This is a genomic window from Holtiella tumoricola, assembly GCF_027857615.1.
Taxonomy (GTDB): Bacteria; Bacillota; Clostridia; order Lachnospirales; family Cellulosilyticaceae; genus Holtiella; species Holtiella tumoricola.
In genome coordinates this window covers 57,672-173,014 of record NZ_JAQIFT010000069.1, presented here as the reverse complement: position 1 = coordinate 173,014, position 115,343 = coordinate 57,672, and the positions used below count along the sequence as shown (strand labels likewise).

Annotated in this window: 98 protein-coding genes (2 of these 98 cut by a window edge); 87 read left to right on the top strand and 11 right to left on the bottom strand. The window is 34.4% G+C overall.

Annotation, left to right across the window (positions count from 1 at the left end):
• Both PBV87_RS21560 and PBV87_RS21555 read left to right on the top strand, forming a co-directional pair.
• Positions 1 to 250 carry the end of a response regulator transcription factor gene (locus tag PBV87_RS21560; RefSeq protein ID WP_271013708.1) on the top strand. The gene continues 1,265 nt to the left of window position 1, outside the view, so 250 of the gene's 1,515 nt are visible here — the last part of the coding sequence; its start codon lies beyond the left edge, outside the window; the stop codon is at positions 248 to 250.
• Complete coding sequence (locus PBV87_RS21555) at positions 250 to 1,989, top strand: sensor histidine kinase (RefSeq protein ID WP_271013707.1); 1,740 nt, start codon at positions 250 to 252, stop codon at positions 1,987 to 1,989. The genes PBV87_RS21560 and PBV87_RS21555 overlap by 1 nt, the downstream gene beginning before the upstream one ends.
• Before the next feature lie 66 nt (positions 1,990 to 2,055).
• Here the strand turns inward: PBV87_RS21555 and PBV87_RS21550 are convergent, their stop codons facing one another.
• Positions 2,056 to 3,951 (bottom strand): DUF4838 domain-containing protein, encoded by a 1,896-nt coding sequence (locus PBV87_RS21550; protein WP_271013706.1) that lies wholly within the window; start codon positions 3,949 to 3,951, stop codon positions 2,056 to 2,058.
• 408 nt (positions 3,952 to 4,359) lie between these two features.
• Between PBV87_RS21550 and PBV87_RS21545 the strand changes: the two genes are divergently transcribed.
• Positions 4,360 to 5,547 carry an ROK family protein gene (locus tag PBV87_RS21545; protein WP_271013705.1) on the top strand — a complete coding sequence of 396 codons (1,188 nt, stop codon included), beginning with the start codon at positions 4,360 to 4,362 and terminating at the stop codon, positions 5,545 to 5,547.
• 78 nt (positions 5,548 to 5,625) lie between these two features.
• Here PBV87_RS21545 and PBV87_RS21540 read toward each other — a convergent pair whose 3' ends face one another.
• Positions 5,626 to 7,074, bottom strand: a complete 1,449-nt coding sequence (locus tag PBV87_RS21540) for a sulfatase-like hydrolase/transferase (protein WP_271013704.1) — start codon at positions 7,072 to 7,074, stop codon at positions 5,626 to 5,628.
• A gap of 301 nt (positions 7,075 to 7,375) precedes the next feature.
• Here PBV87_RS21540 and PBV87_RS21535 point away from each other — a divergent pair, with 301 nt between their 5' ends.
• From PBV87_RS21535 to PBV87_RS21455, 17 genes are all read left to right on the top strand, one after another.
• Entirely contained in the window at positions 7,376 to 8,812 is a 1,437-nt protein-coding gene (locus tag PBV87_RS21535) for an MFS transporter (RefSeq protein ID WP_271013703.1), read from the top strand.
• Positions 8,813 to 8,951: 139 nt separating this feature from the next.
• Positions 8,952 to 9,974: a PocR ligand-binding domain-containing protein gene (locus tag PBV87_RS21530; RefSeq protein WP_271013702.1), complete on the top strand. Its 1,023-nt coding sequence runs from the start codon at positions 8,952 to 8,954 to the stop codon at positions 9,972 to 9,974.
• A 262-nt stretch (positions 9,975 to 10,236) separates the two neighbouring features.
• Positions 10,237 to 11,397 carry an iron-containing alcohol dehydrogenase gene (locus PBV87_RS21525; RefSeq protein ID WP_053985690.1) on the top strand — a complete coding sequence of 387 codons (1,161 nt, stop codon included), beginning with the start codon at positions 10,237 to 10,239 and terminating at the stop codon, positions 11,395 to 11,397.
• 166 nt (positions 11,398 to 11,563) lie between these two features.
• Positions 11,564 to 11,950: an iron-sulfur cluster assembly scaffold protein gene (locus PBV87_RS21520; RefSeq protein ID WP_053985689.1), complete on the top strand. Its 387-nt coding sequence runs from the start codon at positions 11,564 to 11,566 to the stop codon at positions 11,948 to 11,950.
• A 54-nt stretch (positions 11,951 to 12,004) separates the two neighbouring features.
• The gene (locus PBV87_RS21515; protein WP_053985688.1) at positions 12,005 to 12,469 is read left to right on the top strand and encodes a DUF134 domain-containing protein; all 465 of its coding nucleotides are present in this window, start codon (positions 12,005 to 12,007) and stop codon (positions 12,467 to 12,469) included.
• 166 nt (positions 12,470 to 12,635) lie between these two features.
• On the top strand, positions 12,636 to 13,001 hold the full coding sequence (locus tag PBV87_RS21510) for a NifB/NifX family molybdenum-iron cluster-binding protein (protein WP_053985687.1): 366 nt from the start codon (positions 12,636 to 12,638) through the stop codon (positions 12,999 to 13,001).
• 30 nt (positions 13,002 to 13,031) lie between these two features.
• Complete coding sequence (locus tag PBV87_RS21505) at positions 13,032 to 13,868, top strand: nucleotide-binding protein (protein WP_053985686.1); 837 nt, start codon at positions 13,032 to 13,034, stop codon at positions 13,866 to 13,868.
• Positions 13,865 to 14,728, top strand: a complete 864-nt coding sequence (locus PBV87_RS21500) for an ATP-binding protein (protein WP_271013701.1) — start codon at positions 13,865 to 13,867, stop codon at positions 14,726 to 14,728. Before PBV87_RS21505 ends, PBV87_RS21500 begins: the two co-directional genes overlap by 4 nt.
• Before the next feature lie 9 nt (positions 14,729 to 14,737).
• Entirely contained in the window at positions 14,738 to 15,100 is a 363-nt protein-coding gene (locus PBV87_RS21495; RefSeq protein ID WP_053985685.1) for a NifB/NifX family molybdenum-iron cluster-binding protein, read from the top strand.
• 306 nt (positions 15,101 to 15,406) lie between these two features.
• Positions 15,407 to 16,426 (top strand): helix-turn-helix domain-containing protein, encoded by a 1,020-nt coding sequence (locus tag PBV87_RS21490; RefSeq protein WP_053985684.1) that lies wholly within the window; start codon positions 15,407 to 15,409, stop codon positions 16,424 to 16,426.
• A 136-nt stretch (positions 16,427 to 16,562) separates the two neighbouring features.
• Entirely contained in the window at positions 16,563 to 17,516 is a 954-nt protein-coding gene (locus PBV87_RS21485) for an ABC transporter permease (protein WP_271013700.1), read from the top strand.
• A complete protein-coding gene (locus PBV87_RS21480; RefSeq protein WP_053985682.1) occupies positions 17,513 to 18,313 on the top strand; it encodes an ABC transporter permease in 801 nt (266 codons plus the stop codon). Before PBV87_RS21485 ends, PBV87_RS21480 begins: the two co-directional genes overlap by 4 nt.
• Complete coding sequence (locus PBV87_RS21475; RefSeq protein ID WP_053985681.1) at positions 18,313 to 19,101, top strand: ATP-binding cassette domain-containing protein; 789 nt, start codon at positions 18,313 to 18,315, stop codon at positions 19,099 to 19,101. Before PBV87_RS21480 ends, PBV87_RS21475 begins: the two co-directional genes overlap by 1 nt.
• Positions 19,089 to 19,805, top strand: coding sequence for an ATP-binding cassette domain-containing protein (locus tag PBV87_RS21470; protein WP_242847695.1), 717 nt, complete (start codon positions 19,089 to 19,091; stop codon positions 19,803 to 19,805). The genes PBV87_RS21475 and PBV87_RS21470 overlap by 13 nt, the downstream gene beginning before the upstream one ends.
• A 3-nt stretch (positions 19,806 to 19,808) precedes the next feature.
• The gene (locus tag PBV87_RS21465; protein ID WP_271013699.1) at positions 19,809 to 21,440 is read left to right on the top strand and encodes a nickel ABC transporter substrate-binding protein; all 1,632 of its coding nucleotides are present in this window, start codon (positions 19,809 to 19,811) and stop codon (positions 21,438 to 21,440) included.
• 39 nt (positions 21,441 to 21,479) lie between these two features.
• A complete protein-coding gene (locus tag PBV87_RS21460; RefSeq protein WP_330680504.1) occupies positions 21,480 to 23,249 on the top strand; it encodes an ABC transporter ATP-binding protein in 1,770 nt (589 codons plus the stop codon).
• A gap of 14 nt (positions 23,250 to 23,263) precedes the next feature.
• Complete coding sequence (locus tag PBV87_RS21455) at positions 23,264 to 24,991, top strand: ABC transporter ATP-binding protein (protein ID WP_271013697.1); 1,728 nt, start codon at positions 23,264 to 23,266, stop codon at positions 24,989 to 24,991.
• A 100-nt stretch (positions 24,992 to 25,091) separates the two neighbouring features.
• Here the strand turns inward: PBV87_RS21455 and PBV87_RS21450 are convergent, their stop codons facing one another.
• A complete protein-coding gene (locus PBV87_RS21450) occupies positions 25,092 to 25,409 on the bottom strand; it encodes a helix-turn-helix domain-containing protein (RefSeq protein ID WP_271013696.1) in 318 nt (105 codons plus the stop codon).
• Entirely contained in the window at positions 25,385 to 25,783 is a 399-nt protein-coding gene (locus PBV87_RS21445) for a cyclic nucleotide-binding domain-containing protein (protein WP_271013695.1), read from the bottom strand. Before PBV87_RS21445 ends, PBV87_RS21450 begins: the two co-directional genes overlap by 25 nt.
• Positions 25,784 to 26,290: 507 nt before the next feature.
• On the opposite strand from PBV87_RS21445, the gene PBV87_RS21440 reads away from it, so the two are divergent.
• Positions 26,291 to 28,051: a methyl-accepting chemotaxis protein gene (locus tag PBV87_RS21440; RefSeq protein ID WP_271013694.1), complete on the top strand. Its 1,761-nt coding sequence runs from the start codon at positions 26,291 to 26,293 to the stop codon at positions 28,049 to 28,051.
• 148 nt (positions 28,052 to 28,199) lie between these two features.
• Here the strand turns inward: PBV87_RS21440 and PBV87_RS21435 are convergent, their stop codons facing one another.
• On the bottom strand, positions 28,200 to 29,612 hold the full coding sequence (locus tag PBV87_RS21435) for an MATE family efflux transporter (RefSeq protein WP_271013693.1): 1,413 nt from the start codon (positions 29,610 to 29,612) through the stop codon (positions 28,200 to 28,202).
• A 177-nt stretch (positions 29,613 to 29,789) separates the two neighbouring features.
• On the opposite strand from PBV87_RS21435, the gene PBV87_RS21430 reads away from it, so the two are divergent.
• The 26 genes from PBV87_RS21430 (at position 29,790) to PBV87_RS21305 (ending at position 62,805) form a co-directional block, all read left to right on the top strand.
• Complete coding sequence (locus PBV87_RS21430) at positions 29,790 to 30,497, top strand: hypothetical protein (RefSeq protein WP_271013692.1); 708 nt, start codon at positions 29,790 to 29,792, stop codon at positions 30,495 to 30,497.
• Between the two features lie 1,511 nt (positions 30,498 to 32,008).
• Entirely contained in the window at positions 32,009 to 34,429 is a 2,421-nt protein-coding gene (locus PBV87_RS22980) for a S24 family peptidase (RefSeq protein ID WP_271013691.1), read from the top strand.
• 18 nt (positions 34,430 to 34,447) lie between these two features.
• Positions 34,448 to 35,221 (top strand): hypothetical protein, encoded by a 774-nt coding sequence (locus PBV87_RS21420; RefSeq protein WP_271013690.1) that lies wholly within the window; start codon positions 34,448 to 34,450, stop codon positions 35,219 to 35,221.
• An 18-nt stretch (positions 35,222 to 35,239) separates the two neighbouring features.
• The gene (locus PBV87_RS21415; RefSeq protein WP_271013689.1) at positions 35,240 to 35,647 is read left to right on the top strand and encodes a hypothetical protein; all 408 of its coding nucleotides are present in this window, start codon (positions 35,240 to 35,242) and stop codon (positions 35,645 to 35,647) included.
• Positions 35,648 to 35,894: 247 nt separating this feature from the next.
• Positions 35,895 to 37,805: a hypothetical protein gene (locus PBV87_RS21410; protein WP_271013688.1), complete on the top strand. Its 1,911-nt coding sequence runs from the start codon at positions 35,895 to 35,897 to the stop codon at positions 37,803 to 37,805.
• Positions 37,806 to 37,808: 3 nt separating this feature from the next.
• Positions 37,809 to 38,660, top strand: coding sequence for a hypothetical protein (locus tag PBV87_RS21405; RefSeq protein WP_271013687.1), 852 nt, complete (start codon positions 37,809 to 37,811; stop codon positions 38,658 to 38,660).
• Entirely contained in the window at positions 38,650 to 39,408 is a 759-nt protein-coding gene (locus PBV87_RS21400; protein WP_271013686.1) for a hypothetical protein, read from the top strand. Before PBV87_RS21405 ends, PBV87_RS21400 begins: the two co-directional genes overlap by 11 nt.
• A 264-nt stretch (positions 39,409 to 39,672) precedes the next feature.
• Positions 39,673 to 40,512 carry a hypothetical protein gene (locus tag PBV87_RS21395; protein WP_271013685.1) on the top strand — a complete coding sequence of 280 codons (840 nt, stop codon included), beginning with the start codon at positions 39,673 to 39,675 and terminating at the stop codon, positions 40,510 to 40,512.
• 12 nt (positions 40,513 to 40,524) lie between these two features.
• On the top strand, positions 40,525 to 42,108 hold the full coding sequence (locus PBV87_RS21390) for a caspase family protein (protein WP_271013684.1): 1,584 nt from the start codon (positions 40,525 to 40,527) through the stop codon (positions 42,106 to 42,108).
• Between the two features lie 265 nt (positions 42,109 to 42,373).
• Entirely contained in the window at positions 42,374 to 42,742 is a 369-nt protein-coding gene (locus PBV87_RS21385) for a hypothetical protein (protein WP_271013683.1), read from the top strand.
• Positions 42,732 to 43,073 (top strand): hypothetical protein, encoded by a 342-nt coding sequence (locus PBV87_RS21380; RefSeq protein WP_271013682.1) that lies wholly within the window; start codon positions 42,732 to 42,734, stop codon positions 43,071 to 43,073. The genes PBV87_RS21385 and PBV87_RS21380 overlap by 11 nt, the downstream gene beginning before the upstream one ends.
• A 10-nt stretch (positions 43,074 to 43,083) precedes the next feature.
• Complete coding sequence (locus PBV87_RS21375) at positions 43,084 to 43,524, top strand: type III secretion system chaperone family protein (protein ID WP_271013681.1); 441 nt, start codon at positions 43,084 to 43,086, stop codon at positions 43,522 to 43,524.
• Complete coding sequence (locus tag PBV87_RS21370) at positions 43,517 to 43,930, top strand: hypothetical protein (RefSeq protein ID WP_271013680.1); 414 nt, start codon at positions 43,517 to 43,519, stop codon at positions 43,928 to 43,930. The genes PBV87_RS21375 and PBV87_RS21370 overlap by 8 nt, the downstream gene beginning before the upstream one ends.
• 474 nt (positions 43,931 to 44,404) lie before the next feature.
• Positions 44,405 to 46,660 carry a DEAD/DEAH box helicase family protein gene (locus PBV87_RS21365; RefSeq protein WP_271013679.1) on the top strand — a complete coding sequence of 752 codons (2,256 nt, stop codon included), beginning with the start codon at positions 44,405 to 44,407 and terminating at the stop codon, positions 46,658 to 46,660.
• 76 nt (positions 46,661 to 46,736) lie between these two features.
• Positions 46,737 to 47,330 carry a class I SAM-dependent methyltransferase gene (locus tag PBV87_RS21360; RefSeq protein WP_271013678.1) on the top strand — a complete coding sequence of 198 codons (594 nt, stop codon included), beginning with the start codon at positions 46,737 to 46,739 and terminating at the stop codon, positions 47,328 to 47,330.
• A 166-nt stretch (positions 47,331 to 47,496) separates the two neighbouring features.
• Entirely contained in the window at positions 47,497 to 48,159 is a 663-nt protein-coding gene (locus tag PBV87_RS21355) for a YfgM family protein (protein WP_271013677.1), read from the top strand.
• Positions 48,160 to 49,042: 883 nt separating this feature from the next.
• Complete coding sequence (locus PBV87_RS21350) at positions 49,043 to 49,669, top strand: bifunctional 4-hydroxy-2-oxoglutarate aldolase/2-dehydro-3-deoxy-phosphogluconate aldolase (RefSeq protein ID WP_271013676.1); 627 nt, start codon at positions 49,043 to 49,045, stop codon at positions 49,667 to 49,669.
• A gap of 67 nt (positions 49,670 to 49,736) precedes the next feature.
• Positions 49,737 to 50,759, top strand: a complete 1,023-nt coding sequence (locus PBV87_RS21345; protein ID WP_271013675.1) for a sugar kinase — start codon at positions 49,737 to 49,739, stop codon at positions 50,757 to 50,759.
• A gap of 188 nt (positions 50,760 to 50,947) precedes the next feature.
• Positions 50,948 to 52,288, top strand: coding sequence for an ABC transporter substrate-binding protein (locus PBV87_RS21340; RefSeq protein WP_271013674.1), 1,341 nt, complete (start codon positions 50,948 to 50,950; stop codon positions 52,286 to 52,288).
• An 87-nt stretch (positions 52,289 to 52,375) separates the two neighbouring features.
• Positions 52,376 to 53,281 carry a carbohydrate ABC transporter permease gene (locus PBV87_RS21335; protein ID WP_053985661.1) on the top strand — a complete coding sequence of 302 codons (906 nt, stop codon included), beginning with the start codon at positions 52,376 to 52,378 and terminating at the stop codon, positions 53,279 to 53,281.
• Positions 53,282 to 53,292: 11 nt separating this feature from the next.
• Complete coding sequence (locus PBV87_RS21330) at positions 53,293 to 54,123, top strand: carbohydrate ABC transporter permease (RefSeq protein WP_053985660.1); 831 nt, start codon at positions 53,293 to 53,295, stop codon at positions 54,121 to 54,123.
• Positions 54,124 to 54,136: 13 nt separating this feature from the next.
• Complete coding sequence (locus tag PBV87_RS21325) at positions 54,137 to 55,288, top strand: glycoside hydrolase family 88 protein (protein ID WP_271013673.1); 1,152 nt, start codon at positions 54,137 to 54,139, stop codon at positions 55,286 to 55,288.
• A gap of 39 nt (positions 55,289 to 55,327) precedes the next feature.
• Positions 55,328 to 57,127, top strand: a complete 1,800-nt coding sequence (locus PBV87_RS21320) for a sensor histidine kinase (protein WP_271013672.1) — start codon at positions 55,328 to 55,330, stop codon at positions 57,125 to 57,127.
• Positions 57,109 to 58,725 (top strand): response regulator, encoded by a 1,617-nt coding sequence (locus PBV87_RS21315; RefSeq protein ID WP_271013671.1) that lies wholly within the window; start codon positions 57,109 to 57,111, stop codon positions 58,723 to 58,725. Before PBV87_RS21320 ends, PBV87_RS21315 begins: the two co-directional genes overlap by 19 nt.
• 8 nt (positions 58,726 to 58,733) lie before the next feature.
• A complete protein-coding gene (locus tag PBV87_RS21310; RefSeq protein WP_271013670.1) occupies positions 58,734 to 60,506 on the top strand; it encodes a heparinase II/III domain-containing protein in 1,773 nt (590 codons plus the stop codon).
• 283 nt (positions 60,507 to 60,789) lie between these two features.
• Positions 60,790 to 62,805, top strand: coding sequence for a DUF2264 domain-containing protein (locus PBV87_RS21305; protein ID WP_271013669.1), 2,016 nt, complete (start codon positions 60,790 to 60,792; stop codon positions 62,803 to 62,805).
• Positions 62,806 to 62,820: 15 nt separating this feature from the next.
• Here the strand turns inward: PBV87_RS21305 and PBV87_RS21300 are convergent, their stop codons facing one another.
• The gene (locus PBV87_RS21300) at positions 62,821 to 63,684 is read right to left on the bottom strand and encodes a helix-turn-helix domain-containing protein (protein ID WP_271013668.1); all 864 of its coding nucleotides are present in this window, start codon (positions 63,682 to 63,684) and stop codon (positions 62,821 to 62,823) included.
• A 149-nt stretch (positions 63,685 to 63,833) separates the two neighbouring features.
• Here PBV87_RS21300 and kduI point away from each other — a divergent pair, with 149 nt between their 5' ends.
• The 24 genes from kduI (at position 63,834) to PBV87_RS21180 (ending at position 94,386) form a co-directional block, all read left to right on the top strand.
• The gene (gene kduI, locus PBV87_RS21295; RefSeq protein ID WP_271013667.1) at positions 63,834 to 64,697 is read left to right on the top strand and encodes a 5-dehydro-4-deoxy-D-glucuronate isomerase; all 864 of its coding nucleotides are present in this window, start codon (positions 63,834 to 63,836) and stop codon (positions 64,695 to 64,697) included.
• A gap of 119 nt (positions 64,698 to 64,816) precedes the next feature.
• Positions 64,817 to 65,617, top strand: a complete 801-nt coding sequence (locus PBV87_RS21290; RefSeq protein ID WP_271013666.1) for a gluconate 5-dehydrogenase — start codon at positions 64,817 to 64,819, stop codon at positions 65,615 to 65,617.
• A gap of 188 nt (positions 65,618 to 65,805) precedes the next feature.
• The gene (locus tag PBV87_RS21285) at positions 65,806 to 66,594 is read left to right on the top strand and encodes a DUF7402 domain-containing protein (protein ID WP_271013665.1); all 789 of its coding nucleotides are present in this window, start codon (positions 65,806 to 65,808) and stop codon (positions 66,592 to 66,594) included.
• Between the two features lie 43 nt (positions 66,595 to 66,637).
• A complete protein-coding gene (locus PBV87_RS21280) occupies positions 66,638 to 66,838 on the top strand; it encodes a hypothetical protein (RefSeq protein ID WP_330680503.1) in 201 nt (66 codons plus the stop codon).
• Positions 66,839 to 66,967: 129 nt separating this feature from the next.
• Positions 66,968 to 68,587 carry a sigma-70 family RNA polymerase sigma factor gene (locus PBV87_RS21275; RefSeq protein WP_271013664.1) on the top strand — a complete coding sequence of 540 codons (1,620 nt, stop codon included), beginning with the start codon at positions 66,968 to 66,970 and terminating at the stop codon, positions 68,585 to 68,587.
• Between the two features lie 115 nt (positions 68,588 to 68,702).
• On the top strand, positions 68,703 to 70,523 hold the full coding sequence (locus tag PBV87_RS21270) for an ABC transporter ATP-binding protein (protein WP_271013663.1): 1,821 nt from the start codon (positions 68,703 to 68,705) through the stop codon (positions 70,521 to 70,523).
• Complete coding sequence (locus PBV87_RS21265) at positions 70,516 to 72,285, top strand: ABC transporter ATP-binding protein (RefSeq protein WP_271013662.1); 1,770 nt, start codon at positions 70,516 to 70,518, stop codon at positions 72,283 to 72,285. Before PBV87_RS21270 ends, PBV87_RS21265 begins: the two co-directional genes overlap by 8 nt.
• 187 nt (positions 72,286 to 72,472) lie before the next feature.
• Complete coding sequence (locus tag PBV87_RS21260; RefSeq protein WP_053985639.1) at positions 72,473 to 73,216, top strand: alpha/beta hydrolase; 744 nt, start codon at positions 72,473 to 72,475, stop codon at positions 73,214 to 73,216.
• Positions 73,217 to 73,583: 367 nt separating this feature from the next.
• Positions 73,584 to 74,669 (top strand): autoinducer 2 ABC transporter substrate-binding protein, encoded by a 1,086-nt coding sequence (locus PBV87_RS21255; protein ID WP_242847692.1) that lies wholly within the window; start codon positions 73,584 to 73,586, stop codon positions 74,667 to 74,669.
• A 124-nt stretch (positions 74,670 to 74,793) separates the two neighbouring features.
• Positions 74,794 to 76,299 carry a sugar ABC transporter ATP-binding protein gene (locus PBV87_RS21250; protein ID WP_271013661.1) on the top strand — a complete coding sequence of 502 codons (1,506 nt, stop codon included), beginning with the start codon at positions 74,794 to 74,796 and terminating at the stop codon, positions 76,297 to 76,299.
• Between the two features lies 1 nt (position 76,300).
• Positions 76,301 to 77,299 carry an ABC transporter permease gene (locus tag PBV87_RS21245; RefSeq protein WP_053985637.1) on the top strand — a complete coding sequence of 333 codons (999 nt, stop codon included), beginning with the start codon at positions 76,301 to 76,303 and terminating at the stop codon, positions 77,297 to 77,299.
• A gap of 38 nt (positions 77,300 to 77,337) precedes the next feature.
• Positions 77,338 to 78,312: an ABC transporter permease gene (locus PBV87_RS21240; RefSeq protein WP_271013660.1), complete on the top strand. Its 975-nt coding sequence runs from the start codon at positions 77,338 to 77,340 to the stop codon at positions 78,310 to 78,312.
• A gap of 11 nt (positions 78,313 to 78,323) precedes the next feature.
• The gene (locus tag PBV87_RS21235; protein WP_053985635.1) at positions 78,324 to 78,809 is read left to right on the top strand and encodes an ureidoglycolate lyase; all 486 of its coding nucleotides are present in this window, start codon (positions 78,324 to 78,326) and stop codon (positions 78,807 to 78,809) included.
• Positions 78,810 to 78,840: 31 nt separating this feature from the next.
• A complete protein-coding gene (locus PBV87_RS21230) occupies positions 78,841 to 79,851 on the top strand; it encodes a dihydroxyacetone kinase subunit DhaK (protein ID WP_271013659.1) in 1,011 nt (336 codons plus the stop codon).
• Between the two features lie 26 nt (positions 79,852 to 79,877).
• The gene (gene dhaL / locus PBV87_RS21225) at positions 79,878 to 80,498 is read left to right on the top strand and encodes a dihydroxyacetone kinase subunit DhaL (RefSeq protein WP_053985633.1); all 621 of its coding nucleotides are present in this window, start codon (positions 79,878 to 79,880) and stop codon (positions 80,496 to 80,498) included.
• Positions 80,499 to 80,575: 77 nt separating this feature from the next.
• Positions 80,576 to 81,808, top strand: a complete 1,233-nt coding sequence (locus PBV87_RS21220) for a 6-phosphofructokinase (RefSeq protein ID WP_271013658.1) — start codon at positions 80,576 to 80,578, stop codon at positions 81,806 to 81,808.
• Between the two features lie 34 nt (positions 81,809 to 81,842).
• Positions 81,843 to 82,850 (top strand): LacI family DNA-binding transcriptional regulator, encoded by a 1,008-nt coding sequence (locus tag PBV87_RS21215; protein WP_271013657.1) that lies wholly within the window; start codon positions 81,843 to 81,845, stop codon positions 82,848 to 82,850.
• 41 nt (positions 82,851 to 82,891) lie between these two features.
• Entirely contained in the window at positions 82,892 to 83,572 is a 681-nt protein-coding gene (locus PBV87_RS21210; protein ID WP_271013656.1) for a D-lyxose/D-mannose family sugar isomerase, read from the top strand.
• 341 nt (positions 83,573 to 83,913) lie between these two features.
• Positions 83,914 to 89,916 carry a CehA/McbA family metallohydrolase gene (locus PBV87_RS21205; protein WP_271013655.1) on the top strand — a complete coding sequence of 2,001 codons (6,003 nt, stop codon included), beginning with the start codon at positions 83,914 to 83,916 and terminating at the stop codon, positions 89,914 to 89,916.
• Between the two features lie 96 nt (positions 89,917 to 90,012).
• Entirely contained in the window at positions 90,013 to 91,194 is a 1,182-nt protein-coding gene (locus PBV87_RS21200) for a YibE/F family protein (RefSeq protein WP_271013654.1), read from the top strand.
• Positions 91,195 to 91,343: 149 nt separating this feature from the next.
• Positions 91,344 to 91,955, top strand: a complete 612-nt coding sequence (locus tag PBV87_RS21195; RefSeq protein ID WP_271013653.1) for a GH25 family lysozyme — start codon at positions 91,344 to 91,346, stop codon at positions 91,953 to 91,955.
• A gap of 180 nt (positions 91,956 to 92,135) precedes the next feature.
• On the top strand, positions 92,136 to 92,753 hold the full coding sequence (locus tag PBV87_RS21190; protein ID WP_271013652.1) for a PH domain-containing protein: 618 nt from the start codon (positions 92,136 to 92,138) through the stop codon (positions 92,751 to 92,753).
• A gap of 241 nt (positions 92,754 to 92,994) precedes the next feature.
• Complete coding sequence (locus PBV87_RS21185) at positions 92,995 to 93,489, top strand: CarD family transcriptional regulator (protein WP_271013651.1); 495 nt, start codon at positions 92,995 to 92,997, stop codon at positions 93,487 to 93,489.
• Positions 93,490 to 93,549: 60 nt separating this feature from the next.
• Positions 93,550 to 94,386, top strand: coding sequence for a MerR family transcriptional regulator (locus tag PBV87_RS21180; RefSeq protein WP_271013650.1), 837 nt, complete (start codon positions 93,550 to 93,552; stop codon positions 94,384 to 94,386).
• 134 nt (positions 94,387 to 94,520) lie between these two features.
• On the opposite strand, the gene PBV87_RS21175 is transcribed toward PBV87_RS21180, so the two are convergent.
• Entirely contained in the window at positions 94,521 to 96,011 is a 1,491-nt protein-coding gene (locus tag PBV87_RS21175) for a hypothetical protein (protein WP_271013649.1), read from the bottom strand.
• Positions 96,012 to 96,227: 216 nt separating this feature from the next.
• Between PBV87_RS21175 and PBV87_RS21170 the strand changes: the two genes are divergently transcribed.
• The 4 genes from PBV87_RS21170 to PBV87_RS21155 all read left to right on the top strand — a co-directional run bounded on the left by PBV87_RS21170 (position 96,228) and on the right by PBV87_RS21155 (position 100,689).
• Positions 96,228 to 97,379 carry a CdaR family transcriptional regulator gene (locus PBV87_RS21170; RefSeq protein ID WP_053985622.1) on the top strand — a complete coding sequence of 384 codons (1,152 nt, stop codon included), beginning with the start codon at positions 96,228 to 96,230 and terminating at the stop codon, positions 97,377 to 97,379.
• 132 nt (positions 97,380 to 97,511) lie between these two features.
• Positions 97,512 to 98,891 carry a GntP family permease gene (locus tag PBV87_RS21165; RefSeq protein ID WP_271013648.1) on the top strand — a complete coding sequence of 460 codons (1,380 nt, stop codon included), beginning with the start codon at positions 97,512 to 97,514 and terminating at the stop codon, positions 98,889 to 98,891.
• Positions 98,892 to 99,061: 170 nt separating this feature from the next.
• Complete coding sequence (locus PBV87_RS21160) at positions 99,062 to 100,186, top strand: glycerate kinase family protein (RefSeq protein WP_271013647.1); 1,125 nt, start codon at positions 99,062 to 99,064, stop codon at positions 100,184 to 100,186.
• A 149-nt stretch (positions 100,187 to 100,335) separates the two neighbouring features.
• On the top strand, positions 100,336 to 100,689 hold the full coding sequence (locus PBV87_RS21155; RefSeq protein WP_271013646.1) for a zinc ribbon domain-containing protein: 354 nt from the start codon (positions 100,336 to 100,338) through the stop codon (positions 100,687 to 100,689).
• 43 nt (positions 100,690 to 100,732) lie between these two features.
• On the opposite strand, the gene PBV87_RS21150 is transcribed toward PBV87_RS21155, so the two are convergent.
• Positions 100,733 to 101,158 carry a hypothetical protein gene (locus PBV87_RS21150; RefSeq protein WP_053985618.1) on the bottom strand — a complete coding sequence of 142 codons (426 nt, stop codon included), beginning with the start codon at positions 101,156 to 101,158 and terminating at the stop codon, positions 100,733 to 100,735.
• A 188-nt stretch (positions 101,159 to 101,346) separates the two neighbouring features.
• Between PBV87_RS21150 and trxB the strand changes: the two genes are divergently transcribed.
• Positions 101,347 to 102,519, top strand: a complete 1,173-nt coding sequence (gene trxB / locus PBV87_RS21145) for a thioredoxin-disulfide reductase (RefSeq protein ID WP_330680502.1) — start codon at positions 101,347 to 101,349, stop codon at positions 102,517 to 102,519.
• A gap of 75 nt (positions 102,520 to 102,594) precedes the next feature.
• Complete coding sequence (locus tag PBV87_RS21135) at positions 102,595 to 103,836, top strand: NAD(P)-dependent oxidoreductase (RefSeq protein WP_271013645.1); 1,242 nt, start codon at positions 102,595 to 102,597, stop codon at positions 103,834 to 103,836.
• Here PBV87_RS21135 and PBV87_RS21130 read toward each other — a convergent pair.
• The gene (locus PBV87_RS21130) at positions 103,833 to 105,014 is read right to left on the bottom strand and encodes a hypothetical protein (RefSeq protein ID WP_271013644.1); all 1,182 of its coding nucleotides are present in this window, start codon (positions 105,012 to 105,014) and stop codon (positions 103,833 to 103,835) included. The two genes, PBV87_RS21135 and PBV87_RS21130, sit on opposite strands and share 4 nt — an antisense overlap.
• 252 nt (positions 105,015 to 105,266) lie before the next feature.
• Between PBV87_RS21130 and PBV87_RS21125 the strand changes: the two genes are divergently transcribed.
• The 6 genes from PBV87_RS21125 (at position 105,267) to PBV87_RS21100 (ending at position 110,660) form a co-directional block, all read left to right on the top strand.
• Positions 105,267 to 105,944, top strand: a complete 678-nt coding sequence (locus tag PBV87_RS21125; RefSeq protein ID WP_053985615.1) for a DUF969 domain-containing protein — start codon at positions 105,267 to 105,269, stop codon at positions 105,942 to 105,944.
• Entirely contained in the window at positions 105,944 to 106,858 is a 915-nt protein-coding gene (locus PBV87_RS21120; RefSeq protein ID WP_271013643.1) for a DUF979 domain-containing protein, read from the top strand. Before PBV87_RS21125 ends, PBV87_RS21120 begins: the two co-directional genes overlap by 1 nt.
• A 109-nt stretch (positions 106,859 to 106,967) precedes the next feature.
• Positions 106,968 to 107,609, top strand: a complete 642-nt coding sequence (pcp, locus tag PBV87_RS21115) for a pyroglutamyl-peptidase I (RefSeq protein WP_271013642.1) — start codon at positions 106,968 to 106,970, stop codon at positions 107,607 to 107,609.
• 165 nt (positions 107,610 to 107,774) lie between these two features.
• On the top strand, positions 107,775 to 108,167 hold the full coding sequence (locus PBV87_RS21110; RefSeq protein ID WP_271013641.1) for a gamma-glutamylcyclotransferase family protein: 393 nt from the start codon (positions 107,775 to 107,777) through the stop codon (positions 108,165 to 108,167).
• An 87-nt stretch (positions 108,168 to 108,254) separates the two neighbouring features.
• Complete coding sequence (locus PBV87_RS21105; protein ID WP_271013640.1) at positions 108,255 to 108,962, top strand: LytR/AlgR family response regulator transcription factor; 708 nt, start codon at positions 108,255 to 108,257, stop codon at positions 108,960 to 108,962.
• Between the two features lie 12 nt (positions 108,963 to 108,974).
• Complete coding sequence (locus PBV87_RS21100) at positions 108,975 to 110,660, top strand: cache domain-containing protein (protein WP_271013639.1); 1,686 nt, start codon at positions 108,975 to 108,977, stop codon at positions 110,658 to 110,660.
• 320 nt (positions 110,661 to 110,980) lie between these two features.
• On the opposite strand, the gene PBV87_RS21095 is transcribed toward PBV87_RS21100, so the two are convergent.
• Positions 110,981 to 112,954, bottom strand: coding sequence for a methyl-accepting chemotaxis protein (locus PBV87_RS21095; protein WP_271013638.1), 1,974 nt, complete (start codon positions 112,952 to 112,954; stop codon positions 110,981 to 110,983).
• A gap of 231 nt (positions 112,955 to 113,185) precedes the next feature.
• Here PBV87_RS21095 and PBV87_RS21090 point away from each other — a divergent pair, with 231 nt between their 5' ends.
• The 4 genes from PBV87_RS21090 to PBV87_RS21075 all read left to right on the top strand — a co-directional run bounded on the left by PBV87_RS21090 (position 113,186) and on the right by PBV87_RS21075 (position 115,100).
• A complete protein-coding gene (locus tag PBV87_RS21090; RefSeq protein ID WP_271013637.1) occupies positions 113,186 to 113,680 on the top strand; it encodes a hypothetical protein in 495 nt (164 codons plus the stop codon).
• A 63-nt stretch (positions 113,681 to 113,743) separates the two neighbouring features.
• The gene (locus tag PBV87_RS21085) at positions 113,744 to 114,070 is read left to right on the top strand and encodes a DUF1540 domain-containing protein (protein WP_053985607.1); all 327 of its coding nucleotides are present in this window, start codon (positions 113,744 to 113,746) and stop codon (positions 114,068 to 114,070) included.
• A gap of 114 nt (positions 114,071 to 114,184) precedes the next feature.
• On the top strand, positions 114,185 to 114,451 hold the full coding sequence (locus tag PBV87_RS21080) for a hypothetical protein (protein ID WP_271013636.1): 267 nt from the start codon (positions 114,185 to 114,187) through the stop codon (positions 114,449 to 114,451).
• 229 nt (positions 114,452 to 114,680) lie between these two features.
• On the top strand, positions 114,681 to 115,100 hold the full coding sequence (locus PBV87_RS21075; protein ID WP_271013635.1) for a hypothetical protein: 420 nt from the start codon (positions 114,681 to 114,683) through the stop codon (positions 115,098 to 115,100).
• 86 nt (positions 115,101 to 115,186) lie between these two features.
• Here the strand turns inward: PBV87_RS21075 and PBV87_RS21070 are convergent, their stop codons facing one another.
• A protein-coding gene (locus PBV87_RS21070) for a phage holin family protein (RefSeq protein WP_271013634.1) crosses the window boundary here: on the bottom strand, positions 115,187 to 115,343 show its 3' end. The gene runs 188 nt beyond the window's last position; the window shows 157 of its 345 coding nt (coding positions 189-345); its start codon lies beyond the right edge, outside the window; the stop codon is at positions 115,187 to 115,189.

Below are 115,343 nucleotides of genomic sequence, written 5' to 3'. Positions count from 1 at the left end.
TTTGCATATTAATTACTATTATTTATCTGCTTATTTCAAAAATCAAACCAGTGAAAATTTAACGGCCTATATCAATAAAGTACGGGTAGAAAAAGCTAAACTTCTTCTAAAAGATGAAAAACTCTCAATAGCTGAAGTAAGTGGATTAGTAGGCTTTTCAGAGCATAATTATTTTTCTAAAGTCTTTAAAAAGTATGCAACCATGACACCCACTAGTTACAGAAGAAAACAGGTAGGATGGGGTAAATAATGAAGAAATACAACACGATTTTTACTCGAATAATGGGACTCACGTTGCCTACAATATTAATCGTTTCGTTGATTATTTGCCTAACTTGTATAGGGATGGCAAAGTCGCTTTTGCTCAAAGAAGTAACCCATAACGCCTATGTCAATTTGGCCAAGGGGCAAAAGGAACTTTTAGCTTATAATGAAGAAGTAGCCACTTTGATTAGTAAAATTAGCGGAAGTAAAGCCTTCAAAAACTATATTACCGCACCAGAAGGGACGCCTCAGGAACAGCTGAATTTAGTACTGGACATAGGAAAGTATATGGATACTTATAGACAATACTTAACACCTGTCAATACTTACTTTATGGTAGTAGGTACCAACGGTGAGACAGGACGCTACTATACCAGTAATCCATGGGCATGGGATGAAGTGCCTGAAGATTTTGTGAAAAACTATATCGCAAAAGATGGTGAAGTGGTCAATCAGATGATTTATCATGGTAAGCAAGGTGTATTTAGTAAAGCACCTTATAAGAATGGGATCTTTGTAACTAAGCCGCTATTAGATGGAACACACAAGATGTATGGCTATGTAGTTGTTATAATCGATGAAAGCTATATCTATTCTAAATATAGTGATTACAAGACTGAAGGGATGAAACTTGCCATTATAGAAAGTGATGGAACAGTTCTATCTAGTGATGATAAAAGACGTATAGGAACCAAGGAACTTGAAATTTTAGAACAAGCCAAGCAGGCTGTAGATAGTGAAACAGGTTATATTAATATAGATCATGAAAAGACTATGATTGGTTTATATTTACCTTTTTATGATGGTTATTTGGTAGGAGAGATTGATCAAAAAGTGATTTTTGCACCCCTCTATAGGCTTGAAAAAAATATGCAACTGATTATGCTAGCGGTTATAGGTATTACCTTTAGCTTTGTTTTTGCTATCTCTAGACATATTACTAAGCCGCTTTATAAGTTGGCACAAACCATGTCCTTTGCAGCAACCCACGACTTTAAAGAGCCTATGACACAACATAAAGGTAGTCAAGAAATGCAGATGATGACAGAGGCTTATAATATGATGCTAAAAGATATTAACTATCATGTAAAGAGCTTGATGAATGAGCAAGAAGAAAGGCGTAAGGCTGAGTTAAATGCTTTACAGATGCAGATTAACCCACATTTTCTTTATAATACTTTAAGTTCTATTAAATATTTGGCTCAACATCAAAAGATTGATCAAGTAGATGAAACAATAGATTGTCTCATTTCGATTTTACAAAACACGATAGGAACAACAGATGAAATGACCACCATAGCTGATGAAATTAAAAACTTAGGTTTCTATGTGTATATCAATCAAATGCGTTATGGAGACTACATTAAGGTAGACTATCAAGTGGATCCTTCATGCTTAGATTTGCAGATTCCTAAGCTCATCATTCAACCTTTTATAGAAAATGCCTTTTTCCATGCGTTCACAGGTAGAAAGAGTGGGAATATCACTGTATTTATTAATCAAAATAGTGGCCTACTTTTAATAGAAATATTGGATAATGGAACTGGAATTAGAAGCTTGGATGAAGGGGAACACAAAAAGAAATATCATTTTAGTGGCATAGGTATTCACAATGTGGATGAACGAATTAAACTGATCTATGGCATGGGTTATGGTGTAGAAGTTCAAAGTGAACCAGGGCTAGGAACCAGCATTAGTATTAAGTTACCAATAGAGGTAATTTAATTGTATAAGTATAGAAGCTCACCTAAATGTTCTTTTATAGGAGCATTTAAGTGAGCTTTTTGTATATTAAATAGAATAATTATTTGGTAATGTGAATCCGGTATATTTACTAGAAACTTCGATCACTCGGTAGACATCTAGAGCATCTTGGAAAAAGGGTTCATTGGTCTGGATATAGGTGATAAAGTGAGTGTATGCAGTCTGTGCTTTTTCAGCCTCTCCAAGAGATAGATGGTAAAGTGCAGTTGCTAGTAAATGGACATAGTTAATATGGAAACGTAATTTGTTGGTGCAATAAGGGTGAGTTTTTTCTGCTGTATGTATTGTAAAGACCTTGGTATATTCTATAGCTTTAAGGCAATTAGCAGCGATAGTGGTAGAGATTCTTTGACCTTTTCCGTTGAAATAATCACAACTAAATAAATTAGAGATCGTTGTGAAATAGTCTTGGTAGTAGGCACCGTCTTTGCCATAAAGGTGGTAGAAGTAATCGACTGCAATAGTATTGAAATCGGTATGTGTATCAAAAAGTGTCAAGCCCATAATGTAGTTAGGAAGGCTATGAGGCATTGCTACTCTTAGTTCTTGGCAACTGATATAACCATTTAAGTGAAGCGTTTTTAATGCCTTGATATCTTGACTAATGATTTTTGAAATGTTTATATACCCTAAATCACCATAGTGTGCACGTCCGAGAGGATAATCATAGACAAAGCTGTCACTATCCCATTTAGTTTGCCATTTTTGAAGGAAGGCTAAGTTTTCTTCTAACGACTGTGGAAGTGTAATCTGGTTGCGCTTGTAAGCTGGTATAGTATCAGGAATGCTGCAGTCTTCGTAACTCTTTTCAAAGGTTCTGCTAATAGGGGCAAACATAAGTGTGAAACGATCGTGATTATGGAATACTTCATGAAGAGGTGGCCAAAGAAGTTCTTGGTAAAGCAGGAAAACTATTTTTGTAGATAAGCCGGCTTCTGTAAGGGCCTCATCTAAAGTATTTAGCATAGCTATATATTGGTCACTTAAGAGTGTGTCTTGGCATTTAGCACATTCACAGACATTATTGTATTCATCAGCTAACCATACATGGAGATAGTCAATGGAAGGATTCTTGGCTGCATAGTCGACAATATTATTGATGAAGGCTTGTTGTACATCACTATTTGAATAACATAAGTTGGTATTAGTAGGAATACCACGCCAGAATGCTCGTTTACCTTTGATAAGGGCCAGCCAATCTTTTTTATTATCTTCTAAGGTGACATCAACTTTTTGCCATCCAAAATCTTTTAAACCAAGAGGTTCACATGTCCACCCGTGCCCAACTTTGTGATAAAGTAAGTCTCTTTTTTTAAGTTCACTTTCGATAGTTTCTAAAAAGGATTCTAATTGTTTTTCGGTAAGGTCTTGGGGAGATAGTAAAGGGTTAAAAGTGTGTTTATACCATCTTTCGAAGAAGGCATAGGGAAGCTTAAATTGCATGAAAAAGCTATTGTAACCCAGCTTAGGAAGCCAATCAATAAAGTCTAGTACGTTTTCAAAGGCGTTTGCCCCTTCGATACATACGCCTCGGTGTCTAAGGGAAGCGGTATAGGTTTGGTTATGTATATAGCATGGTAAAAAGGAGCTCAAATCTTTTTGAGGGATATACTCGTATTGCTTACCTGGTTGTAAAAATCTACATCCTAGAAGATAAAGTAATTTGTATGTTGCAAGTAAAACAGAGCGTTTGTTGCTGCCAAGTAAGTGGATGGATTTGGTAGTGCAATGAATTTGATAAGAATCATCTAAAGTATGTACGCAAGCATCTTGTATACTTAAATAAATAGGAAATGCATTTTGTGTGTTAGCATTAAAAGAAATAGAGGTGGTGAAGTCTATTTTTTTTAGATAATAATTAAGTTCTGTGGCACAAAAGCGTAAAGTAGAATCGTCAGAAGTAAAAATAAGATTGATTTCCAAAGGGCTCATCCTTTCTTAATGGCATATTAATTAATAAATATAATTAATAAATATAATTAATATGACTAGATTTAAAAGTATAAAATAGCTACTATAATTGAGTTTAAAGTAAAATAATAAAATAGTAAATTATGAAATATAAATAAATTAAATGGAAATATATATGCAAGTTTGACAAGTGTGATGGAGGGGATACGTAAAAGAGTTGTTGATAAAAGAAAGATTCTAAGGAAAATGAATTAATTATAAAATGAAAGAATTTAGATTTGATATAGATAAAATTAAAAAAAATATTTATTTAAAATAATATAGAGGCATGTGTAGCAGAAAAAAATTGAGGAATGACGTAGATATGATATAATTAATTATAAAAATTAAGTAATAGAATGAGATAAAAGGTGAGAGACGATGAATAATGTAAAAAAGTCCAATCGAACAAAAATTTTAGAATATATTTTCAGAAATGCACCTGTATCTAGAGCTACCATTGCAGAAAGTACTGAGATTACACCTGCTACAGTGACAACTACCACAGCAGCATTAATTAATGAAGGGATTATTGTTAATTTAGGTGAAGCAGAGCAGATGGGTGACAATACTCTTGGGAGGAAGAGGGTGTTGATTGATCTAAATAGAGATTATGTATATGGTATAGGGATAGAGTTTAATGAAAAGTATATTGCTTTTTGTATTACTAATTTAAGTGGTAAAGTGATAGATGAAATTATGTTTTCAACCACTTATAAAGCAGTTACAAATATTACGGAATTTATTGTTCAAAATGTAGATACACTTATAGAGAGAAATAAGGAAATTGTGCCTAAGTTAGTGGGCATAGGTATTGCCTTACCAGGGAAATTAAGTAGTAATCAGACAGAGCTTGTAACAGATTCAAAAGTGTGGAAATCCTTCCAACCCCAAAAGATAAAAGAAAGATTTTGCTTGCCTATTATTATGGATAATAATGTAAGATGCATGGCTTTTGGGAGATACTTGTTTGAACCACAGACAACACCTGAGAACTTTGCATTTTTCCATGTGGGAATAGGTATGTATTGTGCGAATATGATTGATGGAGAGTTATTTAAAGCAGATAATTATATTGCAGGTGAAATTGGGCATACCATTGTAAAGGTAGATGGTAAGTGTTGTGAATGTGGTAAAAGTGGTTGCTTGCAGACTTATGCAAGTGAAAGATGGCTGATTAAAGCGGCTAAATTATTAGTAGAGAATAAAGGTTCTATCATCTTAAATAGTTTAGTAGAGTCGCCGGAAGAAATAAGCATTGAGCATATTATCACAGCTTATAATTTGGGGGATGAGATCATTAGAGGTTATCTTTTAGAAGGGCTTAAATACTTAAGTATGACTATATCTAATTTATCTATTCTTATTAATCCTACCAAAATATTTTTACATGGGCGACTATTTGATGATTTAGAAGTAGGTAGGCAGCTTCAATTGTATATAGATAAGGACTTGAACTTTATGGGGAATCATTATGGTTCTAATATTGAAATTTTGCCTTATAGTCCTATTAACGGAGCGATTGGAGCAAGTGCTCGTGCCATTGATGCCTATTTTATAAATGAATAAGCAGGATAAATTAAAAGAGTTATAAAACGTGCAGCTTGCATGCGTTTTATAACTCTTTTTTAATTAATAGACGTAGCTTTAATAAAATTCTTTGATTCTATGGAACCAAACACCAGCTGGATCGTTAGTTGTTTTCATATAATGAGACATTTTTTCTATATATGCTTTTTTGATTTGGGAGTAGGTTGGGTCGTAGCAAACATTATTGAGTTGGTAAGGGTCTTTGTCAAAGTCATAAAGTTCACCTTTTTCATTCTCATTAAAAGTAAATTGGTAGTGATTATCTCGAACCATACGTTGACGTGATACATAGAAGTGGTTATGGTACTCGCCGTAGATTTCTGTTCGTCCATTACTTTCTTGTCTGCCTTCCATGAGTGGTAGAAGACTCTCACCGTCTACAGGCTTAGCTGGAGAGGTGCCTGCAATGTCTAAAAGTGTAGGCATTAACTCTTGAAGATAGACAAAACTATCGTTATCTTTAGTGCCAAGTCCCTTAACAATCATAGGGATTCTATAAATTTCATCATATGTAAATGCACCTTTTTCGATTAATTTATGAGCACCAAGGCAATCACCATGGTCGGCGCTATAAATAATGATTGTATCTTCGTAAATACCAAGATCTTTAAGTTTTTGAATAATCATACCTACCATATCATCAATTAAAGTACAGTGGCCATAGTATTTGGCTGCAATATCAGCAAAGCCATCCCAGCCGTAGTCGCCAAGCCCCCACATTTTTTCGGACAGATAATGTCCATAAGGTTTGTTTTCGAAAGTTTCTTTGTAACTTGGGTGCTCTTTAATATCTTTAGGGTCATACATGGAGAAGTAAGGCTCAGGAACGATACTTGGAGAATGTGGACCCCAGAAGTTAGCCCAGAGAAGAAATGGTTGATCTTGTGAAACAGCCTTGTCTATAAGACGGTTTGCCTCATGTGCAACAAAGTATTCGATGGTGCTTTCTAGTGGGCCTTCATGCTTAGCATACATTTCTTGGATTTGAAGGGCAGGATTATTGCCTAAAAAACCATGAGATACATCAGGTTTATCAAATCCATTTTCTTTAAGATATTCTTCATAATAATTAGGTGCGTTATCTGGTGGCTGATTAAATTTTAAGCTGGAAAAGACACCACTACCAGGGAAACCATATCCCATAAAAGCTTTGCCGTCAAAACCACAATCTTCAGGTGTCTTAGTTGCAGATACATGCCATTTCCCTGCAAGTCCACAGAAATAGCCTTGTTCTTTCATGCAATGGCCAAGAACAGGTATGCCATCTTTGATATCTGTAAAATTATCGATAACGCCATGATTATGAGGGAAGAGCCCTGTCATAACACTAGCTCTGGCTGGTGCACATATGGCGGAAGAAGTAAAGGCATTGGTAAATTTCATACCTTCGGATGCTAGGGTATCGATATGAGGTGTTTTGCATACTGCATTTAGGCCGTAGGCGCTAACTGTATCGTAGCGTTGTTGGTCGGATAAGATGAGGAGGATATTTTTTCTTTTAGACATAACGGTTGATTCCTTTCTGTGATAGGATATTAATTATAAATTATAATTTTTAATATATCATTTAGTATTTTAAAATACAATAGATAATGAAAATAATAATAAAACTATAAAAAATGAGTATAATATGTTTAAAAAATACATATTGCATAAATATATAATTTTAAATTATAATTAATTAAATAAAAATATATACAGAAAAGTCACATTTTAAAGCCAAAAAGTGAAGAGGGGAGGATTACTAATTATTTTTTATAAAAAATAAAGTAAGTGATTAAAAAGATAAAGTCAGGGAGGCGGTATAATGAAGTATTCAGTTGAGGCATCAGAAAAGGATATATACTTATACAGTATAGGGAACATTGCAAATACAGCGATTTTTATGTTTGTAGGAACGTATATTATGTTCTATTACACCAATATCTTGGGCATTTCAGCAACTGTTGCAGGAACAATCTTTATGGTTGCAAGGCTTGTAGATGCATTTACAGATCCACTTATGGGGATGATTATTGATAAGACAAATTCTAAGAAATTTGGTAAGTATAGACCTTATATCTTATTTGGATCCCCTTTACTTGGTGTGATTTTTGTTGTTATGTTTATGGCACCGGAATTAAGCATGGGTGGGAAAATTATTTATGCTTATACAAGTTATATTTTATATAGTTTAGCATGGACATGTGTACAAATTCCTCAGCTTGCACTACCTATTATTTTGAGTCATAGTACAGCGCGTCGTGCCAAAGTACAGGCAATTTTCCAAGCAGTTGGGAATATTGGTTCGTTAGCGGTTACAGCGCTTGCTATCCCTATGTTAAATTGGTTTGGAGGGGATTCAAGTGAGGAAGCTTGGTTGATGGTTGCTGCAATCTTTGCAGTATTTTGCACCATTATGTTTATTATTTCTGCGATGTCTGTAAGAAAACTTGATATTTATAATCCAGCACAAGCAAAGCAAGCTCAAAAAGGCGAGAAAATATCCTTTAAACAAAGAATGAAAGTCATCACATCAAATACAGCACTTTTGATGGTACTTATTAGTTTTGGAACCGATAGTTTAGCCATTCAAATAGGTAATGGGCTAAATATGTATTTCTTTAAATACAATATGGGTGAAAAAACACACCTTATGGGAATCATAGGATGGGCGACAACAATCTTTTCATTTATGCTTATTGGTATTGTAGGGTGGTATGTAGCAAAATTAGGAAAGAAAAATGGTATTATTGTTATAGAAGCCATTGCCATTATTGCAGCTCTTGGATTACTCTTTACACCAGCAAATAATACTTTTCTTGTGATGATCTTTATTGTTGCAACGCCACTTATTGGAGCGGTTAATAATATGCTGAGTCGTTCAGCAGTATTAGACTCTGCCAATTATGCAGAATGGAAGACAGGGATTAATGGTTCAGCCCTCGTTTCTTCAACTTTTACTTTTGTTAATAAGCTTTCCCAAGCTTTTGGTGCATTTATTATGGGATATGTACTTGATTTTGTAGGTTATGCACCTGGGCTTGCACAACAAACACCACAAACACTTAATGCTATTTTATATATGAAGACACTTATTCCAATTGCTGCCTTTATATGTTCTATCGTCGCAATGAAGTTCTATCCAATTAGTAAGAAAACTGAAAGTGAGATGGAGGCTTTTATTTCTACAAAACGTGCAAAGGAATTTGAAGGGATAGAGACAGAGGCAGAAATAGAAAGTGTAGAATTTGAAATGTGTTAATATGACAAAATAGAACTCAAAAATCGCAGCCATTCGCCCTCTTGAATGGCTGTGGTTTTTTTGTTTAAGGGCAAAACTGGGACTAGAAGAGGATTTATAGTATAATAAAAGTAGATATCTTATTGAGGAGTTGCTTACTTTGAAGAAAAGTACATTAAAAGTAGACCAGATTATTGATTTTAAAAAGTGGGATAAGCTACAAGATTCAATGGTTTTAATTACAAAAGCAGCTATGATTATTATAGATTATAAAGGGAATCCTATGACCAAGCATAGTGGATGTCAGAAGTTTTGTTCTATAGTAAGAGCGGATAAGAAAATGGCAATGTATTGTCAAAAATGTGATTCAAGAGGCGGCTTAGAAGCCGTTCGCACCAATAAACCTTACATATATTTATGCCACTTTGGCATAGTAGATATTGCAGTGCCCATTATAGTAGATGATAAGTACATTGGGGCCATTATGGTTGGGCAAGTTAAGTTATCTGATCATCATATGCATAATACCCTTGAACAAATCGTAGCACTACCTAATAAAAAATGGATTGAAGGAACAATCAATCATCTTAAAGAACACTATGAAGCCTTGCCAGTTTTAAGTTATGAAGAGGTAGTTAATCTCTCAGAGATGATTTTTAACTTGAGTAATTATCTTGTTGAAGAAGCATTAGATAAAAGTTTAGCTCTCGAGCTAAATGAAGCTATTGGCTTGAAAGAACATCATATAAGCCAGGATATTTTGTTAGGTTATCAAACAAAGAGTATAGAAAATATAAAAAAAGAGATGTCTAATAGGATTATAAGTTCTTATATAGAACGTGAACAAGAAAAAATTAGTGTAAGTAAGGTCTTGAAGCCTGCTATAGACTATATTTATACTCACAAGAATGAACATGTATCCGTAAAAGAAATGGCAGAACTTTGCCATGTAAGTCCAAGTTATTTTAGTAGACTATTTGTAAAGGAAACAGGAGAAAAGTTCAGTCTCTATGTATCCAAACTTAAAATAGAGTGGGCGAAAAGTATACTAGAAGAAACAGATATTCCCATTAGTGAAATGAGTGAGGAGCTAGGCTTTAACGAACCTGGATACTTTATAAAAATCTTTAAAAAGTATGAAGGGGTTACGCCACATCTCTATAGAAAATATTATAAAAAATAAAATAGATGCTACGCAATTAAAAGAATTGCTGTAGCATCTATTTTATTTTAAAACAAAGTATAAAAATTACAATTAAATTTAAAAAGAACATAAAATTACTATTAATAAGTGTAATTTTATGACATATCTGTCTCATGCCTATTTATGTAAATAATACTATAATATTAAATATAAAATTAGAGCTGACCACTTTTAAAATATGAGAAGCTCTCAAACAAGAGTATTGAAAAATAAACTATGCTTAAATTTGGAGGGATATCAAATGAGTAGAATGTATGACTATTTACTACCAAGTGTGAATTTCATGGGACCAGGATGTTTAAAGGTGATTGGTGAACGTGCGAAGATGTTAGGTGGGAAAAAAGTACTTGTTGTTACAGATAAATTCTTAAGAAATCAAGCAAATGGCGCAGTTGAGCAAACAATAAACTATTTAACCCAAGCCGGGCTTGAAGTTGCTATATATGATGGAACAGAACCAAATCCTAAAGATACAAACGTGGCAGAGGGATTAAAAATATTTAAAGAAGAAAATTGTGATATGATCGTAACAGTAGGTGGTGGATCTCCTCATGACTGTGGTAAAGGGATTGGAATTGCTGCAACACATGAAGGTGACTTATATGAGTATGCAGGTATTGAGACTTTGACTAACCCACTACCACCAATCCTAGCAGTCAATACAACAGCTGGTACAGCAAGTGAAGTAACAAGACATTGTGTTATTACAAATACAAAAACAAAAGTTAAATATGTTATCGTAAGCTGGAGAAACTTACCACTCGTATCTTTCAATGATCCAGAACTTATGATTGGCAAACCAGCAGGACTTACAGCTGCAACAGGAATGGATGCTTTAACTCATGCCGTAGAAGCTTATGTTTCAAAAGATGCCAATCCTGTAACAGATGCATCTGCAATACAATCTATTAAATTAATAGCAAATAATTTAAGACAAGCAGTAGCTATGGGAGACAACTTAGAAGCAAGAACAAATATGGCTTATGCTTCACTCCTTGCAGGTATGGCATTTAATAATGGTAACTTAGGCTACGTACATGCAATGGCACATCAATTAGGTGGGTTATACGATATGCCACATGGTGTAGCCAATGCAATGTTATTACCACATGTTTGTAAATACAATGTTATTTCTAATCCACAAAAATTTGCTGATATTGCAGAGTTTATGGGTGAAAAAATTGATGGCTTATCAGTGCATGAAGCAGCTGAAAAAGCAATCGATGCTATGTTTAGATTATCTAGAGAAATCGGTATCCCAACATCATTAAAAGAAATGGGAATTAAAGAAACAGATTTTGAATATATGGCAGAAATGGCATTGAAAGATGGCAATGCTTTTAGTAATCCACGTAAAGGTAATAAAGAAGATATTATCAATATCTTTAAAGCAGCTTATTAATTAAAAAGTATAAAACACCTAGAGTTTACAACTTCTTTGAATAGAAGGTGACTCTGGGTGTTTTTTTTTATGTGGAATGATAGATAGTTGAATGATTATTGACATATGTTCATAATGCTATTAAAATATAATAAGCATATGACCATAAATAAAAAGGAGTAGAGTAATGGGATATAGTGATTATACAGAAATAGTATTTGAACATTTTATGGCACCTTATAATTCAGGGACTATGCCGGATGCTGATGCAGAGGGGCGATATGGAGAAGCCGAGTGTGGAGATGCCTTAACCATATATATAAAGGTTAGGGATAATATTATAGAGGATATTACGTTTTTAGCATTTGGATGTGTTGCAGCAATTGCTAGTAGTAGTATGACAACAGTACTTGCAAAAGGAAAGTCATTAGATGAAGCTTATCAAATCACAGACAAAGATATTTCAGATGCTTTAGGTGGACTGCCAGAATATAAGCTTCACTGTTCTGTACTAGGTGAAGGTGCGTTAAAAAATGCTATAGATAATTATAGAAAAAGACAACTTCCTTGCTAAGTCAAATATTTTAAGCTATACTTCTTATAAGAATGAGTATGAGGAGGTACTTTTATGGCAAGACCAATCAAATGGCGTAAAATTGAACATATACCTATGGTACCTTACTTTATACCTGCAGATCACGAAATCGAAGGTGTTGAAGTAAATGTACTTTTGCTTGAAGAAGTAGAAGCGATTCGATTAAAAGATTTAGAAGGGCTTGAGCAGGCAGAGTGTGCAGAGCGAATGGAAGTGTCTCGTCCAACTTTTCAAAGAATATTACTATCTGCTAGAGAAAAAATAGCAGATGGAATGATTAACGGCAAAGCAATACATATTGCTGGAGGCAATTACACGAGAAATATTTGCAGTGTAATGTGTGAAGAATGTAATGAAAATTGGAAAGAAAGCTTTGAGAATTTGCAGCAAATTAAAGAAGGAACATATATGTGCCCAACATGTGGGTCTACTAAAATAAATTGTGTTAAAAAGTGCAAGGGTAAATTCTGTACTAAAAATTGCTGGAAACAGTGCTAGATATGAAAAGATGATTTTGATAACAATCAAAATCATCTTTTTTTATTTATTCAGATTTAGTAAAAAACATTATTGACATATGCTCAAAAAGGAATATAATGAAAATGTAGTTAGCATATGCTCATAACTTCACGTGTAAAAACTTAAATGAAAAGGAGATAAAAGGATGAAAATAGTTGTACCAGTTAACGAAGACAAAAAAACAATTTGTGTATCATTTGGTAGAACACCAAGCTTTTTATTTATTGATACAGCAACCAATCACAAAGAATATGTGGAGAATGAAGCCGTAAATGCGCCAGGGGGAGCAGGCATACAGGCTGCTCAGTTTATCGTTGATACAGGTGCAGATATCTTATTAACTCCTAGATGTGGGGAAAATGCAGCAAAGGTATTACAAGCAGCCAATGTAAAAATGTATCAGACAACGACAGAGCAAGTTGATGAAGAAATAGATAAATTTACCGAAGGCAAATTAGAACCCTTAAGTAAGATTCATGCAGGATTTCATAATCATGGATTTGACAAATAGTTTTTAGATGTTGAGAAAGGATGCATTCAAATGAAAATAGCTGTTTTGAGTGGAAAAGGAGGAACGGGAAAGACATTTGTGTCAGTCAATCTAGCAGCAAGTATCAAACATTGTATCTATGTAGATTGTGATGTGGAGGCACCCAATGGCACATTGTTTTTTAAACCTAAGATGCTAGAGAGTAAGGAAGTAACTGTTGCAATTCCAACTTTTCAACTAGAACAATGTACAGGATGTAAACAGTGTGTTGCATTTTGTGCATTCCATGCATTAGCCTTTGTAAAGCAACAACCTTTACTTTTCCCAGAAGTATGCCATTCATGTGGTGGGTGCAAAGTCGTTTGTCCATATAATGCCATAGATGAAGAAGAAAAAAGAGTAGGAAGTGTCATGAAAGGTATTTCTGGTACAACAGCGTTTGTATCTGGGAAGATGGATGTAGGACAAGTATCTGGTGTACCCATCATCAAAGCCATTCTTAGTCAGATTAAAAATGAAAAAAATGTCATTATAGATTGTCCGCCAGGAAGTGGATGTATGGTTATGGAATCGATAAAAGATGTGGACTACTGTATTCTTGTTGCGGAACCTACTGAGTTTGGGCGACACAACCTAGAAATGGTCTATGAATTAGTCAAAGTATTTCATAAGAAATTTGGTGTTGTACTTAATAAATGTACAGAGAGTGACAATCCATCGGAGCGATTTTGTCATGAAGAACATATTGAGATCATAGGAAGAATTCCTTTTGATAGAGAAATAGGAAAGAAAAATTCTGAAGGTGAGATTGCTGTTTATTCGAATGAAACAGCAATTGCAGCCTTTGATGCTATAAGGAAGAGGCTTGAGAAGAAGGTGAGATGTTGAAAAAGTTATTAATTTTAAGTGGAAAAGGTGGCACAGGTAAAACAACTGTTGCCTCTAGTTTTATACATTTACTTAAAACAAAAACTTATGCAGATTGTGATGTTGATGCACCTAATTTGCATATTACAGCAACGCCTCATGGTAAGCCAGAAATACAAAACTTTTATGGACTTCCTAAACCTAAAATAGACTTAAGTAAATGTATAGAATGTAAAAAATGTCTAGAGCATTGTAAATTTGATGCAATATCTTATCAAGATAGGATAACGATTGATCCATATGCTTGCGAAGGATGTGGAACATGTAAATTTGTTTGTCCTACCCAATCTATAACTATGGAGGAAAGTGTAAGTGGTCAAACTTATATCTATCATGATGAGATTGTGTTTTCAACGGCTAAGTTGAAAATGGGCGCAGGTGCGTCAGGTAAATTGGTATCAGAAGTAAAGAAAAATATGGATAAGTATGCTAAGGATAATATTGCAATCATAGATGGTTCGCCAGGTATAGGATGTCCGGTGATTGCTTCTATGACAGGTGTAGATATGGTTTTAGTTGTTACAGAACCTACCGTTTCAGGTATAAGTGATCTACAAAGAATTTTAGAAACGGCTAATTATTTTAAAGTAAAATGTGCTGTGTGCATTAATAAATATGATATTAATCGAGACAATACAGAGGCAATTAAGCATTACTGCAATCAACACAAAATAGAGGTTGTAGGTATGATCCCCTTTGATAAAATGGCTTCTAAAGCAATTAATGAAGGGAAAAATATTGTTGAGATGGATAGTTGTGCAGGTAGAGCCCTTCGGCACATTTTAGAACACACCTTAAATATATTAAATAAAACAATCTAGGAGGAATGAATGATGAAAATAGCAGTTGCAAGTGAAGGAAAAATGACAGCAGGACATTTTGGACATTGTGAGAACTTCAATATTTATGATGTAGAAGGTAAAACAATTGTAAAAGAAGACTCTGTACCAAATCCAGGACATAAACCAGGCTTTTTACCAAATTACTTACATCAATTAGGCGTGAATGTGATTATATCAGGTGGTATGGGAGGCGGTGCTATCGATATCTTTAATGAAAGAGGTATTGAAGTTATCGTTGGTGCAGCAGGAGAAGCAAAAGCAAATGTTCTAGCTTATCTTGAAGGAAACTTAGTATCAACAGGTTCTATTTGTCATGAACATCAACATGCAGGTGAATGCGGAAATCATTAATTTAATATTAGTTTTAAGAAAATTTTAGTTTTCATGATAAATGTGTAAAAAGAAGGTCTATCTATAAAGATAGACCTTCTTTTTTGGATTGCGTTTTAATAGACTTACGTTGCTATCAGACTCTTTATAGAAGAAAATAGTGAGCAGTGGGTCAATAATCGGTGTAAATTATAATAATGTCTATTTTTATTTGGGTGTAAGGTATTTATAAATACATTGAAAATTGACTAAGGTTATCAAATACTGATAAAATGTAAGTATAGAGTTAGTTGGAACTAACTACCTTATCCAAAGTTGAGGTGTATAATGAAAAAACTATTTACTGAAACGGAAGAACTAATAAAAACGCATGTTTTAAATGAATCTGATACGCAAACGATTATTCATGGAGAAGAATGTTCTATTTATAAAATGGAAAATAATACTGGAGAAGGTATTATTATTAGGTATTCAGTGTTCCCGGGAATAGAAATTCTCTATAATGATATCCATATGACAAATGGTGTTAGGCATAATGCAACTCCACGAGCAGATATTATAGAGATTAATCATTGTCGTATAGGACGATTTGAATGTGAGTTTTCTAATGGAGAAACAGCTTATTTAGGAGAAGGTGATTTAGCAGTTAATGTGATGACGAATGTTGCACGTGAGAGCTGGTTTCCCTTATCTCATTATCATGGTATAACTATTGCAGTAGATATATCTCTAGCAACACAGGTATTAAAACAGGTATCAAATGCTTTAGGAAGGGGGCTATCTTTTGATTTGTTCTCTATGAAGGAAAGTTTGTGCCAGGGTAACTCTTGCTTTATCATGAGAGCAACTGATTCTATTCAACACATTTTTTCAGAACTATATAAAACACCTGAAGATTTGAAAAGTGGATATTTCAAAATAAAAGTAATGGAATTATTCTTATTTTTAAACTCACCAGAAATTACTGCAAAACGAGAAGAACGTCAATATTTTAATAAAATACAGATAGAGTCGATTAAAGCAATTAGACAATACCTTATTCAAAACCTTCATCGTCATGTTACCTTGAAAGAACTTTCTCATACATTCAATTATCCATTAACTTCAATGAAGCTCTGCTTCAAAGAAGTGTATGGTTCTTCAATCAATACTTATATGCAGGCTTATCGTGTACAGTTTGCCGCTCAACTTTTACGCGAATCAAATGATGGAATAACAAATATTTCTTATCAAGTTGGTTATCAAAATGCTAGTAAGTTCTCAGAAGTTTTTAAACAGTTCATAGGGCAGACTCCCACAGAGTATCGAAAAAGTTTTTGTCTAAAAGGAGGGCGTAGTGTCTTATAGGAGTGGCAACGAAATAGAATATTCAGTATTATGGTTTCTGTAAGCAAGAGGGATCATAAGCCGAGAAAACGCATCGATTCCGATGCGTTTTTTTTGAAACACGATGATTAGCAACCAACTTAAAGGAGGGGATATTATGAGGCGTGAAACCAAGCGATATATCATCCGTAAAATAGCCATCGTCATCTTAACAGTATTTGTAGTAACACTGTTATCCTTCCTGCTTATGCGTTTGTCTCCCATTGATCCAGCTACTGCCTATGTAAAGCGGAATTCAGCTATTGTGACTCAAGAACAAATTGACAAAGCCAGAGTAATGTTGGGGTTAGATAAGCCTCTACTGCTACAATATTTTGATTGGGTTAGAAATGCCGTTTGCATGGATTTTGGTATTTCGTTAGGTACTGGTAACCCTGTCGCGAACGAATTGGCAAAAACAGTTTCAGTCACATTAAAGGTTGTGGCACTCTCCGGCATAATGATGTCTATAGGTGCACTAGCAGTGGGGACACTTGGATACTTAGGGAGAAATAGGATTTGGGGAACATTACTCTCTCTATTAACCATGGTAGGTATTTCTGTACCGGGATTCTACTTAGGAACAGCTTTTATCGATATTTTTGCGTTAAAACTTGGTTGGTTGAGTGTATTGGGTAATACTGGGATAGCAAAATATTTTCCGGTGGCACTTTGTCTATCGGTATGTGGAATATGCTTTTATGGACAAATGCTTGCGTCCTCTTTAGAAAGAGAGATGGAGCAAGATTATGCCATGTATGCTAGGTGTAGAGGATTGAGTGAAGGATATATCTTGATTTTTCATGGATTACCTCATGCAATAGTAGATTTACTACCCAGTTTTGCACAAATGCTGAGTTTGTGCTTAGCAAATGCAGCTATTGTAGAGCGAGTGTTTTCACTGCCCGGCTTTGGGTATCTTATTGTTGATGCTGTAGTTAAAAGGGACTCACCAATAATCCATGGGGCTGTATTGATTCTTGCACTTGTGTTAGTTGTTCTAGACAGTTTCACGGAATTATTACAGTACATATTGCGTAGTGATATGAGAGCAAAGGGAGGCGGAGGATGAAACAATCTCAATTAAAAAGAAAATTAGAATTAATTTTTCCTCTAATAATTATTCTAATATGTACCTTTGGTTTTTTATTTGCTCCACATAATCCTGGCCTGGTGAATATGGAAATTCGTTTTCAGTCTCCTTGTATAGAGTATCCATTGGGGACTGATAATATGGGGCGGTGCGTATTATCTCGCTTATTGTATGGAGGGCGTACTACTTTGATGATTGTTTTAGTAGGGGCATTGATAGTAAGTGTTTTTGGAACTTTGGTAGGGCTCTTTATAGGTGGGAGCGAAGGAGGAAAAAATGTAGTATTAGAAGGCATTTTAAATGCAGTAACCGCAATGCCACCTATTGCTTATTTAATTATTTTTATTGCGGCTTGGGGAAATAGTGTCATTACTATGTTAGTTGCAGTTACAGTTTCTCTTTTGTTACGGTTGGTTAAGTTGGTACAAACGCGCACCACTATAGAACAAAACAAGGCATATATCATGTGTGCTATGGCTTCTGGAGCGAAAAAAATGCGAGTGCTATTTGGGCATATTCTTCCGAATCTTATATGGGACGTCCTACATTTTATTTGCTTATCTTGTGCGGATATGATTTTGTCAATTGTGGGATTTTCATTTATTGGACTTGGAATGGGTGACAATGTAATCGATTGGGGAAGTATGGTATCTGAAGCACATCATTATCTCCTTGCCCATTCAAGGCTGACACTATATCCCATTACTATGATTGTTCTTTGCACGATGGCATTTCACATGTTAGGTAGAGAAATTGAAAAAAGAGGGGGGAACTAATGGTTGATGTCCAAAATTTATCTGTAATAACTCAAGATGGTTATAAACTTTTACATCAAATTTCTTTGCACTTAGAAGTAGGAGAAGTTGTTGGATTGACTGGGCAAAGTGGGGCAGGTAAATCCACTTTATTAAAGGCTTTATTGGGGACTTTAAGTAGGGGATGCAGTATAAGTAGCGGAGAAATATTTGTAGATGATATTGCCCTTGGTACATTATCTTTAAAAAAACATCGGTGTTTATGTGGAACGACGTTAGGTTTTATTCCCCAGAATCCCATGACTGCATTTGATCCACAAATTAAGATGGAAAAACAGATTGTTGAAACACTTCACTTAAAAATGGGCATGTCTCGACAACAAGCTATAGACCAAGCAAAAGAATTACTGGTTGATTTAGGTTTTTCTCAACCCAAACGAGTACTTAACAGCTTTCCTGGGCAGCTTTCAGGAGGGATGCTTCAACGCTCAGCCGCTGCGCTCTTGCTGGCAATGAGCCCCAAATACATTTTGGCTGATGAACCGACCTCTGCATTAGATTCAGAAAACAGGACGTTATTGTTGAAACTATTAGCCCAACAAAAAGAAAGGGCAGGTATTTTATTTATCTCTCATGATATAGCTGCATTAAGTCAGCAGTGTGATAGGGTTTATGTAATGGAATGGGGTCAGCTGACAGAAACAGGTACTATGGAAGAACTTCTCTCTAATCCAACGTGTGAATGGACAAAGGAGTATGTGACTGCCAATAGGTCAGTCAGTAAGGAGGGGTGGACATGGAAGGACTAATTGCTGAACATATTAGTAAAACTTATTTGGAATCTCATGGATTATCCTTTGAGGCATTAAAAAACATATCTATTAAGTTAGAGCCTGGTTCATTTACTTGCCTTGTAGGAGAGTCTGGATCAGGGAAAAGTACTCTTGCTCGCCTTTTAGTTGGGTTAGAACATCCAGATACTGGAAAAATATTCTTAGATGGAGAAGATACAACTAACTGGAATGCCGAAGACTGGCGAAAACATAGAAGAAAAATCCAAGCAGTATTTCAAGACACGGGTGGCACATTAAATCCTATGTTATCTGTCCGACGAAATGTTGAAGAAGCCATGATTAATTTAACAGATATGACAAGAAAACAACGACGTGAACGAATCGGTGAATTAATGGAATTAACACATATGGATTCTCGGCTACTAAATGTTCCGGCAAGACAGCTTTCGGGAGGTGAACAAAGACGTCTTTCTCTGATTCGTGCCATGTCAATCTATCCTCGTTATTTAGTGCTAGATGAGGTATTAAGTGGCCTTGATTTTATATCTGCAGAGGCTGTAATGACTGTCTTGGAGCAATATCATAAAGAGTTTGAGTGTGCATTTTTATTAATTACTCATGATATAGATAGTGCTTACCGGCTATCTGATACAATTCTCACAATACAATGTGGGCAAATTATTCGTGTTGGTATAAAAAATACAAAGAAAGGAAGTTAATATATGAAAAAAAGAAAGTTAATCTCTCTTGCTCTGTGTGGGGCATTACTTTGTGGCACTTTTGCTGGTTGCAGCAATGGTAATGGGGAGTCAAGTACAAATACTACATCTGCTTCTAAGAAATCGGAGGCTACAATTACTGAACCTAAAATATTGACTACTGCAGTAGGAGCTGAATTAAATACGCTCTATCCATTGAACATGGATGTTCAAAATAATATAGGTACTAAACTTTGCTATGAAGGTCTTGTTAATTATGAAGATGGCAAGGTTGTTCCAGGATTAGCAGAAAGCTGGGAATTCTCTAATGAAGGGAAGGCATTGACCTTTCATCTGAAGGAAGGAGTTACCTTCCATGATGGCACGCCCTTTAATGGAGAAGCTGTAAAAGCAGATTTTGAGTTTGCACATTCTAACCCTAATTTCAGTAATATTTCTGCTGTCGCTAATTTGGAAAGTGTTGAAATCGTAGATGAATATACCCTTACATTCCATTATCCTAATGCCTATTTTGCGTATTTAATGGATTTTTGCTACCCTGAAACAATGGTCCTTGTTTCTCCAAAAGTTCTAGAGGAAGGAAATTATCAGTTGATGAAAGACGTTGTAGGTACTGGTCCATATATTTATGATGAGATTGTGGATGGAGAATATGTTCGTTTTATACGTAATGAAAATTACTGGGGTGAACAGCCATACTATGATGAAGTAATTGTTAAATATATTCCTGAAGCTTCTGCTCGTCTACAGGCTCTACAGAATGGAGAAATTGACTTGATATATGGAAGCGCACTACTATCTTGGGATGATTATGATCAGGCAATCACTCTATCTAATATTGAAGGAGCAGTAGCTAAAAGTGACTCCAAAGCTCGCAATCTGGTTGTTAACGCTTCTGGAGTACTCTCCAATGTGAATATGAGATCAGCTGTTGCTTATGGGATTGATAAAAAGACGTTATCTAACGGTTTGACTTATGGCAAAGAAACTCCAGCGGATCACTTGTTCCCAGATGACGTTCCTTATACAGATGTTGAGTTGAATGTTGTGCGTACATACAATTTAGATAAAGCCAACGCGCTTTTAGAGCAAGAAGGATGGATTATGAATGAATCTACTGGTATACGTGAAAAAGATGGGCAGCCTTTAATACTGAAATATACATATCATTCCGCAGATGCGCTGAACAAACCGCTGGCAACCGCAATAAAAAGTCAACTAGCAATTATTGGTATTGGTGTGCAGACAGAAGGACAAGAGATGATGACCTGGTGGCAAGAAGGTGTGGCAGGTAACTATGACCTGATTATGTGGAATACGGAACAGCCCTATACGGCTCCTCACAATTACTTTATCCCAATGCTATCTCGTTCCCCTCATGTTCCAAGTCTGAAGAATATTGAAGATAGTGATGAATTTATAGCGTTAATTAATGCGTTTCAGGTGAATGATGATCCTATACAAATTCAAGGGATATTCAATCAACTACTTAATTTTGATAATGACAATGTTTTGGATTTACCTATTCTGTTTGCAAAAGATATGATTGTCTATAATTCAGAGAAAATTGATGGCTATGATTTTACCAGTACTCCAACGTTTTTTGATGTGCGTAAGATTCGACCTATAGAATAAGGGATGTAAGAACCGGATTTTGTTCTGTTATATAGATAGATGTTTTCTAAGGAGGTGGCAATTATGAAGGGGAAAAAGACTTTATCTTCTTTTGCTATATTGTGGAGGTGGGCCGAAGCATATCACAGTGGTTTTCTGAGTGCGGTAATTTTTGCGATATTAGGAGTTGCCTGTGGTATGGTACCTTACTTTTGCATTGGATCTATAATTCGGTTGTTATTAAATGGTGAAGGCATACAATATTGCTTGACATGGTGTACTTTAGCCTTTGCAGGATATATTGGAAAAATAATTTTTTCTACTCTTTCTACGGCTGTTTCACATACTGCAACATTCCATACATTACGAGATATACGAAAAGCACTTTTGAGAAAATTATCACGGGTTCCAATGGGAACCATATTAGATACGCCCTCAGGACAATACAAAACTACTATTATTGACCGAGTGGAGGGAATGGAGCCTACTTTAGCGCATCTGATTCCTGAAATGACATCTAACTTATTAGTGCCTATCATTGTTGCAATCTATATTTTTGTATTAGACTGGCGCATGGGTATAGCTTCATTTGTGACTACTGTCATAGGGCTTGCCATTATATCTAAGAGTACCAAAACCTATGCTATACGATGGGAAGGTGCGGTGAAAATAGGTCATAGTATGGCAAATGCTATTGTGGAATATATCGGAGGAATTCAAGTGGTTAAGGCATTTAGTCAATCAGCAGGATCCTATAAAAGATATGCAGATGCTGTAGAGGATAATGCTAATTACTATGTAGATTGGATGAGAGATAGTCAGAAGTATATGTGTATGTGGCAATCAATTATCCCCTCTGTGTTAGTGGTCGTCCTCCCAATCGGACTTATTCTTTGGTCAAATGGAAGCCTTTTATCTGTTGACTTTCTGACCATCGTAGTACTATCTTTAGGACTGACGGGTCCTGTTGTATCCGCCATGTCTTTTGTAGATGATTTGGCAGTTATAGGTATAAATGTTAGAGAAATTTCTAGTATCATGGATGCTCCAGAACTAATTCGACCAGATCAGCCAGTTTCCTTTCAAAATCAAGAGATTATTCTAGAACATGTAACTTTCTTTTATAATAGTAAGGATGAAGAGGTGCTACATGATATTAATTTGAGAATAACACCGGGCACAGTTACAGCCCTTGTAGGACCTTCAGGTTCTGGGAAATCGACAATAGCTAAGTTGATAGCGGGTTTTTGGGATATAACAGGTGGGAAAATTACACTAGGAGGAGTGGACTTAAAAAAAATTCCTCTAGATCAGTTAAATCAACAGATTGCTTATGTATCACAAGATAACTACCTCTTTGATCGTACGGTAAGAGAAAATATTCGAATGGGGCGACTAGATGCTACGGATGAGGAAGTGGAATTTGTTGCAAAGGTAACAGGTTGCGATAGTTTTATTCAAGTTTTGTCGCAAGGATATGATACTGTCTGTGGAGGTGGTGGAGGTCATTTATCTGGTGGTGAAAAACAAAGAATTTCTATTGCGAGGGCCATGTTGAAAAATGCCCCTATTGTAATTTTAGATGAGGCAACAGCGAGTATTGATCCTGAAAATGAAGCTGTGATTCAACGAGCTATTTCCGCCCTGACAAAAGGGAAAACACTTATTGTGATTGCTCATCGGTTATCTACGATTGTGGATGCAGATAATATTGTTGTGATTGAGCGAGGAAAAATTGTGGATCAGGGAAAACAAGAAGAGTTGATAGAAAATTGTCCACTTTATGCTCAAATGTGGAAAGCTCATTTGGGAACACAGGATAGTCGGTGAAAGGAGGAAAGTCGATGTTTGGAGTATTGAAGAAGATATTTTCATTTGCAGGAAGCCGTAAAAAGTTATTGATAAAAGCAATAATCATCGCTTTTTTAGGCGCTCTGTTTTCAGCTTTGCAAGTCGTTGCCATAGTACTTACACTAGATTGCATTCTGTTAGGAAAAGTGGATTCAATTTGGCTTATTCTATTGATTATGCTTATATCTATCGCAGGTCATGCATTTTGCTCGTACCATTCTATCAACTTAGAGACGGAAACAGGATACTGTATGGTAGCAGAAAAACGTATCCATATTGGTAATCGGCTTCGTTATATTCCTATGGGATATTTTAATGATAATAGTCTAGGGAATATTACGGCAGTGGTTACCACAACACTGGCTGATGTTGAAAATACGGCAGCTCGTTGCCTCGTTTTGGTTTTGGGAGGATTTTTAAATACATTAGCATTATGCCTTATGTTAGTATTTGTAGAATGGAGAATTTCTCTACTTTCCGTTATTGGGATTTTTGCCTATCTTTTAGCTACAGAATTATCTCAAAGAGCAGCTTATAAAACGGCTTATGCACGTCAGCATGCTCAGGAAAACTTAGTAGAGGCAGTTTTAGAGTATATTCAAGGAATGAGTGTGGTTAAGTCATATGGATTAGAAAAGGATAATGGTCAAACTGTAAGCAGAGCAGTAGATGATAGCAGCAAAAAAGCCCTTTCGTTGGAATATAGTTTAGTTCCATGGATGGCAATTCGACAGCTTATTATTCGGATTTTTAGTATAAGTATTGTTTTAAGAATACTATTTCTTTATTCTGCGGGAACATTACCTCTTTCTCGTTGCCTATTACTTCTTATAGCATCTTTTATGATCTATCAGGACTTAGAAAGTGCTGGGAATATGTCAAACAATCTGCAACTCTTGGGTGCATCTATGGAGCAAGCCAATGCTATTGATAATACACCAACTATGGATATAGATAGAGAGGAACTGATCCCTATAGATTCCTCCATTTCTTTTAAAGATGTTAGCTTTGCTTATGGGAGTCAGATGATTCTTGATCATGTGAATTTAACTATTCCTGCTGGAACTACAACTGCTATTGTAGGTCCTTCAGGGAGTGGAAAGACTACGCTATGCAATTTAATTGCAAGATTTTGGGATGTACAAGGCGGGGCTATTTTTGTTGGAGGATATAATGTAAAAGATTATAAACTGGATAGCTTGATGAATAATATTTCTATGGTTTTTCAAAATGTCTATTTATTTCAAGATACAATTGAAAATAATATTAAATTTGGCCGTCCAGAAGCTACACATGAACAAGTAGTAGATGTAGCTCAGGCAGCACGTTGCCATGATTTTATTTCTGCATTGCCGCAAGGATATAATACCATTTTAGGTGAAGGAGGCGGAACGCTTTCTGGTGGAGAAAAACAACGTATCTCTATTGCACGTGCTATGCTAAAAAATGCTCCTATTATTATTCTAGATGAAGCAACGGCAAGTGTGGATCCAGAAAATGAAGCTGAACTTCAGGTAGCTATAAATGCACTTATGCATAATAAAACAATTGTTATGATAGCTCACCGCTTAAAAACGGTTCGCCAAGCAGATCAAATTATCGTGTTGAACGAGGGGAGCATTATGCAACAAGGTACTCATGAAACATTACTTCAACAAAAAGGACTTTATGCAGAGTTTATTAGTATGATAAAAGAAGCAAGTGGGTGGAAACTAGTTTAAATAGTCTTGTGCGGTGGTTTTGAAATAATCAATACCACCGCTTTTTTATTCTACAATAGAATAATTAATATAGATATCTCAAAAGGTCATACAGAAAAAACTAAAGTACACATAAGTTTTCATTACATTTAGAACACCCTAAAGTATTTTTTATGTGCTCTAAATCTTTAAGAATTAAAAAGCCATGATTAAATGTTATCAGATTATCATGTTTTAATTTGGTTAATAACCTACTTATAGTTTCTGGTGAGGTCCCTAGGTATTCAGATAAAATTATATTAGAAAGTTTTATATTTATTTTAAAACCCTCTTGTGTTTTTAATCCATAAGTATTATATAGGCGTATTAATATAGAAAGCAAAGCATGTTTTTTATCATGAATACCAATATCTCTCATCTGTAAAAAACTTTTTGGCATAGATAATCATGATATAAATACAAATTTCTAAGAAGTATAAAATCGTTTTCAATTATAGACTTAAAAGTAGGCGCAGATATAGTACCTAATGTACACTCTGTTAAAGTACTTATTCTGAATAAAGATGAAAAGTTATTCTCCATATTTAAAATTGCTGGAAATATAATGATCTCAGAGTTGTAAATGCCGAGTAGAAGTTCATTATAATTTGGTAGCATATGGGATACTTTTATTGTTCCATTTAAAACAATGATTAATTTATTCCGTTGATCTTCCTGTTCCCATATAGGTGTTTTTCTTTTTAATGTGATTGTGCTTTCAATAAAAGGTTTAAACTCTTTTACTAAGTTATGTCTTAATTCTATTAAATTCATAGATCACCTCATTCTTATTGGAAAGTTAATATTAATTATTATAACATAATAATTAAGTGGTAAAAAACATGATAGATATCATTTTTTTTATTGATAATTATGTATAGAATATAGAGGATATTTTAGTAAGAGTATAAAATTAAAAAATTAATAAATGAAGGAGAGAATTTATGAAAGAAAATAGAAAAGTTTATTTTTAAAAATATATATTTAAGTATAGATATTTTTTACTTTTATTGATATTAGAGAGGGAATCTACATTTTTTAGAGGCGTACATAGGATACTTACTTTTGACAATAAAAATAGAAAGTAGAAAGAGATTAAAGATAAAAAGTAGATTAAAATATAAAGCAAAAAGTTATTAAAATTGTTGAGTGTATTATCATAAGTAGTTCAGAAAACCAGTTTATTGGTATTAATTATGGCGATAAAATAGGAAAAAGTAATAGAATAAAATATTTCATTATAAAGGAATTAAACTAAAAAAGTGATAAAGGAGCAGTAATATGGTCAAAAGATCTAATAATAAAATAAAGAAAAGACTATTTAAGTCGTACCTTGGGATATTTATCTTATTTTTTATTTCAATTATAGGGGTTACTTTTGTTTCGTTTATAGGTGCAAAAGAAATATTAACTAAACTAGGAGAAGAAGCTTTAAAAAATAGAATTAATATGGGTGTTGCCATGATGGACATGTTAGAGACACAAGTTGAAAATTCTAAAATAACAAGAGAAGAAGCCCAGGAAATATTTAAAACTAAAATGTTAAATGAAAGAGGCAGTGATGGTAAGACTCAAGGGTTAAATAAAAAGTTAGAACTTAATGTTCAAGCATATATGTATGCTATAGATAGTAATGGAAATGAAAAGATGCATCCTTTTAAGGAAGGAGAGAACATCTCAGATGTAGTTGACAATAAAGGGAGAAATATTACTAAACTTATTATTGATGAAGGAAAAAATCCTAAAAATGACGGAATAATAACATTTTCTTGGAAAAATCCTGAAGACAAGAAAGCAATGGATAAGGTAAATGTAGTAGCGTATTATGAACCTTGGGAATGGTATTTAAATGTAGGTTGCTATTATAGAGATTTTTATGGAAACTTAATTCCCACATTTCTTAAAATATTAATAGTAACTATAGTTGTATTATTGTTAAGTATACTTTTAATAAGATTTATAATATCAAAGAAAGTTGAACCATTAAATAAATTAATTGAATTAATAAAAAAGATAGGTGATGGAGATTTAAGTTCCAAGATAGATGTTGATTCAAAGGACGAATTAGGGTATATGGCTAATATATTAAATACTACCTTATATGAAATAAGATCCATGATAATAAGTTTTAAAAGTATATTAGATAAAATAAATGAGAAGGTTGAATACGTAAATGAAGCTAGTGAAAGTACTTTGGAAGTATCTAATCATATAACAGAAGCTATAGAAGAAATTGCTTGTGCAGCAGGGAATACAACACGAGATATGGAAATAAGTGTTGGTGTAGTAGCAGATTTAACTAACAATATTGTCTCTATCAAAGATACAAGTTTACATCTACAAAATGAAGCTATTAATGCAGGAAAACTGAACTTTGATGTGCTAAATATACTAAAAGATTTAGAAGAAAAAAGCTCAGAAAATTTTAATTTAGCAGAAGAAACGGTTAATAATATGAATTTATTAACAGAAAAATCAAATACAATAGTAAAGATAATAAATACTATAGAAAATATATCCAAGCAAATTAATTTGTTGGCATTAAATGCATCTATTGAAGCATCAAGAGCCGGAGAAGCTGGTAGGGGATTTGTAGTTGTAGCTCAGGGAATAAAAAATTTATCATCACAAACAGAAGAAGCTACAGCTCAAATAAATGAATATATAAATGAGCTTATAGAGGCGATTAAGTATTCAGGAGAAAGCGTTATAAAAACCAAACAATCTTCAGAGCTTCAAAGAAATACCATAAATGAAACACAAAATATAGTAAAAGAAGTTGTAAGATTTATGGAAGAGATTCCAAATCATATAAAGAATAATGTTGATAAAATAGAAGAAACCTATAACAAAAAGGATTTGGTAAATAAAGCGATGAGTTCAGTATTAGGTTTAACACAAGAGATATCAGCAGCTACAGAAGAAATAGCATCTTCAATAATAGAGGTAAATAAAAATATATTAGAAGTAGATAATATGATAAAAGACTTAGATAATAGTGCAAAGATGTTAAGTCAAAAGTCAGCTAAATTTACAGTATAAAGATGAGAAATTACAAAGATATTTCAAAAGAGATTTTAGAGGAGTTAATGCAGGTAGGGCTAGTAATGAACCTTCTTAGTATAAAACTTACAGAAGAGCCAATACAATAAATTAAGAAGAAACTATAAATACAAAAAAGACGGTCTATCTATGCAGATAAATCGTCTTTTTTGGCGTGGGTTTCAATAGCCTTATTTTGCCATTTACCTCTCTTGTAGAAGAAAATAGTGAGTAGTGCACCAATAATCCATGAGAGGAGTAAGGAAATAAATACGCTTTCACATCTACCGTTTGGAAGTTCTGGCGTTCTTGTAAAGAAAGCCAGTGAATAAGCTACAGGTACTCGGATGATAACAGTAGTAATCAGAGAAATCCACATTGGTGTCATAGTATCTCCGGCACCTCTCATAATACCTGATAAGCATTGAGTCACGGCCATAGCAACATAGCCTACAGCAAGAATGGTCATCATACGCATACTTAAATCCACAAGTTCTGGTGTATCGGTAAAGATGGACATAAGATTTCTACCAAAGATGAGAATAAGTACAGTAATAATGATTGCAGTAGCAAGGGCAAAGAGTGTTCCTTCTTTAGCACCTTTTTTAACACGGTCATATTGTTTAGCACCTACATTTTGACCAGCAAAAGTTGTCATGGCTGTACCAAAGGAGAAGTTAGGCATCATAGCAAAACCATCCACTCTCATAACGATAACATTGGCTGCAATAAAGGCTTCTCCATAACTATTTGTAAGCGACTGAACAATAATCATAGCAAATGAAAGGATCATCTGTGTTAAACCTGAGGGAAGTCCTAATCGAATAGTGGTTGCAACATGTGTTTTGTTCCACTTTAAGTGACGTAAGCTAAAGTCAAAGACATCGTGCATTTTGGATAACTTGATGAAAGACAGTATAGCTGACACAATTTGAGCAATGATGGTCGCAAGGGCAACACCAGCTACACCCATATCAAATACAGCGACAAAGAGTAAATCTAATAAAATATTTAAGATGGTTGACACTAATAAATAGATTAAAGGAGAGATAGAATCCCCCAGTCCCCTTAAGATTCCACCTAAAATATTATAATAGGCCATGCCGCTTATACCCATGAATAAGATGAGTAGGTAACTATAGCACCAATCAATAATGCTTTCGGGTGTATTCAGTAAATTAAGCATTGGTCGTATAACAAATGGCGTAATAATCATCAGTCCTACAGATACAATGGCAGTAAGCAAAATACAACATTCAATAGCGCCAGATAGATTTTCACGGTCTTTAGAACCAAAGTACTGAGATACCATGATCCCAGCCCCTACGGAAATACCGATAAATAAGACTAATAGTAAGTTGATAATAGGCCCTGCACTCCCAACAGCAGCAAGGGCATTATCCCCTACAAACTTCCCGACAATAATACTGTCTACCGTATTATAAAGTTGTTGGGCGATGTTCCCAATAAGCATAGGAATCATAAAGATAATAATTTGCTTTAAAGGATCACCAACGGTCATATCTGTTGGTTCTTTAAGCTTTTGCAATAAACTTTTCATATTTTCCTCTCTTTCAATTTTTTATAATTTGTATTATAGATTAAATTTATTATAACATAAGTATTGACTAATAGACTGAAAATATAAAATAATAGAGTTGTATAAATAAAATGGATATTTATGTCGAAATAGAAACAGCTAATGGGTAAGACAAAAAGTAAATAAAGGGGAGTACGCATGCAACATATTTATGAAGAAAATGTACACTATCTAACAGATATGTTATTTGAAGCAATAGAAGAAGAACCAAGGAAGAAGTTGTTCTTGATGCAGTTAGAGATGCTATTACAAGGGCTAGGTGGGTTGATGTGTGCTATTTTATATAGACAAGTCATCTACCAGTGGATCTATGAGGGAATAGGGCCTATAATGTCGCTAAGAGAGCGAATGATAGTAGCAGCCCTCTCAACTCAAGAAGTCTACAATAGACTAGAAATGATGGAATCATTGATGCTCATTCCTACAAGTCTCATGGCATTAGGTGGCGTAGGTATGGCGATAATGGGGCTTTATACACTAATCAAACAACAAATTGGGGTAGGCCAATGCCTTAGATACTTTGATATTCCAGCTGTAGGTACAAATCATTGGGGGATAGCATTCTATGAGGAGGATGAAAACATTATATTTAGACAAACATCTTTTGAATGCTTAGAGGAGCATTTAGGCAATGAATACTTAGAATGCCTATGGACGTATCAGTGGTTTATCAATAAGTTAGAAGTGACACCAAGTGTGATTAGATATTGGTTGATGATTAACCTTCTTGCAAGCTTAGCGCACAAAAAAGGAATACTCAATAAAATAGAAAGAAAGCTATTGATTAAAGAAATTAAAACAAGTTATAAAGCGTTGAGTATAGAAGAAGAGCAAAAGGCAGCCTAGCATCAAGCTAAATAGTTTTGTGATAGAAATCCGTGCATTAATTGTGAATATAGAACACAACAAGCCTACCTAAGGCATCTCTCCCTCTTGAACATGAGATGCACTTAAGTAGGCTTGTTGCATAGTGGCAAGGCACTCCAAGGTCCACAGCACTTATCTACTTCAACTTAAAGCTTGTAACTGATATAGGTATGAACTTCTAGTGTAATCCTGATAGGTATAAGGTGAATAAGGTTTCCTTAGTGACAGAGGTATCTTTATATACATAACACGTTAGATTGCTATTAACCTGTAGTATGCAGGAGGTGGCTAGAAATAAATACATAAGAAATTACAAAGATTAAATGGAAGTAACACAAGATACCACGAAGCCAATGCAAAGCGGTATTGCCCCAAATCTACCTGGCTTGCCACCACCATGAAGTAGATTTAGTTGATTAAGAAAAGGGAAGTGCTAAAGGTAAGAGGGAGGGAACCCTAAAGCTTGTCCAACTTTTCTTAGTGAAAGGGAAACAGCAAGTAGGTGGCCACCTATTTGTTACTTGGTTTGTTTTGCCTTTCACTTATATATATACAGAATAGAGCACCATTTTCCTCAAAAAAATAAGGAATGAAAATATATTTGTGCAAGAAATATAGGAAATGAGCAGTTAAAGTAAGTAAAAATTGTGCAAATAGGAGATGAAATAGGTAGGTTCATACAGAGAAAAATAAGAATGATAGGACAAATGTCAAGATGAATTTTATAACAACACAACAAGCTCACCTAGAGTCTACCCTCCCTCTTAAAATAAGGTAGATCAAGGTGAGCTTGTTGTCTGTGTGGCAAAAGTGCTCCTATAAGTTCTGTAACACAAGGCGTTCTAAGATATAGATAGGAATCTAGAATAATTCTATAAGTGGATGAGCAGCTCCTTATCTCTATAAGACTTACGCGTAAACTTAGGTGATAGAGGTATCTGATATACATATCACTGTAATATACACGTACAGGTTATAGCAGAGTGAGATTGCTTTAAGACTCATAGTTAAGGTATAGAGGCCTAAATATGTAATTGAACAAAGGAAGTGTTACAAAGTTTGAAGCTATGGGTGTTACACCTTATCTAGAGCCTTGCCACAGACACGATAGATAAGGTTACTAAGAAAAGAAGATGAACAATAGGCAAGAGGGAGAGATCCTAAAGTTTGTCTAAGCTTTTCTTAGAAGTAAAGGCTAAGGCACAAGTCGGTGGCCACCAAAGTTACCTGTGATGTTTAAGCCTTACGCTATATATATACAAATTAGAGAGGGAAATCCGTCGGAGAAAATGAAAGAAAAGTTAAGTTTGTGGAAGGTTAATAAGAGTGAATGTGAAAAATTGTAGAAATGGTTACAAGTAATAGATAAGAGAGAAATTTCAGAGAAGCAAAATACGTGCTTTTTAGTAAATAGTTTTATATATAAATGACGAAATATTTGGTATAATTATGATTATATTAAATACTAGTCTAAAAAGGGGAGATCAGGGGTGCACTTAAATAGAGAACAGCTTAAGCTAGCCGAAAATGGAGCAATGGGACATGCACTTATTAGAGGCATTGCAGGATCAGGCAAAACAACTGTAGGGGTTAGAAGAATTACTTATTTACTTGAAAATTATTGTTATGAATCAGATAAAATTTTGTTTATTACATATAACCGTTCATTGAGTAAATATATTGAGTATCTTTATAAAAAGATGGAAACAGCTGTTAATATAAGTCTTTTTGATACAGAAGAAAGTAAGGATCCAAATGTAGAGGTAAAAACAATCGATGCATTAGCTTTAAAATATTTTAGTAAGTACAATGTACTGAGTCAAAAGAATGCAACAATAGCTTGGCAAATACCAAATAGTTTGGTACAAGAAGCAATTGCTACAGTAAAGGAAGCCTATCCAAATTGTAAGTTTTTGAATAACCAGCATTTTAAATTTTTGAAAGATGAAATTGCATGGATTAAAGGATGTGGTTATACAACGCTAGAAGCTTATCAAAATGCAGATAGAATAGGACGTTCTCTAGGGAGTGAAGAAGAAGGACCTAGCAAACTTTATAAGCAATCTACCAACAGAGAGGCAATCTATAGCTTGCTAAAAGAAATAGATAGAAGGCTTTTTGAAAATAATCAAGTGGATGGATTAACAGCGAATATTATGGCACTCAAATACATTGTGAAGCATGGTGCGGAAGAAAGGTATCAGCATATTATCATTGATGAAGCCCAAGACTTAACAAAGGTTCAGCTAGAGCTTATTAGTGCGTTAAAGGCAGAGCAAGAAGAAAGCTCCATTTTGTTTTTAATGGATGTTGCTCAAAGTATCTATCCTCATGCATGGCTGACAAAAGGACGCACCTTTAAAAGTATTGGCTATGATATGACAGGAAAAGGTTATAAACTTAATAAAAATTATCGTACAACAACAGAGATTTCTCAATGTGCATATAGCTTGTTATCAAAAGAACTAGAAATTGTAGAAGATGAGAATTTTGTAAAGCCAACTCTTATAGAAAGACATGGAGAATACCCTGTTTATAGACATTTTGAATCAAGCAAAGAGCAAACAAACTATGTCATTCGTTTAATCAATGCCTTAAAGAAAAGTTATAATTTAAAAGATATTGCTATTGTGAGTCGCACGAATAAGGCATTAGAACTTTTGCAAGAAGTATTAGACGAGGCACATATGCCATCACTCTTATTTAAAAACAACAAAGAAGTAGATTTTGGAAAAGAAGAAATCAAACTTCTAACCATGCACTCTGTAAAAGGATTAGAGTTTAAAATTGTAATTTTAATAGAGCTTAATAAAAATATTATTCCATATACTCAAAGTGGATTAACGGAGGAAGAAGCCAAAGAAGAAGAGAAAATGGATCGCAAATTGCTTTATGTAGGGATGACAAGAGCACAAGAAAGTCTATATTTATGTTCATATGGGGAGGCTTCCAAGTTTATTAAAGATATAGATAAAAAGTTTTTGACCATGCAAAATGGAAGCCGTATGAATGCCTTTTATCAACTGCCTTATGAGCAATACTTATTTATAGAGAAGATTAAAAATAAGCATGAACAAGAAGAAAGTATTAGACAATGGGTGCTAGCAGAGCTAATCAATAACTATGGTTATCCAAAGGAATTGTTACAAGTAGAGTATCCTGTTAGAAGCTTCTCACAAGTAGGTTTAGTGGACATAGCTGTTATCAATAGTAACAATCAGATGCCCCATTTATTTGTAGAAGTGAAACAACGTAATGTAGCTATAGAAGAAGCAGTTGCTCAGCTCAAATCCTATATGAACGTATCCAATGTCACATACGGTATAGCGACTAATGGGAAAGAAATTCTATTTTTAGACCAACAATTTAATGAAATTAAGGATATCCCTGTATGCGATATTACCTTATTACCAACAACTATGGAAAGATATATTTATGTAGATAAAGGAAGTTACAGAAACTATCCATTTGAAAGAGATATTAATGTAGCAGAGATTATAACAGAAGAAGGCACATTCTCAGAAGATACATTACAAAACATCAAGATTTATTCAGATATTGCAGCAGGCATGCCTATAGAGATTGTAGATGAAATCAAAGGCAACTTTAGACTACCAAAAGAATGGACAAAAGAAAGACCAGGGCTCTACATCCTTAATGTGCGAGGGGATAGCATGCTTGGTGCAGGTATAGAAAGTGGAGATATGGTTGTTATAGATGGGGAACAAGTAGTTAGTACAAATGATATAGGCGCAGTGTATTATAACGGTGCAACAACCCTAAAGAGAGTGGTGCCGATGGGGGATAGTATATTGCTTATGAGTGAGAATCCAGAGTATGAACCGATACAAATCTCGGAAGGTGATTTTAAGGTAATGGGGAAATTGGTAGGTGTGATTAAGAAAGTATAAGAGGTAGGGAAAGACATAATGGAAAAATTAATTAAAGCGGTTATTGATAATCAAAATAAGATTCCTTATATTAACTTAAATGGATTGAATGCTTATAAAGGATGGACAGCGGATTTTCATATATCAGTTTGTGGGAAAGAAAGTATTAGATTAAATTTGGAAGAAGAAGAGGATCTATTCTTACTTTTTGTTTTAGCATCTGCATGGTCAAAAACAGGGCCTTGGGAAAATGCTGCATATTTTACTGTATATCTTAAAGCTAGCAATAAAGATAAGGTAGAGTTATGGCTAGATGAAGCATTTGTAGAAGAAGAGAAACAAAAGAGAAAAAAGGCTGCAAGTGAAATTATTAGCCAATGTACCGGTGTTATACCGAGGAAAAAAATTAGTTTTAGACAAGACTACTATACAAGTATGGTGGTATTAGCAAAAGAGTGGGAGCATATTAAAGCACAGCTTTATCAAGCAGAGAAAAATAAGGAATATGATACTTTTATACAATATATAAGTAGTGTTTCAGGATTAGGAGCAGGACAGAATAAAATGCGTATAAAGATACCACTAATTTTGAGAGAATTAAGGTGTCAAAATGTATTTCAGCATATTCCAGGTAAATATTGTTGTGTGCCTGATGAACGTGTAAAGGTAACATGCAAAGAGCTAGGGATTTACTTACCAACAATTAACTCTATAAAAAGTATATTAAGAGCTTCAGAAATTATCTATGATCATTTTGGAGATTTATATGATATACCATTGTTTGCTTATGAGGATTTAAAAGAAAATATTTAAAATTTATGTGAGGGGAATATGGAAGTTACCAAAATATTAAAAGAAAAACTTATGATACAAGAAGGAAAAGCACAAATAAAAATGTTGAAGAAAAATAAACGCTTTAATATACAATTAGTAGAGGAGGGGATACTAGTAGATAACTTAAGAAATTACCCCTTATTAGAGTGGAAAGTTTTTGAAAAGGCTATAGAATTATTAAAAGATAATAATGGTTGCGTGCAAAAAGGAAATGCAATGGGATATAAATTAGGAGATGGAATGTTGTCTGTTGATTCCTTAGAAGGATACATTGCAAAAGAGGTCTATGGAAAGAGCATAGGAGATTCAGTTTTTAGAAGAGTTTCACCTATTGTAAATATATTGGTATGGGCAGAAGTATGCGAGAATGGTAAAGGTGTGTTAAAACTAAAGAAAAATGGATAAAGAAAAGACAGCGCGTTGTGAAGCTGTCTTTTCTTTATGATTTCCATTCGTGTAGAAAAATGTCTGTTTATGCTTAAATTATAAAATCTATATATATAATATGATACACTAATCTAGATAACATAATATATGGTAAATACTAAATTATATATTATGGAGAGCCCGTTAAAAATATATTCCCTCATATTCACATATAGATAGGGATAAAGATTATATATTATATATTAGAAATAAAAAGGAGTAGATTATGAATAATTATTGGAAATTTTCTTCTATCCCTTGTATAGAAGAATCATCCTTTAACAAAGTCCTAGAGAGATTTTACAATTTTGGTATATCAGGGCTTGTTAGAGAAAATATACAAAATTCCTTAGATGGTAAATTGCCGGGAGATACTAGACCAGTTTTAGTTACTATTAAAACTGGAACAATCAATAAGCAGGATGTACCAGGCTTAGAGGAAATCAAAGAGCGCATTTTATGTCTTGAAGGTCGTAATGGTTATACGAAAGAAACCATTGCACATATGCGAAGTAAGATGAATGATGAGCCCATTCATTACATATCATTTGAGGATTCTCATACTAAAGGACTTAGAGGGGCGTTGAATGGACAAAGTGATTCATCAGAAGATACTTGGAGTATCTATGCCTATAACAAAGGGGTACATACGATAGAAGCAGATGAAAATCTGGAGAAATCTAGAGGGGGATCTCATGGTATTGGGAAAATTGCTTCTAATGCAGCCTCTGAATTATATATGATGTACTTTGCCAACTGTGATGCAGAGGGCAATCAGCATTTAGGTGGGACCGTTCAGCTAATCGAACATAAATATAAGGAGCATTTTTATCGTTCAACAGGATACTTTACTGATGCGAGACAAGTGGGCGCACAGACGTCCAAATTCTATCCTTTTGAAAACAATTTCCATGAAGTCTTTAGAAAAGATACAAGAGGGTTAAAAATTATTATTCCATTTTTAAGAGAACAATTTAATGACGATAAAGAAATTTTAAAAAGTGTATGTGATAGCTTTTTTATTGCGATTTTGCAAAGTAAGTTGGAAGTTATTTTAAATGATGAAGTTCTAAATAGTAAGACTATCAAAAACTACATCACTCATGAAGATTATTATGAACAAACATTAGATAAAAATATAGCCAACTTTACACCCCTTTATTTTAAAACTTATTTTAATCAAGAACCTATACCTGTAACGATTTCAGATGTCCGAGAAGAATATAACTTTAAATTATATTTTACATATGATGAAACCATTCCAAAGGGACGTATGGCCATTATCCGTACAATAGGTATGAAGATAGAGGACAAAAAAATTACAGGAAACGTCAATAAACCATTCAATGCCATTTTGATCCCAAACTCTATTAAAGAAGATGCTTTCTTAAAGTCTTTAGAGAATGAATCACATACAGAGCTCTCATGGGAACATATCAAAGACCAGAAGCTGCAAAGAAACGCCAAAAGATTTATTAATAATATGTCTAAGGCGATTGCAAAAGTCATTGAAGAAGCAATTAAAAAGAATAATCCAACGGACGGTGTGATGAATACTTCCGATATTTTGTATGTGGTTGAAAATCAGTTTAAACAAGACCTTGCCGAAATAACAGCAACTGTTAAGCTGAATCAAGGAAATAAAGATAAAACCGTTGTAAAAGTTACAACAGATATTCCTAGAAAACCTAAATCACCTCATGATCCAGATGCTAAGCCAACATCTAGACCAAATGGAGGCTTGAAGAAGGTAAGAAAACCTAAAACAGAAGATACTTATGAAGACGAAAGAGAAAAAATTAAATTTAATGCTCATCCAGATATTGTAGAACGTGCTATTTTAGGAGATAAAGAAGTGGTACGTTTTGACTTCTCAGGTAGTGAAGAAGTGGGAAAAGCAAAAGTATGTGATATTGCATTAGCGGTTGTAGACGGTATGGGGACAGAGTATGCCAATGAGTTTAATATGGATAGAAGCTATAGCGGGGGATTAGACCTTACAACAGGAAAGGCATTGAAGATAGAAGATAATGTCATAAAAGATATTGTAATTAAAAAGGGTATTGCACAGATTAAGTTAGAGCTCACACCACAGTATAACAAAGCTCTAAAATTTGTGTACTATGTGGAGGTGTAGAAGATGATTTATAAAAAAGATGCCAACTTCCCTTATCCATTACTGACCAATACATCAAGCAGTTATCAAGGATGTAACTTTGTTTTAGATGTTAGCCTTGAAGAAAATAGTGAAAACTATCGTTTTGAGATTAATTATGAGATGGATTCAAAGTTTATCCTAGAATTATTGCAATCGAAGCATGCACAGCTTGTTTTAGTTATTCAGTCTAAAGACAATAAGTTCTTTAATTTAAAATTAGGTGAACGCTACATAGAGATATCTAAGTCACGTATTTCTTTAAGTAAACGTACGAATATTCAACTTCTGATTCAAGCTAAAGAAGAAATTAGCTTTGTAAAAAATGAAGATTTAAGCCCATTTTATGATGCACTCAAAGATGAGATTGTTGTACCAAAACATTCAATTCTAGGTTTTTCTAACTGTGTGATTTTTGAAGGCAGTAACAATAAACCACTTGAACTCTTTGAAAAGAGAGTAAATCCTAATATTAAATCAGATATTAAGATTGAGTTAGGAAGTGAGACCATAGTGATTCAATACAAAAAAGAAGAACTTCAATTCAGTGATTTTCCAATGAGTAATACCCTTAATAATCATTACATCTATATGGGACTTCAAAAAGCACTTTATCGTTTTATTGTTACTCATAGTGAAGATGGAGAGTCCGTAGATCTTGAGCAACTAGATCATCCAGAGGATGGGTTGGACTTTAAACTTTATACCCTGATGAAAAAGAAAATGGTGCAAGAATTAAATGTGGAAAATATGGATGAAGTCATTTGCTTAATTTCAGATAAAATTTTGGATAAACATGCAAATGCAATAAAGGGGCTGTATCAAAATGAAAATTAGATTATTAGATAAAAGTTGTATAGGAAGTGAGACATTTTATCAAGACTTCTTAAATGACCAAATCAAAGATAAAGAAGAATACTTTACAGATGAATATGTGTATATCGACCAGGCACCTGCATTTCCTATCTATCTCAATATAAGTAATGAGGCAGAGAGAAATAGGCGATTCCAAGAAGCCTTTGAAACAATTTCTAAATATTACTTAGAAACAGATAGAGATGTACATATGAATGGTGTGTTCTGGTATACACTTTTTTGTACAGAGCATAGAGCATATATATTAGATCAGTACCCTAGTGTAACAGAAAGTATTAAAGAGTTTAAGAACATTGTACTTAAGAAGTTCGATTGGGAGAGTTATGTGTATAAATGTGTGTTAGGTGCACAGTATGTCAATGATTATGTACAAGATATTGAAGTGAGAAGAAAGTACTATAGACTTATTGCTGAGAACTTAGATTTGTATAATTACATCATTAAGTATGAAATTTTTAGAAATGATCGTTTCTTGCTAAATGTATTAGATATTATCAATGATCATGAAGGACTTTCAAAAATTCTAAAGGCAAAGATCAAAGATAGACCAGATTTAGGCAAAGATGAACGCTATGGCAGAAGAGTTGTTTTTGAGTTTAATAAAAGTTATCCGATTGTCATGTCACCTATGATGGAAAAAGAAGAGCTGGAGAAGTTGTTCTTTGAGTATTTGGGGTATTATTATGATGTAAGTGAGATTGGAAGTTAAAAGAAGTAATTGAAGTGTAGAAGAAAATATAAATGACGTACGGTTTCCTAAACCGTGCGTCGTAGGTTCAAATTCTATCAGGTACAATTACATGACACTCGTAAGTTATTGACTATCAATGTCTTGCGAGTTTTTGTTTGTTATAAGAAAATAATGAGCATTTTTAAGTAATGCTAGGTAATTGCTATTAACCGTCGTCGCTACGACGTCGCGAGGTCGACGTGAACGTCGGTCTAACAAATTAAGATGAAGGAGATGGGATTAATGGTTTTAGGAGAACGTGAATACAAGTTGATATTATTAGATACAAATGCAATACGAGAAATAATAACAAATACTAAATTGTCTGGGAAAGGTTTTTTTGAAAAATTCTTTTGTAATCAAGGAAACTATGCACCTTGTTTTTTTATCTACAATGTAATAGAACTTATGCCTTATGCCGATATTTTTGAAAAGTTTATTGAGTTCTTTAGTACAGTTCCATGTCTTATGTTTTTTCCTATAAAGATAGTCATTCACCAAGAGTACCAGCAATATTGTTTAGGAAAGAAATTAACGATTGATAATCAAATAGCACATGCATTTACACCTATAGTTGATGATGAACGCTATAATTGTAAGACATTTTTCAGTGGAATGAAAGAAGACGTAGGATTGGTTAAGAGCATTCAATTTGATGTTAAGCAATTGGCTGAGGTAGCAAAAGAATGGGAAAAACAGCGTAATCATACAGAGAAGTTATTAAAGAAGATGGGCATGTCACCTACAATTGTTGATGAGAAATTTTATTTAGGGCAAGAATATGAAACTATCATTAAGGATATGCATAATTGGGAAATAAAAATAGGAAATCAAAAAATCGATATAAAGGAGCTGCCTACATTAAGGATAATGGAATATGCTCAATTTAATCGTGTTTATCTTACTAAGAAGAAAATAACCCCCAATGATGTGATGGATATAAGGATAGGCGGCATTATACCTTATATGGATGCAGTTATCACAGAGAATTTTCAAGCAAATATTTATAAAAAGGCAAAGAAATATATACCACAGATGAAACAGTTAGAAATTTATACGTTAAAAGATATTCGTTTGGAATAGGGAGGGAAAGTAATGGCAATAAAGGCACTATTAGTGGCGGTTTCGGAATATAAAGTGACAGGATGTAGTGATTTACCACTGTGTAAAAATGATTTATATGCTATGCAAAATGCTTTAATTAAGGGACTTAAGGTAAAGCTCAATGATATATATTTATGTGGAGATAGAGGAAATGTCAATAAAGTAGATTTTTTAGCTGGAATAAATAAGATTATAGAGAATAGTACGGAAGAAGATACAGTAATTTTCTATTTTTCAGGTCATGGAGGAGAAAATATATTAGCTCTAACAGATGTATTAATTGAATTACAAGAAGTTATCAATTTAATAGAGAATGTTAAGGCAAAAAATAAGGTTATTTTATTAGATTGTTGCCATGCGGGTGGATTTGAAATTACTAATACTCAAGTAGGTATTATAGATAGTATAGAGAAGTTTCTTGGTGTGGGGTGTGCAGTGTTAGCATCATGTGGAGCAGAAGAGGTATCGGGATTTAATACTGAACGTAGATTGAGTTTATATACCAGTTTTTTATGCGATGCATTAACTAATAAGATGTTGATTAGGGAAGGACGGAAGACATTAGAAGCAATTGTAGAAGCGGTATGTCAATATGCAAATGCATGGAATCGTAGAGGGAAAGGGAATATTCAAAGACCTATATTTAGGTCAAATGTAGGAGGGACTATATTTTTTGATGTTGAACACTATAAGCCATATCAAGTAGCACAAGTTTATGAGGAAACGGATAAATATATTATATATGAAGTAGAGCCAGTTCACCATGGACAAGCTAAAAGATTAGCAGTTAAAGTGATTTTAAGATATCAGAGTTCACTAGAACAAGTTGCAGAAATTGCAGATGAAATCCAATGTAAGATATTGTATTATGAAGTACATCAGAATCAGCGAGCAGAAGCATATCATAGGGGAAAACCAGCTAATATAGTGTGGTGTTATTTTGGATATGACGAAGATGATATGGTAAACAGTAATTTTATTTGTCATACTACATGGGTAGATGATTCGCAAGATAAGTTACACTGGTATAGGCAGAGAAAACATAGCTGCTTTATAAATGAGGTTTATATAAGCGAACATGAGTCATACGAGTTAATTAAGTCAATGAAAACAGAAAAGATGACCAAAGATGAGTTAATTAGGGTAACGAAAAAATATACTGATGAGATGATAAGATTAGGTGAGCAGTGTATTTGTATATATAGAGAGTATGTTAATGGCACTATGTCAGAAGAAGAATTAATACGACAAATAGGGTTATTTAACAAGCAGATATCACGTTTGTATTTTAAGCAAGGTGAGTTACCAATCCCACCTAATGAGTTAAATGAATGGGCACAAGCACATGTAAATATAGCGGGAACTATTCACGACCTTACGTTGTTTTATAATAAGAATAATTTAGATAAGTGGACGAGTCAAAATCGTAGTTGGTTAATGACTAATACAATAAAGCGTTATCAAGATGATTTAAAAAGGTTAGCGGAACTGGAAAAAAGAATAGCAAGGGAAAGTAAACTTTCCCTAGGGGGTTTGTCCTCTCAAGGCGATAGGCATAGCCTTGAGCCTTGCTAAAAGTGGCACAGCAACGACTAGGTCATGCACTTATCTCGACGACGATGGACATTTACTCACATGTCACAGAGAAGGTTGAAAAAGAAGCAGCAGACAAATTAGATAAAGGTATTTTTTGAAGCTCTTGATATAGGTATCGGTGATGCTTATATTAGGAGTTTTTTCAATTAAACAATAAATATTGTAAAAATTTGTTTTGTATAATAATATATAAGTAGAAATAATATTTGTACTACCATATATATAGGGAGGGGGAATAGGGGAGATGCCTAGTTATGGAAGTATAAATAATATGGTTAGTGATGGAGAGAAACATAAATCAAACGCTAAATATTATTTAGACTTATATAATAAAGAAATGAAGTTAGTCGAAGAAAGTGATGCAAAGGCAATTGAAGAAACTTATAAAATACATGAAAAATACTGGGATGATTTAGGTAGAGTTTTAGAAGAAAAGGATGCTGCTGAAGAAACCAAAGAATGTTATTATGACATTTATAAAAAATATAAAGAGAAGAATCTACAAATAAGAGATGTGAAAGCATTTGTTGTTATACATAAAGATTATGGAAGGTACATAAAGTATAATATGGGGTTCTTGGATAGATTAAATTTATTTGTGAATGGGGCGTGAGTTAATGATAAATTTAGAGGTTATCTACAAAATCAATCCATTAATATTCACTAAAGAAGTAAACAAAATCCAAAATTTACTTGGATGTAAGAAATCAAGAATAAGGATGTTTAATTATCTATTAAAAAGTAAGGAAGAAGAATGGTGGATTGATATTAAACTTAATAGTATTACAATCTTAATATTGAAAGATGATATGAGTACTAAAAGTAGAATCGAAGAAATGATGGAAGTATATCTAAATACAAAATCAATAGGAGTTGCGTATAATAAAGATGCAGAAAAATATATTAATATTTTGAAAAAGAATGAAAAACTAGTCATTATATAGGGAGAGAAAAATGGATTTTAATAAAGATACAGTAGATAAATTTTTAAAAGAACTTGGGATATATTATGAGAAAGATGTAGATGAAAAAGAAAATGCATTATTATATTATATGAAATTCAAATCGGAAGATACCAATATATATTATAACTTGATGCTAATAAATAACTTAGAAAAAGAAAGTTTGATTTTCTATGTACCTGAGATATTAAGAATGCCAGAAGGTAAAGAAGATGATGTTTTAAGGGCACTTAATATCTTAAATTCAAGCATGCTATATGGAAACTATTTTTATAGAGAAGATACTGAGTACATATCATATAGGAATGGACATTCGTTAGAGGGAAGAGAAGAAGGTATAGTAATAGAACAATTTGAAGATTATCTTGGAATGTTAGATTATGCAGTAGATAGAATAGTAGAAGTTATTGGTATGATAAATGACAATGAATAAACTGAAGTATTTTCAATTAGTGACAATAGGACTAGCTATAGTAGCTACTTATTACAGATGGAAGCAAGAAGATTCACAAGTATTAATGACTTTTATAACTGTAATAAGTATAATAATAACACTAATAAACATCATATTTTTAATTAGTCATAAGCTAGAAGAGAAAGAAAAAAAATTCAAATGGAATGAAGATATTGTTAAAAGATATAATATGGGGATGCTTTGTGTGTCGCCTTTTATTATAGCAGGAATATTAATATACTATTGTGAAAATGCTAGTTCTTATTGGAATGATATAGCTACCATATGGAGTTTAGCAGTGGCTATATCAGCTGATATCATTACAGATATTATTTTAGCTATCATTTATAAGCCTAAAAATCCACATAAAGTAAGAATAGATTAAAGGTTTAATGTAATGAATATAGTTTCAGATAGTTTCAATTAGCTTCTACGACTACGACGTCATTTTGTCGTCAAAACTTAAAAACAAGACAATCTATTTAAAAGTATAAAGGCTATATCCATTGATAATCAAAGGGTATAGCCTTTGTTAAATGAACGATACATGACAATTCAGCAGGTTTCCTAAACCGTGCGTCGTAGGTACTTTTCTATTAGGTATACTAAAAGTGTTATTTTATTAAACAAGACAAGCTAATGAAGGCTTGTCTTGTTGTATTTTTAAAAGAATACTAATAAAGTCAAAAGTTTAGAATAGTAATGAAATATTATATAGTAATGTTACATCAATGAGAAGGGATGAACAATAAAGAGCATACAGTATCTATATTTAAGTATTGTAGCTTTTAAATTAATAATTAACTCAAGGTCTCTCCTATGTTACACTATCACTATACATAAATTTAGGGGTGAAGCTATGAACTCAAATAAAGCAACCAAGGTAAACAGCAAAGCAGAAGAGCTCTTCATTCAACTTTTCTGTGAGGCTTTTGGACCGGATAAGGCAGGCAACTTATACGTACAATATCCTTTTGTAGATATTTACGGTAAAAATAGATTTATTGATTTTGCACTAGAAAATCATGAAATGAAAGTGGCTATTGAAATAGATGGGGAAACCTATCATAATCCTAAAAAGGTTTCTGATACCAAGTATTATGATGATCTATTGAAACAAAATAGTCTGGTGTATGACGGGTGGCATGTGTATAGATGGGCCTATAATCAGTTAGCGAAGCAACCAGAGAAGGTGAAAGATGAGTTAGTTACCTTTCTTGGGGAAACGCCTTTTTTAAAGGAGATAGATTTCTTTTTGCCTAAGCAACAGGGAAGGACTTTTGAGCTTAGAGAGTATCAGCAAGAGGCTATTGATAACTTATTTACCATTCGTGAAAGTGGTGATTCTATTGCACTTTTATACCATGCAACAGGTGTAGGTAAGACAGTTACAGCAGCGTCAGATGCGAAAGTGGTAAATGGGAGAACGTTATTCTTAGTACATAATCTTAAATTAGCAGATCAAGCAGAGAAGACTTTTGCACAGATATGGCCAGACGTTACAAGAGGTTACTATACAGGCGTAGAGAAAAACTTAGAGGCAAAGGTTATTTTTGCTACAGTGCAAAGTGTTTCTAATAACTTATTAAGCTTTGAACCCAAAGATTTTGATTATATTATAGTAGATGAGTGTCATCATGCAGCTGCAAAAACCTATCAACAGATTTTTAGCTATTTTGAGCCAAAGTTTATTTTAGGTTTAACAGCCACACCAGAACGTGCTGATGGAGAGGATATACTACAACTCTTCCAAAATGTAGCGCATAAGATGGATTTAAAAACAGCAGTAGAAAGAGAAATTTTAGCGCCTATTCGTTGTATTCGTGTCAAAACAGATATCGATTTAACAGAAGTGCGTATCAATGGAATCAAATATAATACTCAAGATTTAGAGAGTAAGCTCTTTATACCTGAGAGAAATCAACTTATAGTAGATACATATTTGAAATATGCAAAAGGTAAGAAAACAGTTATATTCTGTGCAAGTGTGAATCATGCAGAGGAAATAGCTCATTTGTTACAACGACAAGGTGTACATGCAGCAACGGTTTCAAGTAGGGAGAATGTTGCCACAAGGGAGAAAATCCTTAAAGCTTATGATGAAGGGGATACTCACGTTCTCTGTGCTTGTGACTTATTGAATGAAGGATGGGATAGTCCATGTACAGAGATTCTCTTTATGGCAAGGCCAACTATGTCTAAAGTGATTTATATGCAACAATTAGGACGTGGTACAAGAAAATATGAAGGTAAAGAATCTTTACTTGTTTTTGACTTTGTGGATAATGCCAATATGTTTAATATGCCTTATTCTTTACATCGTCTATTAGATATTGGACAATATAAACCTAATGAATATGTCCTTGCACCTTCCCATCTAAAAAAGTTAGATGAAGATATGCTAAGAAGGGGAGAAAGACCTGATGCTTACCTAGACGTCCCAATTGATGTGGATGATTATGAAGTGATTGATTTATTCAATTGGCAAAATGAAGTGAAGGAAATGAAGTCTCAATTAGAATTTGTACGTATGGTAGATGTACAAACAGAAACTATAGACCGTTATGTGAGAGAAGGTAAGATTGTACCAGATTTAGAAGTGCCAATAGGAGATACGCGTACATTTAATTATTATAAAGAAGATACGATTAAAGGGTATGCTAAGACTTATAATTGGGATCTTATTACCTCAGCTAATATTGTAGAGAAGTTTATGGGATTCATTGAGAAAATGGATATGTCCTATTCCTACAAGCCTGTCCTCATCAAAGCTATATTAGAATATGCAGATGAGAGGGGAAGGGCAGATATAGATGAGGTAGTGAGCTATTTCATAGAATTTTATGAGAGTAGGAAGTTAGTTGGACTAGTAGCAGAAAAAGCTAATAGCCTTTATCAAAAAGGTGACTATTCTTCAAAAGATGTAGAGAAAAATATTTTATCTAACCCCTTTAAACGTTTTGCAGATATGCGATTCTTGCAACGCAATAAAGCTATTAATCTAATAGAATTTAATCCTGTTATTTTTAAAAAGTTAACGAGTAAAGATAAAGAAAGAATACTTGCAATTTGTGATGAGAAATTAATGAACTACTACACAAGGTTAGAAAATTAAAGCGTTAGATAGGTAGAAAGTAAAGCCTTCTAAAAAAACTAAACAAGATCTTATATAGATAAGAAAGGAGATAAATATGAGTGAAACATTAAACTATTACAATACCAATGCCAAAGACTTCATCGCAGGGACACTTAACGTAGATATGTCAGAACTACGCAACAAGTTCCTAAGTTATTTGCCACAAGCAGCTCACATCCTAGATGCAGGCTGTGGCTCTGGGCGTGATAGCCTTGCCTTCAAGGACGCAGGATACAGGGTAACTGCTATCGATGGTTCAGAAGCCATGTGTAACCAAACAGCAGCGCTTATAGGCCAACCTGTTCGCCAGATGATTTTTCAAGAAATAGAAGATGTGGGTCTTTATGATGGCATATGGGCTTGTGCCACATTACTTCATGTACCCGAAGAAGATATGGTGGATGTCTTTAGATGTTTATCTAGAGCCTTAAAGAATGAAGGCATTTTGTATGCTTCTTTTAAATATGGTGACTTTGAAGGGGAACGCAATGGGCGTTACTTTAGTGACTATACAGAAGAGCGTTTTGCCAAGTTATTAGCTCATTTTCCAGAATTAGTGCTAGTAGAACAAGGGATCACTGTAGATAAACGTCCTGACCGTGAGGAAAAGTGGCTAAATGTCATAGTGCGCAAAACCTTTAGCAAGTAGGATATTAAAATACTTGAAATAGTTTTATTATAATAAATAGAAGAAGTCACTTTAAAAATAGCCTTTTCCTCACTGCGTATTGCAAAATAAGTTTATAAATGAATTATTATTTAAATATAATCTATGGTACAATAGGTCATAACTTATACAGTAAGGAGTGAAAGTGATGAAAAGGATCATGAAAATAGTAGGCATAGGATTTGTGTTGGGAATACTTATGCTGATTATACAAAAGACTCTTTCCATTCCAGATGATATCTTTCTAAAGAGGTATTCTATAGTGGGGATTTTTGTTATATTAGGGGCAGTACTATTTAATTTACTTTATAATATTTCGTATAACAAAAAGCTTCAAAAAGCAATAGAACTTTTAAAAGAGGGGAAACCTACAGCGTATATTGAGCAGATGAATAAAATAAAGGAAAAAGCAAAAGGAAAGACCCTTAGAAGTGTACTTGATATTAATCTTAGTGCAGGATACTACGACCTAAAGGAATATGACAAGGCAATAGCATTACTTGAACCTTTAGCTGAAGTGAAATTGAGAGATGAAATACGAATTGTATGGTTGCTTAATCTATGCCTAAGCTACTTCTATGTACAACAAAATGATAAAGCAATGGCACTATATGTACAAAGCAAAAATACATGTGAGAAGTTTAAGCGTATGGGGAAATATACAGAAAATATAATGCTGTTGGAGATATTCGTTGCATTAGAAAAGAATGAAGTTGCCCTTGCGAGTGAACTTGTTGAAAGGTTAGAAAAACAAGTGACAGATGAGAGTATAAAAGAAGAGCTGCTAGAGATAAGGCGGAAGATCCAATAACAAGGCTGTAGAGACAAAAATGTTTCTACAGCCTTGTTATTTTTTGAAAATATAAGTTGAACATTAAAACTTTTGAATAGTTTTATTAGAATAAACACAATAAGCCACCCTAAGAACAGTCTTTTCCTCCCTGTGCATTGCACAAAGACTGAGCTTAAGGTGGCTTATTGTTTTGTGGCAAAGATTATAACGTGTAAGTGACTTCCTAGAGTGGTCCTTTGGGTAGGTTCTAAGTAAAGCTAGCATTAGCGAAGTCCTCTTGGATTTACCAGGCTACAGCGAACTGCGTTGGTGTGCCTGCAGTGAAAGGGATCCCCAATTGGATGTATCATGCCAGGTGTCCAAGGCCAGCTGTCTGTACGCTGGATTTACCTCATACGTTCTTAAGAGCTAGTGTAACCTAGTAGTTGAACAAAGGATTTGAAAGGCGGAAGCCACTATTTAGTTATAAAGATTGACCAGCATTCTGGGGTTGCCACCACCGACAGAGCTGGGATTCTAAGAGGAGGTATACCATTAAGTCTAGGGAGGAGGGGAACTTAAGTTACTTGCTCATCTTAGAGAGGTATCTTAGATTCAAGGAGCCTAGGACTTGTCCCATGGGATACCGTATAAGGCAATTTGTTTTGCCTTATATATATACATACACCGCAGAAGGTTAAAATTCGTCGCATTTTTCATAAAAAAATAAAAAAGATTGTATATAGGTCAGATAAGATAGCATGACCTTAATAAGACACTTCAAGAAAAACCATATTTTATAGAATATACGCCAAGAAATAGAAAAAAATGCATGCTAGACTAAGAATATAAAGAACCCTAATTTATTTTATAGTGTTGATAAATACATATGGAAAGTAGGAAATGTGTGATGGATTTGATGATGAAGAAATTAGAAAATATAGGGATTATACCTGTAGTCGTTATACATGATGAAAAGGATGCAATGCCATTGGCAAAGGCGCTTTGTGATGGAGGACTATTGGCAGTAGAAGTGACTTTTAGAACGGATGCCGCAGAAGGAACCATTCGTAAGATGAGTGAGGCGTACAAAGAATTATTAGTGGGTGCAGGTACCGTACTCACAACAGAGCAAGTAGACCGTGCAGTGGATGTGGGGGCGAAGTTTATTGTAAGCCCTGGCTTAAACCCTAAGGTGGTGCGCTACTGTCAAGAAAAGGGGATCCCTGTTATACCAGGTGTTGTCACTCCAAGTGAAATTGAGCAAGCACTAGAACTAGGGCTTGAAGTGGTTAAATTTTTCCCTGCGGAGCCTTCAGGTGGGCTACCAATGATCCAGGCAATGGGTGCTGCGTATACGAAGCTTAAATTTATGCCAACAGGTGGGATCAATCTGCAAAATGTAGAGGCATATTTGAAATCGGACAAAATCTTAGCGTGTGGTGGAAGCTGGATGGTGAAGGAGCAAGACATCTGCGATGGGAACTTTGAAGACATTACCAAGAAGTGTAAAGCAGTCAGTGCACTTGTGCAAAGTGTTAGAGCATAGATTATTTTAGTGAGTGAATGCTCTCGATTATATCAATCATATTAAGCATATGCAGGGGGAAGTAACAATGGAAAAACCATTTGATTTATTAGCGTTAGGAGAAATCTTATTAAGATTATCACCACCAGGAGAAGAAAGACTTGTACGCGGCAATCTATTAGAAAAACAAATAGGTGGTGCAGAGTTAAACGTAGCATCAGGTGTTTCACTTTTAGGCTTAGAAACAGGGATGCTCTCCAAAATCCCAGAGACAAGTATTGGATTATTTGCACAAAATAGTCTCCGCTTTTGTGGAGTGAGTGATGCCTACTTAGCCTATGACAAGAGTGAAGAGGCAAGACTTGGTATTTATTATTATGAAAAAGGTGCTTATCCTAGAAAACCAGGGGTTGTCTACGATAGAAAGCATACTTCTATGACTAGAGTGGAATGTAGCGATTTTGATCCAGCAATTTATAAAAGTACAAAATGCTTCCACACATCAGGGATTACTCTGGCACTAGGCGAAGCAAGTAGGAATACAACAATTGAACTTATCAAGCGCTTTAAAGCACAAGGTGCTCTTATTTCTTTTGATGTAAACTTTAGAGGCAACTTATGGACAGGTGAAGAAGCAAAAAAATGCATTGAACAAATCTTACCTTATGTAGATATTTTCTTTTGTTCTGAGGATACGGCTAGACTTACCTTTGGCAAGGAAGGTGATGTGAGAGCAATGATGAAGAGCTTTGCTAAGGATTATCCAATTTCTGTTATGGCATCGACTAAGCGCGTGGTACATAGTCCTAAAAAGCACAGTTTCTCTTCAGTAATCTATGATGCTAAAGCAGATGTTTATTATGAGGAGGAAGGCTATCACAATATTGAAGTTATTGATCGTATTGGTAGTGGAGATGCATATGTTGCAGGAGCATTATATGGTCTATTATCTGAAAATGGCAATTGCCAAAAAGCTTTAAAATATGGAAATGCCTATAGTGCAGTCAAAAATACCATCCCAGGAGATATGCCTTCTCTTAATTTAGAGGAAATTGAAGATATTATTAAAGATCATGAAAATACAGGTTACCATAGTGAAATGAAACGATAAATCGCACCTTTTTCGTAAAAAAGTAATACTTCATAAAAAAAGTATTACTTTTTTTATATGAGTATAAAAAAGTAATAGATTCCATAAAAAAAGTTTATTTTTTATAAGTACAAAATAACGTACAATAAAAACACAAACAAGTTTAGTAAATTTAAAAAATTATGGAACAAAGAGAAGGGGCGGATAATATGAAATTAAGAAAGTTTACAGTGTTATCACTTGCTGCAACAATGGCCATGGGGATGTTTACAGGATGTGCGAGCACACAAACAGCCCAAACAGGCAATGTGGAAACTGCTAATCAAACACAAACAGCAGATAAGAAGGAAGAACCAAAAGCACAAGAAAATGTAACCCTTAAAGTCTCTACATGGGACTTAGCAGCCAACCCAGGGATTACAAGCTCAGTTAAAGCTTTTGAAGAACAAAATCCAAATATTAAGGTAGAAATTATTGATATTGCAAGTGCAGACTATACACAAAAATTAAGTGTTATGTTAAATGGTGGCAGTGAACTGGATGCTTTCTGGATTAAAGATGCCGACACAACAAAGAGCTTATTTGACAAAGGGCAAATAGCAGATCTTAAAGCTTACATCGAAAAGGATAGTATCGATTTAGAGGCTTACAACGGACTTGCCAATAACTTTACTATGCCAAGTGGTGAAATTGTAGGTTTACCAGCACGTACAGATTATTATGTTCTTTATTATAACAAAGATATCTTTGATGCAGCGGGTGTTAGCTACCCTTCAAATGATATGACTTGGGAAGAATTTGAAGAAACAGCTAAGAAGATTACAACAGGAGAAGGTGCCGATAAGAAATATGGTGCACTCATTCATACATGGCAAGCATGTGTTGCAAACTGGGGCGTACAAGATGGCAAACATACGATTATGGATACAGATTATACCTTCTTAAAACCTTACTATGAAATGGTTTTACGTATGCAAAATGATGACAAAACCATTATGGATTATGCTACTTTAAAAACAGGTAATATCCATTACTCTAGTCCATTCTTAACAGGTAATGTAGGGATGATGCCTATGGGTTCATGGTTTATGACAACGATTATTAGTAAAATTCAAGCTGGAGAAAGCAGTGTAAACTGGGGCGTAGCCACATTACCACACGCCAATGACGTAGAAGCAGGCTATACAGTAGGTTCAGCAACACCACTTGTTATGAATGCTGCAACCGATAAGCAAGATGCAACATGGGAATTCATTAAATTTATGACTGGTGAAGAATGTACCAAACTTTATGCTGAAGCAGGTGCAATCCCAGGACGTTCAAATCAAGAAGCTTTACAAGCCATTGCAAACTTAGAAGGAATGCCAGAGGGTGTATTAGAAGCACTTGCAGTGAAAAATATTAGTTTTGATAGACCAATGGCTGATAAAGTTGCAGAAGTCAATGGCATGATGGGTGAAGAGCATTCTATGATTATGCTTGGAGAAGCAAGTGTAGATGAAGGGCTTGCCACAATGGCAGAACGTTCTAAAGAAATTCAAGGGAAATAACCAATAAGACAGTCAGGCAGGCTTAGGAGAATGAAAGGCTTAAAAATCTAAGCCTGCCTTTAATTTTAGATAAAAGGAGGCTATCTGATGCAAACATCACGTCATAAAAAGCAGATGAAAATGAATACACGTAATACCCTTGTTGGCATGTCCTTCATCTTACCGAACTTTTTAGGATTTTTATGTTTTATATTAATTCCAGTTATTTTTTCGTTTATTTTAAGTTTTGCTGAGTGGGATGGTTTTAATGCAATCAAGTTTGCTGGTCTAAGTAATTTTGTAGCGATTTTCAAAAATCGAGTTTTCCTTCCAGCTTTACAACATACTATTGTTTATACTGTCTTTACTGTGTTCTTTAGTATGGTAACAGCTTTAGGTTTAGCACTTTTATTAAATAGAAAAATAAAAGGAATTAATTTTTTTAGAAGTGCCGTATTCTTTCCTTATGTCGCATCCATCGTAGCAGTAGGGGCTGTATGGAATGCTATGTTTATGAAAGATTCAGGGCCTGTTAATGCCTTCTTACAATTTGTAGGGGTTGCTAATCCACCTGGATGGTTCGCTTCTGTAGAATGGGCTATGGTTGGGGTTATTATTGTAAGTGTGTGGAAGAACATGGGCTACTTTATGATTATTTATTTAGCAGCCTTACAAGATGTACCATCTTCTTTATATGAAGCAGCGCAAATTGATGGGGCTAACAAATGGCAACAGTTTTGGCGTATAACCTTCCCAATGCTTACACCTTCACATTTCTTTGTATTTATGATGTTAACCATCAACAGTTTTAAAGTATTTGATTTGATCTTTGTCTTAACAGACGGAGGACCAGGGATTGCAACGAAGATGCTTGCAAACTTTATTTATGATCAGTCCTTTGTATCTTGGAACTACGGAACAGCCAGTGCGGCTTCAATGGTTTTATTCTTAATAGTAGGAACCATTACGATTATACAATTCCGTTTTGAGAAAAAATTTAATGACTTTATGTAGGAGGAAGCCACATGTCTATAGTAAAAGATAAATTTGGAAAAGTAGCGCTTTATATGTTGCTGAGCATTATAGCATTTGTAACTTTGTTACCATTGATATGGATGCTTTCTGCTTCTTTAAAGTTAGAAAGCCAAGTATTTAGTGTACCGATTCAATGGATTCCACAAGACCCACAGTGGAGTAACTATGCAAAAATATGGGAGAAGATACCTTTAGCGCTTTTTACATTTAATAGTGTAAAAATTACGGTCATTGTTACACTTATTCAGTTAGCAACTTCTAGTTTTGCAGCTTATGGTTTTTCTAAATGTAAATTTAGGGGAAGAGATACCTTATTCTTATGCTACATTATTACCATTGCTATCCCATGGCAAGTGTATATGTTGCCTCAATATATTATGATGAATAAGCTACATCTCGTAGATACACACTGGTCCATTATTTTGTTACAAAGCTTTACTGCATTTGGTGTGTTCTTATTACGTCAATTTTATCAAAGTATCCCAGAGGATCTTCTAGAAGCTGCCCGTATTGATGGACTTTCAGAATATGGTATTTATACACGTATCATCTTACCTTTATCCAAACCAGCCCTTGCAAGTTTAACCATTTTTAGTTTTGTAACTGTATGGAATGACTTTATGGGGCCTATGATCTACTTTAACTCAACAAAGGTAAAAACCATACAACTAGGGATTCGTATGTTTATTAGCCAATACTCAGCAGAGTATAACTTGATTATGGCAGCCAGTGTTGTTGCGCTGGTTCCAGTATTTGTTATTTATCTGGCCTTCCAAAGATTCTTTGTAGAGGGTATTGCAACAAGTGGATTAAAGGGATAGAGAGGATGAGGGGATGGAGACATTACATAAAGAATTGTTAGAACAAGCATTAGAGTGTGCAGTGAGGTGTTTGAAAACGAACCTGAAAGACTTTACGTATTCTTTTCAAGATTCAAATAGTGTAAACCAGTTTTATAAGCAGACACCAAATGTTGAATGGACAACAGGTTTTTGCACAGGAGAATATTGGCTTGCTTATGAATACACAAAAGATGAAGCCTTTGAAGAAGCGGCACTGATTCAAGTAGAAAGCTTTTTGGAAAGAATACAAAAAAAGATAGATGTGAACCATCATGATATGGGCTTTTTATATACACCCAGTTGTGTAGCAGCCTACAAACTTATTGGGGATGAAACAGGTAAGGAGGCTGCATTATTAGCAGCAGACAATCTGATTGCAAGATTCCAAGAAAAGGGACAGTTCCTTCAAGCATGGGGAGCGTTAGGGGTAGAAGATAATTACCGCTTGATTATTGACTGTCTACTGAATTTACCTCTACTCTATTGGGCAAGTGAAGTCACAGGGGATGAGAAGTATGCCCAAATTGCTAGGAAGCATACGACAACAAGCTTGCAAAATCTCATTAGGCCGGATTGCTCAACCTATCATACGTACTTCTTTGATAAAAATACAGGAGAGCCTGTAAGAGGTGTGACACACCAAGGTTATAGAGATGGTTCGGCATGGGCAAGGGGGCAAGCATGGGGTGTATACGGTACAGCACTTGCTTATCGTTATACACAAGATCCTGTATGTATTGAACTCTTTGAGAAAATCACAGGCTTCTTTATTGAAAAGTTACCTAGAGATCATGTGCCTTACTGGGATTTGGAGTTTGAAGAAGGCTCAGATGAACCGAAAGATTCCTCTGCAGCAGCTATTGCAGTATGTGGTATTTTGGAAATGTTACCTAATTTAGAGGAAACAAAGCGAGAATATTACCAAGAAGCCACTTGGTATATGTTAAAGAGCCTCATTGAAAACTATGCGGTCAAAGATGTGAAGGAAAGCAATGGCTTACTTTTACATGGTGTTTATGCAAAGAATAGTCCTTACAATCCTATTCCAAAAGATAGGGGCGTAGATGAATGCAATACATGGGGCGATTATTTTTACCTAGAAGCCCTTATTCGTATGACAAAACGATGGAACCCTTATTGGTAATATGTTACCATAAAGAAAAGACGAATAAGGGGGAAAATTATGAAAAAGAAGAGAGTAGATCGGAGAAAAATAATGGGCATATGGAATCCTAGAAGCATTCGCTTCAAAATGGTATTTTACTCAATGTTATGTGTGATTAGCGTGAGTACATGTGGCTATCTCTATCTATTCTCTTATTTAAATGGGATTATTGTTGAGAAGGCGGACAAAATTAATAACATTTATATGGAAAATTTGACTGTTCAAATAGAAGAACCTTTTCAAGCACTTTTTAATACAGGAATTAATTGTGCCAATCACTATGATGTAATGAAAGCGATGAAAATTCAAGAAGTAAAAACGGTGGAAGATAAAAAGGTCCTTTTACAAGCTCAAAATGTAATGAATGATTTACTGTCTACAACAAAGATGAAGAAGTATGTCAATAAAATACTTGTGTTTAATGAGCAAGGGGTTGTAGTGCAAGCAGTAGGCAATCATATGGCTTACTTAGAAGATGTGGACCAGATTGTTGAGAAAAAGCTTGATAGGAATCAAGAAGAGGCAAATAAATTTGGGGTGTTCACACTAGGGGAGTCTATTACACCTTATGCAAAGGATAGTTTCTCGGTACTATTTAAAGTAAGTTCTTTTTCAGATAGGAAGGAAAATGGCTATCTTTATATGGAAGTGGATAGCAGTATTATAAAAGACATCTTAGTGGCACATAGTCCTCTTAATTATACAGTAGTGCGCAATGAGAAAGACCAAGATAATTGGATAACAGACAATATGAATGAGTCCCTTTTGATCAAGCTTATGGAAGAATCGGACAAAGAAGCAATAGTCTTTGATAAAGCAAGATATAAAGTACATAAAAAAGCAATAGATGGAACCAATGTATCACTCTACAATTTTATTGATATTACAGAGCTTTCCATGAAAGAGAATGAGATGCTTTATACATTGATTGTTGTACTTGTATTAAGTGCAGTGATTACATGTGCCATTATCATTATGGTAAGTAGATGGGTTACAAGACCTATTAGTAGGCTAAGTAGACGTATTCAAAAAATAGCTGAAAATGATTTTTCTTATGATCCGGAAATTGAGAGAACTCAAGATGAAATAGGGGAAATAGGGCGATTAGTCAATGAAATGGTTCAAAGTGTATCTAACTTAATGAATGAAATTATACGTAAAAATGAGGAGCAAAATAAAATCGAGATGGCCTTATTGCAAGCCCAAGTCAATCCACATTTCTTATACAATACATTAGATTCGATTCATTGGATGGCTGTCATACAAAAAGCACCAGGGATTAGTAATATTACAAGGAGCTTATCAAACTTACTCAAAAATATGGCAAAAGGTGTATCGGATAAAATTCTTCTAGAAGATGAAGTAAGTTTACTCAAGGACTATATTACCATACAAAGTATTCGCTATGCAGAGACCTTTGAATATAAGAATGATATTGAAGAGGCATTTTTGCAGTATCGTATTGTTAAAATGACGTTGCAACCTATTGTAGAAAATGCTATTTTCCATGGCATAGAGCCTTCGGGAAGGATAGGTACAATCCGCATCAGTGCCCGTGAAGATGAAACGTACCTTTATATTGATGTAGAAGATAATGGAGTTGGAATGAATGAGGAGCAGGTACAACACTTACTTGCAGACAAAAAACAAGTAGGTAGAAATACAATGAGTGGCATAGGCGTTTCCAATGTGAATAGACGCCTTAAGCTTATCTATGGTAAGGCGTGTGGCTTATTTGTAGAAAGTGAAGTGGATCACTATACAAAAATAACGGTTAAGATAAGAAAGGAGAGAGATGAATGTATAAAGTCTTATTAGTAGATGATGAACCTCTAGTACTTTCAGGCATCAAGTTTTTGCTAGATTGGCATAAGCTTGATTGTGATATTCAAAATACAGCAAGAAATGGCAAGCAAGCCCTTGAAATCATAGAAGTTGAAAAACCTGATATTGTTTTATGTGATATTAATATGCCGATCCTTTCAGGGCTAGAAGTACTTAAAGAAGTCACCCACAGGCAACATCAACCAGTATTTGTGATGTTGACCAATCATCAAGAGTTTGATATGGCCCGTGAATCTCTCCGTTATAAAGCTGTGGATTATTTATTAAAGACACAATTAGAACCAGAAGTTTTAGAAAAGGCAATCCAAAGTGCCATTCTAGAATGTGATAAAAGAAACAAGATGGCTAAGATAGACTTAGCCAATGAAGTCATAGAAGAAGATAATCATAAAATCATACAAGGGTGTCTCAAAAAACTCTTAGAAAAAAAAATAAGAAATAGAAATAGTGAAGGCTATAAGCTTTTAGAAGCCCATCATATTTTAGATAGGTTTGCATTATTAGAAGTAGTGCTTGATTATTCTATTCTTCCTAAGGCTCAAAATACATCAGCCTTTGATAGAGAGCGTATCTTTGGATGGGAGCAGGAACTATTAGAAACGATTTTGCCTAAACTTTTTAATCATTATTTTTTAGTGGCATCAGATAGCGCCTATCAAAAGTTTCAAATCTTCGTTTGGGATGTAGATGAAGTAACATTTAAAGAGCATATAGAGACCTTTTATAATAAATTCCTTCTTGCATCTTCTAATGCAACAGCAACCAAAATTTCTTTGCTAGTAAGTGATGTATTGAAAGAAAAAGATATTTTTCATGGTCTACGTCAAATAGACCAATTACTTGAATATTATTACTGCCATGAGCCTGAGCTTGTCTATTATAAGCAAATAGGTGAAACGGTATACGAAGATATCAGTCTTACGCCAGAGATTAATAAATTGGTTATAGCTATTAGATTAAAGGATGTGGCAGCGTGCAAGGCGACTTTTGCAAAGATAGAGGAGAAGTTTGGAAGCACTCCCCATAATCCAGTAGCTGAAATTAGGAGTTGTATTGACTTATATAGTACGGTTTATGCAGTCCTTGTACCACTCTTACCAGAAGATGGGATGAATGCTTATTTTGTAGACTTATCGAAGATGATACAAACCATTAGTGAAATGCTTACCTTTAGTCAGCTACAAAAGTGGGTAAGGGGGTTTGCAGAACAAGTGATTTGGCAATTAGAGCAACTGACAGGCAGCCACTTTGAGGTTATGGAAAGAGTTAAGAACTATGTTGTAGCCCATGCTACAGAAAAATTAATGTTACAAGATCTTGCAGATTATGTGAATATGTCACCTAGCTATTTATCAGCCTTGTTTAAGAAGCACTGCAATCAAAATTTAGTAGATTATATTAATGAAGTGAAGATGCATAAAGCCTGTGAACTCATTCGTGAAGGCAATTACAAGATTTATGAGATTTCTTATTTGTTAAGTTTTGAAAATGCGTACTATTTTACAAAAGTATTCAAACGTTATATTGGTAGAACACCTAAGGAATATCAAAATAAAGTAAGAGGTAGGTAGAAGAAGTTATGAATAAAAGCACACTTTTAAAAGGCATAGCGTCTGGAAAGCCATTATCTTTTCACATAGCATACAATCATGCCTATGACCAAATCCCATATATTAAAGAGCAATTTAGACTTTTAGAAGTAGAGGCAGGTAAAGTTGAGGGTATTCAAGAATTAAGTTATGACAAATTCAAGCTCTACTGGGAAACAGGTGATAGAAATACCTATCAAGAAGTGTATTATGCTAAGCGTAAAAAGCTTTTAATATATAGTTTGTTGCTATGGAGAGAGCCAGAAAATACTCATTATAAAGAAAAGCTACAAAATATTTTGTGGAGTATTTGCTGTGAGCCTATGTGGGCATTACCTGCACATTTTATGGATCGAGCAGGTAATGATGTACCTATGGAGACATACGATGAACTGATTGATTTGTTTGCAGCTGAAACAGGCTTTGCACTTGCAGAAGCTTTGCGTATGTGTGAGCCTTATTTGGATAAGAAGTGTGCAGAGTATGTAAGAGTACAACTACATAAACGTATGATAGCACCTTTCCTAGATGGCAATACTTTTTATCGCTTTGAAGTGATGGAGAATAACTGGGCATCTGTATGTGGCGGTGCCATAGGATGTATAGGGATTTTGATGCTTGAAGATGAAGAGCAGCTTACGAACTTCTTACATAGAGTACTTTCCTGTTTAGAGGTCTACCTACAATCCTTTGGAGAAGATGGCGTATGTGTAGAAGGGGTAGACTACTGGACTTATGGTTTTGGCTTCTTTGTATGTTGTGCAGATTATTTGAAAGAAAGAACAGGGGGTATCATTGACCTGTTCCAAGATGAGAAGGTAAAGCAGATAGCACTGAACCAACAAGCTTATTATCTCGTAGAGAATCATACCATTAGTTTTGCTGATGGTAGGGCTGAAGGAAGATACCGACTGGGATTATCAATGTATCTTAAAAAGTGCTATCAAGAAGTGCAGTTGCCACCGATAGCCTATGCTCAAGATGTTCTAGAAGATTCATGTTACCGCTTTTGCTTGGCACTGAGAGATATCATCTGGTATGACCGTGATTTTGTATGGCAGGAAGAGAAGAAACAGTCACTTTGGTTGCCTGAGGCACAATGGTTCTTATCTTATGGGGATCCTTTTATCCTTGTAGCAAAAGGTGGACACAATGGAGAAAGTCACAATCACAATGATTGCGGTTCCTTTATCCTTTATAAAAATGGTATGCCTATGCTAGAGGATTTAGGTGCAGGTGTCTATACAGCTGAGTATTTCTCAGATAAGCGATATGAAATTTTTGTGAACCGCTCTAAAAGTCATAATGTACCACTTATAGAAGGTGTGGAACAATGCTCAGGTGAGGCTTATAGGGCAGAATTGATAGAAGTAAGATTAGGGGATGTAGATGGAAAGTTGGATGTATTTCAAACAGAATTGAAATCGTGCTATCCAGTCGTGCAGCTGGAATCCTTTAGGCGTACTTTGAAGCATGATAAAGAGAAAGAATATATCTTACTTGAAGATGTTTTTGACTTCCAGGAGGCAGGTACAGTAGCAGAACGTTTTGTCAGTCATTCACCGATTACAATAGAAGGAACGTGTGCATACATCAAAAATGGGGAAGAAGTCCTAACCCTTTCATTTGATGAGAGATATGCTTTAGAAGTATTAGAAGAAAACTATGAAAATCATAAAATGAAAAGATACACAGCTTATATCTTACAAGCTTCTAGAAAAGATAAGGCACAACATATAGGTTGTGAAATACGAATAAGGTAAGTGAATTTTAGTTGAGAGCTTTTAGCCAATAGAGTTTATTCAATAACTTTTAATAGATAAAGGTTGTATTTAGACTCCCGAGATTTTATTGAACTTTAAAGAGCGGAACCGATCAATCTAGCAGCTGTTTACGCTAGTCTATAGAGGATGTAATGATGCGGATTCGTTTACGTCAGTCTATAGAGGATGTAATGATGCGGATTCGTTTACGTTAGTCTATAGAGGATAGGTAGTGTGGATGATAGCCAACACGTAAAGGCATAAAGATTAGGAGGATTTAAAAATGAAATTTGAAATAATAAAACCTGATTATGAGAAAAACCCTTATACAGGGATGGGAAGAAACCATTGGTTAGAAGTGAGTCATTTTTATTTAGAAGGAATCTTTAAACATGTAAAAAGTATAGATAGCCCAATCATTGTGCCTAAACATAGTGATGAAGTAGGCTATCCCAATCCTACAAGCCCAGCTTGGCGTTTAGCAGCAGAACGTTTTGAAGGGTTAGCAAGAAGCTTTCTGATTGCAGCACCTCTTTTACATAATGAGCCTGAAGCAGTTGTAGGTGGATATGCTTTAAAGACGTACTATAAGCAAGCAATTTTAAATGGAGCAACACCAGGACATCCATCTTACTTACTCAGTTTAGAACAGATTATGGAGACCGCAGAAAATGGAGAACGTGCCTTTCAACATACTTGTGAGTGTGCTTCTTTAACTATTGGTTTATATATGTGTAAGTCTGTGATTTGGGATACCTATACCCAAGCAGAAAAAGATACAATAGCAGCTTATCTATCTGAGTTTGGACATTCTTATACAGGGCATCATAATTGGCGTTTATTTAATATGTTGATTTTAGCCTTTCTTTCAATGGAAGGGTACACGATTAATGAAGAAACGATGAGAGATCATGCTGCTACAATTTTATCTTATTATGCAGGTGATGGGTGGTATAGAGATGGTCACTTATTTGACTATTATTGTCCATGGGCATTCCATGTGTATGGACCACTTTGGAATGTCTGGTATGGGTATGAAAAAGAGCCGTACATTGCAAGTAAGATAGAAGCATACTCCAATACGTTTGTAGAAACTTATCCCAAATTCTTTGACCAAGATGCACATGTAACCATGTGGGGAAGGAGTAGTATTTATCGAAGTGCAGCAGCAGCACCACTAGCGGCCAACTTCTTGCTCAAAAAGGCTACAGCAAATGCTGGGCTTGCAAGAAGAATTGCATCAGGAAGCTTGCTACAGTTTGCAACCAAGGAAGAATGCTTCTATGAAGGTGTACCAAGCCTTGGTTTCTACAAACCTTTCTCGCCTTTAGTACAAAGTTATAGCTGTGCAGCCAGTCCTTTTTGGCTCGCCAACACCTTTGTATGCCTTTATCTTCCAGAAGATCACGCCTTCTGGACAGCCAAAGAGGAGAATGGTGTATGGGAGGAGCTTAACGATACCCATACTGTTTTGGATGCCCCAGGGATTGTAATAGATAACCACTTGGAGAATGGTTTCACAGAGTTTAGAACAGGTAAGATTTCTATGAGCGTAGGGAATACATCTTTAAACAGTTATAGCAGAGTGGCATTTCACAGTGGATTTACATGGGAGGACTTTAGTTATGAAGGGGAAGAGACCATGCAATATAGCCTTCACTATGAGGGAAGAGAAAGAAGTAGCATACCTAATTTGATTTTATATGGAAGGGAAAAAGAAGGGATACTTTATCGTAAGCAGTATTTTGACTATGTAGATACCTTCCAAAACCAAGCATCTATTGACCTAGCAGACTTCGCCATTCCTTATGGTCACTTAAGAGTAGATAAAATGCGTATTCCAGACAAACCTTATCGACTGACTTTGGGTTCTTATGGTATGCCTTTAGATGATGAGGTGACTGTACAAGAACGAAAAGAAATGGGAGGTGCAAAGGGCAAAGCCATCATCCTAAAGACTTCTCATGGTCAAATTGCACTTGTTACGTATAAAGGCTTTGACAACATGGCAACTAAAAGAAGGAAAGATGTGAGTCCAGTCTCAGATGAAAGTATGCTGATCTATGCGGAGACAACAAGAAAGGTACATTATGCGTATAAAGATTATGTACTCATCTCAGCTATCTTAACTAAAAACAACGAGGAAGAATGGACCGATGAAGAACTCTTCCCCGTTGCAAAGATGACGTTTACAGACAAAGAACAATGTGGTGGCTATGGACCTATAGAAATAAGCTTGAAAAATGGTGAAAGCTACACTGTAGATTATGAAGGACTAGAAGGACATCTTAGAGTATAAATAAATAGCGTGTTTTTAACACACAGATAGTTGGGCATATTTCTTAGGAGATATGCCTACTATTTTTGTAAACGTTTTTACAAAGTTGCTATAGTCATTATAGCCGCATTGTTCACAGACTTCGTTGATAGTTAAACCATCAGCCAGCAGTGATTTGGCAATACTGATACGCCTTGCGGTAATGTATTTGTTAATAGTAGTCCCTGTTGTATTTTTAAAGACACGACAAATATAGGAATCACTTAAAAAGAATGCCTGTGAGAGCGTTTCAAGAGTAATACGTTCATGGATATGTAGGTTGATATAGGTCAAAATATCATCCACTTGCTCGTTATATTTAGGAGTGATTTCTTCTAGGGAAAGCACTTGGGTATTTTCTAAATAAGCTGCATTGAGAAAGAGCATGAGTTCTATAAAGGTAGCTTGTTCGGCTAAATCTTGGCCATACCCTGTAGTGGAAGTAATCTTATTGATGAAGTATAAGAAGCGCTGTTGCTGCTCTTTGTTCAAAGAAAGTTTATGGCTAAAAGAGTCTTGACGATTATTAAAACAAAGGGATAAATCCGTCTTAGAAGAAGAAAGATGTTTAATAAATTCAGGAGACACAGCTAGCACAATGCGCTCATGAACCTGAGTATCAATCTGAGCTAAATAATGACTTTCATATTGATTAATAACAAAGAGATCACCAGGGGAAATGGTATAAAACTTATTGTCAATCAAAAATTGCTTGCCACCAGAAATGGAATAATAAATTTCATAACAATCATGAATATGCATAGCCATAGCCTTTTCTTCTTTATAGAGATGGGCAATGGAAAAGTATTTTTGTTGTATACAGTGAGTCATAGCTTCTTTGCAGGAAGATAGTTTTTGCATAGAACCTCCTTTTAAAAATAAGATAATTCTATTATATAAAATGAGTTCAAAAAAAGCCATATTTGAGTGAATATAAGCCAAGAAATAGAAAAAAATGCATGATAAACTAATACTATAAACATTAAAGATTAAGAAAAGGGGTCATTAACATGGAAATTAGAACAGCATCCTCACCAAGAGATGTAAAACATTATACAACAGAGCGTTTAAGAGAAGAATTTTTAATTCAAAATCTTTTTGTAGGTGGCGAAATCAAATTGGTATATAGCCATATTGACCGTATTATTACAGGTGCAGCAGTTCCTACAGATAAACCACTTGTTTTAACAGCAGGAGAGGAACTTCGTGCAGATTACTTCTTACAAAGAAGAGAAATGGGCATTATCAATGTCGGTGGCAAAGGTACTATTACAGTTGATGGTAGAGCTTATACATTAGATTATAAAGATGGTATGTACATTGGAATGGGCCAAAAAGACATTTCTTTTGCAAGTGAAGATGCTACAAATCCAGCTAAATTCTACTTAAACAGTGCACCAGCACATACAACTTATCCTACAGTTTTAATCAAAATGGATGGTGAAAAAGAAGAGGGCGTAGTCATCATTAAAGATGAAAACAAAGTAGAACTTGGTACATTAGAAGAATCTAATCACCGTGTAATCAATAAATACATTCTTCCAGGTCAAGTAGAAAGTTGCCAATTAGTAATGGGAATGACTGCATTAAAACCAGGTAGCGTATGGAATACAATGCCATGCCATACACATGACAGAAGAATGGAAGTATACCTTTACTTTGAAATGCCAGAAGATGCATTCGTGATGCATTATATGGGTGAGCCTACCCAAACAAGACATATTGTCATGAGAAATGAAGAAGCTGTTATTTCTCCAAGTTGGTCTATTCATGCAGGAAGTGGTTCAAGAGCTTATACCTTTATCTGGGGAATGGTTGGAGAAAATCAAGTATTTACAGATATGGATGCTGTGGATAATAAAGATTTAAGATAGAGATTTATAAGAAGCATTTAGAATCAATGTTAAAGTAGGGTAAGGATTTAGATAGAGAAAGAGTTTAAATAGAATAAGCATTTTATTAAGATAAGTATTAAACATAAGGAGGGTTACATATGGAGAAAAATTTATTTTCACTAGAAGGCAAAATTGCATTAGTAACAGGTGCATCATATGGTATTGGTTTTGCAATGGCAAAAGCTTATGCCAAGGCAGGTGCTGCTGTTTGTTTTAACGATATCACACAAGAAAAAGTAGATATGGGCGTTGCGGCTTACAAAGAAGAGGGCATTGAAGCTCATGGTTATGTATGTAATGTAACCGATGAAAAAGCAGTGAATGAAATGGTTGCACAAATTGAAAAAGAAGTAGGTATCATAGACATTCTTGTAAATAATGCTGGGATTATCAAACGTGTACCCATGTGTGAAATGAGTGCAGAGGAATTTAGACAAGTCATTGATGTAGACTTAAATGCGCCATTTATTGTGTCTAAAGCCGTTATACCTTCAATGATCAAAAAAGGTCATGGCAAGATTATTAATATTTGCTCAATGATGAGTGAACTTGGTCGTGAAACAGTATCTGCATACGCTGCTGCAAAAGGTGGCTTAAAAATGCTTACTAAGAACATCGCTTCAGAATACGGTGAGTTCAACATCCAATGTAATGGTATTGGACCAGGTTACATTGCAACACCTCAAACTGCACCGCTTAGAGAAGTGCAAGCAGATGGAAGCAAACACCCATTTGACCAATTTATTATTGCCAAAACACCAGCGGCACGTTGGGGAGAAGCAGAAGACTTAAGTGGTCCAGCAGTATTCTTAGCATCAGATGCTTCTAACTTTGTAAATGGACATATTCTTTATGTAGATGGTGGTATTTTAGCCTACATCGGTAAGCAACCTAAATAATAAAAAGAAATAATAAAAAAGATAGAATAAATAATAATGATAGTTTAAATAAATATAGAACTATTACACCACAAATAAAATTTAGAATGTATTTTTATGAACACTAAATTTTAGAAAATCTTATCTAAAGAGATTAGAGGATGAAAGAAAGTGTGTAATAGTTCTTGTTATATAGAGGGAGGATAAAAATGTTAGAGTTAGCCATTTTAAATAAAGATCATACGCTATTAAATACTGCAAAAGGTGAAAAAGAAGTTTCTTTAGTCCATGCCAATACCTACGAAGAAGGGGATATAATCCTTGTAAAAAGTAGCGATGAAGAAGCTTTTTTAATACTTCAATTAGATGATGCTATAGGGGAAAGTTTTGTTTTATTAAAAGGAGGGGCTTTATCTTATACCATTCCTTTTGGAGAAAAGAAGATTTGTTACTCACCTAAAAGCTTTGCTTATGACAAACACTTATTAAAAGTTCGCTATGCAACACATGAAGAAATAAGTGCCTATAAAAATCTTGCCCTTAATAAATATGACCAACACGGTGAACCAAATTGTTTCCCACATGCTTCAGCTAACGTAGAAACAAGAGGGGAGTCTGTATTTGCAGCAAAAAATGCCATCAATGGGAACTGTGAAAATCATTCTCACGGTGCATGGCCTTATGAATCATGGGGGATTAATCAAAATCCTGATGCTGTGATGAAAATAGAGTTTGGGAGAAAAGTTGCCGTAGATAAAATATGTCTTTATACAAGAGCTGATTTCCCTCATGATGCATGGTGGGAACAGGCAACCGTTGTATTCTCAGATGGTAGTAAAGTTGTATTTGATCTAGAAAAAACAGATAAGGCACAAGAAATAAACTTTGAAAAAAGAGAGATTGAATGGCTAGAGTTAGGAAAACTGATTAAAGCTGACGATCCATCTCCATTCCCTGCACTTTCTCAAATAGAAGTCTATGGTGTAGAAGCAAAATAGAAGAATATATAAAATGCCACTTTCATAAGATGAAGGTGGTGGAATGGGATCTGAAGAATTTGCATCTTATTCTTATCAGGTTCCTAGTGTATATCTTTTATTAGGTGCAGGTTCTAAACAGGAAAATCCTTTATACGGTGAGCCTATGCATAATGAAAAGGTTGTATTTAATGGGGATATACTTCCTACAGGTGCAGCAATTTATGCTTATACAGCTATTAATTGGTTGAAAAATAATAAATAAAAGATACAAAATAAACCACTTTAAGTCACTCTTAAGGTGGTTTTGCTTTATATAAATATTTTTTAATTTTTTTCCAACCTTTTTGTTTTTTGCTACACTATATAAATGAAAGCTTTTTAAGGAGGGACCATGGAGAAGAAACGCGCGGATCAGATTATTGAATATTATACACGACCTATGTATGGGTTTGCTCTTAATAAAATGGGTAATTCAGAAGAAGCCGAGGAGCTTGCTTCATGTATTATCCTAGAAGTTTATCATGTGCTTTGTCACAAGGAAGACTTTGTAGATATGAATAGTTACGTGTTTAAGGTTGCCCACAATGTATGGGCAAGATATATTTCAGAAAAGACTAAGAAAAAATGTGAGTTACAGTTAGATGAGGCGAGTAGTAGTGGTCATGAGGATGGTCCAGATAAAAGCTATATAGACCAAGAAACAGAAGGGACCTTAAGGCGAGAAATAGCTTATCTTTCTAAGCAGCAAAGAGAGATTGTGGTGTCTTATTATTATAAACAGAAGAAAATCAAAGAGATTGCTGAAGAACTAGAACTTTCAGAAGGAACAGTAAAGTGGAATTTATTTGATGCCAAAAAGGAGTTGAAAACAGGGATGAAAGCAATACGGACGATAGGGAACTTAGGAATCAATCCTATAAAGTTTCTAGATATGGGGCATACAGGTCAACCAGGAACAAAGGGGGATACTCGTGATTTTCTTGCTAAGGTAATTACACAAAATATTGTCTATGCGGCTTACCATGAGCCAAGAACCATACGTGAACTGTCTGAGGAACTTGGTATCTCACCTGTGTTTATAGAAGATGAGGTTAAGATTTTGGAGGAGTATGGGTTTATGGAGTGCTTGCCAGGAGGAAGATATCAAACACAGATGATTATTAGAGAGCCTTCTGCAAGTGAAGAAGAAGCTTTTCATAAGCTAGCAAAGGAATATGGGAAAATCTTATACGAGGAATATTACAAACAGTTTTTAGCTCTAGAGCCAGCAATTAAGGAGATAGGAATTTATTATCCTGACCAAGATTTTAATTGTCTACTTTGGACGTTGATTCCTTATGCGATACAATTCTTTGATATTCCAGAAGCTTATCAGATTGAACCGGATGAGGTTATGGTTTATCGCAAGGATGGTGGTAAGTATATTGCCATTGCACTACTAGATAAACCGATAGAACTTTCTTATGACCAAGAGAAATATGGTGCCATGGTGATGACAAGGGATGATGGGGAAGACAATAAAGTCTATGGTTGGCAAGTGGGTACTTACTGGAGCCACAGAGAGCTAGATTGGCGTGATAATAAATATAGTGATTATGTGGGAATGATGTATTTTGTAACAGGGCAACTGATCGAAAGTGAAGTGACACAAGAGATTTATAGCAGACTTTTGGAAAAAGAATATCTTGTAAGAACACCAGAGGGGTATAAGCTCAATGTGGTTCATGTAGCAGGAAAGGAGCAAATGGAAAAACTTAAAAACCTTTTTCCAAAGCCTTCAGATACCCTTCGTAAGAAACTCCTTGAATATGATGAGAAATGCTACAAGATGACCAAGGTAGGGCATCCAGCTCATATGCATAAAACGTTACGTTATTTAGCTCAGGGACGTATGCAACATCTGTGGCCTTATGTGTTTGAAGAAATGCTAAATCAAGGTGTACTTCAAGAACCAACTGCATCACAACAAAAAGCAATAGCTACCCTTTTATATACCCAATCTGAGAAGTAGATTTTGAAAGATGTTCTTAGGGTAAGAGGAGGTATTGGTATTAGTTGGTTAGAAGATAGGAACTAGGTTATTAGAGTTATTAAAAAAGAATAGCTCTAAAAATAAGGAGGTAGAAATGTTTAGACGATTGATGCATTTTTGTAAGATTACAGTAAGTGCTTCACCGATATTTTTTAGTTTGAATATGATTGCGCTATTTATTATTGCCCTTAGTCAATTAGGTATAGGGTATAGTTTTAAGTTAGCAACAGATGTATTGATGGATGCCCAGGCTAGTGGGCAAGTATCTGTTAAAATTGCTTTTCCTATTTTACTCTTTTTCCTTTTGATTTGTATTGGTGGGAATACAGGTAACTTTGAAAAGATGATGATTACAGCTTACAGTCATAAAGCGAAGCGTATATTTGCTAAATATTTTTTACATAAGAGCTATAGCACGAAGCAAGATGCTTTTTATGAGAGTAAGTTTTATGATCAATATGCTTTTGTAAAAAATAATATCGACCATACAGCGAATATTGCTGTAACGGTATTTAATAAACTGACTTTATCCATTTACCGTGTGATTTTGGCAGTTGGGGCCATTTCTTATTTCAATCCATTGATTGTTGTTTATATGAGCCTCTTAGCTTTTATATTGATTGGTATTAATCAGTATGTGGTTAAAAAGCGTATTGCCTTACAAGAAACCTATATTAATGATGAACGTCAAGCTAAGTATTATATGGAACTTCTTTCTTCAAGAACCCATGCTAAGGAACTACGTCTATTTGGACTTCAAGAAAGATTTCTTAAAAAATGGGCGTCTACTTACAGCGGCTATATGAAAGGAAAGTACCAATTTGAAGTGAAGGCGATAGGGTTAGGCAAAGTGGCAGGCATTGCACAGATGGCCATGACCTATGGACTTAGCGTTTATTTTCTGATGTTAGTGGCAAATGGCAGTCTTGCTGTAGGCGATTTTGTCTTTCTTAATGGGATGATGATGACCTTAACCAGTGCCATATCTAGTGTAATTAATGTACTGACCAAGGATCTAGCAGAAAACGATAAATATGTTGAAAAGTATGAAGGATTTACAGGTAGAACCAGCCTTCATCAACTTAAAGCCATAGATGATTATCAGTTACTCAGTGAGGCAGAAGGAAAATTAGGAGATTTTGAGATCCTTGAGTTCATAAATGTTTCTTATAAATATCCAGGGAGTGAAAACTATGCGGTTAAGGGTGTTAACTTAACCCTAAGACGTGGAGAGGTAGTGAGTTTACTTGGGTATAATGGGAGTGGGAAAACGACTTTATCTAAGTTGATGTGTGGGCTTTTAGAAGACTATGAAGGAGAGATTCTCTTTAATGGTGTAGAGCTTAGAAAAGTACCTAAAGAAATATTATATCGTTATTTTGGTATTGGTTTTCAAGAGTTTAGTCGCTATAGCATGAGCTTGAAGGAAAATGTAGCGGTAGGGATGATTGAAGCTTTTGAAGAGGAGTATGCTATTCAAAAAGCCATATCTAAAGGAAATCTAGAAGAGGTGATAAGAAAGTTGCCAAAAGGGATAGACACTATTCTAGGCAAGGAATATAGCAAGGAGGGGCAAGATCTAAGTGGTGGACAGTGGCAGCGCATTATCCTTTCTCGTGCTTATATGGGTGAGCCAGATGTACTCATATTAGATGAACCTACAGCATCTATTGATCCGTTAGAAGAAATGAGAATGCTTGGGCAGTTTGGTGAAATTATAGGAGATAAGACAGCACTTATTATCTCCCATCGCATTGGATTTGCAAGGATGGCGGATCGTATTTGTATGATGGAAGAGGGCAAAATCGTAGAAGATGGAACCCATGAGATACTTATGGCACGTAAAGGTTATTATTATACTTTATTTACAGCTCAACAGGCTCTTTATGAAGAGGAGGAGGTATGTTATGCATAAGATGCCAGCACTTAAGGCGCTTATAGAAGCCAATCAGTTTGCTTACAAAAGTCATAAAGGGGCTTATATTGGACGTGTGCTTACAGAAATTATTGGCGTATTTGGTGCTCTACTGAGTATGAAGTCTGTCGAGTATACAACAAATAGTGCCTACCGTTTGTTTGAAGGGCAAGCGCATATCAATGAGGTTATAGTAGGTGTAAGTTTATTTGCTCTTGGTTCCTTGATTTTTTATTTGTTGGGTATAGCAAAAGATCTCCTAGATAACAAGCTGATGCTTCATATGAGTTATGACTTTGAATATGCCTTAGGACGGAAACTTGGGAAGGTCAATTGGGAGTATTACGAAAATCATGAGACAGCAGTAGAAATTTATAAGGTAAGAGAAAAGTCTTTAGAACAGATGAAAAATTTTGTAGGACTGATGATGCAAGGGGTTTACTTTGTATTAGGTGGCGTGATATTCCTAACCTTACTGGCACAGATTAATCTCGTTGCAGTAGTTGCATACTTGGTATTACTCTTGTTTATGAATAAAGCCTTTGAAAAAGTCTATAAGCAAGTGAAGGATGCGTGGGATGAACTCCAACCTTATAAACAAAAACAAAATTATTTCTTCAGTTTAAGTGGAGATAAAGTGACTCATCAAGAGTATCAGTTCAATAGGCTCTTTGGATTTGTAGCCAATAGGTGGGAGCAACTCTATCATGCAGAATATAAGGTACAGATGAAAATCTTTGGGAAATATGAAATTACTTTTCAAACGGCAAGATTCCTGATTAATTTACCCTATATCGCTATGTTGATTTTTGTAGGCTATGAGATAGCTGTAGGTAAGCATGAAATTGGTTTTTTAATGCTCTGTAATCAACTTTTTAACTACGTACTAGACTTAGTGACGGGCATTCAATATAGTGTCAATGATGCCCGTACGCAATATGGTTTTGTAGAAAGCTTCTTCAACTTACTTAAGTTAGAAGAAGTGGAAAAGTCAAGTAATGTGTCTAGCCAAGATTTTAAAGGGATTCACTTTGATCAACTCGCCTACGCCTATCCACAAGCACAAAATAAAAGTCTTAAAGGCGTAGAACTCAATATTAAGTTAGGGGAAAAAATTGCTATAGTAGGACACAATGGAAGTGGGAAGACGACTTTTACCAATATTCTATTAGACCTTACAGATCGCTTTGAAGGCACTATTAATATAGAAGGAAGTGGAGAAGAAAAGATTCCACTATCCAGTTTGTCTTCTTGTATTTTACAAGACTTTGCCCAGTATCAATTGACTATTCGTGAGAATATTGAATTAGGCTATATCGGGAAGAAGTTTACAGATGTAGAGATCTGGAAATGCTTAGAACAAGTAGGATTAAAAGAGATGGTAACTAAATTGCCACAAGGTATAGATACCATGCTTGGGCAGCTTCAAGAAGGTGTAGATCTTTCAAAAGGACAATGGCAACGTATAGCTATAGCAAGGCTATTAGCTAACCCGGAGGCAAAAATATGGGTATTAGATGAACCTACAGCTTATCTTGACCCTATCTCAGAAATTGAAATTTATGATTTGATTTATAAGTTAGCAGGTGAACGTATTGTGCTCTTTATTTCTCACCGTTTAGGATTTGCCAAACGTACAGATCGTATCATTGTATTCCATGATGGAAAGATAGTGGAGCAAGGTAGTCATGCCCAACTTATAGAGCAAGAGGGTATCTATGCTGAAATGTATAAAACACAAGAAGCATGGTATGTAGCGTAATAAGGTTTAAGAGCCACCTTAAAAGCCTTTTTCTGTGTAGACAGAGTATAAAGGTTAAATTAAGGTGGCTTTGTTATAGTGTTATGACACAGGGGGAAGATATAAAAGTTGATAGATGAATAATATTCTGATAATATAAAAATTAATAGGCGTATACGTTTTAAAAAGAAAATAGAGGAGGCATAAAATGGCTTTTTTTAAAGGAGAAATATTTGCAAAATCTTTAGGAATGAATGTAGGTCTTAATGTGATCTTACCTTATGATACATGTGATAAGGAACTTAAAGTACTTTATTTACTTCATGGTATGTCTGACGGATGCGGGGCTTGGTCAAGATGGACACGCATTGAGCATTACGCCAATCAATATGGCTATATTGTCATTATGCCAGAAGTCCATATTAGTTTTTATACCAATATGGAGTATGGTGGGAATTATTATACTTATATAACAGAAGAATTACCTATGCTTTGTGAGAAGATGTTTGGTATCCAACCTGATAGGGAAAAGACTTATATAGCAGGACTTTCTATGGGGGGATATGGAAGCATGTTATGTGCTTTAAGCAAGCCTGATCAATATAAAGCTTGTGGTGCTCTTTCAGCTGTTTGTGATATTAAGGCAAGAATCACAGAAAGAGGCAGGGAAGATAAACTAATCAAAGCAATTATAGGAGATAAACTAATAGACCCTAGCTATGATCTTTATCATTTAAGTGAAAAACTTATGGATTTACCACAAGAAGCAAGACCTAGACTAATGATTGCCTGTGGTACAGAAGATTTCTTATATAAGGAAAACAAAGCTTTTAAAGCACATCTAGAAAAACTTGAATTTAATTTTACCTTTGAAGAATGGGAAGGTGTACATGATTGGAATTTCTGGGATGAGGGAATCCAGAAAGTGATGAAGTTTTTTGAGCAGTTATAAAGTGAGTTATAAACCGTATAGAAGTTACTTATTGTCAAGTAATTTCTATACGGTTTTATTTATTAAAAAAATGTATTTATATTCATAAAGAAAAAAGATGATTAAACAAAAATAAAATGTTTAGTTTGTTTAATAATAAACAAATGTATATATATGTAAAAAGTAAAAATAGTAGTCAATATTTACTATAAAATATTTAAAATTTAGTATTAAAATATTTAAAATAACTAAAATAAATATATAATTTTATTGACAATTATAAAAAATTATACTAGAATTAATTTAAATTTATTAAACGTTTTATTAAACAGCGTAAAAAGTTTAATAAAAGTAATTAAAAACAGTTAAATAAATAGGGGGAAATAAAATGAAAAGAGTGACAAAGAAGTTTTTGGCTTTATTATCATGTGCAACAATGGTATTTTCTCTAGCAGGTTGTGGAACAGTTGAATCTAGTCAAGGGACATCAAGTGACTCAAATACTTCTTCTAACAGTTCAGCGCCAAGTACAGATGGTGGTGATAGTAAGGGAGAGGAAAAAGATTATAAGATTGCAGTGGTACCTAAGCTAACAAGTATTGCTTGGTTCCAAAGAATGGAAGTTGGAGTTAAAGAATATGCAAAAGAAACAGGAGTAGATGCCTTCTATACAGGTCCATCAGAAGGTGATGGTGCACTTCAAGCTCAAGTTATTGAAGATTTAATTGCACAAGATGTGGATGCAATTTGTGTTGTACCATTTTCTACAGAATCACTTGAACCTGTTTTAAAGAAAGCAAGAGATGCAGGTATTGTTGTTATTGCTCATGAAGCAAGTGGTATGGAAAACATAGACTACGATATTGAAGCATTTGATAATGACGAGTATGGTAGACACTTTATGGAGAAATTAGGTGAAATTACAGGTGGTGAAGGGGAATACATCCTTGAAGTAGGTGCATTAACTTCTCAATCACATAATCAATGGGTAGATGCAAGTCGTGCTTTACAAGAAGAAAAATTCCCTAATATGAAAGTATATGGAGATAAAATTGAAACAGCAGATGACCAATCTACTTCATATAACAAAGTTAAAGAAGTATTAACAGCAAATCCAAGTATTGCTGCTATTCAAGGTTCAGCTATGGCAGACGTAGCAGGTGCAGCATTAGCAGTTGAAGAGTTAGGGCTTGCAGGTAAAGTGAAGATCGCAGGCACATCATTAGTATCTGTATCAGGTAAATATGTAGAAAATGGAACCATTGATATGATTTCTTTCTGGGATCCAGCACTTGCAGGTAAAGCGATGATTGAACTTGCGCTTAAAGTGTTAAATGAAGAAGACGTAACAACAGGTTTAAACCTTGGTATAGAAGGATATGACAATTTAACCCTTACAGATAAAGTGTTAACAGGTCAAGCTTGGATTGATGTTACAAAAGATAACGTTAATGATCCAGCGTATGATTTCTAAGAATAAAGAGCGAGTAAGCTAGAAATAAGATGATAGCATGAAAATAAGGTATACGCCGAAAAATTCATGCTATCACCTATCAAGTATTTCAATTAATAGATGGTAGCATGGATGGAGGCGAGTTATGGGAGACGTATTTTTACAGTTGGACGGAATTAAAAAATCTTTTGGTGGTGTCCATGCACTAAAAGGTGTGGATTTAGAAGTAAGACTAGGAGAAGTACATTGTCTTGCTGGGGAAAATGGATGTGGTAAATCTACTTTAATTAAAGTGATTTCAGGAGTACATGATGCAACAGAGGGCACGATTATCATTGAAGGAAAAAAGATTAACAAGCTCACACCAATTGATGCTATCAAAATGGGTATTCAAGTTATTTATCAAGATTTTGCAATTTTTCCTAACTTAACAGTAGCAGAAAATATTGCTATGAACCAAGCACTTATGACGGGTGCAAAAAGAATGGATTGGAAAAAGGCGCGTATACTTGCCAAAGAAGCAATGGAGCGTATTGGGGTGAATATTGACCCGGATGTTCTTGTAGAAAGGCTTTCTGTAGCTAATAAACAAATTGTAGCCATTTGTCGTGCCATTATGAATGATGCAAAATTGGTTATTTTGGATGAGCCAACAACAGCTTTAACAGCTAAAGAGGTAGAGCGTTTAAATGAAATCATTATTAATCTTAAAAATAAAAATATTGCGGTTGTGATTGTGAATCATAAGTTAGATGAAATTTATCAAATCGCAGAAAAGCTGACTGTACTAAGAAATGGAAAAAATGTAGCACATGGTCTTATTGAGGAATTTGATAGGCAACGTTTTATTAAATGCTTAACAGGTAGAGAAATTGAAGAAGCCCTTTATAGACCAGAAGAATCAAAAGAAGAAATTCTAAGAGTAGAGCATTATACCAAAAAAGGAGCTTTTGAGGATATTAGCTTTAACTTACATAAAGGGGATGTACTTGGCATAACAGGTTTACTTGGGTCAGGACGTGGAGAAATAGGAGATGCCCTTTTTGGGCTAGCACCTGCTGAGTCAGGTACAGTTTTATTAAATGAAAAGAAAATTATGATTAAATCAGTGCAAGATGCAGTTAAACATAAGATTGCATATGTGCCAGAAGACAGGTTGACGCAAGGTTTATTCTTAGAACGTTCTATAGAAGATAATACAATAGCTGCTTCAGTTAAGAAGTATTTCAATCAGTTTAAATTAGATCATGCGGCCATGTTAGAAACAACAAAGATGTGGATTCAAAAGATTGGTTGCGTAGCGTCTTCACCACAAGCACCTATTAATACTTTGTCAGGTGGAAATGCACAAAAGGTTGTTATAGCAAAATGGTTAAACACAGAACCAGATTTAATCATTTTGAATGGTCCAACAGTTGGTGTAGATATTGGTGCTAAAGCGGATATTCATAAGATTCTCCATGAACTTGCTTCACAAGGAGTGGGTGTCATCATTATCTCAGATGATCTATCTGAAATTATCCATAATTGTAATAAGGTAATTGTTTTACAAAATGGTCGTATAGTGGCTAAGGAAAGCAGTAAAGATTTAGATGAAGCGAAGCTATCAGCGTTATTAAGTAGTGAGATTAATAAGAGAGGGGGCCACTAGAATGCATAAGAAAGTGAAACAAATTGTAAGCTCAAATGAGATGATTGTAGCCTATATGATCATAGGGCTTAGTTTGATTATTGGGATTGTTAATCCTATATTCTTTGGACCTCAAACAGGAATTAGTTTAGTAAGAGCAATGCTTGTAACTTTGATTTTTGCTATAGCTGAAATGCTTGTCATTGTGTCAGGTGGCATAGATGTATCCTTTCCGGCAGTAGCATGTATGTCACTCTATGCAACGATTAAGTTTATGAATGCCTTTGAAATTGATAGTGCACTTTTTGCATTTGCAATGGCAGGGGGGATTGGATTAGGCTTTGGATTCATTAATGCAGTACTTATATCCAAAGTAAAAATACCACCACTTATTGCAACCTTAGGAGTAAGTAGCTTGGTTAATGGCGCAACATTGGCTTTTTTAGGTGCTAAAGATATTTCTAAAATTCCTCCTAATGTGGATCGTCTTTCACAACAATTTATTTATACTTATATCAACCAAGATGGGATTAAATATTCTTTGACAATACTTGTTTTGATTCCTATAGTGCTTTATATTTTAGGCTATTTTATATTAAAACATACCATGCTTGGAAGAGGCATTTACGCAATAGGTGGAGATAAAAATGCAGCGAGAATAGCTGGTTTTAGTATTACAAAAATCCAATTTATTGTGTATATGACAGCAGGTTTATTAGCAGGAATTGGTGGTATGACGTATACAATCTTAATGCGACAAGCAAGTCCACAGGTATTAATGGGTAGTGAGATGATGGTTATTGCAGCAGTGGTTATAGGTGGTACACGTATCACAGGAGGACATGGAACAGTGTTTGGTACGATTCTTGGTGTAACCCTTATTGCACTTGTTCAAAATAACTTAATTATGCTAGGTATTCCAACACATTTCCAAACTTTTATAGTAGGTCTAATTATTGTTATTGGAACTGTAATTACATCTATAAGAGTAAGGCACATTGAAGCAAAAGCTAAAATTTAATAGATAAGAAGAAAGTAGCTAAGGGAGTGAGAAGGAATATGGAGAAAATGAAAACCCAAATAAAGAAAATAGATAAAAACATAATGGGTTTAATCATTATAGCAGTTTTGATTACACTCGTTATGGGGATTTTACAACCCAAGGCATTTTTAAGTGTTAAGAACTTCCAAGGTATGGGAAGCCAGTTTCCAGAATTCGGAATATTAGCTTTTGGAATGATGCTTGCTATGATTTCGGGAGGGATTGACTTATCTCTAGTAGGAATTGCCAATCTATCAGGTATTGTAGGAGCTATTGTAATGGTAGCAATGGGTGGAACCTTGCCAGCTATGCTTATAGGGATCTTATGTGCTTTAGTGGTAGGCGCTATCTGCGGTGCCTTTAATGGATTTTTTATCGGTTATTTACGAATACCAGCTATGCTTGTTACCTTATGTGGCTTACAACTTTATACAGGTATAGGACTTATTATCACAAAGGGACCAGCTATTACAGGATTGCCACAATCCTTTACTTTATTAACGAATGGTACAGTGCTTGGCATTCCAGTTCCAGTAGTCATTTTTGCAATTGTTGTTGTGATGATGTGTTTTTTAATGAAGTCAACAACATATGGCAAAGAATTATGCTTTATGGGTAGTAATCACATTGCTTCAAGGTATGCGGGGATTAATAATTTAAAAGTTACTATGATTACTTATATGACATCAGGCGTATTAGGAGCAATTAGTGGAATTTTGATGGTTTCTCACTATAATTCAGCTAAATCAGATTATGGTTCAAGTTATACATTACTTACATTGCTTATTGCTGTGCTAGGTGGAACACATCCAGACGGAGGAAAAGGAAAAGTAATAGGTGTCACACTAGCTATTATTGTACTCCAACTTGTATCTAGTGCCTTTAACATTTTACGTGTTAATGCCTTTATCAAAACATGTGTATGGGGGCTTATTCTAATTGTTGTTATGGTTGCAACACATTTAATTGAACGCAAAAAAGTGACAAGATAGGGGGGATTTAAATGAGAAGTATAAAAGCAAAGGAATTAAGTGCAGAAGGCTTTAAAGCTTATGGAAATTATTTTGATATGGTACATCCAGAAGGTAATCATTTAGGAGCATTTTATCCCGATCATGTTCTAATGCCAGTAAGTGGGCAGATGCCTATTGGATTTTCTGCTCTTGCTTCAGCTAAACCTGAGAAAATGATTATTACAGCAGCAGAATATCATAATACAACGCCTGAAGGCATATTGGCATTAGATGATGACATTGTATTACATGTAGCGCCACCTTCTACAACACCTGTACCACATTTAACTGAAGCTTTTATTGTACCACGTGGCACCATGGTAGTTCTTAAGACGGGCGTATGGCATCTTGCACCGTTGCCTATTCATAATGAGGTTGTACATGTGCTTATTACCTTACCAGAACGTATTTACTTTAATGATTGTACAGTTGTGGACTATAAGGAAGAAGAGTACTTTGAAATAACATTAGCTTAAACAAATTAAATTTAAATAGGGGGAATTAAAAATGAAAAAAATTATTAACCAACCAGAAAATTATGTAAAAGAAATGTTAGAAGGTTTATATATTGCACATCCAGATCTTATTACTTATACAGGAGAAGATGTACATTGTTTAGTTAGTGTGAATAAAAAGCCAGGTAAAGTAGGTATAGCAACAGGTGGTGGATCTGGTCACTTACCACTTTTCTTAGGCTATGTAGGAAAGGGCATGCTTGATGGATGTTCTGTAGGGGATGTATTCCAATCACCAAGTGCAGAGCAAATGCTTGAAGTAACCAAAGCTATTGATTCAGGTGCAGGCGTACTCTATATCTATGGTAACTATAACGGGGATATCTTTAACTTTGATATGGCAGCAGAAATGGCAGACTTTGAAGAAAATATTCGAGTAGAAAGTGTAGTAGCAGGTGAAGATGTAGCATCTGCTGGACCATCAAAAGAAGGAGAGAAAAATACAAGACGTGGTGTAGCAGGAATTGTATTTGTCTACAAGTGTGCAGGAGCAGCTGCAGATAAAATGATGAATTTAGATGAGGTGAAACGTGTAGCTGAAAAAGCCGCTGCAAATGTAAGAACGATGGGTGTTGCGCTTACACCATGTATTGTACCTAGAGTAGGTAAACCTGGGTTTACAATTGGTGAAGACGAAATGGAAATTGGTATGGGTATTCACGGTGAAACTGGCATTCGTCGTGCAAAACTTGAGCCAGCTGATGCCATAGTGGATGAAATGTTAGAAAAGGTTGTAGCAGATATTCCATATGTATCAGGAGATGAAGTTGCTGTACTTGTAAATGGACTTGGTGCAACATCTTTAGATGAACAATATATTGTGACAAGACGTATTGATACATTTCTAAAAGAAAAAGGAATCAGTGTACATCGTTACTATGTTGGTGAATATGCTACATCTCTTGAAATGGCAGGATTCTCTATTTCATTACTGAAATTAGATGATGAGCTAAAAGAATTATTAGATGCTCCAGCACAAACACCATTCTTTGTACAACTATAGTAGATACATTTTAGGGAGGGATTCATATGAGTACAGCATTTGTTGTAAAACTATTAGATGAGATTCAAAAGATTATGTGTGATAATAGAGATTATCTTATTGAACTTGATAGTGTAGTTGGAGATGGTGATCTTGGTCTTACTATGAGTGATGGATTTAAAGCAGCCTATGAAAAGGTGATGGGAATAGAAGAAAAGGATACAGGTAAAGTACTTTACACAGCAGGTAAAGCTATGTCTACAGCAGTACCTTCTACAATGGGTACTCTTATGGCATCAGGTCTTATGGAAGCTGGAAAAAGGCTTAAAGGAAAAGAAGAGTTGAGTAATCAAGACATTACACTCCTCTTTAAAGGATATTTAGAAGGTGTAGCAAATAGAGGTAAAGCTAAAGTTGGAGAAAAAACATTTTTAGACGGTTTATATCCAGCAGTAGAAGCTCTAGAGGAAGCTATTGATACTGATGAATCATTAGAGTCAGCTGCTAAGAAAGCATACGAGGCAGCATGTAAAGGCTTTGAGAATACAACAACGATGATAGCTGTACATGGACGTGCAGCTACAAGAGGGGAAGCTTCTAGAACGCTACAAGACCCTGGTGCAGCAGTAGCTATGCTAATGATGAAGGGATTTTGTAATCTCTTCTAGATAGTTTGTTGAAATAGCCCTTCATTGTGAAGGGCTATTTCAATATCGGCTAAAAGTTAGTAGATATAGGAGGGAATATGAAGAATTTACTTATTGCCCAATCTGGAGGACCTACTGTAGCTATTAATGCGACTTTAGTAGGTATTTTACAAGCAGCTTTAACCAGTTCACATATTAAAACGATTTATGGTGCCATTCATGGCATACAAGGAGTGGTGAATGAAGAATTCATTATACTCAATGATATTATGCAAGATACAAGTACTTTAGATTGCTTAGCACAGACTCCAGCAGCAGCACTAGGATCTTGTAGATTTAAGTTAGATGATTGGCGAAAAGATGCAAAGTTATACGAAACAATAGTTGGCATATTAAAGGCTTATGATATAGGTTATTTTATATATACCGGTGGAAATGATTCAATGGATACGGTATGTAAACTTTCTGAATATCTAAATGCTATTGGTGACACAAGTATTTGTGTTGTAGGTGCTCCTAAAACAATTGATAATGATTTAGTAGGTACTGACCATTGCCCAGGCTTTGGATCGGCAGCTAAATATGTAGCAGTCACCTGCCAAGAACTAGAACGAGATATTTCCGTATATGATACGCCTGCTGTAACTATTGTAGAAGTGATGGGACGCAATGCAGGATGGTTAACTGCAGCATCGGCATTATCTAGACTTGGTGAAGGTGTAGGGCCCAGTTTGATTTATATATGTGAAAGAGCATTTGATGTAGAACAATTTGTAAAAGATGTACAGACAAAACTTGTAGAAAGAAAAGCTATTTTGGTAGTAGTAAGTGAAGGGGTCAAAGACAAGGAAGGTACTTATATTTCGGAGAAGGTACAAAGCAAAGTGCAAGATGAGTTTGGGCACAAATACATAGCAGGGGTAGGGCAAGTTCTTGCCCAAATGCTAAGAGAAACATTAGGGTGTAAGGTGCGTGCCATAGAGCTGAATTTAATGCAAAGATCTGCTGCACATATTGCAAGTAAAGTAGACCTAGAAGAGTCAAAAATGCTAGGGATGAAGGCGTTAAATTGTGTAGTAGAGGGATTAAGTGGACATATGGTAGCGATTAGAAGAATAAAAGATACACCTTATCAAATAGAATATGTAGCTGTACCTGTGAGTAAGGTAGCTAATATTGAAAGAACAGTGCCTTTAAACTGGATAAATGATGAAGGAAATGATGTAACAAAGGAAATGTTAAGCTATTTAACGCCCCTTATCCAAGGTGAAGTCTATACAAAATATGAAAAGGGCATTCCAAAACATCTCATTTTATATCATAATAAGTAGTAGGATACATAAGAATGAGGAAGGAAGTAAGGGAATGACAATTAGAGAATTAGCAGAGCTTGCGCAAGTTTCGCCTGCTACAGTTTCACTTGTATTAAACAACAAAAAAGGGGTAGCAGAAGAGACAAGAAAAAGAGTTTTAGAATTAATTGCTGAACACAATTATCCAATACCACAACGTGGTACGCCTAAAAGTGTACCTGTTAATAATAATATTTTGTTTTTAAAATACATACAAGATGGAATGGTTGTAGAAGAAAATACAGGGTTTATTTCAAGTATTATGGAATCTATTGAGGTAAACTGTAGAAAAGAAGGCTATCATTTAAATATTTTACATTCTATTAATCAGCTAGATGAAACACTAAGAGAAATAGAATATGACAATTTCAGCGGCGTAATTGTGTTAGGAACAGAACTAGACTCAGGGGACTATGAATATCTTAATCAGATTCCTATTCCTTATGTGATATTAGATAATAGTATGACTAACTTTAAGTGTCATAGTGTAGTTATGGATAACAGGGCTTTAGTTTATGAGGCTATAGAACATTTTGTGGACCTAGGGTTTAGGGAAGTTGCCTATTTTAAAAGCAATAATGCTATTCATAACTTTGAAGAACGTAGCCAAGCATTCAAAGAAGCTACAGAGCACTTTAATATAAGTTGTAAAAAAGAAAATGAATTTTTGATTACCCCTACTTTACTAGGGGCATATGAAAGCATGAAAACTTATTTGCAACAGGGTATAAAAATAGCACCATGTGCTTTTGCAGACAATGATATCATTGCAATAGGCGTTATGAAAGCCCTTCAAGAATATGGTATACGCGTGCCAGAAGATGTTTCTATCATAGGGGTTGATGATATTCAGTTTTCAGCAATCCACTCACCGTCTTTATCTACAATGAGTATACCTAAAAAACTTATGGGTAAACTTGCTTTAAAAGTTTTGCTAGAAGTTATGGAAGATCCAACTATAAGCAGCATCAAAACGTATGTAGGTGGTGAAAAGATTATTCGTGAAAGTGTTTTAAGTTAAATAATTATAAAGTTGGTAATAAAATTATAGGGGGAACTATAATGAAAAGATCAGAAATTAATCATGCGCTACAAAAAATGGAAAAAATGATTCAAGCTTACCAGGTAGCACTACCACCTTTTTGTAACTTTACACCTGATGACTGGAAAAGCAAGGGGAGCGAATATGATGAAGTAAGGGATAATATGCTAGGGTGGGACATTACTGATTTTGGACTCGGACAATTTGAAAAAATTGGATTTTCACTTATTACCCTACGTAATGGAAATGTAAAAAATACAAAGTATGTAAAACCTTATGCAGAAAAGTTATTGTTCATGCAAGAAGGTCAAACAGCACAAATGCACTATCATGCTTACAAAATGGAGGACATTATAAATAAAGGCGGAGGAAATATACTTATCCGTATTTATAATTCTATGAAGGATGGATCTTTTGCAGATACTCCAGTTAAAGTGACATGTGATGGTAGAAGCTATGAGGTAGAACCAGGTACACAGATTAGATTAACTCCAGGAGAAAGTATTACGATTACCCAAGGTATGTACCATGATTTTGAGGTAGAAAAGGGAACAGGACCCGTATTATTAGGGGAAGTATCTATGTGTAATGATGATCAAACAGATAATTATTTCTATGATCATTCGGTAGGAAGATTTCCAGAAATAGAAGAAGATGAAGCACCCTATCGTTATTTATGTAATGAATATCCGAGAGCTTAGTATAAGGCGAATGTAGGCTTAGGGTTTTTGTATAGATAAAGGCTGAGTGACAAAAATGAATTAATAAAGATAAGGGCTCTTATGAAATAGTATGATAGAATGGCTATTTCATAAGAGTTTTTTTATAGTGTAGTATTTTTGTATAAAATGTTCAAAAAATAATTTAAAACTTGTATATAAAATAGGAATTATTTGGACGTTATGTGTGTATATTTACATAAATGGAACTATTTTATCGGTTGAATTTAACATAGATTTTATGTAATATTAAACTGTATTAAATAGTTTTATGATTATATAAAATTGTTTTAGTATTTTATAAATTAGTAGGAGGGGAAAGAATGTCGGAGATTAAATTGAATAAGCGCTTTCTAAGTTTTATGATGGCAATTGTGATGATGATTACAGTATTGCCAGTAACATCATTGAAAGCAGCTCCCATAACCATTGCAGAATGGGTGTGGGATGGAACGTATCAAGCAGCAGCAACAGGAGGAGTACAAGAAGGCAAAGGAGAACTTACTTGTTCGCAATCTAGAGATATTACATTTACTAAGAGTGATAAAACCATCTGGGTAGGTGGATGGGATAGTGGCGAAGAATATTGGAAGATTACAGTACCTAAAGCTGGATATAGCAATCTTGAATTATCGTTCGAGTGTTATGGTACAAAAAGTTCACCTAAAGATTTCAATATACAGGTTAGTATAGATGATGAAAAATATATATCTGTAAAAAATTATCAGGTACCACTTAAAGCTGATAAGGCAAAAATCACTACAACATTATATAATATGGATGGATTAGATATTGATGCATCAGATTATGTATATATTAAGTTGGCAAATACAAGTCAAGTAGCTATTGATGCTACAGCAATAGATGCAAACACTGGAAATTCTCGTTTAGCCAATGTTATCATCACAGCTACACAAGGTGAATCAGGTGGTACACCAGAAACACAAGTTAGCCCAGTTACAGCAAGTATCCCGAGTGGTAGCACAGTTGAAGTAGGTACAGAAATTGACTTTTCAACCCAAACAACAGGTTGTGCCATTTACTTAGATATAAATGGAAATGGACAAAGATCAACCAATACCCTTACCCTTACAGAAAATGACTTTAAAGGTGAACCTGCAAAGGCTGTAGTAAGTGCGTATGCAACAAAAGAGGGATTAGAACAAAGTAAAACATCTACTTTTGAATACTTCAAAAAGGTAGAAACACCTTCGGAGATTATATCTATTGCAGATGTACGTAAAAGCGGTATAGGCAAAGATGTAGTGATTGAAGGTACGGTTACACGTGCGATTAAATCAAGTTCAAGCAATGCAACCAATTGCACGGTATATGTACAAGATGATACAGCAGGTATTGCTGTATATAAAGGGGGTATTGATTTAGAGAAATACCCTATAGGTACTCAAGTTAGAGTAACAGGGAAAACATCAGAATTTGGTGGTGTATTACAGATTCAACCAGCTAATTTAGAGGCGATTAAAGTATTAGGTGATACAACAGCACCAAGAGAAGCTGAGGTAATTACCATTGCTCAATTAGCAACTAAAGCGTATGAAGGTAGACTAGTTAAGCTTGAAGATGTAACTTTAGAAAGTAAAGATTCTAAAGCAAATCATACAATTAAAGACAGTGTTACAAATGATTCCCTTACAATGCGCTGTACAGAGGCAGATGGTTTACCAGCTGAATTTGAAGAAGGTATGGCTATTAATGCGATAGGTATTGCGGCTAATAATAATGGTAAACCTCAATTATTAGTAAGTAAGTTTGTAGATATTACTGCTGGTAAAGAACCAGAAGTAGCAGTTGTAACAGCAACACCAGAGACAGGAAGTCAAATGCCATTAAATGCAGAGGTAACACTTTCAACTAAAACAGAAGGTGCAACTATTCTTTACACTGTAAATGGTGGAGAAGAATTAGTAAGTGCTACAAATACAGAAAAAGTAAAAATTGAAAAATTTGATAGTGAAGGTAAAGCAACTATTCGTGCGAAAGCAACAAATGGTAACTATACAACTCCAGAAGTAGACTTTATCTACTCACAAGCAAAAGTAGAAAAAGTTACACCATCTGTACCAGTAGGAGCTATTGATGGCAATTCACAAATTGGTTTAACAACAACAACACATGATGCAACGATTACATATATCTTGACGACTAATGTAGATCTTGAGAACCAGAATGTAAGTGAAGAAACACTTTATACAGATAAAATTGCTTTAACACCAGAGCTCTTTCCAGTGAAGATTGAAGCATGGGCAGCAGCAGATAATTACCTAGATAGCGAAAAAATTGAGCTTAATTATCGCCTGAAAGGTACACAAGGCGAAATGCAAAACTACTTTGGCCAACTTCACTCTCATACAGCAGAAAACTCAGATGGTCAAGGAACTTTAAAAGAAGGTTTTGAATGGGCAAGAGATAATGCAAACCTTGATTTCTTTGCAATTACAGACCACTCAAATAGTTTTGACAAAGCACCTACAGGTGATAAGGCAGGTACTTATAACTTAGGTTCTTACAATGCAAGTAACGAAAAATGGCAAAATGGTCAAAGAGAAGCAGAAGCTGCTCGTACAGATGAATACATCAGTATTTATGGTTATGAAATGACATGGTCAGGTGGACCAGGCCATATCAATACCTTTGGAACAGAAGGTTTTGTAAGCCGTAATAATAAAGAGCTTAACAACAAAACAAATGATGCGGGTATGCGTGCATATTATGATTTATTAAAACAGACACCAGAATCTATTTCACAGTTTAACCATCCAGGTAAAACATTTGGTACGTTTAGTGGATATGCTTACTATGATCCAATTATTGATGAACGTATCTCACTTATTGAGGTAGGAAATGGTGAAGGTGCAGTAGGTAGTAACTCTTACTTCCCATCATATGGTGAGTATACAGCAGCACTTGATAAAGGATGGCATTTAGCGCCTACAAATAACCAAGATAATCACAAAAAGGGATGGGGTACATCCAATACAGCACGTACAGTTATCTATACAGATGACCTTTCTGTAGATGGTGTATATAGTGCATTAAGAGAAAGACGTGTTTATGCAAGTGAAGATGACAACTTAGATATCGTCTATACTTTAAATGATGAGGTATTGGGAACTATCTTAGGTGAAGTACCGGAAGTCGCAGAATTTAAAGTAAGTATTCAAGATCCAGATACATCAGACTCTGTTAAGAGTGTGGAGATCATTACAAATGGTGGTAAAGTTGTTCATAAGCAAACTTATAACCATCAAAATGTAGACTTTGAATATACTTTAGATGATCCTAGAGCAGGTTACTACTACATTAAAGTAGTTCAAGCCGATGGACATATTGCAGTAACTGCACCAATTTGGCTTGGTCAAGATATTGTTGTAGGAATCTCAAAAGTAGAATCAAGTGTTTCTATGCCTGTAACAGGTGAAGAACTCACTTTAACAACAGAACTTTTCAATAATGAAGTAGATGCTGTTGTTTTAAAATCTATTGCATATGATTACAAAGATGGTAAAAGTATTGGAAGTCATACTTTCAATGAAGTGATGAATAGTAATGCAAGCTTCCAACATAAACAAAATCTTACACCAACAGTAGTAGGTGAACAAACAGTTGTAATAACAGCAGTTATTGAAGTAGCAGGTGAACCAACAACCTTTAAAGCAGAAATTAAATTAGATGTAAAAGATGCAGATAAATTAATTTATGTAGGTGTTGATGCTTCACACCAAAATGAATATGTAAATGGTAATTACAAAGATTCTATGGGTAACTTTGGTAAGTTAGCTGAAGAATATGATGTACGTACAGTAGAGCTTTATACAACAGAAGCATTACTTGCAGCATTAGAAAATCCAAAATACGAAATGATGGTATTCACAGCACCAAGTCGTAGAAATGGTACAGCAGGTCGTGACCCTTATGATGTATATTCACAAGAAGAAATAAAAGCTATTGCTAAGTTTGCTGCTGAAGGCAAAACAGTCATTATAGCGGGATGGTCAGATTACTATGAAAACTATAGTAACTTAGCAAATATGCCAAAAGATGAGCATATGGCAGCTCAACAAAATCAATTACTTGAAGCAATGGGTGCGTCACTACGTATCTCAGATGATGGTTCATTAGATGATGTAAACAACGGTGGTCAAGCACCAAGACTTTATTTAACGGATCATAATGATTTTATCAACCCACTTACAAAGGGTATTGTAGATGGTCAAGTATTTAGTCACTATGGTGGTGCAACCATTCATGCAGTAGATGCACAGGGAGAACCAGTAAGCACATTACCAGCAAATGTTCTTCCAATTATTAGTGGACATGAAACAACTTATTCAAAAGATCAAGATAATGATGGTTTAGGTGGCACAACAATACCACGTTACAATAATCGTGTGTTATTGATGGCATCAGAAACCCTTACTCATGAAAATGGCATGACTTCAGAAGTTATTGTAGCAGGTGCTGCATTTATGTCTAACTTCGAAATCCAAGCAGAAATTGATAATAATGATTCTAAAAATTATAGTAACTACAACATTTTAGAAAACATTATTAAGATGGTTAATCCACAAGAGATTACACCAATTAAAGAAGTAAAAGTGGCACAACCAGGTACAAGATTTACAATTGAAGGGATTGCGACTTCAAGTGTAAATGATGGGTCAGATAGCAATAAAGGGTTCTTTGATTGTATCTACGTAGAAGATGCTACAGGTGGTATCAACTTATTCCCTGTTTCAGAAGGCGTAGAAGCAGGACAAAAAATCCGTGTAACAGGTGTCGTAAGTGGTTATCAAGATGAAGTTCAACTTGCAGTAAGCAAAGTAGAAATGATTGATGAAACAATGAATCCAGTACAACCAACTAAGCTTTCAACAGGTGAAGCTATGGCAAGTAAACATACAGGTAGACTTGTTGAAGTAACAGGTGTAGTGGAAGAAGTCATTGTAGATCAAGGTGTTGTGAACCAAATCATGATTAATGATGGTAGTGGTGCAGCACGTATCTTCATCAATGGCTATATCACAAAGAATGTGAACTTAGACTTTGTAGAAGTAGGTAAGACTATTTCAGCAGTAGGTCTTGCATCTGTAGGCGAGAACTACTCTTCAGAGACAGAATTCTTACCACGTATTCGTGTACGTGACAGAGGTGAGATTAAGCTTGTAGAAGTATCAAATAATGCATTACTAAGTGCACTTAAAGTGAATAAAGGTACACTTAAACCAACATTTACACAAGATGTATTTAATTACACAGTATCAGTAGGTAATAGTACAAAGGAAATCGTTATTGATGCAGTAGCTGCGGATGCAAAAGCAACTGTAGTAGGTACAGGAACAAAAGCTCTTGTAGTAGGTAACAATACGTTTGAAATTGTAGTTACAGCAGAAGATGGTATAACAGTTCAAACCTATACAGTAAAAGTAACAAGAACAGCTAGTGAATCATCAGATGGAGGCTCATCAGAGAGCAGTAGTTCATCTAATACAACAAAGCCTGTAGAAGTACCAGCAGCTCAAGCTATTGAGAAGTTAACAACTACACAAAAAGAAGAAATCCTTCATAAATTTGAAGAAGAAGCACCTTACACAAGCTTAGGTGGATTAACAATTGAACAGCTTGATCAACTTACAGGTGGTAAATTTACTAAAGAGCAGCTTAAAGAAATGGTAGCAAAACCAGAAATTCTTAAAGCATTAGATATTGATATTGATACATTAAATACTAGTATTACATTAAATGCTATAGAAGATGCAATATTTACGGATGTAACATCAGCACACTGGGCAAATGAAAGTATTAAAGAAGCTGCAAAACTTGGTTTAGTAGTTGGTAATCCAGATGGTAGTTTTGCACCAAGTGAAGTATTAAAAGTATCAGATACGTTCACTTTCTTAGATCGTCTCTTACTTCTTCATGGTGTAACAGATATGAAACTTTCAAGAAGTACAGTTGAAAAGTATATGACAAATCAAGAACACTGGGCATTTTATAGTATGGCATCTATTGGTTCAAAACTTAGTGAAGCCACACTTGAAGCAGTTGCAGGGCTTGGTGAGCAAGCTGTTTCAAGAGAATTACTTGCGCAAGTTATTTATGAAATAACAGATGGTAAGTTAGAAAGAACAGAAATGGATATGAAGTTTAGTGATATGGCACAATCACCATATGAAGAAGCACTTATTTACTGTGTAGAAACAGGTGTATTAAATGGTGTAGGTGATGGAATTATGGTGCCAGGAAAAGATGTAACACGTGCAGAACTTATGACTGTACTTGTACGCTTAGATGGTCTATTAAAATAGCAAGAAATTAAATAAGTAATATAAATGGACTGCTGAGTTGAATTTTACAGCAGTCTATTTATAATTTTTCTATTCTAGAAAAGGTGAAAAATAAAAATGAACAAAGGATTGGGTTGGATTAAAAAGAGATTAGCCGAAAGCTTTGGAGAAGGACGCCTTGTCGTATTGATTTTGATGGTAGTTATTGCTATAGGTGTTATGCTTATGCCAGCTGCTAGAAGAGATACAGATACAGGTGTGCAGTTTGATACACAGTATGCTTATGAGAAGTGTAGAATACTAGAAGCAGATGATTACGATATAGATGAAGATCCTTATGTAGAGGGAATATATATAGGAAGACAAAACTTACAACTTGAAATTTTAACAGGTGAGTTTTCTGGGGAAATAATAGAGCTTGAAAATACAGTGAATCGTAAGTATAACTATTATGCAAGAGAAGGTAGAAGTATGGTTGTTCAAGTTGCCTCTAGAGAAGGAGAACTATTGAATGTACAAGTTTTCTCCTATTCTAGAGACACCATGATCTATGTTTTGCTGGCAAGTTTTATACTCGTATTACTTGTAATAGGGCGTAGAAAAGGTTTCTTTGCTTTACTATCATTAATGTTTGTTATGATTTTAATCTGTTATTTTATGATTCCTATGGTGCTTAAAGGGTATAGTCCTATATTAATTGCATTAATTATAGCAGGGCTCACAACTGTATTTAATATTATTTTGGTAAGTGGATCAAATAAGAAGTCATGGGCGGCTATATTAGGCATAGTATCTGGACTAGTAGTAGCAACTCTTGTAGGTATGCTTTTTGGAAAGTTGATGGACTTATCAGGAATTAATATGGAGCATGCAGAAGAGATGATGCGACTTGCTGGGGAAGGAAGATTACAGGTAAAGGAAATCCTATTTGCTGGAATCATCATCGCATCTTTAGGAGCAATTATGGATGTAGGAATGTCTATTGCTTCTTCTGTATTTGAGGTTCACACAGTAAGTCCTAAAATGAATGTATATGCTTTGTATAAAAGTGGAATGAACGTAGGGCGAGATGTAATGGGGACGATGACAAATACACTTATTCTAGCTTATGCAGGAAGTTCATTAAGTACATTGATGCTTTTCTACATGTATCAATTTACGTACTATCGTTTGATTAATATTGATTTACTAGGTATGGAAATTCTTCAAGGAATAGCAGGAAGTATTGGATTGATCCTGACCATTCCAATTACGGCTTGGATCGCTGCAAGCTTAGCTAAGAAAGCAAAAAAGTCATAGTACATATTAAGTATTAGAGAAAGGTCTTATAGAAGGTGCAAAGGCATCCTCTATAAGACTTTTTCTATATAAAATTTTGTACACATTATAAGCTCGATTTTGCAATAAATAGCATATCCTATATTAGAACAAAACAAGAGGTGATAGATATGCAAAGTCGTGGTACTGCAAATTTAAAAGGTATAGATGTGAGTCATTGGGATGGAAAAGTGGATTATGCCAAAGTTAAGGCGAGTGGCATAAGTGTTGTTTATATCAAAGCTTCTCAAGGTACAAAGGGTGTAGATCCCATGCTTGAGGAGAACTACAAGGGAGCTAGTGCACAAAATCTAAAAATTGGTTTTTATCATTTCTTTACCCCACTTAATGAGCAAGATACACTTTTACAAGCAGAACATTTTGTAAAGACGATAAAAGGTAAAACGTATCATTGTCGTCTGGCTCTAGATATAGAGACAAATGATGCAAAACTTTCAAAGGCTACAATTACTAAATTAGCCATTCTCTTTTTAAATCGTATAAAACAATTGACAGGGCATGGAACAGTAGTGTATACCTACACAGGTTATGCTAAGGAAAATCTCATTCAAGATATAAAAGACTATCGCTTATGGATTGCTCATTATGGTGTTAACGAGCCAGGGGATAATGGGATTTGGCCAAACTGGATAGGCTTTCAGTACTCTGAAAAAGGTAAGGTCCAAGGCGTGAGTGGAGCGTGCGATTTAAATAAATTCACAGAAGATATTATTCTAGCTTAACCTAATATAAAAAGATCAAAGAAAAGGAGATAGGCGTGTATTTCCTTTTCTTTTTGTGTAAATGGGAGATATAATATAATATTTTATTTTGTAAACGTTGTGTAAAATAAAATTAATAGTATTATTAAAATTTATATGTTATAGTGTATAAAATTAAAGCTACTATAAGGGGGTATACATATGCTTAAACGTTTAGCCGCAGATGCATTTGGATTAAGTGATATAGGATCAATTATTGACCCAAAGGATTTTGATAAGGTAAGTTCAGATGATTATATTTTTCATGAAGATGGAGAACAAATTTTCTTTTTAATCAAATCAAAGACAGATGAATACTGCTTTACAAATTTGGCTTTTATACATTTAGATGGAACATCAGCAGTAAGTTCTAAGAGACAATTACATAGATATGAGTACTGTCATCATATGATCTCTAATGTCAAAATAGAAACAGCAGGAACAGTTGATTTAGATGCAGAGATTAAGTTTACTATTGGTGAAGTAGCTTTTTCTATAGATGTAGATAAGAAGCAAATTGAAGCCCTTAAAGATTTATATAAAGCCCTTCATAAAATATCTATGATTATGAAAAAAAATCAAACTGCATTAAATCATGCACATCAAAGTTTAGAAGTTGCAGCAAAAGTACTAACAGGAACAAAACATATGCAAGAAGTTAATCTAGCAGATGCGTTTGGTCAAGTTAATGAGAAAGCTTTTGAGTGGTTGATGGCATCTAGAAAAGAGTATGTTAGAGAAGACTATGCAGATGTCTTTAAACTTTATATTAATAACTAAGTAATAGGTATATGAGATATAACAGATAACCTTTATTATAGATACCTCCATAGAATAGGTATCTATAATAAAGGTTTTGTTATTGTAAAAATGCACAAAATATTTTTTTATAGTATGCGTAAAAGTCACCAATCTTATTGTTTGAAGCTAAAATTTCCTTACGAAAAAAATCCTCATTTGATAAACTTAATGTAACAGAATGAGAAAATATAAGGCTTAGCCTATATAAGGGAGGAAAAAGATGTTTCAGGTAGGTGACTATATTATTTACGGTTATAATAATGTATGTAGAGTTGAAGAGATTGGAAAATTTGATATTCAAGGAACACCGCAAGATAAAGAGTACTATTATCTAGTACCTGTCTATGCACCAGGCAGTAAAGTATTCACACCCGTTGACAACAACAAAGTGATGATGCGTCCTATTTTGACAAAGGAAGAAGCATGGACATTAATTGATGAGCTTAAAATGATTGAGCCATTAGACATTCCTGATTTTAGAAAGAAAGAAGAAGTTTATAAAGAAGCTCTTAGAAGTTGTGATTCTAGACAATGGGTGAGGGTGATTAAAACAGTTTATCTTATTAGAGAAGAAAGGCAAGCTGAAGGTAAGAAGGCAACAGCAAGTGATGAGAAGTATTTCAATATAGCGAAGGAAGAACTTCACAAAGAACTTGCAATTGTACTGGATATAGCAAAAGATGAAGTAGAGGATGTGATTCTTGCTAGAATTTAGTCAGAACAATGAATGATTTTATAAATAGGCATTGACTCTCCCGTCACTGGAGATAGTAAAGTGAATTCACAAGGAAGGAGTGAGGCGATGTATCGTATTGGTGAGTTTTCAAAGATGAGTAAAGCTACAATCAAGACATTACGTTACTATGATGAAATTGATTTACTTAAGCCAGAATATATTGATCCATTTACTAACTATCGTTTTTATACTACAAATCAATTGTTTAAGTTACATCATATTCAAGCTTTAAGACAAATTGGATTAGTACCAGATGAAATTAAAATGATTTTGTCAAATGCTAATAAACAAATAGTATTAGAAAAACGCAAAATGGAATTACTAGCAGAAATTGAAAATGCTACCCAGCAGCTCTCCCGAATTGAATTTATTTTGTCCGGTCAAGAGGAGGAAACATTTATGCATTATCAAGCAATTATCAAAGAATTACCAGAGTGTATTGTTTATTCAAAGAAGATGACAGTACCAAGTTATAATGACTATTTTCAACTTATTCCAGCTATAGGTGAGAAGGTTACAACAAAATATACAGATTTAAAATGTGCTATGCCAGCCTATTGCTTTATTGTATATCTTGATGGTGAATACAAAGAAACGAATTTTAAAGTAGAATTCTGCGAAGCGATTACTGAATTGAAAGAGGACTTTGAAGATATTGTCTTTAAGAAAATGGAAGCTGTGAATGCTGTTTCTGTTATGCACAGAGGGCCTTATGCTGGCCTTAATCAAGCATACGCCTATGCTTTTAAATGGATAGAGGATAATGGCTATGCTGTATTAGATAGTCCGAGAGAAAGTTATATAGATGGTATTTGGAATAAAGAAGATGAGACAGAGTGGTTAACGGAATTACAAATTCCTATTATGAGAAAATAGCAAACATAATAGGATAGCCTATAGGGTTATATATAAAAGGTCAATGAAACACGTAGTTTAGAATGTGTTTCATTGACCTTTTTGTAGTCTAGTAATTTGTAGTGTAGTAAAATGAATGCTTCTGAAAAAGTAAATTAAAGTGTCTTTAACAGATAATATAAAGGAAGAGAATAGGTTTTGACTTCATTCTCTATATGAGGAGATGCAAAGTTAAAAGCAGCATGTTTAGATAAAGTAACCCTTTCTTCTAAGTGATCTAGAGAAAGTACGGCTGGTTTATAATTGGGATCTTCTAGGATAAACCAACTATAGAGCATATATTCAAAGTAATTAAGATCATCTATAAGTTCTTGAGGCGTGAAGTGTTCAGGTGTTTTTAAATACCATAATGGTAATGTATCATCTCCAAAGAGAAAATGCCTTGCGAAAGTATGGACTTGCTGCCCTAAAATCTTTGTAAAGAAGACTTGAAGTGAGAAAGGTTCACATAGGCTAAAATTTAAGAGTGTACGTAGCATGATATGAGGTTCAGACGTTCCAAAAGTATCTTCTATATATTTGACTACAAGAGGGGCGTGGGTATAGTGAAGAAACTCTAGTTGACCTGCACTACGAATTTGTTTTTCCGCCATAGGTGGGAAAGAAAAACGGGATGGATCTTTGAATTTAGCATAGAGATATCTTGTGTAGAGTCTATGAAACTCTTTAGCAATATTAAGGTTTAGCTTCTCTTTAAGTGATTTATCTAAAGCATTTAATGCCATATTTTCGTAGTAAGTAGCAAGTCCTTCTGTAAGCCAAAGTTGAGGAGGCATATGGAAGTCACTAAGTGGTAACTTCACATCCATAAAACTATGGAACATACGATGGGCTAAAAGTTGCCAGTCTCTAAGGTTCTCAGGAGTGAAGCTAGCACAAATGATATGAGAACCACAGCCGCCAAGTATTGGCTCAGGATGAATATCAAGTAGAACAAGACTTAAATGATGATGAGACATTTTAAAGTGTTCAGCGTAGTATTTAAAAAGATTTACCATGTTGTTTAAGATGTGTTCATCTAGTGTTTTAAGCGTATCCTCATAATAAATATGAAGCGTATTTGAGCCTATAGTAGCTTCAAAGACATCTAGGTGTCCAAAGATATAGCTACTTTTCATCAGTTCATAGGCATGACACCATTTAGGACTTTCGCAGACAGAAGTTGTTTCTGCTTTTTTAAAAGGAACAACGGTACAGATGGGCTGTTTTAAATTATAGTTGATTTCAATTTCCTTAATAACAGTTGAAGGTGTGAAACTACTAGAGGTAAGTAGTGTCGTTGGGAATAAAAAGGCTTGCTCACCAGCAAAGGCTGTTAAATCATGTGAGACCATGCCGTAGAATCCGTGTTTAGCAGGGCTGCCAATTTGTACAGTATAAGAAAAGACAATAGGATTTTGAGTAACTTGTATTTCTATATAAGGTCCTACATCTTGTGCTTTACAATTACATTCAAAGCTAAGGAGTTTAACCTTTCCTTTAAAAAGGTTAAGGGCAGGATCTGTAACAGATGAAAAAGTAGCTTCGATTGTTAAGGTTTGCTTAAGTGTATCATAGTGACTGATTTTGTAATTTAAAGTGTGCATAGTCATTCTCGCTCTCTAAAATAAGTAGTATAATTTATTTATACAAATTTTATGGACATAAATCTAGTGTTATCTTTTAAAAGTTTATAACTTAAGTTATACTTAAGTAAAATAATACAGATTGATGAGATTTTGATACATTTTGATTAGAGCACTTTCATGGCATATGAAAGTGTTTTCGTTTATAAAATATTTCAAGGTGTAGGGGGAAAGTAGATGATCAAGCTATCTAAACATATTGCTATGCACATTGCAAAGGAGATTAGTGAACTCATTCATCAACATGTTAATGTAATGGATCATTTAGGTTATATTGTTGCTAGTACAGATGAAGAACGTATAGGGAATTTTCATGAAGGGGCTCAAGTGATTATTCATGAGAAATTAAATTGCCTGATTATAGAAGAAGATGATGATTATAGAGGTGCTAAGAAGGGAATTAATTTACCTATTGTAGTAGAGGATGAAATAATAGGTGTTATTGGTATAACAGGAGACCGAGAACAGGTTGAAATATATGGGCAAATTATTAAAAAGATGACGGAGATTTTAGTAGTAGAAGCCCAAAGAAAACAAATCAAAGAAGAAAATGAGAAAATTCGCTCTCGTTATTTAGAGGAATGGCTTTTTGATGGAAATGTGGCTTATGATAAGGCATTTATAGATAGGGGAGAAGCGATTGGTATTGATATTATCATTCCAAGACGTATCCTCATTATGACACCTTTATTAGATAGTGAAAAAGGACATGGAGCAAAAGACCAAATCTTTTTAAATCATTTAGAGAAAAAAATGAAAAGTTGGGTAGAAGAAGAAAGGCAGGGCAATTTGTTTTTAAGATCAAGAAATAAGTTGATTGGGTTTGTCGTAACAAGGTCTGATGAAGAGATGGTAAACTTTGCAAAAGCATTAGAAAATTGGATTAAGACTACATACGAAGTTCGATTAGCCATAGGTATTGATAAAATACAAGGAGATTGGACAAGTATGTACTTAGCCTATACCTGTGCCAAAAAAGCATTAGGTGCAGCTAAATTAGATAGCCAAAATCCTATTAAACTCTATGAAGAAATGACAGTAGAACTTTTTACAGGAGAAATTCCTAAAGTCCTAAAAGAAGAATATATTAATAAAGTTTTTAAAGGTATATCAGATAGTGAAGTAAAGGAGATGCTTGAGCTTGTTGAAATGTTGATTAACTGTAATGGATCTATTACATTAGCCTCGGAAAGACTTTTTATGCATAAAAACACGTTACAGTATAAACTTAATCGTATTTTTGAAAAAACAGGACACAATCCAAGAGATTTGAAAGATATTCCTACTCTTTATATGGCTAATGTATTTTTTAGACAAATAAAGAAATAAAAAATATGACTATTATATAATGTTATAGGACACAAAAATGAATGATAGTTTATGTTTTGTGTAACATATACGAATAATGAGGTATGTTCTATAATAATAACAACACAATATACAAATAAAGGGGGAAGTAGTATGACAGGTATACCACTTATTATTACGTTTGTAGTTGCAGTTATTATTATGATTTTGGCTATTTCTAAGTTTAAGGTACATCCATTTTTAGCAATTATGGGTGTAGCTCTTTTACTTGGAATAGTAGTAGGTATTCCGTTAGAAGAGCTGCCAAAGACCATTGGATCTGGATTTAGTGGCATATTTACCAGCATTGGTATTGTTATTATTTTAGGAGCATTAATTGGTATTGTTTTAGAAAAGACCGGAGCAGCTGTAAAACTTGCAGATATGGTCGTAAAAGTAGTAGGTAAGAAGCGTCCAGAACTGGCCATTCTCATTATGGGATGGGTTGTATCTATTCCAGTATTTTGTGATAGTGGATTTGTTATTTTAGACCCTATTCGTAAAGCAATGAGAAAACGTACACAAGCTTCTAGCGTAGCTATGACGGTGGCACTTGCAGCAGGATTATATGTATCTCACGTGTTCATTCCACCTACACCAGGACCTATTGCAGCGGCAGGTTCTGTAGGTGTAGGCGATAACTTATTACTTGTTATTGGACTTGGTGTACTTGTATCTATCCCGGCACTTGTAGCAGCATATTTCTATGCTAAATTCATTGGTAAAAAGGTGCGTTCAGATGAAGACCGTGAAGCGGACAAACAACTTACTAAAACTTATGAACAATTAGTAGCAGAATACGGCAAACTGCCAAGTGGCTTTATGGCACTTGCACCTATCCTTGTTCCTATCTTACTTATGGCATTAGGCTCAGTTGCATCTGTACTTAAATTTGAAGGGATGGCTATGAGTCTTTGTACCTTCCTTGGGAATCCACTTATTGCTTTAACCGCAGGGCTTTTATTTGCAATTGGTTTACTTGCAAGCCGTAAGCAAATGAGCGAATTTAATGGTTTGACCAATGAAACACTTAAAGTAGTAGGTCCTATTTTGTTTGTAACAGCAGCAGGTGGTGTACTTGGTAAAGTCATTACAACAGCAGGATTTGTGGATTATATCACAGAAAATGTAGCCTTCTTATCTTCAGTAGGTATTTTCTTCCCATTTTTAATTGCAGCCATTCTAAAGACAGCACAAGGTTCTTCTACTGTGGCTATAACAACGACAGCAGCCATTATGGGTTCTTTTGCAGAATCAGGTACAATGATGGCAGCACTTGGACTTACAACACCAGTTGCAGCAGCACTTACTGTTATGGCAATAGGAGCAGGTGCTATGACTGTATCCCATGCAAATGATAGTTACTTCTGGGTAGTTACTAACTTTGGTGGTATGAAACCACAAGAGGGGTACAAAACACATACAATCACCACATTGATTATGGGTATTGTATCTATGATTTTTATCTTTATCCTATCTCTATTTTTAGTTTAAAGTGATCAGCTAATGAATAGGTGCTTTGTATATTCATTAGGATAAGATTGGCAACAAGGTTTAGAGAAGGTAACAAAGAGATTCTAATAAAATAATGAGTGAAGTTTAGGTATGATGAGAATAAGTTGAAAATGAAAAGACAAAATTTTGACTAAAAGAAGGTGAGACCTATGAAGAGAGTGATCGTGATACCAGATTCCTTTAAAGGGACTATGAGCTCCAGTGAAGTGTGTAGAACAATGGAGTCGGCGATACATGAAATCAATTCGGCTATTGAAGTCATAACCATTCCAGTGGCAGATGGTGGAGAAGGAAGTGTTGAGGCTTTCTTGAAGGCACTTCGAGGAGAAAAGGTATATTGTAAAGTCACAGGGCCTTTTTTTGAAGAGATGGAGGCTGTTTACGGAAGGTTAGAACAGGATACTGCGGTTGTTGAAATGGCAGCTTGTAGTGGATTGCCATTAGTAGAAGGTAGAGAGGATCCTATGCTAACGACTACTTATGGTGTGGGTGAATTAATGCTTGATGCTATAGAAAAGGGTGCGAAAAAGCTCATTGTAGGGCTTGGTGGAAGCTGCACTAATGATGGTGGAGTAGGCGCTGCAGCTGCATTAGGCGCAAGGTTTTATAATACTAAAGGGGAGACATTTATCCCTACAGGAGGTACATTAAAAGACATTGTACGAATAGATATAGAAACGTGTAGAGAAAAACTTAAAGGCATAGAAATCATTACCATGTGTGATATTGATAATCCGCTCTATGGAAAGCAAGGTGCAGCTTATATCTTTGGTCCTCAAAAAGGTGCGGACGAAAAGATGGTAGAGGTATTAGACAACGGATTACGTCACTTACAAGAAGTAATTCAAAACGCTTTGAAAATAGACGTATCTGTATTAAAAGGTGCAGGTGCAGCTGGTGGTATGGGAGCAGGCATGGTGGCTTTCCTAGGCAGTAAACTTCAAATGGGAATAGAGACTGTACTAGATGTAGTTGGATTTGAAGAATTGCTAGAAGGCACTGATCTTGTCTTCACAGGAGAAGGTAAGATAGATGCTCAAAGTTTAAGTGGTAAAGTAGTTATGGGTGTAGCCAAACGTGCCAAATCAAAAGGTGTTCCTGTAATGGTATTAGTAGGGGCTATAGGAGAAGGGATTGAACCTATTTATGATGAAGGTGTAACAGCCATATTTAGTATTAATCGTGCACCCATTCCTTTTGAAGAAGCAAGGGATCAGTCTGTAGAGAATCTCTATTTTATGATGAAGAATGTTATGAAAGTGATAGAAAGATAAAAGAAAAAGTTCAATGCTCGTATAGGGTATTGAACTTTTTCTTTTATCTTTAATAAAAAAGTAATGAGGGATCTAATAAAGTATAGACACTATAAAAAATAGAAGTATGCTATAATAAAGAAAGCAGAGAAAATAGGAGGCATAAAACTATGTTTTTTATTATTGATATAATGCCTGGTCTTAAAGTGTTAAAGCTTTTAGTAGGTACTTGTAGAAGTTGTCATCATCAAGGAGAATTAGAATTGATTAAGACCTATCAGTGTCTAAGGCTTTTCTTCATCCCTGTCTTTAAGTGGCATACAAGATATTTCTTGCGACATAGTTGTGGAGCTATGATGGCTGTATCAGAAGAAGATGCTATTGCCATGTTACATGTGGGGATTATGCCAGACCAAGTACAAGTTGAAGTCATGGAAAAAGGACCGGTACGTTGTGCAACATGTGGTAGAATTTTAGAAGAGGATTTTATTTGTTGTCCTTATTGTGGGAATAATACAAAATAGAAAAACACTTTCAGGAGGGGCCTGAAAGTGTTTTTCTATTTTGTCATGCTAATAAATCAATTTCGGAGCCGAGTTCACGTTTTGCAAGTTCTGTTGCAAGCTCAGATGCTGAAATGGTACCTTCACTAGCCAGTTGCTGTAACTGTTGTGCTGTTAGGGAAGCGAGATTTTGTATAGATGAGGAAGAGGTAGTGTCGTCATCTTCTTCTGTTTCAGCAGATTCTACAAGGAGTTTAGTAGTGTCAGATAAAGCTTCAGTATCTGAGGTTGTAGCAGCTTCTTCTAGCGCTTGCTGGGCTAATAGTTTTGCTGCATCACTAATTTGTACAGTAGCAGCATTTGTATTTTTTAGATTGAGGGTGCCAGAGCTAGAGGAAGAAGTGGACTGACTTGTAGCTTGCATAGATTTTGCTAAGTCACCGGTTGTTTGATTGATAGAAACAGTTGATGCTTGAATAGTTAAACTCATTTTTAGCTCCTTTCAAATAAAATAGTATAATTAATACTCCAATATAATAATTTAGTAATGTGATATCTAAGTGAACGTGAGGTGAAAATATAATTTTTCTATTTACATCTTCCTAAGTGATAATTATTAGTATATAATAATTGTACAGGAAATAAAATAACCTTCATATGATGGAAGGAGTATAAGTAATGAATAAAGAAGAAAAGCAAATAGACCTCATTGTTATTGGAGCAGGACCCGCAGGATTAACAGCAGGAATTTATGCTACACGTGCCAATGTAGAGACATTAATATTAGAAAATAATATTATTGGTGGACAAATGAGATCCAGTTATACAATAGAAAACTATCCTGGATTTGATAATATTACAGGAATGGAACTGGCAGATAAAATGGAAGCTCAAGCAACAAGTGAAGGTGCCACCATTGATGAATTTGATTTTATCGAAAGTGTTTCTTTCTCTGACCAAGAGAAGATTATTGAAACAGGCGACTATATTTATAAACCTAAAGCAGTTATTATCGCAACAGGGGCAAGTCCTAAGAAATTACCTATTCCTAATGAAAGTAAGTATTTAGGTAAAGGGGTTCATTACTGTGCGGTCTGTGATGGTGCCAACTATGCAGATGAAGAAATAGCTGTTGTAGGTGGTGGGAGCGCAGCTTTAGAAGAAGCCATGTATCTTGCTAGACTAGCAAAGAAAGTGACAATCATTAGAAGATATGACAGCTTCCATGCTGAAGCAAAAGTTATCAATGAAGTAGAGCAAGTAGCCAATATAGAGATTCTTTATAATCATGATTTGGTAAATGTAGAAGGTGATGAATTTGTAGAACGTGCTATCATAAGAAATACACAAACAGGCAAAGAAAGTACATTACCTATTAAAGCAGTTTTTGGATATATAGGAACAGAACCGAAGACGGATCTTTTTAAAGGAAATATTAGTTTAGATCAATCGGGTTATATTATTACAGATGAAAGTATGCAGACCAATGTAAAAGGTGTTTATGCAGCTGGAGACGTACGTCAAAAAGAATTTAGACAGGTTTCAACAGCTGTAGCCGATGGAACGATAGCAGCACTTAAAGCTGAAAAATATATTGTAGCGAAAAAGGAGAAATGCGTAATGGTAAAAGTTTATTCTGTACAATGGTGTGGTCCTTGTCAAAAAGTTAAAAAATATTTAGATTCAAAAGGTATCCCTTATGAAGTGGTAACTGTAGCTGATGCTAAAGAAGAACGTGACGTTGTATTACAAGTTTCAGGTCAAAGATCAGTACCAGTGACAACAATTAATGATAAAGTAATTATTGGATTTGACAAACATCAAATTGACGAAGCATTAAAAAACTTATAAAGTATAGAAGGGGGGGTGTTGTAAAACACTCCCATCTTTGTATCTTTTTGTGACAATTTAAGCAAGGAGGAAATTATGCAAATGAATCAAGATATACAACAAGAAATGAATAGATGTTTAGGCTGTAAAAATGCAAGATGCCAAAAGCATTGCCCAATTAGCACGCCTATTCCAGATATTATAAGACTTTTCCAAGCCGGAGAAATAGAAAAAGCAGGTGAAATACTTTTTGCTAACAATCCATTATCAGCGATCTGTGCCATTGTATGCCCACATGAGAAGCAGTGTTATGGTAATTGTATTAAAGGGATTAAAGGTGAACCCATTCAGTTCTATGAATTAGAACGCTATTTATCAGGTCTTTACTTAGCCAAAGATAAATGGGAGAGTGTACCATCTAATGGTGAAAAGGTAGCAGTAGTTGGAGCAGGCCCAGCTGGGATTACAGTGGCTTGTATGCTTGCAGAAAAAGGCTATGAAGTAACGTTATTTGAAATGAATGATGAAATTGGTGGTATGATACGCTATGGCATTCCTAGATTTAGATTACCAAGTGAATTGTTAGAACAAATTCAAAAGCGTTTATTAGCACTTAATGTGAAAATTCGTTACAACACTTTAATAGGTCCTGTTATTACCTTAGATAGACTTGTGGCAGATGGTTATAAAGCTATATTTATTGGAACAGGTGTATGGGATCCTAAAACGTTAAATATAAAAGGAGAGACTTTAGGTCATGTCCACTATGCTGTAAACTATCTCAAATCTCCAGAAGCTTATCATCTAGGTGACAAAGTTCTTGTTATTGGTGCGGGGAATGTAGCCATGGATGCTGCCCGTACTGCCAAACGCCAAGGTGCTAAAGAAGTAACCATTGTTTATAGAAAAGATTTCTCTGATATGCCAGCTACAAAAGTAGAAATTAAAGAAGCATTGGAGGATGAGGTCTTATTTGCAACTTATAAAGCGCCTATAGAAATTACAGATGAAGGACTTATTGTTCAAGCTACGCAAAGAGTAGAAGATGAAGAGGGACGCATGAGTGTTATAGGTGTGGAAGATTCAAATGAACTCATACAGGCAGATAGTATTATCATTGCTGTAAGTCAAGTGCCTAATAGTAACGTTGTGAGCACTTCTAAAGGACTAGAAGTTAATAAATATGGCCTTATTGTAACAGATGAATCAGGTCATACAACCAAACAAGGTGTATTTGCTTCTGGTGATGTGGTTACTGGCGCACGTACAGTAGTTGAGGCAGTTGCTAATGCAAAAAAAGTAGCCCTCACTATGGAAGACTACTTAAAACAACTTTAAGTAAGATATTCTAAAGCTTTTATTGTGTGTAGATTGTTACCATCAAGAGAATGACTTTTAAGTAGCAGTTCTTTTGATAAGGTGAAGTCTTTTGCTAGAAGCGATGAAATCCCCGCATTATAAGTAGCAATAGATTTTTGCTTCTTACTTGTATATTGAATGATTAGAACAATAAGCTGAAGTATAAATGTAATAATAAAAAAATCATAGATATACTGACTAAAACGCCATTGAAGTTCTAGAATATGGACAATCAAAATTTGAAGAAAATTTAAAATACCTGACACAATAATAAAGGTATGATTATAATTAAAATGTGCCTTTTCAAAATAAATGGTTTCCTTATCTAACAAACTCATTGATGTAGTATATTTTTGACAGAGTTCAAGCCCTTTTTCAATAGCAAGATTATGTGGATTGAAGGTAAGGGCTTCTTGGAAATAATCTCGTGCTAAAGGATAGTCACTGGCATTAAAAGCTGTAACGCCATTATTATATGTCGTTATAGCTTGATAAGCTGGTGACTTTTTTTGTTTAAGATAAACAAAAAGTTGCAAAATAGTAGTTAATGGGACGAGAAAGATGACAAGTGGCATCGTTGCATTGGTAACACCTGTATCCATCATAGTCATTTCAAGTATAATTTCTATAAGTACAACTAAAATATTAAGCCACATAAAGAATAGGTTAAATTTAAAAGGTAGAGGACCTAAGTACTCACGAGGAGGTACAACAAAGGTATCGTCTAAAGATTTTTCATTAGAGTTGTTTTTAGTCTGAAAAGATTCTTTAGTAGAAAGTCGGTCTTCTTTCATAAAATCTGCATATTCTGCCTTAGTGGCAAAAGAAATGGTTTCAAAATGAGCATCTGTAATACGAAAAGCTACGTAGAGTGGATCCTTACGTAAGGTATACTTAATAGTAAGATAATAATATTTGTTTTTGTCATAGTTATATGTAGGTATAACACGTACCATTGCTTGTTCAGGATCAATTTCAACCTGACAGTCAAGGCGCATATGGTAGCAATCAGTAATATAAAAATCAGATGCTCTATAGTTTGAAAAGTACTTCAAATCTTTGAAAGTTGCTTTCCACATAAAACGATCATGACTCTTTAAGTTATTTTTGATTTTTCCTTTGTAGTTCCCCTCAGTAATTTCAACTGTTGACTGCATATTTCTCCCCTTGTAGTCATTATAAAATAAATTTAGACAGTAGTATTATTTTAATATTTTTTATGTAGCTAGTCTAGAGTTTTCTAATATTTTGTATGGATGGACTATAGTGTTGTTGGGATTTTATATTTTGAGCCCTAGAATGTATATTAATAGATTAAAAAATATAAAAAGCTATAAAACGACAAAAAAGGTAGTTATTAGGAGAGAAAGTGCGTATAATAGAAATAATGAACTTATAAGGAGGACAACATGGAACTAATAGGAATTGTAATTGTTATCGTAGGTTTTATCCTAAAATTTGATACAATTGCTGTTGTCTTAACAGCGGGTATTGTTACAGGGCTTGTAGCAGATATGGGTATCTTTGAAATTTTAGGTACAATTGGCGATACATTTATTAAACAAAGGCATATGGCGTTGTATTTATTAATTTTACCAATTATAGGTATATCAGAACGCTATGGACTTAAACAACGTGCTATAGAACTTATTAAAAGTCTAAAAAACATGTCAACAGGAAAAATCTTATCTATATACTTACTTATTCGTGAGATTGCTATTGCTATGGGCTTACGTTTAGGTGGACATGCTGAGTTTGTACGCCCACTCATTGAGCCAATGGCAAATGGTGCAGCAGTAAGCCAATATGGTGAATTAGATGAAGAGATTGAAGAGAAAATTAAAGCTGCATCTGCTGCATCGGATAACTATGGAAACTTCTTTGCACAAAATATCTTTATTGCAAACTCAGGTGTTCTTTTAATTGCAGGAACATTAGAAGAGCTAGGCTATATAGCTGATACCGTTCAGATTGCACAGATTGCTATACCAGTGGCAATTATTGCGCTAGTACTTGGTGTAATACAAAATATACATTTAGATCGTAGTATTCGTAAAATGATTGAAAAGAAAAGGGGGATTAAGTAATGGGAGACTTCTTATTAGAACTTTTTTATGTATTAGTAGGCTGTTTAATGTACTTAGTTGCCTTTAACATCTTCAAAGATACAACACACAAAACGAGAATAGGTACAATGACTTTTTGGGTCATCTTAGGAAGTATTTTTATTTTTGGAAGTTACTTACCAGGTACAGTAGTTGGTGCACTTTTAGTTATAATTGGAGTGCTCACAGCTACGAAGCAAGTAAATATGGGAAAAGTAAATATGCCAGAGCAAGGCTTTACAATAGAGCAAGCTAAACGCTTAGGCAATAAAATTTTCTTGCCATCTCTAGCAATTGTAATTATTGTTGTATGTGTAGCTAAGTTTACAAGCTTAAGTGGTACAGTAGCTATTGGAATAGCAGCCTGTATTACCCTTGTATTTACACTACTTTTAACAAAAGCACCAATAAAAAAAGTTGGTCAAGATGGAAATCGTATGCTTCAAGCTATTGGAGCAATGTGTATTTTGCCTCAACTTTTAGCATCACTTGGTACACTCTTTACAGAAGCAGGCGTAGGTGATGTAATCTCAAGGGGGATAGCTGTTGTTATTCCAGAGGGCAATATTTTACTTGGTGTTATAGCATACTGTGTAGGTATGGCGCTCTTTACAATGATTATGGGAAATGCCTTTGCAGCATTCTCTGTTATTACAGTAGGGATTGGTGTACCATTTGTTTTCGCTCAAGGAGGAAATGTGATTATTGCTTCCACGCTGGCATTAACAGCAGGATACTGTGGAACACTTTTAACACCTATGGCAGCTAACTTTAATGTACTTCCAGCAGTACTCTTACAGACAAAAGATAAGAATGCGGTGATCAAGCATCAAGTGATGCTAGCTATTCCACTTCTTATCATTCATATTGCGCTGATGTACTTCTGGGCATTCTAGTAGAAGGTATAGGAGCAAGTTATAAAGAATCTATTAGTCAGCTATATAGATAGGCCAGGAATTTAAGTATAAGATAAGATTTTAAGTAAGGAAAGAGAGGTATGCTAGTATGAAAATACTTATTACAGGATTTGATCCATTTGGCGGAGAAGCAATCAATCCAGCATTAGAAGCAGTAAAAAAATTACCTGATACAGTTGGGAAAGCAGAAATCATCAAATTAGAGATTCCAACTGTATTTAACAAAAGTTTAGAAAAAATAGAAGAAGCAATCAAACAACATAATCCAGACGTGGTTGTATCTATTGGTCAAGCAGGTGGACGCTTTGGGATTACACCAGAGCGTGTAGCAATCAATGTGGATGATGCACGTATTGAAGATAATGAAGGTAAGCAACCAGTAGATATACCTGTATTTGCTGATGGTGACAATGCTTACTTTACCAATTTACCAGTAAAAGCAATGGTTGCTGAAATGGTAGAAGCAGGTATCCCAGCTTCACTTTCTAATACTGCAGGGACATTTGTATGTAACCATGTTATGTATGGTGTACTTTATATGATTAACAAACGCTATCCTCATATGAAAGGTGGCTTTATCCACGTACCATATATCCCAGGACAAATTGTAGCCAAACCAAACATGCCATCTATGTCAGTAGAAGATATTACAAAAGGTCTTGAAATTTGTTTACGTACAATCAGTGAAGTAGAGGAAGATCTTAAAGTAGCAGCAGGAACAATCTGCTAGTGTAACCAAATATTACATCTATATTTTTTGAAGTAACAATCTTATAATAAGATTATCAACGTTAAAAGTCTATTATTATGATTCACTTACCAAAGAAAAGGTTTGTAACCCAAGGCGCGGGTTACAGACCTTTTCTTTTTAGTTTGACATCAAGGAGGACAACACATGGAAAAAATATTTGTTTACGGTTCACTTCGTCAAGATTTTTGGAATCATGACAAAGTGCTTAAAAATAGAGTACGTCATATTCAAAATGGAACAATCAAAGGAAAACTTTATCATTTACCTGCAGGGTATCCGGCTGTTATTAAAGGAACAGATGAAGTACATGGTGAAGTGATGACTATAAACCAAGATAAATTACTTAGGAGCTTAGACTTTTTAGAAGGCTATTTTGGAGAAGGAGAGGATAATTTATACATTCGAACAAAGCATAAAACGATATTAGATGATGGAACAGAAGAATGGTGTTGGGTATATACTTATGCTAATGAAGAGGAAGCAAAAAAGAAAGGGAAATACATCTCATCGGGAGATTGGAAGAAATTTGTAAAATAGTAGGAAATTATTAGGCATTTCTTGCATTTCACTTTAAAGGTTCGTATAATAAAATTGGCATAAAATAGACATAAAGTGAGGTGTACAATGTATACGATTGCTATTTGTGAAGATGAAATAATATGGCAAGATAAGATTAAAGAAATGCTAAATGACCTACAAAAAAAGATTAAAATCTCTCTAAAAATAGATACGTATACTTCAGGGGAAGAACTACTAAAAGAGGATTTTAATCAATATGATATTCTTTTATTAGATATACAAATGAAAGGGGTAAGTGGTGTAGAAATAGCAAAAAGTATAAGGAAAGTTAATGAAAATATACAAATTGTATTTTTGACAGCTTTAGAAAGTTCTTGGGCTGAAGGATATGCAGTGAAAGCTTATCGTTATCTTCTTAAGCCAATTCAGATAGAAGAATTTCATGAAACAATGATAGGGCTTATAGAAGCAATTAAAAAAAATAAAAATTGTATTATTATAAAGAGTGATGGAGAAATAAAACGTATTCAGATAGCTCAAATTAAATACTTGGCTATAGAAGCAAGAAAAGTTATTATTCATACCTGGGATGAGACTTATAAGACTACTATTTCCTTAAGTGAGTGGAATGAAAAGTTAAAAGGCTTTGGATTTTCAAATCCACATACAAGTTATTTGGTAAATTTAAAATATGTCAAGCACTTAGATAGAGAAAAAATTATTTTGACAGACAATGAAATTATTTATGTTTCGCAAAGAAAATATAAAAAGTTTAAGGAAGAATTTGTTAACTACATAGATAATATTAAATAGGGGGGGTAGGTATTGAAGTGGGCAAGAAAAGTAAGTGTAGTTAGCATTATTATTTTACTGATTTTCATAGTAGGAATATGTTTAGCTACAATTTATAGAATAGATACAGAAAAGACGTATAAAGTTGTAAGTGATAATTTTCATCAAATGTTAATAGACAAACAAAAACAACGTATAGAAGAGGTTGTTGATATAATTTACAGCCAAATAGAGATAGAAAAGGCACGTTTGGAAAAGGATATTGACTATCTTTTACAAACATTTAGTAATGTCTTTGAAAACATAGAAATTAATGATGAGATAATAAGAGAAGACTTTGAGGAACAGTTAGGTTTACAGCAATCATGCGAACAGCTTCAAGCAGATATGATTATATGGAATACTAAAAATAATAGTGTGCGATACAGTAGTGATCGTGCACTAGATGGCATACAAATGAGTCAAGCAGAACTTGCAAAATATGTCCAAGGTTTTGAAAAACATGCGATAAGATATATACAATCTAAGGATCAAGTAATCATTTTGGGTCTTACAAAGGAAGCCATAGAAAAAAGAGCTAAGGAATTAGCCTTAAATGACATCCGCAATATGGGAATGGGGAAGGATATTTATATATGGGTGAATGAGGTCTTAAACTATAATGGTGGTACAGACTACGCTAGATGTATTGTGGACCATACGATGCCAGAGCGAGAAGGGCACTTGTTATCTACATATCGTATTGATAAAACAGGAAATTTTCCATATCAAAAAGAGCTTGAAGATATAAAAAGAACAGGTGAATCATGGAATACTTATCACTATAAAAAGAAAGACAATAATGATGTTGCCTTGAAAATTAGCTATACTAAGCTTTATAAACCTTATAATTGGATTATTTCGGCAGGAATTCATATTGATGATATAACAGCTTATGTAGAAGAAAATAGTAATTATCTTGCAGAAGGTATAAAAAGACAAATAGATATAAGTTTTATTAATATTTTAGGGGTCATGCTATTTAGTGGAACAGCTGGAAGTATTATTTGGATTTATTATATGAAAAAAGAGAAGCAGCTTATAGAGGAGAGAGAAAAAATAAGTAAAGCACACTATAAGCTATTAGAAGAAAAATATAATAGTGGGAATACAATTATTCATGATATAAAGAATCATTTGATATGTGTACATTCTCTAGCTAAAAATGCTTCAGATGATAAAGTGATAGAATATATAGAAAGTATGAATGTAGAAATTGAAAAATATAGGCATACTGTTATAACAGGTAATGAAATATTAGATGTTATTTTAAGTGAGAAACTTGGAATAATGGATCAAAACCGTATTGAATATGAATTAGATATTGAACCTATAGATTTATCTTTTATAAAATTAAAAGATCAAGTAAGTCTATTAAGCAATATGTTAGATAATGCAATACAGCATATTAGTCATAAGGAAATTAAACAAATTAAATTTATTACTTATACATTTAATGAGAGTTGGATGGTGTTAAAGCTTATTAATACTTGTGATCAGCAACCTAAGATACGAGAAAAAAGATTTTTAACTCGTAAATTAGAAAAAGAAGGCCATGGCTATGGAATGCAAATTATTTACAAGGTTACAGAGTATTATGGTGGAAATGTAAAATGGAACTATAATGAGGAAGTAAGTGAATTTAGCTTAATGGTGATGTTACCAAAGCCTAAATGTTAAAAAGAACCTAACTACATGTAGATAAGGGAAATGTAGTTAGGTTCTTTTATTTTGGTAAGGGATAGCTTATGCAACAAAATCATTTATAGTTAGTATTATATTAACGTTTTTAGGGGTTTATGCTATATATGTAGAGTTGATCGAAAATAGGGGAGCCGATCAAAAGACTTTGTGCATAAGAGAGGGAAAGTAAGGGGCTTTCCCTTAACAGTAGATTAACACAAAAACTGATTTAAACAAGTAATTTTGTAATAATGCATCATTTAAGTGTAAATTCGATAAAATTTACGACATAGTTTGACATAATATGATAGACAACCCTAATGATTAAGCTTAAATTGCTTCATCTTATTGCCGAGATGCTCGGTTAAATAAGTTAGGTGAGAGGCTGTCTCATTAATTTGTTGGCTTGCATCTTGAAGACAAGTAGTTTCTGTATAGGCGTCATCAGCTTTTGAAGCAATTTTAATAGAAGTAGTAGTGATATTCTTAATATTGCGGTAGAGTTTTTCTTTTTCATTATTAAGCCTTGTAGTTTTTCCAGAAATAACCGTGATTTTAGGTGTAATTTCTTCTACACCACTAATAATAGTTTGAAATGATGCGAGTGTATTATAAACATGTTCTTTTTGGGCATTAAGTTCATGGGCTAGGTCTTCGTTGGATGAGATAATATTTTGATTTTCTCCAATGACATCTTTAATAACATGATTAATATTTTGAGCAGCCAGTTTGCTTTGTTCAGCCAGTTTACGAATTTCAGTGGCAACAATGGAAAAACCACGTCCACTTTCACCAGCTCGGGCAGCTTCAATGGCAGCATTGAGAGCAAGTAAGTTGGTTTGCTCAGAGATTCCATTGATAATATGTGTAATGTCTGTAATGGCGTACATTTTAGTATTCATAGACATAATGCCCTCAGATAGATTAGAGAAAATAGCATTAAAGTTTATCAAAGAAGTAGAAAGTTTTTCCATATCTGCAGTACTAATAGAAGTAGAATGATTTACTTCTTGGATAAATGTTGTGATGTTATCGAGACTTAGATGTACTTCTTGAATATGCTCATTTACATTTTCAACTAGTTGATTCACAATCACTAGATCATTATTTTGAAGTGTAGTCCCATGAGCAATGTCTTGAGAAGTATCATTAATATACTCAGAAGAGTGAAGGAGAGCAGAAGAAGTCTTAAGAAGATCATCTGAATGTGAAGAAAGTGTAGCACTACTTTCTTTAACAGCTAAAAGCATATCTTGCATAGAGTGCATGAATTGATTTAAAGCTTGATATAAAGCTCCGATCTCATCTTTTTGTTGAAGTTCTTTTTGATTAAGTTCTATACAAAAATCACCAGTAGCTAGTTGTTCAAAAGTTTGTTTAAAAGTAGAGAGCCTTTTAGAAAGACTACGTGCAATAAAGCTACTTCCTAAGACGGCTAAAAGAATAGCTATAATACTAATTATAAGTAATGTATTTAAAATACGATACATATTAGCAAATAGATCACTTTCTAAGGATTCTAAAACGATGCTCCAGCCAGTAGAAGGAACATTTAAATAAGAAAGACAAAGCTCTCCGTCAGAAGATGAATAAGTGGTTGTACCTAATTTGTTATCTAAGATTTCTTGATGAAGGAGCGTACGATCTTCAATGGATACTTCTTGTTCATCTAGTGTATTTTTAGAGGAAGCAATGAGCATGCCTTCTGTATTTAAGATATAAGCATGTCCGTTTTGACCAAAGTTAAATTGGCTTATGAATTGAGACAGGTCAAGACCATTTTTATAGAGAATAACACCACCAGTTACTCTACCATTTTGTATCACAGGGGCAGTAAAACCAATTAAAAATTCACTTTGGTCATCTGTATAATAAGGGCCAAATACCTCAGATTTACCGTGCATTAAGTTTTGATAATAGACTGTATCTTTTATATCTTGTGTAGTTTGGTCAGGAAAAGATAATAATCCTGAAGAATTAACTAAACCTATTTGGGTGGCACCATATTTCGAAGCACTATTTCTTAAAAAGTTTTGCTTTTCATTCATTGTAGTTTGTAAGTCAACTAAGATAGAGTTATTAGCAATGGCATCGACAATATTAAGATTGTTTGTTGTATAAAGTTCAATCTGATCTCTTGCGCAAGTAGAAAGGGTTTGAATATGTTCTAAATTACTTTCTTTTAGAACTGTTTTAAGGATAGAGCTAAGTGAAAAATACATCACTAAAATAATTGCTAAAGTAATCACTAAAATATTTGCTAAGAGTTTAAATTGGATTGAATTTTTCATGTTTTCCCCACCTTAGTATAAAATATAGATGAATATATAGAATTGAGTGTAGATAAATGTGTAAAATAAGTATAACATATGTTTTTGAATCAACAAATATTTTGTGTGAAAGTTTTAAAATATAGTAAAAATAGTATAAATATAGTAGAAATTACACAAAAGATAAGATTAAATCTCGTATTAGGGTATGATATAATACCTATTAGAAATAAAAGAAAGTAGGTAAGTAGGATGGCAAAAGTTTATCAATTTCCTAGTAAAGGTAAGGGAGAACAAAAACCTAAGCCTATTAAATCAGAGGCGGAATTGCAACTTAAAAATACAATGAATTTATTAATAGGGACTTATAAGGAAAGTAGCTTAGGACTTGAGCAAATTAAAGATGAAATAAGCAAACTAGACGGGTCTCATTATAAAAGTGGTAAAGAAGTATTGAAACAAATTAAAGAAATGAATAAGTTATTTTTGAAGTATGGAATTAGTGTAGGGGGATATAAGTTTCTTACATTTGATGATATAGAAGTCATTTATGTTAATGCAAATGAATTATTTTATATAGGTAAGACAGAAGAAGATACTAGGACTTATACAACAGGTAGTTTTATTGAAAAGTTTAATACTTATAAATTTACATTGGTATTAGACGAAAGTCTATATTGTGTGATAGATGAGCGTATTCAAGAGCTTAAAATTACCATTAAAACCCTTGAAAATACAAAAATTTAAAACAATAAAATATAATAAATGAGGCATACTAATTTTACAAGTCGATTTTAGAGGAGGATATGTATGCCTAAATTACGTTGTACAGTAACAAACTGTTCTTATAATAAGGAAGACTACTGCAGTTTGAACTATATTGAAATTGATGGAAATGGAAAACAAGCAACAAATGTAGAAGATACATGTTGTGCAAATTTTGATTCTACTGAGTATACATTAAGTAATCAAGAACATATGGCTCAAGCAGTAGTAGATATTAAATGTACAGCAGACAACTGTATTTTTAATCATCATACAGAATGTCATGCTGAAGAAGTAGGTGTAGCAGGTGCATCTACTTGTACTTGTAGTCATGATACACAATGTGGAACATTTAGATGTGGAAGAAGCTAAGGCTTCTTCTTTTTTTGTCTTTTAATAATCTATTGATTATACGTAACATAGGTTGTTTTTTATAATTTTATAAAGGGGTATAATAAAATAAAAACAATCTTGGGAGGAAATATGATGAAAAAACCAGTGAAATGTATTGCTTGTGGTAAAATAGATGAAAATCATACTTTATATGATTCAACATTACCAGAAGATCAAAGATTTCAAATGTTAGTAACCTCTGATGGCGTTAATCCTACATTATGTTTTGAATGTTATGATGAACTTTTAGAATGTGTTGCAAGACTTTATAAATTGTTCGACGAAGACACAGAAAGAATGATTGATATGATTTCTAGAAGTGATATTTTACATTGTCTGCAAAATAAATTGTGTCTTTAAAAATATAAAAAGTTCTATATAGCTAGAAGTTATATTCTAGCTATATAGAACTTTTTTATTGGGAAACTATTTCTACTAAGTTTATTCTAATAATTTATCAGTAGTTTTCTCCTTTGTTTTATGAGTAGCATAAAATATAGTACAAGTAAAAAAGGGGGAATGAGTAGTGAAGAAGATAAAAAAATTTATAAAAGATATTAGTCTACGGGATAAATGTATTATATTTTTTATGATGATATTGATAGTTAATTCAGCCTACTCTTTATTTATACCTGTACATGGTAAATATACATCTGCTATTGATGTATTAGAAAGAGCTGCTATGGCATCTATCTTTGGCTATTTGTTGGGGAATAATTTTCAAATTAAAAAATTATCAAGAAAAAACCAGGAGATAAATGATTTATCTAAAGAAAATAGTGAAGGTGAAAAAGTAAAAGAAGATAGTGAGCATAAGTATGAGAATGAAGAGACGAATAATGTTCAAGTTATTATTGCAACTACAATTGGTATTCTATCTCTATTAATACTAATGATAGCAAGAGAATTTACACAGTTACCAGATGATGCACTTGCAACAATTTCTCAATTTAAAACATTTGTCAGTGGTTGTATAGGATTCTTGATTGGGGTACCTAAAAATAAATAGATAAATAAAAATGAATAGATAAATATAAAAATATAAATAGTGAATTTAAAATAACTAATTATTTTAAATTCACTATTTATAAAATTTTATTTTTGTTTATTAATAGGATGCTCATCTGAAGTGTTAGAAGCATTTTCAGAACGTGTTCTCATGTATAGCTTATAAACTTGATGTGCATATACACTTACAGCTGCAATAAGAATACCTTGAGTAATGCTAGAAAAAAGACAAGTCAAAATTGTT

Bases quoted from the DNA above. Each gene is read 5' to 3' on its own strand.
- PBV87_RS21555 (WP_271013707.1), top strand. From the start codon at position 250: ATGAAGAAATACAACACGATTTTTACTCGAATAATGGGACTCACGTTG.
- PBV87_RS21545 (WP_271013705.1), top strand. From the start codon at position 4,360: ATGAATAATGTAAAAAAGTCCAATCGAACAAAAATTTTAGAATATATT.
- PBV87_RS21540 (WP_271013704.1), bottom strand. From the start codon at position 7,074: ATGTCTAAAAGAAAAAATATCCTCCTCATCTTATCCGACCAACAACGC.
- PBV87_RS21535 (WP_271013703.1), top strand. From the start codon at position 7,376: ATGAAGTATTCAGTTGAGGCATCAGAAAAGGATATATACTTATACAGT.
- PBV87_RS21525 (WP_053985690.1), top strand. From the start codon at position 10,237: ATGAGTAGAATGTATGACTATTTACTACCAAGTGTGAATTTCATGGGA.
- PBV87_RS21520 (WP_053985689.1), top strand. From the start codon at position 11,564: ATGGGATATAGTGATTATACAGAAATAGTATTTGAACATTTTATGGCA.
- PBV87_RS21515 (WP_053985688.1), top strand. From the start codon at position 12,005: ATGGCAAGACCAATCAAATGGCGTAAAATTGAACATATACCTATGGTA.
- PBV87_RS21510 (WP_053985687.1), top strand. From the start codon at position 12,636: ATGAAAATAGTTGTACCAGTTAACGAAGACAAAAAAACAATTTGTGTA.
- PBV87_RS21505 (WP_053985686.1), top strand. From the start codon at position 13,032: ATGAAAATAGCTGTTTTGAGTGGAAAAGGAGGAACGGGAAAGACATTT.
- PBV87_RS21495 (WP_053985685.1), top strand. From the start codon at position 14,738: ATGATGAAAATAGCAGTTGCAAGTGAAGGAAAAATGACAGCAGGACAT.
- PBV87_RS21490 (WP_053985684.1), top strand. From the start codon at position 15,407: ATGAAAAAACTATTTACTGAAACGGAAGAACTAATAAAAACGCATGTT.
- PBV87_RS21485 (WP_271013700.1), top strand. From the start codon at position 16,563: ATGAGGCGTGAAACCAAGCGATATATCATCCGTAAAATAGCCATCGTC.
- PBV87_RS21480 (WP_053985682.1), top strand. From the start codon at position 17,513: ATGAAACAATCTCAATTAAAAAGAAAATTAGAATTAATTTTTCCTCTA.
- PBV87_RS21475 (WP_053985681.1), top strand. From the start codon at position 18,313: ATGGTTGATGTCCAAAATTTATCTGTAATAACTCAAGATGGTTATAAA.
- PBV87_RS21470 (WP_242847695.1), top strand. From the start codon at position 19,089: ATGGAAGGACTAATTGCTGAACATATTAGTAAAACTTATTTGGAATCT.
- PBV87_RS21465 (WP_271013699.1), top strand. From the start codon at position 19,809: ATGAAAAAAAGAAAGTTAATCTCTCTTGCTCTGTGTGGGGCATTACTT.
- PBV87_RS21460 (WP_330680504.1), top strand. From the start codon at position 21,480: ATGTTTTCTAAGGAGGTGGCAATTATGAAGGGGAAAAAGACTTTATCT.
- PBV87_RS21455 (WP_271013697.1), top strand. From the start codon at position 23,264: ATGTTTGGAGTATTGAAGAAGATATTTTCATTTGCAGGAAGCCGTAAA.
- PBV87_RS21450 (WP_271013696.1), bottom strand. From the start codon at position 25,409: ATGCCAAAAAGTTTTTTACAGATGAGAGATATTGGTATTCATGATAAA.
- PBV87_RS21445 (WP_271013695.1), bottom strand. From the start codon at position 25,783: ATGAATTTAATAGAATTAAGACATAACTTAGTAAAAGAGTTTAAACCT.
- PBV87_RS21440 (WP_271013694.1), top strand. From the start codon at position 26,291: ATGGTCAAAAGATCTAATAATAAAATAAAGAAAAGACTATTTAAGTCG.
- PBV87_RS21435 (WP_271013693.1), bottom strand. From the start codon at position 29,612: ATGAAAAGTTTATTGCAAAAGCTTAAAGAACCAACAGATATGACCGTT.
- PBV87_RS21430 (WP_271013692.1), top strand. From the start codon at position 29,790: ATGCAACATATTTATGAAGAAAATGTACACTATCTAACAGATATGTTA.
- PBV87_RS21420 (WP_271013690.1), top strand. From the start codon at position 34,448: ATGGAAAAATTAATTAAAGCGGTTATTGATAATCAAAATAAGATTCCT.
- PBV87_RS21415 (WP_271013689.1), top strand. From the start codon at position 35,240: ATGGAAGTTACCAAAATATTAAAAGAAAAACTTATGATACAAGAAGGA.
- PBV87_RS21410 (WP_271013688.1), top strand. From the start codon at position 35,895: ATGAATAATTATTGGAAATTTTCTTCTATCCCTTGTATAGAAGAATCA.
- PBV87_RS21405 (WP_271013687.1), top strand. From the start codon at position 37,809: ATGATTTATAAAAAAGATGCCAACTTCCCTTATCCATTACTGACCAAT.
- PBV87_RS21400 (WP_271013686.1), top strand. From the start codon at position 38,650: ATGAAAATTAGATTATTAGATAAAAGTTGTATAGGAAGTGAGACATTT.
- PBV87_RS21395 (WP_271013685.1), top strand. From the start codon at position 39,673: ATGGTTTTAGGAGAACGTGAATACAAGTTGATATTATTAGATACAAAT.
- PBV87_RS21390 (WP_271013684.1), top strand. From the start codon at position 40,525: ATGGCAATAAAGGCACTATTAGTGGCGGTTTCGGAATATAAAGTGACA.
- PBV87_RS21385 (WP_271013683.1), top strand. From the start codon at position 42,374: ATGCCTAGTTATGGAAGTATAAATAATATGGTTAGTGATGGAGAGAAA.
- PBV87_RS21380 (WP_271013682.1), top strand. From the start codon at position 42,732: ATGGGGCGTGAGTTAATGATAAATTTAGAGGTTATCTACAAAATCAAT.
- PBV87_RS21375 (WP_271013681.1), top strand. From the start codon at position 43,084: ATGGATTTTAATAAAGATACAGTAGATAAATTTTTAAAAGAACTTGGG.
- PBV87_RS21370 (WP_271013680.1), top strand. From the start codon at position 43,517: ATGAATAAACTGAAGTATTTTCAATTAGTGACAATAGGACTAGCTATA.
- PBV87_RS21365 (WP_271013679.1), top strand. From the start codon at position 44,405: ATGAACTCAAATAAAGCAACCAAGGTAAACAGCAAAGCAGAAGAGCTC.
- PBV87_RS21360 (WP_271013678.1), top strand. From the start codon at position 46,737: ATGAGTGAAACATTAAACTATTACAATACCAATGCCAAAGACTTCATC.
- PBV87_RS21355 (WP_271013677.1), top strand. From the start codon at position 47,497: ATGAAAAGGATCATGAAAATAGTAGGCATAGGATTTGTGTTGGGAATA.
- PBV87_RS21350 (WP_271013676.1), top strand. From the start codon at position 49,043: ATGAAGAAATTAGAAAATATAGGGATTATACCTGTAGTCGTTATACAT.
- PBV87_RS21345 (WP_271013675.1), top strand. From the start codon at position 49,737: ATGGAAAAACCATTTGATTTATTAGCGTTAGGAGAAATCTTATTAAGA.
- PBV87_RS21340 (WP_271013674.1), top strand. From the start codon at position 50,948: ATGAAATTAAGAAAGTTTACAGTGTTATCACTTGCTGCAACAATGGCC.
- PBV87_RS21335 (WP_053985661.1), top strand. From the start codon at position 52,376: ATGCAAACATCACGTCATAAAAAGCAGATGAAAATGAATACACGTAAT.
- PBV87_RS21330 (WP_053985660.1), top strand. From the start codon at position 53,293: ATGTCTATAGTAAAAGATAAATTTGGAAAAGTAGCGCTTTATATGTTG.
- PBV87_RS21325 (WP_271013673.1), top strand. From the start codon at position 54,137: ATGGAGACATTACATAAAGAATTGTTAGAACAAGCATTAGAGTGTGCA.
- PBV87_RS21320 (WP_271013672.1), top strand. From the start codon at position 55,328: ATGAAAAAGAAGAGAGTAGATCGGAGAAAAATAATGGGCATATGGAAT.
- PBV87_RS21315 (WP_271013671.1), top strand. From the start codon at position 57,109: ATGTATAAAGTCTTATTAGTAGATGATGAACCTCTAGTACTTTCAGGC.
- PBV87_RS21310 (WP_271013670.1), top strand. From the start codon at position 58,734: ATGAATAAAAGCACACTTTTAAAAGGCATAGCGTCTGGAAAGCCATTA.
- PBV87_RS21305 (WP_271013669.1), top strand. From the start codon at position 60,790: ATGAAATTTGAAATAATAAAACCTGATTATGAGAAAAACCCTTATACA.
- PBV87_RS21300 (WP_271013668.1), bottom strand. From the start codon at position 63,684: ATGCAAAAACTATCTTCCTGCAAAGAAGCTATGACTCACTGTATACAA.
- kduI (WP_271013667.1), top strand. From the start codon at position 63,834: ATGGAAATTAGAACAGCATCCTCACCAAGAGATGTAAAACATTATACA.
- PBV87_RS21290 (WP_271013666.1), top strand. From the start codon at position 64,817: ATGGAGAAAAATTTATTTTCACTAGAAGGCAAAATTGCATTAGTAACA.
- PBV87_RS21285 (WP_271013665.1), top strand. From the start codon at position 65,806: ATGTTAGAGTTAGCCATTTTAAATAAAGATCATACGCTATTAAATACT.
- PBV87_RS21280 (WP_330680503.1), top strand. From the start codon at position 66,638: ATGGGATCTGAAGAATTTGCATCTTATTCTTATCAGGTTCCTAGTGTA.
- PBV87_RS21275 (WP_271013664.1), top strand. From the start codon at position 66,968: ATGGAGAAGAAACGCGCGGATCAGATTATTGAATATTATACACGACCT.
- PBV87_RS21270 (WP_271013663.1), top strand. From the start codon at position 68,703: ATGTTTAGACGATTGATGCATTTTTGTAAGATTACAGTAAGTGCTTCA.
- PBV87_RS21265 (WP_271013662.1), top strand. From the start codon at position 70,516: ATGCATAAGATGCCAGCACTTAAGGCGCTTATAGAAGCCAATCAGTTT.
- PBV87_RS21260 (WP_053985639.1), top strand. From the start codon at position 72,473: ATGGCTTTTTTTAAAGGAGAAATATTTGCAAAATCTTTAGGAATGAAT.
- PBV87_RS21255 (WP_242847692.1), top strand. From the start codon at position 73,584: ATGAAAAGAGTGACAAAGAAGTTTTTGGCTTTATTATCATGTGCAACA.
- PBV87_RS21250 (WP_271013661.1), top strand. From the start codon at position 74,794: ATGGGAGACGTATTTTTACAGTTGGACGGAATTAAAAAATCTTTTGGT.
- PBV87_RS21245 (WP_053985637.1), top strand. From the start codon at position 76,301: ATGCATAAGAAAGTGAAACAAATTGTAAGCTCAAATGAGATGATTGTA.
- PBV87_RS21240 (WP_271013660.1), top strand. From the start codon at position 77,338: ATGGAGAAAATGAAAACCCAAATAAAGAAAATAGATAAAAACATAATG.
- PBV87_RS21235 (WP_053985635.1), top strand. From the start codon at position 78,324: ATGAGAAGTATAAAAGCAAAGGAATTAAGTGCAGAAGGCTTTAAAGCT.
- PBV87_RS21230 (WP_271013659.1), top strand. From the start codon at position 78,841: ATGAAAAAAATTATTAACCAACCAGAAAATTATGTAAAAGAAATGTTA.
- dhaL (WP_053985633.1), top strand. From the start codon at position 79,878: ATGAGTACAGCATTTGTTGTAAAACTATTAGATGAGATTCAAAAGATT.
- PBV87_RS21220 (WP_271013658.1), top strand. From the start codon at position 80,576: ATGAAGAATTTACTTATTGCCCAATCTGGAGGACCTACTGTAGCTATT.
- PBV87_RS21215 (WP_271013657.1), top strand. From the start codon at position 81,843: ATGACAATTAGAGAATTAGCAGAGCTTGCGCAAGTTTCGCCTGCTACA.
- PBV87_RS21210 (WP_271013656.1), top strand. From the start codon at position 82,892: ATGAAAAGATCAGAAATTAATCATGCGCTACAAAAAATGGAAAAAATG.
- PBV87_RS21205 (WP_271013655.1), top strand. From the start codon at position 83,914: ATGTCGGAGATTAAATTGAATAAGCGCTTTCTAAGTTTTATGATGGCA.
- PBV87_RS21200 (WP_271013654.1), top strand. From the start codon at position 90,013: ATGAACAAAGGATTGGGTTGGATTAAAAAGAGATTAGCCGAAAGCTTT.
- PBV87_RS21195 (WP_271013653.1), top strand. From the start codon at position 91,344: ATGCAAAGTCGTGGTACTGCAAATTTAAAAGGTATAGATGTGAGTCAT.
- PBV87_RS21190 (WP_271013652.1), top strand. From the start codon at position 92,136: ATGCTTAAACGTTTAGCCGCAGATGCATTTGGATTAAGTGATATAGGA.
- PBV87_RS21185 (WP_271013651.1), top strand. From the start codon at position 92,995: ATGTTTCAGGTAGGTGACTATATTATTTACGGTTATAATAATGTATGT.
- PBV87_RS21175 (WP_271013649.1), bottom strand. From the start codon at position 96,011: ATGCACACTTTAAATTACAAAATCAGTCACTATGATACACTTAAGCAA.
- PBV87_RS21170 (WP_053985622.1), top strand. From the start codon at position 96,228: ATGATCAAGCTATCTAAACATATTGCTATGCACATTGCAAAGGAGATT.
- PBV87_RS21165 (WP_271013648.1), top strand. From the start codon at position 97,512: ATGACAGGTATACCACTTATTATTACGTTTGTAGTTGCAGTTATTATT.
- PBV87_RS21160 (WP_271013647.1), top strand. From the start codon at position 99,062: ATGAAGAGAGTGATCGTGATACCAGATTCCTTTAAAGGGACTATGAGC.
- PBV87_RS21155 (WP_271013646.1), top strand. From the start codon at position 100,336: ATGTTTTTTATTATTGATATAATGCCTGGTCTTAAAGTGTTAAAGCTT.
- PBV87_RS21150 (WP_053985618.1), bottom strand. From the start codon at position 101,158: ATGAGTTTAACTATTCAAGCATCAACTGTTTCTATCAATCAAACAACC.
- trxB (WP_330680502.1), top strand. From the start codon at position 101,347: ATGAATAAAGAAGAAAAGCAAATAGACCTCATTGTTATTGGAGCAGGA.
- PBV87_RS21135 (WP_271013645.1), top strand. From the start codon at position 102,595: ATGCAAATGAATCAAGATATACAACAAGAAATGAATAGATGTTTAGGC.
- PBV87_RS21130 (WP_271013644.1), bottom strand. From the start codon at position 105,014: ATGCAGTCAACAGTTGAAATTACTGAGGGGAACTACAAAGGAAAAATC.
- PBV87_RS21125 (WP_053985615.1), top strand. From the start codon at position 105,267: ATGGAACTAATAGGAATTGTAATTGTTATCGTAGGTTTTATCCTAAAA.
- PBV87_RS21120 (WP_271013643.1), top strand. From the start codon at position 105,944: ATGGGAGACTTCTTATTAGAACTTTTTTATGTATTAGTAGGCTGTTTA.
- pcp (WP_271013642.1), top strand. From the start codon at position 106,968: ATGAAAATACTTATTACAGGATTTGATCCATTTGGCGGAGAAGCAATC.
- PBV87_RS21110 (WP_271013641.1), top strand. From the start codon at position 107,775: ATGGAAAAAATATTTGTTTACGGTTCACTTCGTCAAGATTTTTGGAAT.
- PBV87_RS21105 (WP_271013640.1), top strand. From the start codon at position 108,255: ATGTATACGATTGCTATTTGTGAAGATGAAATAATATGGCAAGATAAG.
- PBV87_RS21095 (WP_271013638.1), bottom strand. From the start codon at position 112,954: ATGAAAAATTCAATCCAATTTAAACTCTTAGCAAATATTTTAGTGATT.
- PBV87_RS21090 (WP_271013637.1), top strand. From the start codon at position 113,186: ATGGCAAAAGTTTATCAATTTCCTAGTAAAGGTAAGGGAGAACAAAAA.
- PBV87_RS21085 (WP_053985607.1), top strand. From the start codon at position 113,744: ATGCCTAAATTACGTTGTACAGTAACAAACTGTTCTTATAATAAGGAA.
- PBV87_RS21080 (WP_271013636.1), top strand. From the start codon at position 114,185: ATGAAAAAACCAGTGAAATGTATTGCTTGTGGTAAAATAGATGAAAAT.
- PBV87_RS21075 (WP_271013635.1), top strand. From the start codon at position 114,681: ATGATGATATTGATAGTTAATTCAGCCTACTCTTTATTTATACCTGTA.